Source organism: Chryseobacterium artocarpi (genome assembly GCF_001684975.1).
GTDB lineage: Bacteria > Bacteroidota > Bacteroidia > Flavobacteriales > Weeksellaceae > Chryseobacterium > Chryseobacterium artocarpi.
The window spans coordinates 1-115,343 of the sequence record NZ_MAYH01000002.1; the positions used below are offsets into that span (position 1 = coordinate 1).

The window sequence follows — 115,343 nt, forward strand, 5'->3', positions numbered from 1 at the left end:
TCCGCTTTGTAACGAAGCAATCTTTCTGTCAGTGTCGCTCCGTATTTGCGAGTGCAAAAGTAAAACTTTATTTCGTAATGACCAAATGTTTTGAAAGAAAAATTTAAAGTTTTTTATGTAACCTTAACTCCTTTCTAAACCTTAATCTATCCACTCCTGCGCTCCCGTAATTGGGATTGCAAAGATACAAACTTTATTGTAACCCGCAACTTTTATTTAATAAAATATGCAAAGTTTTTTTGTTTCTCTCTTTTTGAAGTAATATCGTCTCTGCTTAGTTAAAAGCTCTTCTGCGCTACTGAGATACTCTCGTTTTCAGTGGGGCAAAGATAACAACTTATAACAACACAAAACAAAATTATTTAACATAAATTTCATGGTGAATTCATATTTAGCACTAAACAGCTGGTTTAAAGGTGGAAAATTTTAAACATATGTTTGAAGGAGTGGGATCCAAGAGTATGAGGGCTGGAGTGTGGGTGGGTTTTATCTTTGGGCTAAAACCTATGTTGAGATTTATTTAGTAAACGGGCTAAAGCCGGTTCTAGTGAATGGATTGTGGTTGGGCATATTTTATTTAAATACATAGGCATGGATTGCGCAGAGAAGTATAGATGTTTTAGGAATATTATATATAGGAATGGAAATAGGGAGCCGGAAACTTGGAGACATGTACAATAGCTTGAATCCTTCATAAAATGAATGGTTGACTTTATTATATATATAGAGAGGCGAAAGTGAAAGTATTGTTAGGATAACTACAGGATAACTAATACGGTAATGGATGCCTACAATGGAGACTATCGATATATTACTTATCATTCATTAAAGGCACTTCTCCCCTAGCCCCGATAGAAACGGTTACCCCACAGCATACGCTGGAGAGTTTTAGGCTTTGGAGGTGGAGAGCTAAGCGCGAGGAGTAAAAGTGGAGAGCGGGAATAAGCTCCTGAAAAAAAAACAGAATTTTGAGAGTTTGAATATCCGAGAGTGGGAGGTTTGAGGAGAATATGGATATTGGAGAATCAATACAGATAGATACCTCATCCGAATAAGATTGATTTTTACAATAGAATTAGAAAAATCGTTTGATCAAAAATTTATAGGTCCAATAACCAATGAGACAACCTACCGTATCGGCAACGATGTCTAAAGTTTCCATAGATCTGCCTAGTCCCATTTCTTCCTGTAGAATTTCGGTAAGAAATGCATATATAAGGATGATCTGGAAAAAGTATGAAAATTTTATTTTTGGGAATGCGGCAATGAATGAGAATCCTAAAGCTGCAAATATACTTACATGCAAAACCTTATCAATACCGCTGAACATAAACCAGTATTCATGATTTTCTTCTCCCGGCTTGAGGAGCATATAAGTAAGAAATGCCCAATAAATGGGCAATATCTTACTAAATATTTTTGAAATCTTATCCAATGATAGCTTGGTAATCTTCAGCAGAAAGTAATTCAGACTGATCTGCACCGTCAGCAAGTTCTAATTTGATGATCCATCCGTTTCCATAAGGGTCTGTATTTAACAGTTCAGGCTGGTCTTCTAATTCTGAGTTGAATTCAATAACTTTTCCTGAGATAGGTAAGAATAAATCTGAAACAGTTTTTACTGCTTCTACACTTCCGAAAACGTCTCCGCCATTAAGATCATCGTCTACAGTATCTACATCTACGTATACGATATCTCCAAGTTCTCCCTGAGCAAAGTCTGTAATACCAATTGTAGCTACATTCCCCTCAATCTTGATCCATTCGTGATCTTTAGTGTACTTTAATTCTGATGGTGTGTTCATTTTTAAATTTTTATTTTGTACAAATGTATTCAAAATTCTACTAGCTTCAAATATTGGATATAAAAAAAGTCCTTCAAAACTGAAGGACTTTTAATTTTATGTTATTTCTAGAATCCGCCACCGGAATCTCCGAATGTAAATGTAGCGGAAATACCTGCTCTGATCGTAGACAGCGGGAATGCTGTTGAGATCTTGTACTTGGAAGTCATCTGTTCGTAGAAAACTCTTAGGTTCAGGTTTTCGGAAACATTATAGTCTGCAGAAAGCTTGATATTCATTAATCTTTGTCCTCCTGTTACCTGTGCATCATTCAACAGAATGTTCATAATGGAGGTTTTGCTGTCTCTTAATGAAATATCTCCTCTGATGTTAAGATCGCTTCCCTTTCCTCTTGTTCCTCGTCCTCTGATATTAGCTGTTCCTAATCTGAAGTTTCTGATGATGTATCCAAGTCTTACTACATATTCTGAGTTTGAATCTTCAGTAAGGGTGTGGTTTACTAATCCCAATACCATCATTCTGTTTTTATTATACTGGATTCCAAACTGCATATTGTTTCTCATTGTAACATCTATCCCTAAAAGCGGCGAGAATGATTCTACATACCCCACCTGAGCAAAGGTATATGGATTAATTTTATCTCCTCCGTTTTTATCAATAACCCCAGCATCGTCTACAGTCTGATAGAAACCGTTCGGATTGCTATGATAGTCAATGTTTCTTTGAATTCCTGTTGCAGTATAAGTGGAAGTATATACATGTGAAATGTCAAATTTTGTAAACTGTCCGCTGATCATTGGAATATTCTTTAATCCTGAATACGTAATTCTCCAGTTTGGCAATGGCATTCCTGATTTTTTAGGATTACCCATCGGTGACATAGATCTACCTTCAAGAGCTGCTCTAAATGCAGGAATCAATACATAAGAATTGGCAATACTGTAATGTTTCGCAAATCCATCATTTCCTATTTCTGCGTTAGGTCCTGCCAACTGTAATGACATTATTCTTGCATTATCCCTGATCGCCTGATAAATTGCCTGTCCATCTTTAAATGATGAATTAAGAAGTACCGTAGAATTGGAATACGTTGTCATATCCGTAGCGAATGTAAATTCCGGATCAGGAACTCCTCCGTTGGTATAATTGAATCCTGTATGGGAGAAATTACTGTTATAATTATGCAATACGTTAAAATCAATTCTTAAGTCATTCATTGGCATCATCTGTAGATTCGCTCTGAATTCTTTAGTAGACGTTCTTACATATGGGTCTGTCATAAACTCAGAGTTACTTACCCAACCTCTTTCCATTACTGTTCTTCTGATATCAGCCTGAGATCCGAAAAGGAATCCGATTGTAGGACCTCCTAATGTCTGCCCTGAGCCATACCAGTTAGGCGCTGACAATAATCCAGGAAGTACAGTACCGTTATTTTCCGTATAACTGAAATCTAACTGCTTGAATGATGTCAGGAAGAATGCTGCACTTTGAAGTACGGTAAGCTTATTCTTAAATTTATAGCTCTTGTATCTGTATCTGTTTTTTTCCCATTGCTTCGTATAAACAGTATTAAGGGAATCCATTTCCTGCTTACGTTTCTGTAGTTTGGTACTTATATTTTTAAAATATTTGAACTGTCCGAAGAACTTAGGAATATCTGCCGTTCCTCTAGCTTCTAAAACACTTGTGTTTTGCCCAATAGAGCCTAAGCTTTCTACTTTATTATTGTTTGGATTTACCATACCATATAAAGCAGTACTTCGTGCGTTCCAATTGTATGTAAATGCATATCCTAATTCTGCTTCAAGGAAATCCATATAAGGAAGGTACTGGAATGGCAGTTTATAGCTTAACTGTGCTTTATGATTATACAACACAGGTCTTCCTGCTCTGAATACATTTCCGAAAATAGACTTGCTGTCCATCCCGTTTACATCAATGTTATCATTAAGGGTTCTGGTTGCTGAACTAATCTCTAACTTCAATGATTTTGTGAAATTGAATCCTAATCCATACTGCCATCCGAAATAGAAGTTTCTGTTTCTGATCGCTTCCATATCTCCACCTACATTTCCTCCTAAGATTGCTTCAATATTTCTGAATTCAAGCTCGTTGTAATTTCTGTCAATTTCTGTTCTGAAAGATATTCTTGTAGGGATAGGATTAATATTAAATTCTTTCACCCATCTCAGATACTTGGTTGATTTTGCAGTATCACTTATCATTTTATTGAATGGTTTCACTGACCAAGGTGTGAAGGTATAATTATAGTCAATGTATCCTCTCAGATACTGTCTGTAATTTCTCTTTGTATAAATATCTCTGAAATAGTCATCGTTGTATACCGCAGTTACCGAAACATTTTCAATATCATAAAACTTATTCTTTCTGTTTTGGTTCACTTTCTCTTTACGCATATTCACAACTCCGATACTTCTTTGTTGTGTATATGTTCTTGCTACTTTTTTCAGTTGTTCTCTGTTTGGAGCTTTGCTGAATTCCACATCGGTATCTAAAGGATTGTACTTCGGATCTTCGATTGTTTGGGAATACGAATAGTTTAATGGAATTTTAAGTCCTGTTTTTTCCGGAAGAAGTTTATCTACATTCACCGCAGTATTAATACTGAATGCTGATTGTGTAGACTGGTTTCTTTCTGCCGGTTTTGAATCAATATTTCCAAATCCTACTGAAGTATAAGATGCACTGGTATTTACCGTTGCAAAGTCTCCTAGGTTAAAGTTTAAGCTTGCATTCGCTGCGTAACCTCCATCATTATCAATATCAGAAAGACGGATTTCATTCACCCAAAGAACTCTACTGATAGGCACTGGCGGTAATGCTCTGGCTACCCCATTTTTGATACCAACCATGATAGTTGTAATATTACCTAAACTAGGACGCCCTTTAACGTAAATTCTTTTAAAATGGTCGCCCGGTTCAAAAACAGGATCTAAAAATCTTTTTGCAATATCATTAGGATACGCCTTATCTCTTCTGATCTTGGCATCAACAAAATTCTGAATATCAAGATTCACTTCATTTTCCATTGGCCATATTTCCATTGGAGCAGTAGCATTCCGTGAAGTTAAGTCCAAAGATGCTTCATATTCATAATAGTTATCTGTAGCATCACTACCGAAACGAATAAAGAATTTCGTATTCTGATCAAACCCTTCTTTTGCTCTCAATGCATCATGTGCATGTACAAACAGTTTAAGTTTTTTATACCTTCTCATATCCAAAGTAGTATTCTTAAATACTCCTTTAGATTTACCAGAAGCAAGGTCACTAACCTTCATATATAATGATGCTTCATTCTGTCTCTGTGCTCCGGCATTTCCACTTAAAACCTGTCTGTCAATTCCCGGAGGTAACACATATGGAGGTGTGTTAAGTGCATTCTCTTCAATGTTTACACTCCCTACTTCAAGCTTATTGATTTCAGTATCTTCAACTACTCCTTCATCTGTTGCCGGATCTATAGGTTCGCTTGAATAAGTAGCAAGGGTATTGGTATATTTTCTCCAGTCTGATCTTACAAGGTCCATTGTACCAAATCTCAATGTAGAAGTATTCTCAAATCCTGCTAACATTAATCTTGCAAATCTTACATTATTAAGTACGTTTGGTTTGCGGGTTCCTTCCTGAGTATCATATTGAGAAACCGGTATTCTGAATAAGAACCATTTCACATCAGAAGACTGACCATTCTGGAAATCTGCTTTTACAGTTTTTACGTCTACGATATTGTTTGTTCCCAGCGCAAGACTTGCCTGATCTAATTTTACTACATATTGGTTATAGTTTTCAACCTGATCAAGGTTATAATCTCTGTTGATATCTTCTGCATCCGGAGATTGTGAAGATACATTCAGTGAATTTGCTTCTGAGTTTCCATCAGGGTTTCTGAAATATTTATATCTCTGAACCAATGAAGCAGCCTGACTTCCTGTAAATTTATCTGACAAATAGAATACAAAGTCATCCACAGCAGGGTCTACAATATTGGTTACCGGATTCACAAATGTATTTCCAAATCTCATTGCTTCCTGATCTGAACTTAATCCGTCATATCCAACATCCTGAGTTTTTCTTTCTTCTCCTTCAGTAGAGAACGCATATAAAATTGGAGGTTGTTTTGGCTGTATCCCCCAATTTGAATTGGTAGTGGAAGATGGTGTTGACAGAGTAGGAAGTCCGTTTTCGTACAACATTTTTCCATCTTTAAGGATGTCTTCAGAAACGTTTCCTAAGTGTAATAAAAGTCTTGCATTTGTACCCAACTGATTCCCATCAGCGTAAGGGTCCATCATCCAGAATTCTACATATTCAATATTTGAACTGATAAAGTTCGGAACACTGATAGGTCTCATAATCCCCGCCCATCTGCTTTCCGGAGTTTCGGATCCAGGGTTTACGTTGTATGGTCCTTTTTCTCCCGGATAGTAAGAGATATCGAATGTATTGGTATAAGTTTGTTCTCCTGCTACAAAGTCTCTGTTATTATAAATCTCAGAGTATTGTACTCTTCTTGAAGCGTGATTTGATACGGATTGTTGTGTAATTCCTGTAGGTGCTTTTCCTCCAATTCCCCAAAATCTCGGATCAATATTATACCATGATAATAATCCTCTTCCATAGCCACTTGTCAAGTCATCGCTCGTTGGTGGAATATTAAATGGTGCTATCGAATTTTTTTCCGGTCTTGATGCTAAGCTCCACGCTCCTGGTTCCTTTAAAGAGATTTTAGAAGTTGTCTGTTCAAAATCGTCAATATAAGACTGGCTATTGGTTGCTTTATTCAAACCTGGAATAAGGTAAGCTCCCTCCATTCTAAAATTAATATTGGAAGGTGCTTCAGTTTTTACTAATGGAAGTTTATCTGTAAGCCTGGTCAGGAATGGTGCCTGATTGTTATACATCAAATTGATACCAGCCATCGTATTATTCACTGCTTCCTGTCCGAAGTTTACTTTCTGGGTAAGCGGTGATTCTGAATAGTTGACAACTGTACCTCCTAAGATAAAGTTCTCATTGAATCTCCTTTCTAAATTTAATCCTAAGAATCTTTTTCTTTGAGTATTAAATGTCAATTGGTTTTCCAATGAAATATTAATAGCCTGCCCCGATTGTTTTACGTTTTCATTAATGATCGTAACGGTTCCAAGCATATAATCTACGGTATAGTCTACCCCTTCGGCAAGCTGTACTCCATTTGCAGAAACTTTTACAGATCCCTGAGGTACATTTACTGCTCCCAAAGAAATACCTTGCCCCTGCACTCCTTTATATCTACCTTCGATGGTATAACGTTGAGGAACCTGAGATTGACCTCCTGTAGGTTTTACCTGATCATAAATACCATGTAATACATATTGGGGATCATTAGTTCCTAATACCTGTTGCATATAATCACCGAAAGGCTGTACTTTAGTAAAGATAATTCTACCAGTTTCCGGTCTGATTGTCACCCCATTCACAAAGTCAAAAATTCCATCTCCTTTGGTACCGTCTTTATTGTTCTGAATATCTCCATTCATGTTCAGACGATCCCAGTTCAATAGTTTTAATAAGTTGATATCCTTTACAGGTGTATCCGGCAGGTAATTTACTTTACCACCTGTTTTTTGATCTCTGTAATACACATTAAGCATGAAGTTATCCGGAGATACCTGTCCTGCATCTAGGGAATAAATATTCTTCATCATCAGATCCCACATTGGAGAGCTGGTGTCTGTAGTATTATTTGATCTTAAAATTTTAGTAATCAGAACAGGGCTTTCTTCAGAAAATTCTCCTACTTTAAATACTTTGTTGCTTCCATTCACTGTATATGAGTATGATACAGCGAGAAGTTGATTGTCATTTAATTTTTGGTTCAAAGAGATATACCCTAGCTGTGGCTGGAATGTATATTCATTGGAATTCAGCCTTCTTGCTTTAGAATTAAAAGTATAATGTTCACCATTTATATATGGTTCCGGAGTTCCGGGAAATATTTTTCCTTGAAATGTTGCGCTATAATCCTTGCCTGACTCTCTGGTTCCTGCTGCTGCTGAAATAGCGTCATATAATCCGTTTAGAGAGTTGTCAGGTGATGAACCTCCGTTTTCACCAAGATCCCTGATCCCGATCACACTCTTTTGATAAGCAAGATTACTATTTCCCTGATCCAATACCCAAACTTCTAATCTGGTAATGTTGATTGTTGAATTGATCTGTGGATAATTAAGTAAGGCGTTATCATACTTATTGAGGAAGTAATGTCCTAAAAAGTAGTGCTGGTTCTCTTCATAATCAATGGCATTGACTTTAAAGTTATTCATCACACCACCCCCTTGTACAACAATATTTCTGGCTTCACCCTGCTGTTGGGAAAGGACAACTGTTCCAAAGGTTTTTCCTAACTGGAATTCAGTCTTAACCCCGAACAAAGATTGTGATCCACGGATTAAACTTGTTGAAAGCGGCATATTTACGTTACCAAATTCAACTCTTTTAATAATTTTATCTTCTCCTCCTTCGTTGGGTTTATCAACATTCCCAAGCCCTTTACTCTGAAGATCTTTCCAGCTTCCTTTAGCCTGCCAAACGAGATTCATTCTGTTTTCAAAAGCAAATCCACTCTGGGTGTCATAATTAGCTTTTAACTGAAGGTTTTCTCCTACTTTACCTAATAATCCCAGCTGAATTCTCTGGTCTATATCAAAAGTAAAGCTGGTCCTGTTCTGTGGCAGGATCAGCGGGTTATCTATTTTCTGGTAAAGTCCTCCGAAATCAATGGATGCGTATCCTGAAGGAATGATCTCTATTTTATTTCCACCGAATATGGTTTCAAATAGCTTGTTATTGATCATTAATGAAGGGATGAGTCCTTTCTTTCTGGCATCAGTTTTGTCTTTTCTGAAAAGGAGATTATATTTATCAGATTTCTCCTTATAATACGCTTTTGTCTGGGTGGCGAGCATATATTCTTTATACTCTTCCGGAGACATGGCTGTAGGAGGACCTGTAATTGTATTTCCTATTTTGGGATATACATAGTACATCCCGGTTTTGATATCGTAGTAGGCTTCATACCGCGTGGGGTCTGCCACTTCATATTGTTTTCTTATGATCGCCGTGTCTTTCGTCTGCTGTGCAAAAGCATTTACAGACATAAACAGGAACGATAGGAACAAAAATATCTTAAAATGCTTATTATTCGCCACCAAATGTTAAATGTTTTTTAAAATTTGTTTAACCAATTCTTCAACCGAGACGCTTGGATTTTGTTTTAAAATTTTATCAGCAATCTTCTCACTTGTTCGTTTAGGAATTCCTAAAACTTCTAATGCAGATAACGATTCTTCCTTGATTTTATTATCCACTGCGGCTGAAATACTCTCAGCAGGACCATTGAATTTCTGTACTTTATCTTTAAGATCAACAATAATTCTTTCGGCTGTTTTGGCTCCGATCCCTTTTGCTTTCTGTATCAGTGCACTATTCCCTGAAAGTATGCCGGAAGCAATTTCGTCAAGGCTTAGAGTAGACAACAGAATAAGTGCTGAAACAGCTCCTACTCCATTAACACTTATTAACAGATTGAACATTTCTTTTTCTGAACGAGTGTTAAAACCGAACAGAAGGTGAGCATCCTCACGGATTATTTGTTGAATGAATAGAAAAGTTTGTTGATTTAAAACCAGTGTCTGTGAGGTCATTAAGCTGATCCCAACATAGTATCCAACGCCTTGTACGTTGATTACCGCATAGGTAGGTGTAAGTTCTTGAACTGTACCTTGTAAAGAAAATATCATTATTAATTTTTGAAACTCCCCAAATATAAAAATTTAACCCCCAAATACAGCATTAAAGGTTAAAATAAATTGTTTTTAGCAGTTAAGGATATTTAATTGCATCTGATAATTCTATCGGATTGTTGTGTTTTTTAAGGGAAGATTGAAGATTTTTTGTCATTTCTCTAAAATCAGGCTGAATCTCATTTCCCTTTTCATCTTTAAATTTAGCTTTTATATTTCCCGACTTCATTTCTCTGAACGGATCGTTATAATAATCTATTAATATTTTCTTCAGGTTATTGTAAGAAACTTCAAGAGGTTTCGGATTTATATTTTCCAATTCCATTTTATGGAAAGTTTTTTTGAGACCTGAAAATGCAAATTCATAGGAACCGCGAGTATCTTTCATATACACAATTAATCCTGGTAGTCCTTTAAAAACATAAGGTCCTTCCTGAACCGGAATCTCCTGAGTAAACCAAGCCTCCCAGGTTCTTCCTTTATAATTGAGCGTTGCTTTTTGGCATTTATAGCCATATTTTTCCGCTACTTCTTTCTCTATTTTCCAGTCAAATTTCGGTTGAGTTGTAAGTTTATAAGTATCTCTAAATATAAAATAATACTGGGAAGCGGTATTTTGACCTTTCTTTATAACATAAAAATCCGGATCACCCATAGCGAAGCCAGTAAATCCAGTACTTCTTAAAGAATCTAAACTGTATTGTTTTTCAGTAAGAAACTTCGATCCTTCATTCTGAATAAGGAGAACCATTTTCTTAGTAACATTTTCTGAACTTAGGGAGTCTTCTTTATAGACCAGATTGTAATCTATTCTCATATCCTGTGAATACAAGCTATGAAAAACAAAAAGGAGGATACTTACTATTAATATTCTATTGCGCATGGTGTCTTAGTTTATTCGTTATTTTCTATTATTCCTTCTATATGATAATACAGGTCTTCTTTCTCAAATTCGGGAGGATAAATATACTCATTAATAAAAACGGAAGGTGTAGAGATAATATTATTCATGGAAAACCATGTATTCAAAGATGTGATTGTATCATCATTCTTATTAGAGAGATGTTGTTTTTTATCTTTCCATGGTTTAAGGTTTTTATTTTCAAACCAGAAATTGAATGCTTTCATAAACTCTTCGGATCCATCTGATAAATATAAATTTTGAAGAATATATAAAGGTTCATTTTTGTCTTCAACAGGATGCTTTTTAAAAAAAATATTTATTCTGATTTCTTCTTCATAAGCAAAGAGTATCTTATTGATTGTTTCGCATATATCTTTGCACATTTCGCAGTAAAGGCTTGTAAATATCGTCAATTCCTGTTCACTGTTTCTATTCCCAAGTACAATCACAGCTTCAGGTAATTCTTTTTTTTCCTCCGTATGTAAAGTATTAATAAAAAGGTTATAGTTTCTGGCAACTCTGTTTTTTCTTATCAGCTGATCTTTGATGTGTTCATTTTGTTTTAAATAAGCTCTAATCCTTAGCCACAAAATAAGGATTAACAAATAAAAAACGGCATATAAAACCAAAGGTATAATGGGTATTACATTCATATCACATCAATAAAATATATGTTTGTAAAAGTAAAACAAGGATAATCCCAATGCATAAAGGACATATTTTTTTGATCCTGAATATCTGATAAAACAGTGAATATGCTATGACAGGAAAAATGACAATCAATAAAATTTTCTGTATCATGATTAAAGCTCCGTCATTGTGGCTTGCTTGCATAAGTAATAAGCTAATGATATTCGAAAAGAAATAAACTAAACTGAAATCTCCGAAATTTGAGACAAAATTTTTATTTTTCGTATCGTTGATGAGTGAGCAATCTGTATAATTCCCCGAGCAGACCTTGTTTACAATATGATTTTCTATTCCAAATATTTTCCTTAGCGAAAGCACAGACAGAAAAAATCCACATAACGATAAAAGCAGATAGATAAAAGAAAAATGATTTATCTGGTAAGCTGCAAAGATCAATAACATCAGAAAAAGACCTACAATTACCCAGAGAATATGTTTGTTATTACGTGTCGTTTGAGGCTTGGAAAGTGTTTCATCGATTAAAATGACAATATTATTCCACTTTGAAAGGAACTCATTTTCATTCAATTTATGTTTTCCGTTGATGAGATATCCTGTATTTATTTTCTCCACAATAACTAATTCCGACTGGTTATCTTTAAGCTCAACATATGCTAAAAAGTCATCGGGTAGCTCATGTACTTCTGAGTTTTCAATTTCTATTGCGTAATTATAGATGTAATTTACATTGAGTGCGCTTATGATAGACATCAGACTTGGAAAAGCAGGATGCGACTGAATTTGGGAGGTAAATGTTTTTCTTTCTAAAAAAATATCTTTTTTCTTCAGGTATTTCAAGATATTGTCTATACTTTCAGCCATACTATTTTACAGATTATTGAAAGTCTACAGCATTTTTATCCCACAAACTCTGATTAAGATCAAAAAACAAGTTATTGACTTCACGATGAAATTTTTTAAACTGAGGATCTTTTTCATCTGGGTTATTCAAATTAATAAACCTTATCACTCCCCCATTACTACATTTTCTATAAATATCAACAACATTAAACTTTCCGGAATCATAGGTATACAAAACACCATTACCTAAATCCACATCCAGCTTTCTATTATAATCCTGCACCACATTTTCCAATGTAACGTCTTTATAATAGAACCCCAGCAAATTATTATAGATACTCATATTGGTATACATAAACATAACCTGCTCACCGGAAGCTTTTCTTATATTCGCTTTTAGAATATGATCTATATCTTTCGTTGTAAAGAAAACATACTTTTCATTTACTTTATTAAACTGGTAGTCTGAATAGGTGATAAACTGTATATTTTCATCAGAAACTTTTATATGATGAAGACGATTGCCATCCTCATTATTTGATGCGGGAGAATGTTTTAAGTAATAATAATTTTTACAACTCTGCATTAAAAAACTTACACAAAGTAATCCTATTAGTCTTATCAGCTTTCTACTCATTATTTTTTAGTTTAATTCGGCACTATATGGGTCATAATTACAGGCAACTGCATAGCCATTATCACTTTTAAAGGGAACCTGAACTACCGTACAACAGAATTTGAATTCACAAGCATTACATGGAGCGATGTCTTCTTTTTTTATATTCCACAATTCGGATAGCTTCTGAATGCTTTCTGTTTTTATTTTTTCAAACGAATCCGTTATATTTCCGTAGTTATTGGGATCAGTGATATTGAATTTAATTTTTCCCGATTCATCTACAAATATGGTTTTATACAATGACAAATTGTAGTTTCTGGCAATATTATAAGCCGTAGTATTGATTTCAACAGTATTAATATTAAATTTTGGTAAAAACATTCTGGCATCACTTACCGTTATAAAAAGACTGGTCACTTCGTTATTGACAAGCGCTTTTTCTTTAGGTGAGTTAAAGATATACAATGTTTTTAAACGATTATTGGTATATAGCTTTTTATCAATTTTCTGGTAAGGAATAGAGAATGATATATTGGTTACTCTTGTATACTCCAAAGCATCCAGGATTGTATTAATTTCTTTCATACAATCTTTACGATCAATATGGATATGTAATCTTTTTACTCCTAATGCACTAATATTCTTTATCACAGTATCAAAATGATCTCTTATAAAATCTGAGAGTATCAGTGTAACAAACTGTATGGTACATGTATCTTCATTAATGCTTTTAACAGACAGCTTTGGAAAAAAATCTTTATGAGAATAAAAAATAATTTCATTCTTTGCTAAATAATCCAGATACTTTCCAGCCATTTTATCTGCTTCAAATTCATGCAGAACAGAACTGATTTTCTTTTGATCAATATATTCAAGGAAATCTATCATTGTATTGGGTACAAATTCTATTTCTTCTCTCTGAAGATCATAAATAGCACCTCTTTCTTCCCCTTTCACAGGGATACAGCATGAAAATACGTGGATATATTTGTCTTTATTATTCTGTAGATATGTTAATTCCATCTTTATATATTCTTAAGCAATAGATTTCTGACTGATGAATATTAGTTTTAGCTAATCTAAACGGGCGGTCTCTTTTTATTTTACTGACCTCCATAGGTGCTATATGGGAGAAAATTACAGGAAGAAGTTCTTTCTTTTTTTCATATCCCAATTCTTTTAATAATGTTTTTTTCATGTATTCATCGCTTTTAGATGGTTTGCTACTTTATAATGGAGATCATAATTACACGGTAATGAGGTCATTCTGAACTGACCTGAAGGATTTACTTCCAAAAAATAATAATCACCGTCTTTTCCTTTTATAATATCCAGTGAACCCGTATCAAGTCCGAGATTCTTCATCAGACTACAGATCTTATCATCAATTTCTTCAGGTAATTCATAAGGAATCATCCTATTGGGCTTACTATAATTATAATGTCTATAATCTACACCCGTCTGTGCATCTCTCTGAGAAAAGATAGCCATTGGATAATTTTTACCATTCAGATGGAAAATTCTAAGTTCATATTCTTTCTCGATTTTCTCCTGAAATAAACTCGGGAAAAAACCTTTATAACGGGACATCGTTTTTGGCTTGACTTCCTTTGTTAAAAAGAAAAATATTTCATCTTTAACATTCACTACTGTTCCGTCCTTTATAGATTTAGTAATATATGATTCATTGAGATCCAAAGAATCAACAGTGTTCGTTATTGTTGTTTTGGGAATGCTTAATCCTAGCTTTTGAGAAGCGATCAGGGTACTGATTTTATTTATTTTTTTAATATTTGAATAATGATTAAGCCATTTTTTATCTTTTAAAAAATCAAAAAAAAGATCTAGCGTCGTTGTATATTCCAATTTCAGGTATTCCAACATTTCAATATTAGTTTCCCCTTGCAAATAGGGTTTGAATTTATCAAAAAATCCAAATTTTCTAAACCAGACACATTTAACAGATGACAGGTCTGTCTTTTCAAAATAATTACTTTCAACAAATAATTTAGGTTCCGGAGACAGCTCATAATGCATCTTTATATTACCATTGAACAAATCAAGATCATTTATTCTTAAGCACTTTTCACCCAAAACCGCCAAATGCTCCATAACGATGTTGGTATCATCATCATTGGGTGTTGATAAAATCAGAATCATATTTTATAAATTACCGAATACTATACATTAGATAAAGGAAGACTCTTTAAAATATAAAGAGTCTTCAGTTTTTTTTAGATCAGAAGGGATAACTAGTCACATCCATCATTAGTACCGCCTCCACCTTTTGTAATGGTAAGCGTTTCTAATACATGCGGATCATCCATTGAACCTGTTCCTCCACAAGGTCCAGCTAGTCCAGCTCCACCTCCTATTGCTTTTCCAGCCATAATGCTTTTCATGTTGCCTAATTTTTTCCCCTTAAGGTTTTCTAATTTTTTCATGCGTTAAATTTTTAATTTGATTTTTATGTCATTATTGACGTCAATGAAGATACAAACAAAAAAATCACCCATAAAAGAAATAATATGCATTTTTCCTGTATTTTTCTTGCAAATAATTCATAAAATCTGCACATTTGTATAAAACATCAAGAAATGAAGGCGTATGAAAAGTTAAAAAACCTTAGAAGGCAAAAGGGATTATCCCAGTTACAAATGGGAAAGATTATAGGTACAGATGCATCTAATTATTCAAGAAAAGAACGTGGAGAAGTGAAAATCTACGAGGATGAATGGGAAAAACTGGCAAAAGTTCTGGGAGTCTCTTCGGAAAGTATTAAAAATAACGAATTAAAACATTCTCAGCGATCGGAAAATGGTATTCAAGATAGTAATATCGCTTATTCCAAGATTCCCAACTTTATACTGGAAACTCAACATAAGTACATCGAAAGATTAGAAAGGGAAAACAAAAAACTTATAGAGGAAAATAATAAACTAAAAAATTCGGCAATAAATTAACATCTTCTATTCAATAAAAAAAGCATCTTTTACAAGATGCTTTTTCATTATTATATCAATAGGTTTATGCTTTTTTCTCTCTTCTCTGAGCGTCAAGAACAGCAATGGTTGCAAGATTTACGATCTCATCTACGCTTGAACGCATCTGAAGAACGTGTACCGGCTGTTTTAATCCCATAAGAATTGGACCGATAACCTGAGCTACCTTCATTCCTCTAAGAATTTTGTAAGATAAGTTTGCGCTTTCAAGATTCGGGAAGATGAATGTGTTTGCCGGAGTTGTTCCTAATTTTGAGAAAGGATAATCACTTAAATGATCTGCATTCATTGCAAAATCCGGCTGGATTTCACCATCTACAATCATTTTAGGATATTTCTCGTGAAGCATGCTCACGGCTTTCGCTACTTTTTTAGACGTTTCAGAAATAGCCGCAAAGTTTTCAAATCCAAGCATTGCAATTCTTGGTTCGATAGCAAATGATTTCACTGTAAATTCTGCCATTTTAGCAATATTCACAAGATCTTCAGCTGTAGGATTCTGGTTGATAGAAGTATCTGCAAAGAAAATAGGTTTCTTTTCAGAAAGAATCATCATCATAGCCGCTACTTTATCTACGCCTTTATCTTTTTCAATCACTTCTAAAACAGGACGCAATACTGAAGTATAGTTTTTAGAGAAACCTACGATAAGACCATCAGTATCTCCATGCTTCAACATTAAAGGTCCGAAGTAATCTCTCTGGCGAACGTATCTTTTAGCTTTGTACTCATTCATCCCTTTTCTCTGACGAAGTTTCCAAAGAGTTTCTCTGTATTTCTTTCTGTTTTCTTTCTGATCGTCATCACTTGGATCAATGATTGGAATGTCCAGGTTGATACCGTAACGCTCCATTTGTTCCTTGATGTATTTTTTATCTCCTAAAAGGCTTGGGTAAGCAATTCCTTCTTCATAAAGAATCTGTGCTGCTTTCAATACATTATATTCTTCAGCATTTCCAAGGGTGATTCTCTTCGGATTGGATTTTGCACGGCTCTGCATCATTCTTACCAATCTTTCGTCTCTTCCCATTCTGTCTAGAAGCTGGTGCTCATATTCTTCAAAATCAGAAATTGTTTTTCTTGCCACACCACTTTCAATAGCCGCTTTTGCTACAGCACTTGATACTTTCGTGATCAATCTGTTGTCAAATGGTTTTGGAATAAAGTATTCTCTTCCGAATTGTAAATTCTGAACATTGTAAGCCAAAATTACAGCTTCAGGCACCGGTTCTTTTGCTAAGTCTGCAATAGCATGTACTGCAGCAAGCTTCATTTCTTCATTGATTCCTGTTGCCTGAACATCTAATGCTCCACGGAAAATGTAAGGGAATCCTAGTACGTTGTTCACCTGATTAGGAAAATCACTTCTACCAGTTGCCATGATTACATCTTTACGTGTTGAAAGCGCAAGGTCATAAGCAATTTCAGGATCTGGGTTTGCCAGGGCGAATACGATAGGATTTTCGTTCATGCTCAATAGCATCTCAGGAGTCATTACGTTTCCTTTAGATAATCCCACGAAAACATCAGATCCTTTTACAGCATCTTCTAATGTTTCGATATCTGTATGAGCGATAAAGTCTAGTTTTTCAGGAGTAAGATTTTCTCTCTTATGATTGATTACTCCTTTACTGTCACACATCAGGACATTTTCTTTTTTCAATCCTAATGAGATATAAAGTTTGGTACAAGCAATCGCAGCTGCTCCAGCTCCGTTCACTACCATTTTTACTTTATCAATATCTTTATTAGCAATCTGTAATGAGTTGATCAAAGCAGCAGCAGAAATAATCGCTGTTCCATGCTGATCATCGTGCATCAAAGGAATATTTAATTCTTCCTTCAACCTTTGTTCTATATAAAATGCTTCAGGCGCCTTGATATCCTCAAGGTTAATCCCACCAAATGTAGGTGCAATACCTTTCACAATTTCAATAAATTTGTCCGGATCTTTTTCATCAATTTCGATATCAAATACGTTGATATCAGCAAAGATCTTGAATAAAAGACCTTTCCCTTCCATTACCGGTTTTGAAGCTTCTGCTCCGATATCCCCTAAACCAAGTACTGCTGTACCGTTTGAGATTACAGCCACCAAGTTTCCTTTTCCTGTATAATCGTATACAGTTTCAGGTTTGTCATGGATTTCCATACAAGGAACTGCCACTCCCGGAGAATATGCCAATGACAAATCTCTTTGAGAAGAGTGCGGCTTGGACGGTATAACTTCTATTTTTCCTTTAGGTTCTGCTTTATGATAATCTAACGCGGCCTGACTAAAATTCTTTTCGTCGCGATTGTTGTTACTTGACATAGGTTTTATTTTTTGTTAGAGTATATATTTAATGTGGTAATCTACTAAGCTTTCAATTGGTTTCTGTACTACATGTCCCACATTTAAATTAAATTCTGTTGCTACAGAACGTAGAATATTTTCATAATAATAAGCAATAGAGCCAATGAAATTGATCTCGGCGTCTTTTGCTTCATGATAAGGTAGAACCTGATATTCAAAGAAGTTTTTCATTTCTTCGAAAACCATGTCCTTAAAATAAGGGTGATCTTTTCTTTCAATCACAAATTTGGTAAAATCTGCCAGATAGGCGTTTGGTCTTGGTTTGTGATACATATTTTTCAATGTATCTTCTACGGTAAGTTTATATTCTGCTTCAAATTCAGCATGAAGATCCGAAGGTAGTTTTTTCATAAAATACCTACGTACAAGCTGTTTCCCGATTGCACTTCCACTTCCCTCATCTCCAATAAGGAATCCAAGAGATGGTAATTCAATCTTCAGGTTTTCTCCATCGAAATAACAAGAGTTTGATCCTGTTCCCAGAATACATACAATAGCAGGCTTCCCGCTATATGCAGCATATGCGGCAGCCATCAGATCTTCTTTTACGATGATTTCAGCTTTAGTAAATACTTTAATAAGTTCTTCCTGTATAGTTTCACAGTTTTTTTTAACACCGCATCCTGAACCATAGAAAAATACTTTGGTAATTGAATTTTTGACCAACATCAGGTTGCTGTTCTTCTGAATTTCAGGAGTGATAAGTTCTCTGTTGATAAAGTTCGGATTGAAACCGATAGTTTCTGTTTTTAAGAATACTTTCTTAAAGTCATCAAGTATTACCCAATCCGATTTCGTAGAACCACTATCTACAATAGCAACCATATTTTAGATTTTAATTTAAGGGTGCTAAATTATGAATTTATCTTCAATTAGCGTTTAAAAACAACCTGGAAGCTGTCTAAAATCATTAATGTTTAATCTTTGCTTTTTTTTCATTGAACTGAATAAGCCAGTCTTCTATTTCATCTTCCAGATAAGAAGCCTGTAGTACCATAGCATTGATAAAATCATCAGGAACGGGTTCCCCTGTAGAGTTTTCAAGATTCCAAAGTTCATTGGACATATTTTCATATTCAGAATACACTCGTTTGAAGCGGGAGTTTTCTTTCTCAAGAGCTTCAATATTTTTCTGTTGAAGCTGGAATTTTCTGTATTTGTTTTGACGTTTCATACAAATATTGTTATCAATTAGGACATAAAATTTAGGAGTCGTATGCTTCCAATCGCGCATTACAAGATAGAAAAAACCATTAACACAAGGATTTGAAAATGAATTTATTATCAGGTTATTGTAACATCATTCTGCTTATTAAAATTAGAAATAATTTTTATTTAAAAAAATATTTTAACAACTTTTTTCAGTGTTTAACATATAGTTATAAATTTGCATATTCATATAATGAGATACCACAATTATTAATAGATGTAAACTATTATTAATACATGGAACATCACAAGCCAGCCATTGCTGAAACTATAATACGTTCTAAGGTTCAGTATTATATGAAATATATTTATATCGATTAAATGAAAGAAATACTCATACGCCAGAAACAAGTTTTGTTCTTCATTATTGCCGGAGGACTGAGTGCCATTGTTGAAATTGGCAGCTTCAAAATATTCAGCACTTATCTGCCACACTTCTTTGTTAAAGAAACTAACTTTCATGGAGTGCATTATCCTTTAAGTAATATTTTCTCTACCTGCTGCGGCATCATCACCAATTATTTTCTGAGCATCTGGTTTGTGTTTGAAAGAGGAAAACATTCCAAGAAAAAGGAGTTTGCTTATTTTATGGCTGTTTCATTCTTTTCAACGTTATTGAGTCTCGGATTTTTCCAGATATTTTACAGTTTTATATTTAAAGATAATATCAATTTAATTTTTTATACCTTGAGTCCAGAAATGATCAGTAAAATTGCAGCAATTTTATTGGTTTCCATCCTTAATTATTCGGTAAAGAAGAAAGTAATTTTTAACGGTTAAACTGTGGCAAAAATTTTAAATTATCTCTGGAGATTCTGGCTTTTGTTATTAGCATTTGTCTTAACAACTACTATTGGGATCCCTGTTTATCTTTTATCTTTTAATAAAAAACATTACAAATATTCCTATAAATTTATCCGTTTATGGTGCTTTGGAATGTTTTACGGTATGGGCTTCCGATATGAGCTTATTAAACTTTCTGAGCAGGAAAAAGACAGAAATAAAGAATATGTTTTCATATCGAACCACACTTCGATCATGGATATCATGCTTACCTGCATTCTTTTTCCGCACCATCCGATTTGTTTTGTAGGAAAAAAAGAACTTGTAAAGATCCCTATCTTCGGAACTATTTACAAAAGAGTCTGTGTAATGGTAGACAGATCCAGTGCAAAAAGCCGTGCAGATGTTTACAGACGATGTGCTGAAAAGATGGAGGAAGGCAACAGCATTGCTATTTTCCCTGAAGGTGGTGTTCCTGATGACACATCTGTCATCCTCGATGATTTTAAGGACGGAGCGTTTATGCTGTCTTCAAAACACAACTCTCCTATTGCAGTTTATACTTTTATAGGGCTTAAGGAAATGTTTCCTTTTGAAAACTCAAAGGGATATCCCGGAAGAGTAAAAGTCTATTTCAATGGAATTATAGAGCCTACTGATTCTCCAAAAGACTCAAAGGCAGAGGCTTATCAAGTAATTAAAAAAACTTTGATAGAACATTCTATTTAAAAGAAATAGCTATATTTGTTTGCGAAATTTTCAATAAAATATGTCAAAAACCAACCAGCCGACTAATTACCCGGCGCTGTACACACTTGTACTTGTATTTTTTTTCTGGGGGTTTATTGCTGCCGGCAATAGTATTTTCATCCCTTTCTGTAAAAACTATTTTTCTCTTGACCAGTTTCAGTCTCAGCTAATAGATTTTGCTTTTTATACTGCTTATTTTCTGGGAGCGTTACTGCTTTTCATATTCAGTACTATAAAAGGAATTGATATTATCGGTAAATGGGGGTATAAAAAGAGTATTGTTTACGGGCTTCTGTTATCCGCCTTTGGAGCAGCCATCATGATTATTGCAGTGAAAAGCAATGTTTACTATGGAATGCTTATCGGGCTTTTTGTGGTAGCATTAGGTTTTTCCATTCAACAAACTGCTGCCAACCCTTTTGCCGTCCTCCTGGGAGATCCTAAAACCGGAGCAAGCAGACAGAACCTTGCAGGTGGAATTAACTCTTTTGGAACATCCATCGGTCCTATTATCGTAGGATTGGCACTTTTCGGGACTACTGCTACAGTAGATGATGATCAGATCAAACATCTCGCTCTTGATAAGGTAATTTTACTTTATACGGCTGTAGGTGCCCTTTTCTTAATTGCTGCCGGGATCTTCTACTTTTCAAAGAAACTTCCTGACGGTATCTCTACTGAACCTATGGAAAAAGCTGGTAAAGCAAGAAAAACACTGATTGCAATGACAATTCTTGTGATTCTTTTCTTTATTCCTGTATTCAGCAGCTACAATTCTGAGGAAGCAAAGAATATCGAGACGCTAAGCCAACAGATAACAACATTGGAAAGCAATGTAGAGAAAGAAACAAATACTGCTACAATTGATTCTTATAAAGCACAGATTGTAAAAACAAAATCAGATCTGGAAGCCATCAAACATCCATTAGAGAAAAAAAGAATGATGTACCTGGGTGGTGCGTTACTTGTTGTTATTATCTCTCTTTTATTTGCAAACTCAAGTGCTAAGAAAAATGCTGAAGGCTGGGGTGCTATGAAATATCCGCAGCTTGTATTGGGAATGATTGCCATTCTTGCTTATGTAGGAGTGGAAGTTGCTATCGGAAGTAATCTTGGAGAGCTTTTAAGCTTACCTGAATTTGGAGGACATCAGTCTTCTGATCTGGCACCTTATATTTCCATGTATTGGGGTAGTTTAATGATCGGAAGATGGACGGGTGCCATTGCTGTTTTTAATTTAACAAAACAACAACAAACCATTGCTACTATCATTGTTCCTTTCATTGCATTCTCTGTGATTATCGGAATCAATACGATTGCTCAGAAAGATATGTCTCATCTGTATTTCTATGCAGTATGCGTGGCTATTCAGGTTCTTTTATTCTTAGTAAGTAAGAACAAACCAGCTTTAACATTAATTATTTTTGGATTATTCGGAACTGTTGCAATGATCGTAGGATTGTTGAGCACAGGGAACTTTGCTATTTATGCATTCCTTTCCGGAGGTCTTGCATGTAGTATCATGTGGCCTTCTATTTTCACACTTGCCATCACAGGTTTAGGAAAATATACAGCTCAAGGATCTGCATTCCTTGTTATGATGATTTTAGGAGGAGGTATTATCCCGCCACTTCAGGGTAAGCTTTCTGATATTATCGGAATTCACAGTTCGTATATCATTCCTGTATTGTGTTTTGTATACATCACGATATTTGCATATCTGGCTAAAAAATCTTTATTTAGACAGGGAATTAACGTTGACGTTTTAGAATCCGAAGGTGCTCATTAAGAATATACAACATATATATAAGAAGAAGAGATTTTGGGCAGGTATTTTACTTGCCCAATTTCTTTTATTTTACTGTTTTTCAAAGTCTAAGCTTATGATTTCTTTTTTTGAAAGTTTCTTTGATTTTCAAAAAGGTTTTCATCAGCTATTGTTCAGCTGGCTCACATTTTCGGCTGGAGATATCATTTACATTCTATTAGGCTTTAGTCTCTTATATAATTTCATTACTTTATTTAAGAAAAACAGCAGAAATGCTTCAGCTATAAGACTCCTTTTGATTGTCAATATTTTTTACTTTGTCTATCAGATATTCTGGGGAATGCTTTACTTCCAGACTCCGATTATAAAAAAGCTCCCAAGCCAGGATAATCCTGAAATGAGTAAGGCTAAACAACTAGCTCTCCAGTATCTTGAAAAGTGTAAAATTTCACGCCAATCTGTAAAGGAAGACCAAAAGGGTGTTTTTATCATTACTGACCTTAAATCCGTACAGCTGGAAATTTTACAACAACAGACCAAAATCCCTCGATATATTTCAGACAAAAAAGCAACCCAATTTGCTTCCATTAAGCCCAGTTTATTTAAAAAAGTAATGAATTTTACAGGCATTTTAGGGTACTATAATCCTTTTACTGCCGAGGCACAATACAACGCTGAATTACCACCTACTTTTATTCCTTTTACAACAGCTCATGAAAGTGCCCATCAGCTGGGTTTTGCAAGAGAACAGGAAGCTAATTTTGTGGGATATCTTATCGGAATTCACTCTCGTAACCCTGACTTGAGATATAGCACCGAATACTTTACTTTAAAAAGCCTTTTAAAATTTATTGTGGATGAAGATCCAGAGTTTGTAAAATCAGTTATCAACAATTATTCTCCTGCTATGAAAAGAGATCGTGCCTACGAGAAGTATTTCATTATCAGACATCAGGGATGGTTGGATGACTTTTTTGGATTCACCAATAATCTCTTTCTAAAAAGTAATCAACAGGAAGGTTCCGTCACTTATTCTTATTTTATAGATCTCCTTTTAAACTACGAAAAATAGACATAAAAAAAGAATCGTATCAGGCGATACGATTCTAAAAACACAAATGATGAAAAAAAATTTATTACCTTGACTTGTTCCCTCATTCAAGGCGATGTAAAAGTACGACATATTTTATAAATACAAAAACATTTTATTTCTTTTTTAAAACTTTATGAAAACTTTATGATTTTTTAAGTTTTTTTGAGTTTATCACACACCAATATTAATCTCAATCAAACATGAGGTACAATAATAAAAAATCAATTAAATTATACTTAATACGTTAAAAAACCACAGAATCGAAGTTTTATCTATATAAAAAACATTCCAGTTATTGTAATTTTTACAGGAAGAAAAAATTAGAGTTATCTTATTTAAAACTGGAAATATGTCTAACATTTAGGAGCATATAATTTACCATAAAAAAATGCCTTTTATTTTCCTAATTTACAAATATCAGTTCCCATATTATGAAGCCCTAATTTTATGGAAGTAAAAAATATTATTTCCTTTCAACTTTGAGTTTCAATAATTGTTATCATGATACATTTTTAAACTAAACAAATAAAAATTATAAAAAAGTATTGGAGGTAATGATTATTATATAAGAACTGATATTGTATCCAAAAGTAGAAAAAAGCCTATTATGTAAGCATCTTCCTATTCTAAAGTAGCTTCTTAAATAAGTTGCAAAAGTAGAATCTTGGAAAATATTTTCAGTAGAAATCAAATATAAAATATTGAAAATTAAACCAAATACCCCCGACTCCTCTTTATATCTCACTAATAAAAGAAAAATTTTTTTGTTAATTTAAAACATCTGTGTATTTTAGTTAAAAATATTAATATGATTTTTGACAAACTAATTAACTATCTAAAACTCGATAAGCAGGAGTTTATTTTCCAGTTTAATTCCCATCCGAATTATCCATCTGCATTAGCATTTAGCGATACATTGAATTTTATGGGTGTAAAAAATGATGCTTATGAACTTGACAAAGAATACTGGAATGAACTTCCTGAGGAATTTATTGCAATTGTAGAAAATTCTTTTTCTTTAGTCAAAAAATCAGGACCCAATTACTCCGTATACTCAGAAAAAGCCAAAACTTTAAACAAGGAAGAACTATATAATAAGTCTACCAACTTTGTCCTTCTGTTTGAAAAAACTGAAAATGCAGAAAGTAAAATGGTTTTCAATTTTAAACCTGTTTTATATGCTGTTTTTGCAGTTATTCTTATTTATTCACTTCTAAGCCAAACCATCCAAGAAGCTATCTTCAACCTGCTTTCATTAGCTGGTGTATATATTTCATTGGAATTATTCAATCAGAAATTCGGAAATACCTCTACGGTAATCGGAAGTATATGTGGAGCTCCTACCGTTACACAGACCGTGAATGCTTGTGATAAAATCATAAAACAGGATAAAACCAGTATTTTAGGTTTAAAGTTTTCTGACTTTTCATTAATCTATTTTACCGGGCTTGCGGTATTAGGGTTATTTTTACCGGCAACCGCTTATATTGTAAAAGGATTTACGTTTGTCTCTATACTGGCAATCGGATATTCTCTTTATGTTCAGGCTTTTGTAGAGAAGACATTTTGTAAAGTTTGTCTTCTGATCATTTCAATTTTAGTGGGACAGTTGATTATCAGCAGTTTCTTTTTTGAAAATTATTCATTTGCAGTTGGAACACTTTTACTGACCGTTGTCTTATGGGCATTGATTTTTTCAGCAGTAATCTATTTCAATACTTTACTTGAGCAAAAGGAGGAAATTCAAAAGTCAAATGCTAAGAACTTGAGATTTAAAAGAAATTATGAACTGTTCAAAAGTCAATTATTAACTAAAGATAGAATTGATTTTCAGGATACTCAAACTTTCTCAGTAGGAAAAAAAGATGCTAAAGTTCGTATTTCCATTGTTTCCAATCCATATTGTGGTTTCTGTAAAGATGCTCATAAAATTGTAGAAAATCTTTTAGAGAAATATCCGGATGACATTTCATTACAAATGAGATTCAATTATATTCCTGAAAGAGCCAATGAGAAATACAATCAATTGATCTCAGACTTTACTCACATTTACAATAATAAACCTGAAAAAGAATTCCTTCACGCCATAGAAAAATGGTTTGAAACAAAAGACGAAAGCAAGATCAATACTCTTGTAGGAGGAGTTCCTACATCAGAAAATGTAAGTCCTCTCGTAGCAATGTCTATGGAAAACAGCAATGCCGGGCTGAATTTTACCCCTGTATTTATTATCAATGGATATCAGTATCCGGAAAGATATGATCGTGAAGATATTGTATTCTTTATTGATGAATTAATAGAAGATGAAGACTTTTAGTAAATAAATTCTCTTAATTCTAAAATTTCACTATCTTAGGAAAAATAAAGCATTAACCAAAAACTATATATTATGAAAAATCTAAAAAAGCTTTCAAGAGAGAACTTAAGAACACTGAAAGGTGGTATTACACAGGAATGTGCAAGAATTCAAAGTGAAGCAAGCTATTGCGAATCTAAAATAAATCCACCTAAGGAAGGAGCTATTAATGCATGTAATAAATGGTGCTACTACTAGCCAACCATTTCATTGAATTATAATATTGAATAAAGCAAAAAATGTCGTCAGAATATGACGACATTTTATAATGAGTATTAGTTTTGAAAAAATTCCCCTTTTATAAGCAGCCAGACACTAAAGACTGCGGACCAACCTGTCTGAGAATCGTAAGTAAATATTACGGTAAAAATATATCCCTACAACAGATCCGGGCTCTTTCAGAGACCACCCGTGAAGGAAGTAGCCTTTTAGGGCTGAGTGATGCTGCAGAAAACCTCGGGTTCCGATCAATGGGAGTTCAGGTTGACTTCAAAACCCTTGTAGAAGAAGTTCCCCTTCCTTGTGTAGCTCACTGGAACAAAAATCACTTTGTTGTAGTTTACAAAATAGATAAAAACAACAACGTATATATATCAGATCCCAGTTACGGTTTGATTTCTTACACTCAGGAAGAATTCATCAAAGCCTGGATTGGAGAAAATGCCAATGAAACGACAGAAGAAGGAATTGTTCTTATCCTGGAAACTACACCGGCATTCTTCCAGACTGAATTTGATTCTGAAGAAAGTAAAGCCAGCTTTTCATTCCTTTCCAAGTATCTGTTAAAATACAAATCCCTTGTCATTCAATTGGCGGTAGGGCTTTTAGCAGGAAGTTTACTTTCACTGGTATTCCCTTTCCTTACACAAAGTATTGTGGACGTTGGTATTCAGAATCAGGATATCAATTTTATCTATGTAGTGCTTCTTGCCCAGATTATGCTATTCCTTGGAAGAATGGGCATCGAAGTGATCCGAAGCTGGATTCTTCTTCACTTATCAGCCAGAATTAATATTTCCATTATTTCCGATTTCTTTATTAAGCTGATGAAGCTTCCTATAAGCTTTTTTGACACCAGGATGACAGGAGATATTATGCAGAGAATTAATGATCACCACAGAATAGAACAACTTTTAACAAGTTCTTCACTGAACACCCTGTTCTCCCTTGTGAACCTGATCATCTTCAGTATTGTTTTATTACTGTATGATTATAGGCTTTTCATCGTTTATCTGATTGGTGCTGGATTATATATCGGCTGGATTACCTTTTTCCTTAAAAAAAGAAAAGAACTTGATTATAAAAGATTTTCCCAGGTTTCTCAGGAACAAAGTAAAGTCATTGAATTAATCAACGGGATGCAGGAAATCAAAATGCATAACGCTGAAAAACAAAAACGATGGGATTGGGAATTCCTTCAGGTAAAACTTTTTAAGATTAGAATAAAATCACTTTCCCTGGAACAATGGCAATCTGTTGGGGGAAACTTCATTAACCAGATTAAAGATATTTTGGTAAGTTTCTTATCTGCAAAACTTGTATTAAGCGGAAATCTTACATTAGGGATGATGCTTTCAGTACAGTACATCATAGGTCAGCTGAACAGCCCACTTTTACAGCTTATTGATTTTATTAAGCAAACTCAGGATGCTAAAATATCCCTTGAAAGATTAGGAGAAATCCATGATAAGGAAGATGAAGAAAATAAGGATGAACAATATGCAATGGACATTCCACATAGAGATATCGAAATTACAGATATGTCGTTCCGATATGTAGGATCAGACGTTCCTGTCTTTGAAAACCTAAGTCTTACGATCCCTTATCAGAAAACCACCGCTATCGTAGGGGCAAGTGGAAGTGGAAAAACTACTTTATTAAAGCTTTTGATGAAATTTTATGATCCTGACCAAGGAGACATTAAAATTGGAAACACCAGCATGAAAAATATATCTCCAAGATTCTGGAGAGACCATTGTGGTGTAGTAATGCAGGAAGGCTACGTATTCAATGATACTATTGCCAATAATATCGCAGTGGGTGAAGATCACATTGACAAACGAAAACTAAGACGTGCTGTAGAAATTGCCAATATTAAGGACTTTATAGAAGGCTTACCTCTAAGCTACAATACAAAGATCGGAAATGAAGGAGTTGGAGTAAGTGGAGGACAGAAACAAAGACTCTTTATAGCAAGAGCAGTTTACAAATCACCTCAATATATCTTATTTGATGAAGCAACATCTGCATTGGACGCTAATAACGAAAAGGTTATTATGGAAAATCTAGAACAGTTCTTCCAGGGAAAAACAGCAGTAGTTATTGCTCACAGACTTTCTACTGTAAAGCATGCCGACAAAATTATTGTACTTGACAAAGGAAGAGTTGTAGAAGAAGGAAGCCACGCAGAATTGGTTGATTTAAGAGGTGAATACTACAGATTGGTTAGAAATCAATTAGAATTAGGAAATTAAAATAATATTCTTTTCAAACTTGGAAAGAAATTTTATCTCAAAACAATGAAAGAAGACGTTTTAGACAATATCGAACTCCGCTCAGAAAGTGTACAGGATATTCTTACCCAGCCGCCTAATTGGATGATACGCTGGGGAAACACAGTTATATTTGTGATTATCCTGCTTATTTTCGTAATGAGTTATATTATAAAATATCCGGAATTTGTTCCGGCACCCATTATTGTAACTTCTCAAAATCCTCCGGAGAAAATAGAAGCGAGAATTGGAACCAGAATTGAAAAAATATTCATTAAAGATCATCAGGAAGTCAAAAAAAATGATGTACTGATGGTCATGCAATCCGCTGCCAATTACAAGGATGTTCTGGAGCTAAAAAAAATAGTAGACTCTATATCTCCGAATCAACTCTATTCTTTTCCTCTTGCTCAGGCATCCAGATTTAAACTTGGAGAATTACAGGGAGAATACAATAGCTTTGCAAAAGCTTTTCAGGATGAAGAGCTTTTCAGAAGATTACAGCCTTATGTACCCGAAAATCTTGCTGCCCAAAAGAGCATTTCTGAATATAAATTAAGAATGACGACTTTAAGACAGCAGAAAAGTCTGGAATCTGTAAAGTATGATCTTACTAAAAAGAACTTTAACCGATCTCAGGAGCTATTTAATCAAGGAGTCATCTCAGCAGTAGAACTGGAAAATGAAAAGATTAAATACCTTCAGGCACAGCAAAACCTAGAGAACATTAATATATCCATATCTCAGGCTGAGGAAGGAATTTCAAATATTAACAAAACTCAAAGTGTTACTGCCATCAATTCGGAAAAAGAAAGAATTACTTACTCTGCACAAACTTTACAGTTGTTTGAGCAGCTTAGAAAGTCATTAAAGCAATGGGAGCAAAATTACCTTGTTATTTCTTCCACGAATGGTGTAGCAAGCTTCCAGCAGTTTTTCGGGGAAAATCAGTTTGTAAAGCTCGGAGAGCCTATTGTTTCTATCCTTCCGAAGAATAAAGACAGAATAGTAGGAAGAATGTCTGTTCCTACAGCCAATTCCGGAAAAATTATTCCAGGAGAAAAAGTGCTGATCAAACTAGATAACTTCCGTTTTCAGGAATATGGTATTATTGAAGGAAAAGTTCAGAATATCTCTCTTATTCCTGATGATAAAGGAAATTACTATGTAGATGTAGTTTTACCAAACGGTTTAAAGACAAGCTACAATAAAACCTTGAAGTTTGATAAAGAGCTTAGAGGTAATGCTGAAATCGTTACAAAAGATCTCAGACTTATTGAGAGATTTTTCTATCAGATCAGAGAATTACTGGGTTATCAGGCTTAATAGCATAAAAAACAAAAAAACCGTTTCAATATGAAACGGTTTTTTTGTTTTATTTAATCGTAAAAATTATAAATGTGATGAATTTTGTTCATTCCAAGATATCATGTATAGATTAATTTCTCTCCTATCACCCTTTTTATCGTTATTTAGAGCTTTTTAAAATCCCAGAATACAAATTCCTTACCCGGAATACAAAAACCGTTTAAAACCGCCAATTCAGGCTCATTTGACTTTTTAAACCTGATAAGCTTTTTATTCCAAGTTCAGATTATAAACATTAAAATTCTATCAATACGTTTTGGAGGCTTTTGAATCTAATTTAGTTTAGATAAAATAGAGATTCACCAAAATGAAAGCTTATCATGAAAAATGAAAGAATAATTAAATCGGATTGAACAACTGTATAAAAATCGAAAACCGCAATCATTAGTTAATGATTGCGGTTTATTGTAGCGAAGACGGGAATTGAACCCGTGACCTCAGGGTTATGAATCCTGCGCTCTAACCAACTGAGCTACCTCGCCGTTTTGGTGGTGCAAATATAGAAATTATATTTTAACTACCAAAATTATTTTAGCTTAAAATATTCTAAAACATTTCCAACATGCTCTGGTTTGCTGATTATCTTATTGTTAGCATCTAAAATAAAATACGTCGGAGTTGCATGAACATTGTAGGTTTCTACATAATTACTGTTCCATCCTCTCAATTCCGAATCATTGATCCAAGGAAATGCAGCAATCTTTTTTGTATAAGAATTTTTATCTACGTCCAAAGACAGAGCAATCACCTGAATATCCTTTGCCTTTAAATCATTATATTTTTCTAATAATTTAGGAAGTTCAGTTTCACAGTGCGAACATGTGGAAGACCAGAAAACAATTACTTTTTTATCAGCCTTTACATCATAAATAGACTTAGCAGTGGTATTAGTAGCCGACTGAAATTTATAGTTCGGAAAAGCTGCTCCCATTTCCACATTAGCATTTGACTTTAATGTAGAAGCAAGTCTGTCCGTAATAGTACACTTAAGATTTTTAGCTAAACCAAGATATTTGTTTTTAAACTCATCCATTTGGTATACATCAAAGATATCAATAAGCTCTGACAAAACAGTCTGCCCTCTTGGCGTTTCTACCTTTAAACGATCTAAAAGCTTGTCTACGGAAGCCCCAACATTCGTATTCCCTCCTGAGTTCAAATAAGCCACCAATACAGGTCTTAACAGCGATGAACTTTCAAGCATATCATTAGACCTGTCTAAAAAGTTGATAACTTCCTCCTGATCTACTTTCTTTGATCCATCAGGGCTATTGGAAAGGAATTTACTGTAATTCGTATTATAATAAGAAATAAACGGATGCTGTGCCGCATCTATTGAAGAAGATGAACCGGAAAGCCTGTCAATCTCTAGCTTTAATGCTTTACCAAACTCGGTGTTATCTTTATAATATTCCTTGATCTGTGCTAAAGCAGGTAAAATAAGCTCTTTCTTTTGTGAACCATCTTGCTGCTTGCTCATTAATTCATTAGCTTCATCAAGATAGATTACATCTTTTACCTTATCTTTTTGAATATCCAGTTTGAAATTTACATTCTTATTTTCAGAAATAAAACTCACTGTATTATTGGATCCCGGAAAATAAACCTTCATCATCCCCATATAATGATTGGGATATTTAAAAGTCCATGTATTATTTTTACTTTGTTCTTTTGTAACAATAATATCTTTTGATCCGTTTAATGTATATAGAATAGCATCTTTATCTTTAAAATCTGCCGGTGTTTGAATAGTAACTGTAAACTGAGCCTGTAAAGCAAATGCAGCTAACATTGCAGATAGTGTATAAATCTTTTTCATAGAGTAAAAATAAAAAAACTCTCTGATTAATCAGAGAGTTTCTTGTTATTTTAATAAAATTTTATGCTTTAACATTTTTATACTTTTTTGTAAAGTATACGATGAATGCAAATGCCACAATAGAAAGTAAATATACATACATATCAATTGGTGACGATGGAGCTCCTCCGGTACCGTGTCCTCCTGTACCTCCACCTCCTGGAACTGGCATATCATCTATATCTGCCCTTACCAACAATGTGGCAAAGAAAAATAATGCAAATACTAGTTTATTTATGGTTTTCATATTAATTTTTATTTTAAGATTTTGGTGTTTACTATTACTCCTTTATCTGAAACAACTTTTACGACATAAGTACTCTTCACTGAATCATTAAGTTCAATTACGAAGTCTTTAGATGTCTCAACAGCTTTCTTCGAGATAATAAGTTTACCACTCATATCATAAACTTCAATATCTGCTTTTTTCCAATCTGGATCAAATCTAACGATATAGTTACTGATTGCAGGATTATAAACAACTGTTGTTCTAGAAGTTATATTCGTTTCTCTAGTTGCAAGAGTTCCTCTATCAGGCGCTCCATAGTATAGATTATATGACTTAGAAGTTACAGGAACTACATCTCCCTGTTTTGCTTCTTGTACTGAACCATTAGATGCTTTATAGAAGAATCCTGTTCCTGAAGACAATTGATGTGCTCCAGCAGCAATCATTTCTGCATTCTCTCTGATTTCAAATTTGTAAGAAACAATTTTCTTGTCTGGTTTACTGAAATCATAGTTCCATAGTAATACATCTTTTCCTAAGAAGTTATCTTCGTTAGCTTCATTAATATATAACCAATATTTTAAATTTTGTTGCGGGTCATATCCACCAGTTGGCAACTCTTCAAATGTACCAATCAGGTTACTTGGTGTAGCAGCAGCCTGTACCGTAGTGGCAATAGACATCTGGTGACCTGTAGTGGCAGTAGGAGAAACTACGTAATAAGTTCTTCCGATTTCATTACCATTTGCATCAAGACCAATAACTCCCAGCTGCTTAACTGTTCCACCAGTTACTTTATTGCTAGCTCTAGCTGCAGTTACTCCATAATCTGTTCCGTTTGCTCTTACAACATCCTTAAATCTTCTAAGAGTACTGAAATTAAGAGTCTGCGCTGAATTATCCCTTAACTTAATAATAAATGGTTGCATTGGTTTGATAATTAAACCAATATCCCCTACAGGAGTACCATTTGAGTTAAATGTTTGGATTAATGCACCGGTAGTATAGGTATATCCATTAGCTAATGTTACCACTGAACCAGCTGAATATTCAATACCCATAATATTAGCAACATTATTACCATCTGTAACAGTACCTCCTTCGATATAACCAATCTTAGAAAGATCTAAGTTAGTAAAGAATGGGTTACCAAACTGGTAAATGTTTTTACCATAAGTAGCATTCCATGCACCATTAGGAAGATCAAACTGATCTTGAAGGTAAGAGTGATAAACTTCACCATAACTGTTTACTGCATTACCATTAATACCGAAGCTGAAATTTCCTGCATTCTGTAAGTTTACAGGTGCAAAAGTTGCATATGGTCTACCATTTAAAGTAAGTACAGTGTTCGCTCCAATCGGTGTATTAAGATTTAGGTTATTATTTCTGGAACCTAACATATAATATCCCGGACCATCACTTGTTGTATTTGACAAGTTGGTTACATGATCAGATTTAGCCTGAGTGTTATTCCATTGTAAAATAAGATCATTGTTTACGAAACCAGTATTCTGGAGATTTCTTGTAGTACCGAATGCTTTTCCTAATTCTGTAGACAATGAACTGTATGCCTTTCCATAGAAAGGAAGGGCAATCTGTTGGAAGTAATTACCGTTACCGTGTTTATCAGTAAGATATTCTTTACTTACGATACCTGTAATGTTGGATTGGGATAATCCATCGATGAACAGCTGACCATACGTAGAAGAATTATAATTTCCGGGAGTGTTAAGCCTTAAAACAATATTTCCACCATCGGTTTTATCTGAACCTCCGGCATCGATTGTTTTAAAAGCATCTGTACCAGATCCCACAACCATAACATTTCCATGTACGTCCAAAAGACCATTGCCTTTTGTCTGCACACCCCCACCGCTATAAACTAGGGTGCCTTCGCTCACATACATATTAGCATTAGTGTCAACATGACATAGTATCTGCGCCTGAACAGAATAACTAATTGCTAAAAGACCTATAGCAAATAAACTTTTTCTCATTGTATAAATTATTTGTGTGTTAATACAATCTTCACCCGCAAAGGTATTATTTTTTTCTTTAAAAAAAAAACATTTTTATCTATTAATCAAAATATTATCTTCCGTTAATACAATCTCTTTCTCCTCTCCGATAGCAAACATATAGTCTTCTAAAACTTTTTCCGTTGTTCCTCTAAGACCTCTTGCACCTAATCCTTTTTCAATAGTTTCTTCTACTATTTTTTCGATTGCACCGTCTGTAATTACCAAATTCGTGCCATCCATCTTGAATAACTCCACAAATTGGTTCACGATTGAATTTTTAGGTTCTTTCATGATTCTCACCAACGTTTCTTTTGTTAATTTATCAAGATAAGTGATGATTGGAAACCTTCCTAAAAGTTCAGGAATTAATCCGAAAGAACGAAGATCAATTGCATTAATATTTGTTAATACATATTCATCCTCATCTGTTTTATTGATTTTCTCAGAGCTGAAACCAATAGCCTGCTTGTTCATTCTTCTCTCGATAATCTCCTTGATTCCGTCAAAAGCACCTCCGGCAATGAAAAGAATATTTTGAGTATTTACCTGAATGTATTTCTGATCCGGATGTTTTCTTCCTCCTTGTGGCGGAACGTTCACAATACTTCCTTCTAATAGCTTCAATAATCCCTGTTGTACCCCTTCTCCGGAAACGTCTCTCGTAATACTCGGGTTATCTGATTTTCTGGCAATTTTATCGATTTCATCAATAAAAACAATTCCTTTTTCTGCTTTCTCTACATCGTAATCTGCCACCATCAACAACCTTGAAAGAATACTTTCAACATCCTCTCCTACGTATCCTGCTTCTGTTAAAATGGTTGCATCCACAATACAGAAAGGAACATTAAGCTCTCTGGCAATGGTTTTAGCAAGAAGGGTTTTTCCGGTACCGGTTTCCCCTATCATAATAATATTGGATTTCTCAAGCTCTACTTCTCTGTTTTCGTCCTGAGCATGAAGCAATCTTTTATAATGGTTGTATACAGCTATCGAAAGCTGTTTTTTCGCCTGATCCTGTCCTATGACATACTGATCAAGAAATTCTTTGATCTCTTTCGGTTTTTTAAGGTCTTCCATATTGTCTGCAGGTGAATATCCTGATTTGGAAGCACTATCTTTAACGATAGTGTGTGCCTGTTCTATACAATTTTCACAAATAAAACCGTTCTGCCCTGAAATCAGCATCTGTACTTCATTTCTTTTTCTACCGCAGAAAGAACACTGGTTTGAATTCATATGATATAATATATATGTATATGTTAAAGAAAATCGTAAAAAATTTCTTTTTTACGATTTTCTGTTTGTTAAGAATTGATAATTGAGGTTTGAATCTCTGTATATTCTTCGTTCGTTAATTTTAATCTTTCATTTCTGAAGTTCATATCCTCCATCTTATTTAAAGGAATCAGATGGATGTGGGCATGAGGAACTTCAAGTCCTACAACCGCTACTCCTACTCTTACACATGGAATTGCAGTTTTGATCTTCTTGGCTACCTCTTGGGCAAATCCCCAAAGGTTTTTGTATTCTTCACTTTCAAGATCAAAAATCAAATCCACTTCTTTTTTAGGAACTACCAGAGTATGTCCTTTCACCAAAGGCATTGCATCTAAGAAAGCAATAAAGTTTTCATTTTCAGCAATTTTATACGAGGGAATTTCACCGTTGATGATTTTTGTGAATATAGTGCTCATTGTATTAGAAGTTAGTCGTTAAATATTAGACGTTTAGAAATAGAAAGGGAGTATCAGACTATAAAGAAATGTCTAATACTTCAAAAGAAAGTTTGTTTCCGTTTGGTAAAGTAATTTCGGCAGTTTCACCTTTAGCTTTACCTAATAATCCTTTAGCGATAGGTGTATTTACAGAAATTCTTCCTGTTTTAAGATCACTTTCGTTATCCGGTACCAATGTAAATACCTGCTCTTGCTTAGTCGCATTATTCTTAAGTTTCACCGTTGTAAGGATAGAAACTTTTGAAGTATCTAATTGGCTTTCGTCTATAATTTTAGAAGTTGAGATAACATCTTTCAGCTTAGAAATTCTCATTTCAAGCATCCCCTGAGCCTCTTTAGCCGCATCATATTCTGCATTTTCAGACAAATCTCCTTTGTCTCTTGCTTCTGCGATCTGCTGAGTAATTTTTGGTCTCTCTACAGTTTCCAACTGTTCCAGCTCAGCTTTCATTTTCTCTAGGCCCTCCTTTGTAACATAGCTTGCCATAATTTTCAAAATTTAGTTTTAGTATAAAAAAATAATCCGACATTTGCCGGACAATGTTTTCGTGTTGTAATCGTTTAATTTTTACAAATATATAAAAATTTAAATTGAAATGAAAAAAACTTTTTCGATATTATCTATTTTCATTTTATTGGTTTTCAGTACATTATCTACAAACTCATGCGGAAGCAGAGAAGATACTGTAAGTTGCTTTCCAAGTGTTCCTATTAATGTTACACTACTCCCCAATAATTATAATGACCTTGCAACAAAGCAATGGACTTATGTAAATATGGACGGAGCTGGAACACGAGGACTTATTGTAGTAAAGGTCGGAGTTAATGCCTATAGAGCATACGACCGTAATGCGCCACATATTTGTCCCGATTCAAATACAACCTTAAAAGTTGATTTTCCCATAGTTACTTGTCCAAAAGACAATGCAAAATGGAATATATTAAGCGGCGAACCTCTTGAAATCTCACCCTTACCACTCAAAAGTTATTTTTGTCAGGTAGATTCTGCTACAAATTCAATTACAATTTACAATTATTAATCACAATGAAAATCGTTATACAGAGAGTCTCTGAAGCCAGTGTAAAAGTAGACGGAAAAATCGTAGGTGAAATAGGTAAAGGGTTAATGCTGCTGGTAGGTATTGATGAAAATGATGAAAAAACAGATGCGGATTGGCTGGTACAAAAAGTCTTAAATCTCAGGATTTTTGGAGATGAAGATGACAAACTGAATCTTTCTGTTAAAGATATTTCAGGAGAAATCCTTTGCATCAGTCAGTTTACCCTGATTGCTGACTATAAAAAAGGAAACCGTCCTTCTTTCATCAAAGCAGCAAAACCGGATAAAGCTGTTCCGTTGTTTGATTATTTCAAGGAAGAAATTGCTAAATCCGGTTTAAAAACCGAAAGCGGAATTTTCGGAGCAGATATGAAAGTTTCATTAATCAATGACGGTCCTGTAACTATCGTTATGGATTCTATTACCAAAAGTTGATTAGAAATACATGACTAATAAAAAAATAGCCATCGCATATCTTATTATCTCACTTATTTTATTGTGTGAGATTATAATGAGTGTTAATAATTACAGCTTTTCCGGATATTACCCTGATAAAATTATCGGCTGGTTGTGGCTGGCAATGACTGTTTTTGTCATTATAAAACTCTGGAAAAAGAAAATTATTAAGGTCTACTTTACTTTGATCATTTCAGGAATTATTTTGAGTATTCTACCCATGATGATTCCGTTTTTCGGGTTGGTACATTATTTTTCAACCATTGGAAGTTATCAGCGAATTCAACTTGATGATACCTATAGAATTGACAGAAATCGCCCCGGAGCATTATACAAACCACAAATAACAATCTACAGGCATGAAGGAATTTTTGAAAAGCAAATTTCAAGAACATCTTATGATAAAGTAGCTGAGAATGTTTTAGAACTTACTTATGAAAGCCCAATAATTGGAAGTGACCAACCTATTCAGAGTGCAAAAATAGTAAATGTGACCAAAGACAGCATCGGTATTGAATACCAGATCATGAATAAAAAGAAAATTTATTATCATAAAACAAAAGAAAATTGGTTTGAAGATTAAATCTAAATTCTACAAAACCTTTCAAAACTATTGAAAGGTTTTTTTATGAAATTACGGTAAATACTTTAAACATCAACGAAACACAATTATTAAAAAATAAATTCACAAAAACGTGATTTGTTTTTATTTTATTATTAATTTTGATATAACACAAAATTATTCACAACCATTTAATAAAAATAATATGAAAACAAAATTTAGAATTCTAACACTTTTTGTGTTCTGTTTCTTCTTTTCTTTTGGACAATCACGTGCAGATCAAAACTCAATCATCTATGTGTGCTTTTCAAAAGGTATTACCTCAGAAAAAGCAGCTTTCAACAAAAATGCTGAGCTGGAAAAGTTCTCCCGAGAAAATGAAATTACATTTACTTATGATCTGGAATTCAGTGATGAAAAAATTAATGAAATGACAGCCAGCAGCAGGATGAACGGAAATTCTGGGGAGTCTGTTCAAAAACTGAAAAGAATATTTAAGGCAAATATTCCTTTCCATAGCACAGATGCTTCTCAAAAGCTGATTCAAACTCTTGAAAGATTTCCTGAGGTAGAATATGTATCTGTGATGAGTGGAACGCCAGTTGAACCTCCTTTGGTTAATATGTTCGTTGCTACTCCTGATCTGGAAAGTGTTCAGACTTATCTGAATGACAATCCGGGAATCAATGCAAAATATGCATGGTCCAGAGGAATTACCGGGCAAAATATCAGAATCCGCGATGTGGAATATGGTTTTTATAAAACCCATGAAATGTTATCCAATCAAAACTCTATACAACTGGAACCCGGATATTCTCCTAATTCCGGATTAGCTAATAACAATTATCGTGATCACGGAACTGCTGTGGTAAGTATTCTAGGTTCTGTAAAAGATAATATCGGGCTTACAGGTGCCGTTTACAATGCCTCAGAGATAAAAGGCTATATGGAATGGACTACAGTTGGCTACAACAGAGCTTCAGCAGTGAGCAGATCCATCAATGCTTCTCAGGCTGGAGATGTCATTCTTTATGAAATGCAGACTGGTGGGAAAAACGGAGAATATTGTCCTGCGGAATATGACAGTGTGATCTGGGACCTTACAAAAGCGGCTACAGATTCGGGAATCATTATCGTTGCTGCGGCAGGAAATGGAAATCAGGACCTTGATGATCCTTTCTATGCTACTTACAGAGCAAGAGGAAACAGCGGGGCTATTATTGTAGGAGCCGGAACTCCTAATACTACCCATTCAAAGCAAAGTTTCAGTACCTACGGAAGCAGAGTTGATGTACAGGGATGGGGAAGTAGCGTTCTTGCCGCAGGATATGGATCGTATGCTAAGTATGATAACGATAATAACAGAACTTACAATTATTTCAGTGGTACAAGCTCTGCAACACCTACAGTAGCTTCAGCTGCGGTATTGATCCAATCTTTTTATAAGCAGACCACAGGACAATACTTAAGCCCATCAGCTATGAGAAGTCTTTTAGTTTCTACAGGAATTCCTCAGGGTGGTACGGATACGAATAAGAAAATAGGACCTCTTCCAAATGTAAAAAATGCAATATTACAACTGGAAAGTAAATCCAAAACTGCTGTTACCGCTTTACCTCAACTGGAAGTTAAAATTTATCCAAATCCATCCAGCAGTTTTATAGCGATTCAAAGTAAAGAGAATAAAAAACTGGACATTGAAATCGTTAATATGCAAGGAAGATCGGTGATCAAAAGCACAGTTTCTTCGGATGAAAAAATTAATATTTCCCAGCTTCCGACAGGACAATATATGATTAACATTAATGAAGGACAAAGAAGAGTTGTTGAGAAATTCACCAAACTATAATATATACAAAAAACACCTTTCAGCGAGCTGGAAGGTGTTTTCTCTTCATAAACTATTATAAAATTATTTCGCAGGAATGCTGCTGAAATTAAGGGCTACTTTAATGTTCATATCTGAACTCGTCTGATTTTTCAGTTCATAAACTGTTCTTACCGTTAAACCTGAACTTTTTACAATTTCATCCAGAAATCCTGTATCATTCAGATCAAGATTAAGGCTTGAAGAATTGTTTGACATATTGGAACGTGATGCAATCAGTCTTTCTCCGGTTCCATTAGAAGAAACATATATTTTCACGGATTTAAATGCACTTAAGTTTCCTCCTGAAGGACTTGCCACGGAAATTTTAGCTTCAGAAATCCTTACATCTTTAATCTTTGCGTTGTTGTTACCTCCAAACCATGTCTGTACATTGGTTGCCGTTGCCGTAGAAGAAACTTCCTTATCAGCAGGTACACCCGTAGAAACTAAAACATTCGTTGTGTATGGGAACGTATTCTGAACCAGCGACTGTACGGTTCCGCAACTTACAAGTGCGGCTGAGGCAACCATTGCTGTTAGAACTATATTTTTCATAATATTTAATTTAAATTTTGGATATAGTTTGCAGAAATTGTACCAAAATTGATTGATCTATTCTACACTTACGGTAAAATGCCCTTTGGTGTTTCCAGAAGCCATATTACTTTTTCCAATAATAAGCCAGACCTCTCCTTTTTCTTTCACATCATAAGTAATATCTCTCCCGAAAGGACCATCATAATCTCCATTAGGAAGCTTGATCTGATTAAACCTGATATTAAAATCTTTCTCTTTTGTAGCAATCGTTGCTTTGATTTTTGATTGTTCAAAATTGGTCAGTTTTAAAACCAATTCCTGATCATCTTTTGTAAACTCCTCGCCCAAAGTAAACGGAAGCTGTGAAGCATCTGCTGTTCTTACGATCTGACCTTCTTTTTCGTTTCTCATTACCCCTTTACGTAAAACTTCTTTGGTAGCGGGAGCATTGTTAATGATTGAGTCTCTTTTTTTCAATGCTATAGAATCTCTTTTATAAACTGAATCCGGCATTTCTGTTGCTGCAACAGAGTCTTTTCCCGGTGTTTCAGTGACTGCAGGTTCTTTCTTACAGGAAATGATAATCAATGGAATTAACAATAAGCTTTTTTTCATAATAACTAAATTTAAGGGTGTGAGCAAGGCGGAAGCTTTTAGATGTTCCAATCTTTCTCTTTATTCACTCCTGGTTAATTGGTTCTTTTTAAATGCTAAAATTGTTCCAATTCACAATTAATGATCCGGTTTTCAGTCTTATCTTTTGTTTTATTTATTATTTAACAGTTTGATAATAAATGATTTTAGAAAGGAAATTTTTGGACTTTTCATTTTTGAGCTTGTTCATCAGATCATTTTTGAGTTTCTGATTATTCTTCTCTTTGGCATATTCCATAAGACATTTTTCACTGAAATTAATAGCCGTAAAATGATAATTAACAGCGAAATCTTTACGTTTCATATTTTGTGAAGTTATAAAACCGCCCCAATTAATATAACTGCAAACTAAGATTGTTGCATAAAAATACCAAACCATAGTATTGAATAGGAATGCGTTTCTTTTTCTTTTTTGAATTTTAATAAATGTCAGAGTAAGCCCGATTAAAGATAAAAGCAGGAAAGCAAAAACACCGAGTCTTTTGTAAGTAAAACCGTAATTGATGATATACTCATAGTTTTTTACTGCAGCAGATATGATCAGTACAGCATTCAGAAAAATCCAGATTTTAGCTAATACTTTCAATAATTTTGCCTTAGGGTCGAAATTGAACCCAGATTTAAAATAAAACATAATCACCAAAATTGCCATAATGATAGACATGATCACGGCGTTTACTCTTTCATGGGTTTCTTCGGAAAGCTGCACGGGGGTTTTGGAAACTTCATAGAACTGTTCATAATTGTAGGTAATAATGAAAAAGACCAGTAAAATATTTAAACAAAAGAAAGATACCACTCCGCTTATTCTTTCGGAGTCCAGATCAAGGAATGAGTAAGTAGACTTTGGCGTTTGGGCATCTTTATTGAAATCATTATCCAAAACGTGATTGGTTTTGTAGATCAATTTTTCAACGGCATAATTCCAGTAGTTAAAGGCAATAAAAAATCCTAAAACGGTAAGACAGAATAGCTGCCAAAGATTTATATCCAATTCATAATCTGTAAAAAGGGACGCAAAATGATCACTTCCTGCTGCATAAATACCGAAAAAAACGGATAAAAGCACCAACGGAATCAATACAAATGCCATGATCTTCTGCCATAATCCAGAGACATTTCTTTGAGGCATCCATTTGTCAAAATCAAAGAATCGACAAAAGGAGGTAAGGCAATTAACCACAAAAACAGGGATAAGGAAAAGAATCTTCATCTTTCTGTTTTTTGCTTTATATGAAAGTAAAAGCAGTGAACTTATAACGGCAAGAAAAGATGGAAAGTCTCCATACCAGGCAAAGGCAATACTGGAAAGAATACTTGTAGCCGTAAGAATGTAGAATGTTCTCGTTTTGTTTCTTTCTATAGTTTTAAAAAAGGTTAGAAAAGCATACAGAATTCCTAGAATCCCGAAGTTTAATCCAAGATCCTGGTCGTAAAACAGAATAACAAATGAGAGGGTTGTGAGTAATATATAATGATGTGTTTTCATGATGTTTAGAAATTTTAAAGGTTAGACCTACGATAAAAGACAGATGATTTTTTTTAGTATAAAACAACTGTATCCTTCTGCTGGACAAAATTTTTCAGATGATCAAAATTCTGCCATAACAACTCTTCGAAATCCCAATGATGAAAAGTTCTCATATTTTGTCCTTTCCTGTACGCTTTGATATAAATTTTCACATATTCCGGAAGAATAAATGTTCCTAAAACGATAGCAGCAAGAAGATGGGCATTGAGTTTTCCATTTCCTAGTAAGAGATATTGCATGGCGATTTCGTCCTCGAAGTTGGTTCCACAACCTGTAATCAGATGATGAACGTCGTGATTTTCCATTTTGGGAATCATGGAAAATCCATGTTTATGGTAGAATTCGCCAAGCTTTCGTCCTAATGAATCTTCCTGAAATTCCAACAGTTGCTTTTCATTGAACTGCCATTGTCTTTTTTTCTTTTTAAAATATTTTCTGTAGAGCTTTTGAGTTTTATCGTACACAAAAAGCAGAAACTGAACGCGTATTTTTTTCATTGTGTATTATTTTAATTAAGGTTAAGTCCTATTAAAGCATAGATTATGGCTATTGGAATATTAATCATCAGTATACCTATAGCTTTGAGACAAGCATCAGATCTTGACGGAATAAAAACAGCAGATAAAAGAAGAATAAGTATGATCAGCAGATTTAGAGCCGATCCAACAATTAGTAAAAACAATCCTCCTATAGCAAAATCTTCCTCCTTGGTGATTAGGTATCCAAACAGACACATATTTCCCAGTAAAAAGCAAAGTCCAAAAACCGACTTTCCTATATTAATAATATCCTGATCTTTCATAATTTTATAATAGTTTCAAATAAAACAAAACAAAGAACTTTGAATTACAAAGTGAATTTTCAAAAAAATATAGGACTATCGCCCTAATAATTTTTCAAGTGCATCCAGATGATCAGTAAATGCCTGTCTCCCACTTTGTGTGACTCGGTAAGAGGTTTTCGGCTTTTTACCTACAAATTCTTTTTTCACTTCTATATATCCTACTTTCTCCAAAGCGTTACTATGACTGGCAAGATTTCCGTCTGTAATTTCCAGCAATCCTTTCATTTCAGAGAAATCAACCCAATCGTTTACCATAAGAACGGACATAATGCCCAATCTTACACGGCTTTCAAATTCTTTATTGAGTTGACTGATTTTGATCATAATAGGTAAAAGGTTGCAGCTATTAAAATGCAGATTATAGCGAATAGCATCCTAAGGGACTGCAAATTTAGTTTTTATTTATATTTTTTATGCATAATAAGCCCATAAACTATATGCAAAACACCGAAGCCTACTGTCCAGAAGAATAATCCCCAGCCTAAAAAGAAAAGAGAAAATAAACCAAGAATTACTTCACAATATCCAAGATATTTTACATCTGGTAAAGTGTATCTTTCAGCACTTATTAATCCTAATCCATAGAATACCAAAGTTGTAGGAGCAACCCATACTATTAATTGATGGTAAATAAGAGCAGCACAGAAGATCCCTCCAGCCGCTAACGGAACTGCAAAAGTCATTAAAAGACGTTTGGTTGTCGCATCCCAGATCTTTAATCCTTTCTTTTTACTTTTATTAGCTGTAAAAATATATCCACTTAAAACAGCTACCACTAGAACTACCAATCCAGTGATCACTAATTCCTGAACCAATGCCGGAGTAAAGCTAAGCCTGCCCCCGTTAATGTATTCTACTTTTTTACTTTCCATAGCAAAATAGGCATATCCAGCGCCTAAAAGTGCAACTATGCCTGCCACCACACCGGATAGTCCGCTCAAAGAAATAAATCTGGAAGAGCGCTCCATCATGGAACGTATATGAGATAAGTCTTCGTGATAGTTTTTAGAATCCATAAAAAGAACTTTGAATTACAAAGTTATAAATTTTTATTAACCAACAAAATATTTTTTTACTGAAATATGAATTAGTCAAAATGTTTGAACGTAATCATTCATAAAAAAGCCGTTGAATAGATCAACGGCTCAATATTTTAAATTGACTGAAAATTATTTTGCTCTCAATCTTTCTTTAATTGCTTCAATATTCTTTTTTGCTGAATCTTCTAAAATAAGACTTGCACTCATATGAATTCTTGCCGGCATCAATTCATTGAAGTGATCTGTACCTTCCCATGATACTTTTTTGATCAACGCTAATGCTTCACTGCTTCTTGACGCTAAAGTCTGTAAAAACTTCTCCAGTTTTTCATCCATTTCCTGAATATTTTCTGATACGGAATGATACACATTGTGCTGTTCTGCCCATTCTGCGGATCTGAAGTCTGCATCGATAGCCATTGCGGAGAATTGTGATTTTCCGATTTTTCTTTCTACATAAGGTCCGATTACGAAAGGTCCGATCCCTAAATTGATCTCAGTAAGAGCCAATGCAGAATCTTTTGTTGCAAAACAGTAATCTGCTCCACATGCAATACCTACTCCACCACCTGTTGTTTTTCCCTGAACTCTTACCACTACGATTTTGCCGCAATTTCTCATGGCATTCAGAACTTTTGCAAAACCTCCGAAGAATTTTGTAGAAGCTTCCAGTTCTTCAATGGCTAAAAGTTCATCGAAGCTAGCTCCTGCACAGAAAGCTTTTTCGCCTTCACTTTTTACTAAAATCGCTTTTACCTCATCCTTTGCTCCTTCATCTAAAATAGTCTGAGCCAGTTTTTCTAAAATAGCTCCCGGAAGGGAATTACTTTTTGGGGTTCCGAAGGTAATTTCGGCAATATTATTTTTAATTTCTGATACTACGAATTCGTTCATTTTTATTTTTATTGGATTCTTACAAAAATACTAATTACAGCGGTTTTGAGGAAACTTAGGAGACACAAATTTTGATATAAAAGGCGGAAAATCAGGGCTGGAAATTATTTATAGAAAAAGTGATTCCCGGTTATTAAATGAAAGCTATAAAAATATCTCTTTACGTAGAAATACGGAGTGCTTAATTTGGTATTTTCTACTCTAGTACTGCCTTCCGAATAGTTGTTCCTTTGGGTAAGAAAATAAACCATTAAAGGCGGAATCTGAAAAGCCCAGGAACAGAGTAGGAAATTAAAGCTTAAAAAAACTATTATTATGGACGAGTACATTGGAATTATCAAATTATTTGCAGGAAATTTTGCACCAAGAGGCTGGATGTTCTGTGACGGAAGCTTATTAAGAATTTCACAAAACAGTGCTTTGTTTTCAATTTTGGGAACAACGTACGGAGGAAATGGTATTGATACTTTCGCTCTTCCAAACCTTAAAGGGAAAATGGCTTTAGGTGCCGGAAATGTAAATGCAAACGAATATTATCCTTTGGGAGTGATGGCTGGAACAACTCAGAATACGCTTTTAGCTGCTAATTTACCAAGTATTGCGGGAGGTTTTCAGCTTAGAATAAAGAATCAGAATGCCAATAGTGTAACTCCTACTGCCACTTCTTCTTTTGCTATTACAGGAATTCCTAACGGAAGAGATTTCAGCCCGGTTCCCAATTTTGTAGATGCTGATCCTGATACTACGATCAATATGAAATCAATAATGTACACAGGACAAAATCTTCCCGTGAACAATATGCCTCCTTATCTTGGATTGAATTACATTATCTGTGTTGAAGGTATCTACCCTTCTCGTAGCTAAAAATATAAAAAACTAATAACAGAAATTCACTATCAGATAAAGGTTTTCTTTATTACAATCTGATAGGGTTGGTAGAGGTAAAGACGCAAGACTCTTCTTTTGCAAAACAGGTTCTTAAAATGTAAAATTTCTGTGTCTTTACTTTTACCTTCAATTATTCATTCATTATAACCTAATTTTTTAAAACAGAAATCATGAAAAGCACTACTTTTTTTATTATCTGTAGCATGCTCATTTCAATTTTTTCATTTGGGCAGACGAGTACAGAATTATTTGAAACCGAATCATCCGAATCTACTAGTTTTACGGACAATGGTGTAACGTTCAATATCATTTCCCATGTGTCTAATTTTGACATTATCAATAGAATCGGTACTGGGTGGAACGGACCTAGTAACTCAATTGACAACAGATATATCGATAACACAGGAAGTGTAGGACCTGAACAAGCCTCTTTTAGTATAAGAACTACATCAAATCTCTTTAAAGTCAATAGATTTTGGGTATATGTTTCGAACCAATACTCGAACCAAAATGTTACAGGAACTCTTACTGTAACCGGAAAACTGAGCGGAGTTACAAAATTTTCCAGAACTAAAACCAATAATTTCAATGCATCAATAAGCACCACCAATGGTTTTACACTTATTGATTTAACTAATCTGGATGGACAAAATTATTCGAATATTGTCATTGACCAATTGCAGATAACTCTTGGTGGTAATTTTTACTATATATCGCTGGATTCATTTACTTGGGTGAAGGATAGTAATATCGTACTAGGAACATCAGAGGCAAAAGTATCTTCTAAAAGCCTGAATGTATATCCAAATCCTACAAAAGGACCTCTTTCAATAAAAGCAGATAAAAATTCTGATGCAAAAATTTATAGCGCTGAAGGTAAAATTCTGAAAACAATTCAGCTTCAGAAAGGTTCTAATGATATCAATATCGCAGATCTTCCAAAAGGAATCTATTTTATAAAAACGGCTACTGAATCCACTAAAGTCATTAAAGACTAATAACACAAGACATCCATATAAGTGCTTGTTCCCATAAAAATTCTAATTCAAGAATGACAAAACCCCTTAAATATTAAGGGGTTTGTTTTTTTATCTGGTCCATTTATGAAGATGTTCTATCCTTCCGTTTCTTTTTAGCAAGGCTTCAAATCTTAATTTTAGCAGGATCTTTCGTCCCTCAATACTTCTTGTAAAAACGAGTTCAGATTTTCCGATGATCTTATTCCAGCTTTTGTTAAAGAAGTCTGCGCTTTTTTTATTTTTTGAAAATATTTCCGGTATTGGATAATACAGGTCTTTTTTCATGAAGAAAAAACTCTTCTTTTGCTTCAGTAGGTATTTCGGGTTATCTACTTGGGAAACCAGTTCTTGTAATATCTGTATGAATTGTGCATTTTCATATTGAGTACCTCCTTTAAGATAACAGACTGCTCCTTCATTCGTATTGGCAGCACTTACGATGCTCAGTTTTTCAAAAGGTGTCCGGATTACTTTTTCATAGATCAGTCCGTTCAATACAACCTCAGCAAGAGAGCCAAGTTGTTTTCCGACATCTTTATATTTCATATATTGTCTTGCTGATATGTATAATTTTCTTCCGTATACAATAAAACCTGCTCCTCCAAAAAGGGAAATGATTATTGAAAAGCTTTTCATAGAATCAATTTCCTGTATATTCCTGAGTATTCCGAATAAAAGATTCTGCCAGAATAATAGCACGGAAGATGCCATTACTTTGACCATATTTCCAGACATTTTATTGATGTAATCCATTTTCATTTCCTCCATAGCCATCATATTGATAGCCGGAACCTGTATTTCTTCTACTAAAATATTCCCCTGATCTAAAGCCTTTGTCCATCTCCCTCTAAGTTCTGCCCTATTTTCAGCAAGATGAAAAAATTTCTGATTAACGTCTGAAATTTCATCTTTATGGGCAATGACATTAATATTAAGCCTTTCAAAATTATTCTCAATGGTAGGGTTTTCTTTATTAGAAATTCCGACAAAGGTTTTAAACCTTCGCTTCATAATGCCCAGATCCTGTCCTCCGTTTGTATCCTCGGCATCAAAGCATACAAGATGCCATATATTTCCCGTTTTATTGGGGACATCTTTATCTGTTCTTATCACTCGTCCTCTCATTTGATTGGAAAGAACGAAAGAACTCACAAAACTTGCAAGGATCAGAGTATTCATCTTCGGAGCATCCCAACCTTCACCTAATAATGATTTTGTCCCTATTAAAACCTGAATTCCTCCGTTTTGGAAAACTTCTGTAATAATGTGTACAATGGCGTGCTTTATTTGATCAGTAAGACCAATGATAAGATATTCGGGATCATAACTCAATGGTGAAACTGATATTCCCGACAATGATTTTCTGGTACACAGCTCATCAAATATATCTTTTGAACTTGCCGGAATGATCACAAGGCTTCCTGTAAGAATTCCTATTTTTTTATGTTGGGAGTTTTCTCTTCTCAATTTTTCAAAAATTGGAACGGCACCTATTTTATCAAGATCAATTGTATTCTGAGAACCGTTATTGAGATATTCTTTTTTAATGAAATCGGTAAGGATCACCATTCTGAGATTATCTTTCAATACTGAAAATTCATGATCAGCAATATCTTTTATTCCCTGAAGTTTCCCGATACTTGAATTGAGAATTTGATTTAAATTTTTACTGTTAAAAAAGCTCAACGTTTTCTTTTCTAAAAAACCATTCCTTTTTAATCTGTTTCCAAGATCTGTACGGTGTTCTTCAAAATCTTTGAAATGAACTTCATCGATCAGTAGGTAAAAGTCAAGTAATTCTTCAAGCCACAGGAAATCAAACTCAGGAACATATTTTTGTTGATCATCGATAATTTCGAAGTGAACCTCAGCGATTTCTTTTCCTCTGAAATTAAGATAGACCAACCCAGAGGTGTATGAGGAAATATTTTCATAAATCCATTCCAGATGTTCTCGTGGATTATTGTAAACAGGGTGTTGCTCGATAGCTTTCAAAAGATTCTCATCGTTTTTGATCTCCTCAAAAAAGCCGATTGCCTGCATATGATAATATTCTATCTTTTTCTGTTCTTCCTCTGAAGGCAATGTAAAATGTACAAGATCCTGATGTGGACAAAGATCACCTTCTAGCATCAGCTCAGGAACGGATATTTCTACATCTATAGGACCATTCAGCTTGATATACTTCTGCCATTCACTCCCTGAAACATCAAAAGGTGGTGTAGCGGTGAGAGAAACTACGGTAGGCTCAATTTTTTCCTTCAATTCCATAAGACTTCTCCACCAAGCATTTTTCAAATGGTGTGCCTCATCCAAAATAAGTGTTCCTACTTTTTGTTTTTGTAGTTTCTTTATAATTTCTGAAAAGGGAACTTTTGAAGATTTTCCTACTGTATTACTATCTTCTTCGTCCTCTGGTGTTTCAGAAGCAGAATGAATTCCCTGATAGGTAGTCACAGTGATTATTCCCGGGTTTTTAATGTCTGATGATATCCAGTCCGGACTCGTTTCTGTATTGAGAAAAAGCTCACAGAATCTTTGAATCCATTGGTTTTTGATTGCCAGTGTTGGGGCTACAATAAGAGCAGGTTTACCAAGCCTTAGCATTATTTCCAGTCCAAGTACTGTTTTTCCTGATCCCGGAGGTGCAGAAACATGCAGATGGTTATCTGCAAGATAGGTATCAAGATTATCAAGAAATCTTTTCTGATATGTACGCCAACTGTATTTAAAAATTGTGTCTTTTGGGAAAACATTCATGATCACAATTTAATAAAAAACTGTCATTGAATCATGAAAAATAGGATGGTTATTGATTTTCTCCTTTCAATGCCAGAATGTATTTGTCTATATAAAGCTGTTTTTCTTTTGATTTGTATTGCTGGATATATCTGGGATGCTCCAGAACAGTCATTTTTTCAAATAGATTGGCTTCCTTATTAAGTTTTGTAATAAAGTCTGCATTCTTTTTTCCAAGGATAAAAACTTCTGAATGGTCAAGGTTCAGGCTGAGGTGCTGCTTTAATGATTCGATCATAAAGTTTTTTACAGCTTCGAAAAGTTCTTTATCGTCATAGTAATTGGCATTCAGCCATCCATTCTTTGTTTTTCTGACAATGGCTAAAGGAAATGGTGAATTGATATAAATGTCTTTATAAAAAAGATCTGCCCCACCATAGTCTGCAATCATATCATACATGAATACGGAAGAGACTTCATAGGTATGGGCGGATTTCATTTTAATACCACAAACCGTTTCCAATCTTTTGGTATCGGTGAACGGAACTCCCGTAACTCCCGCTCCATGACGGCTGGGATTGATTCCAATGATGAATTTTCTTTTGTTGGAATCATTATAATATTTATGATAAAACTTTTGCATAACGATCATTGTTTCCGGATTATCCAGATATGGATTCAAAATATCAAAACCTTCAGGAAGAGCTCCGGTATAAGTTAGATTTTCATTGAATGTAATGACCTGATCTGCAAAAGTTTTATTCATTGGATTTATTTTAGAAAAACAAAATTATCCTGTGGACCTGATTCTTCGTCGTCATCCTCTTCTTCATCGAACTCTGAAAATTCTAATTCAATATCAATGAAGTGAATATATAATCCACAAATTTTGTCATGTTCATCATAAGCGAAATAAACGGGATATACTCCATCTCCTATTCCACTTGCAAATATTGGAATCTGATATTCTGTACCCGGCACCTTCCAATTGATCCAATCTCCCAGATCTCTTTGGTTTCTCGGATTCTCTTTATAGCTTTTTGCAAACAGCTCAGCAAAGTAATCATCATAAATATTCTCTACTTCCAGCTCATCAATAAACTTATCCACATAAGGAACCGCTTCCGGATCGGTAATACAGGCTAAACCGGCATCTACATTAAATCCAAAAAAAGCATCTTCATCAGTATCGTCGATATTTTCAGTGCCAATTAAAGCTTCTCTGTAAATAACAGGCTTTTCTTTAGTAAATTCTACCTTTACAGCGGCATAACGATCTCCCCAATCTTCCAGTTTTGCCACAGCAATCGTGACCGGAAAATTACCTTTGGGAACTTCAACAAAGAAAGGTTGTTCCTTTTGATTCAGATATACCAAAGGGTCTCTTACAATTACTTTTCCTGATGGTAAAGAAACATTTCCTATTTCCATTGTTTCCATCTTCTGCTCCATGATTTCCTCAGAGGTAAAATAGCTTTCGATATCTATCGGAGATATTAGTTTGTCTTTTATCTCCTCCCATTTTTGCATCCAGCTTTCGTTCATTGTTTTTATTTTATGATTGAGGTTTAAAGATAGTGCTTCGGGAAGTAATTCTCAAAAACATTGATCTATTAATTCAATTATTCTGTAACTTCGTTGTAATGAAAAGGCATTAATGTAATAGATCATCTCATCCGTTAATTAATAATTTTTGCCTTATGATCGGAATTATAATTGAGCTGATTATTTCATGGATTTTACTAAAATTCATTGAAAAAAAGAACCTTTCTGTTCTTGGATTTAAAGTTTTTGCAAGTAGACTCAATAACCTTGGAACAGGATTTTTATTAGCTGCTGTAGCATGCAGTCTTTACCACGTAATGACTACTTCGTTTATAGATAACACTTGGGTCATTAACAAAGAAATGACTGTTCAAAAAATCTTAGCAGGTATTTGGTGGGTTTTAAAATCTGTTGTGTTTGAAGAACTGCTTTTCAGGGGTGCTTTACTTTATATTGCCATTCAGAAATTAGGGGACAAAAAAGCATGCATTCTTTCTGCTATCTGTTTTGGTTTTTATCATTGGTTTTCTTACAATGCTTTCGGTAATCCAGTACAAATGGGCATTATTTTCTTTATGACAGGTATTTTCGGATACGTTCTCGCTATTTCTTTTGCTAAGACTCAATCGTTATACCTTCCTATAGGATTACATTTGGGCTGGAATTTATTTAATATTCTTGTGTTTTCCAATGGTCCTTTGGGAAAACAATTTCTAATGAAAGCCAATGACCATCATCTTGAAGGTATTATCTCACTGATTGTTTTCCTTTTTCAAATTTTTGCTTTGCCTGCTTTAGTGTATGGATATTTCAGATTCTTTAAGGTTTGCCGCTCGAATGATTAGGTTGATTGTCGCTGTATAAAATAAGAACTCCCTTCCAACATTGTGCTGAAAGGGAGCTTTATTATTTACTTTGAATTAAATCAATCCGAATTGTTCAAAATGATGGGTAAAGTGTTTTTTATGCATCAGTTCCCACATTTCTTTATTCAGTTTTCCGAACACAAAATTCATATGCTCTGCCTGAGGGTTTTCTTTGTAGTATACCACAAATCTTTTCAGGTTATCAATGAATGCTTGTTTTGCTGCATCCAGATTTTTGTATTTTGCTTCCGGAAGTGAACCATCCTGCGGTAAGAACGGAGCCGAAAACTCTTTTGGCATTGCTCTGTGATTGTAAAGAGAATCCTGCCATTTCTCAAGGTGTTCTTCAGGAGTGAAACATTTTTCAGCTTCTGGTTCGCCTAAGCTTACCAATATAGCTTCATCCAAATGCTCGATCATTTGCTGCGGTGACATTTTCCCCCAAAGTGCCGGAGTACTTTCCGTTAATCCACCTAAAATCTTTTGAACATTTTTCACATTTAAATCGATAAACGGAGATTGTTTTGCCACCAATGTAAGAATTGTAGCTACACAAACTACCTCATCTCTTTGGTTGATCACTTCTACTAACCATTTTACAACTCCGGACGGAATATTTCTTCCTTTTACTCCTCTGTTTATCTTTTCCTTTGCTGTTAAATAAACCGTGATAGTATCTCCGGCGTATACAGGTTTAAAGAAACTACATTCTTCTAATCCGTAGTTGGCGATCACTGGTCCTTTTTTACCGGAAACAAATAATCCTGCTGCTGCTGAAAGGATAAAATATCCGTGAGCAACTGTTTTATCAAAAATAGTTCCCGTTAAACTTGTAGCATCGGTATGCGCATAGAAATGATCCCACGAAACATTGGAAAAGTTTACGATATCTGCATCCGTAACCGTTCTTCCTGCTGTTTCTAAAGAATCTCCTACCTCTACTTCTTCAAAGTATTTCTGGAAAGGATGTTTGTCTGAGAATTTCTTCTCTGCTCCTGGCTGATAGATTTTCGTAATAGCCTTCAATACATCTGGCGATCCCTGAATAGCTGTTTTTTGTAAGAAAAAATGCAGACCGCTCAATCCGCCCATTTCCTCTCCGCCTCCGGCTCTACCAGGACCTCCATGCATCAATGTAGGAAGCGGTGACCCGTGACCGGTGCTTTCCTTCGCGTTATCTCTGTTCAGTACAAAGATTCTTCCATGCTGAGAAGCCATTTTCCAAGAAGTTTCTGCAATAAAGTTTTCGTCATGAGAAATAATAGATCCTACTAAACTTCCTTTTCCTCTTTTTGCCAAAGCTGCCGCTTCTTCAGCATCTTTATATGGCATCAAAGTAGATACCGGACCGAAAGCTTCTACATCGTGAGAGATATTTTTCTCGAAAGGCTTGTCATTCAGGAATAATTTAGGACTCATGAATGCACCGTTTTCATAGTTGGCATCTACAAGCTCATGTTTTCCGTCATAGACAAGTTCTGTTTCAGATTTTAAGATATTTACTTTTCTTAAAACTTCTTCATATTGTTGTCTTCCCACCAAAGATCCCATTCTGGTTTCTCTGCTTAATGGGTTTCCTATTTTTGTTTGGTCTAAAGCTTTAGATAAAGCGTTTTGAACGTCACCAATTAAATGCTCAGGAACGATAATTCTTCTGATTGCCGTACATTTCTGTCCTGCTTTTGTGGTCATTTCGTTACGAACTTCTTTGATGAACAAATCAAATTCAGGAGTTCCTGGTTTTGCTTCCAGTCCAAGAATTGAACAGTTCAGAGAATCTGCTTCCATATTGAAACGAACAGCATTTCCTGCAACGGAAGGAAGGGATTTTAATTTTCTTCCGGTAGTAGCGGAACCTGTAAACAATACTGAGTCTCCATCCTGAACGTAATCCAGAATATTTCCCGGTTCTCCACAAACCAGCTGAACAGCTCCTTCCGGCAATACTCCACTTTCAATCATATCCTGAAATACTGCATTCGTAAGATAGGATCCGAAAGGTGATGGCTTAACGATAGCCGGAACACCTGCTAACAATGATGTGGATAACTTTTCCAACATTCCCCAAACAGGAAAATTGTAAGCATTGATCTGTACGGAAACACCTTCACTTGGCGTAAGGATATGAGTTCCCAGATGAGTTCCGTTTGCCGAAATCTTCTGAGTGTCTCCATCTACCCAAAAAGGAGTATTAGGAAGCATTCTCTTCGCTAATCCTGAATAGGTAAAGAAAGTTCCGAAACCTCCTTCAATGTCTACCCATGAGTCAACGTGTGTAGCTCCTGTTTTATATGATAAATCGTAATATTTTTTCTTTCTTTCTAATAGGTAAAGGGCTACTTTTTTCAACATTTCTCCACGGTCGTAGAACGTCATTGAAGAAAGATTTTTATATCCTACAGTTCTTCCGTAATCAAGAGCCTGTTCAAAATTAAGTCCTTCTGTATCGGAAACAGCAACCTGTTCACCTGTAACAGCGTTGTACAAAGGAATTCCAGCTCCGTTTCCTTCTACCCATTGCCCGTAGATATAGTTTTTTAGTTTTTCCATATAATATTGAATTTAACAATGTATCAATCTAAGAGTTTACTAATAGATGCTTCGACTCCGCTCAGCATGACAATTGACTGTTATATTTTTACATTGGTATATTGTTACATTTATTATTTATTTCGGTTCCTGATATGGAAACAATTTTACCAGTCCTTCATATAAACTTCTATGAAGAATGGTTGCGTGGTTATCTGTTTCCATCATTTTATATTCTAATGTCCAGTTTTTCTTTCCCGCTTTTTTCAAAACATCATAAAGATTTTCTGCATCTTTTATCATAACAGGATGCTCTCCTTTTCCCACAGAAACGTAAACAAATTTTTTAGTATCCTGAGATTTTGAAAGAAGTTGAGATGCCTGCTTTAAAAGGCTTTCATCATCCCACCATAAACTTGGACTGATAATGAAATAATTGTTGAACATTTCCGGCTTCTTCAATAAGATTTCTGTTGCTAAAAGACCTCCTAGAGATTGTCCAAAAAGGTACTTCTCTGTAGTTTTAAACTGACTTTCAACGTAAGGTTTTAATTCTTTTTCAAAAAAAGTGATAAACTTATCTGAATGTCCGGTTGTAGGATAATCTTTTTGTAAATCTTTTAGGTCTGTGTGAAAAGTAAAATCTCTTTTTCTGTCTACATTCGCAATTCCTACCACAATGGTTTCCGGCATGGAATACATCTGATTGAAAAACTGCACCAATCCTGTAACATGAATAAAATCTTCATTCATGCTTCCATCTAAAAGATAGATGATTGGGTATGCTTTTGCTTTATCAAAATTTTGAGGAAGATAGATATTCAATGTTCTCTCTTCATTTAGAACCTTAGACTTTATGGTTCTTACTTCTCCTATTGTAAGCAGTTTAGTAGCAACATCCTGTGCTGATACCATAGAATTTACCGCAAACATCATACTGCATATAAGAGCAATTTTTTTTAGCATATTTAATTTTGAATGGTTATTTATTTCACATCATCCCAAATACTGTAATCCACAATCTTTGTAGGGGTTTGGTGAACATATTCTGTAAAAGGTTCACAAGGCAGAATAGCTTCTTTGCTTTCTCTGGCAAGTTCCTGATACAACTTCGTTCCTTCTGTTTTCCAATGGATCATTTCATCAGAAACATCACGGATAATTTTTGCGGGGCTACCTACAATCAATTTTCTGGGTTCACATCTGAAATTGGCTGGAACAAAAGCTAATGCACCTACAATACTTTCATCGCCGATATAAGCTTTATCCATGATCACAGAGTTCATTCCGATCAGACAATTTTTTCCAATATGCCCTGAGTGGATAATTGCTCCATGCCCTATGTGTGTTGATTCTTCCAGAATTGTTTCTATATTGGGGAAAACATGCAGCGTACAATTTTCCTGCACATTGGCTCCGTCTTTAATGATAATTTTCCCCCAGTCTCCGCGAATAACAGCGTTTGGACCGATATAGACTTCTTCACCTATTTCCACATTCCCGATAATCACAGCCTGCGGATGAATGTAAGCCGAAGGTTTTATAATGGGGCGGATTCCGTGATATGAGTAAATGTTCATATTTTTTAATTTGAAAATTTGAGAATGGAATAATTTGAAAATGAATAATGTTGCTGAACATTTTCAATTTCTCAAATTATTCCATTTTCAAATTGATTTATACTTTTTCAATGACCATTGCATAACCTTGTCCAACTCCGATACAAAGGGTACACAATGCATATTTTTTATCCTGTTTCTGTAATTCTATAGCAGCAGAACCTATGATTCTTGCTCCGGAAACTCCCAGTGGATGTCCGATGGCAATAGCTCCTCCGTTTGGATTTATTCTTGAATCATCATCTTTTAAACCTAAGCTTCTTGTTACCGCTAAAGCCTGTGCTGCAAAAGCTTCATTCAATTCAATGATGTCCATATCATCAAGTGAAAGGTTTAATCTTTTCAATAGCTTTTGAGTTGCTTCTACTGGTCCGATCCCCATGATTCTTGGTTCAACACCTGCTACGGAAGATCCTAAAATCTTAGCTTTGGGTTTTAATCCATATTTTTTTACAGCTTCTTCGCTGGCTAATATTAAAGCAGCAGCTCCGTCATTCATTCCTGAAGCGTTTCCTGCCGTTACTGTTCCCTCTTTTCTAAAAGCAGGACGTAATTTCCCTAATCCTTCCATTGACGAAGCAGGCTTGATGAATTCATCTTTTTCAAAAACTACCGGATCTCCTTTTCTTTGTGGAATCTCAACTTTTACAATTTCTTCCGCCAATCTTCCGCTTTCCTGAGCTTTTGTAGCTTTTTGCTGAGACCAAAGGGCAAATTTATCCTGATCTTCTCTGTTGATCTGATGCATATCTGCAAGGTTCTCTGCCGTTTCTCCCATACCGTCTACACCATACATTTCTTTCATTTTCGGATTGATAAATCTCCATCCGAAAGTGGTATCATACATCTGACTGTCTCTTCCGAAAGCAGCACTTGGTTTTGACATAACATACGGAGAACGCGTCATGTGTTCTACTCCACCTGCAATGTAAATTTCGCCTTCTCCTGAAGCTATAGAACGAAAAGCATTAGCAACAGCTGACATTCCTGAAGCGCAAAGTCTGTTCACAGTTTCACCTCCGATTTTATATGGCAGCCCAGCTAATAAAAGTCCCATTCTGGCAACATTTCTGTTATCTTCCCCAGCCTGGTTAGCACAACCGAAGATCACATCCTCAATTTCCTCAACAGGAACCTCAGGATTTCTTGCGATAACTTCTTTGATCACAATAGCTGCAAGATCGTCTGCTCTTACTTCTGATAATCCTCCCTGTAGTTTTGAGATGGGAGTTCTGACATAGTCTATGATGTATACGTTGTTCATTTCTTATTAGATTTTAGATGATAGATTTCAGATAACAGACATTTTCAAAATCTAATATCTGACATCTGATGTCTTTTATCTTATTTTATAATTCTGTTACTTTCTTTCCTATTTTATATACTGTTCCTACAAATTTTGCGATCAGTTCTTCGTTTTGATTGGTAATTTTAATATCATAAACAGCTGTTTTTCTTGTGTCATTGACCAAAATACTTTCTGCTCTGAAAATATCACCTTCCTTTCCGGCTTTGGTAAAATTAATGATACAATTTAAAGCTACGGCTGCATCTCCTGTGTTGTTGGATGAGAATGCCAATGCGGAGTCCGCAAAAGCAAATGTTACTCCTCCATGAACAGTTTTAAGCCCGTTTATCATATCTTTTTTGATAGGCATTTCTATCAGGCAGTAGTTTTCTTTCACCTCAATCATTTTGATATTCATCCATTGGGAAAAATAATCCTGATTGAACATATAATCTGCAACTTGTCTTGGATTCATTTCTATATGTTTGTTATTTCTTCATATAATTCATCAGATAATTTATCATAAATACTCATGGTTTTTCCGAGAATTACCTGTTCATATGAAAGTTTGGGGTCAGAATTGGCAGAACTGTTTTCCTCTTCATACAATGCATTTAAGTCAATCCCATTTTCATTGGCTAATCTATTAATCATCGTTCTGTATTTTTCATTAAACTCTCCCAGTAATTCAAGTCTTTCATTACTATCCGTGGAAGAAGCTCTCTCAGTTAAATACTGCTTTTCAATAGCAAGCCTTGTTTCTAATTCAGCTCTGAATTCTTCTATATTCATTTATTCAATCTAATAATTTAACAATGTAACAGTTTACCAATGAGATGCTTCGACAAGCTCAGCATGACAACGCAGTTGCTACATTGTTAGATTGGTATATTATTACATTTTACGTATTAACGGACTTTGTCTGTACCTTTCTTCCTGATATTCTTCGTAAAGATTCTGTAGAGTTTCGGAGATTTTCGAATAACCGATTTCATTTCCCCAAGACAACAATCCTTTTGGATAGTTTACGCCTTTCTGCATTGCCAGTTCAATATCCTCGTCATTGGCAACACCTAATCTTTTAGCTTCCACAGCTTCATTAATCAACATTGAAATGATTCTTAAAAAGATCTGCTGATAAAGAGCATCATCTTTTTGAGCTTCCTGTTTTACAGCTCCTTCACTGTAATCGTAGAATCCTCTTCCTGTTTTTCTGCCATGAAGTTTTGCTTCAGACATTCTCTGCTGAAGTAAAGACGGCTTATATTTAGGGTCATAGAAATAATCTTTGTAGACCGTTGTAGTTACAGCAAAATTTACATCTATTCCGATAAGATCCATCAATTCAAATGGTCCCATCTTGAAGTTTCCAAGGGTTTTCATTGCATCATCTACCTGTTCAGGTGTAGCAATATTTTCTTCAACAATTCTTAGAGCCTCTCCATAATACGGACGGGCAATTCTGTTGACAATAAATCCTGGAATATCTTTAGCAATAACAGGCATTTTACCCCATTCTTTCATGAGGTTATAAATTTTTTCTGCTAATGTTTTTTCTGTTAATAAAGATGGAATTACTTCCACTAAGGGCATCAACGGAGCCGGATTGAAGAAATGAATTCCGATGAAACGCTCCGGTTTCTTTAGCTCTGCACCAAGAGAGGTAATAGAGATGGATGAGGTATTGGAACCGATGATACAGTTTTCAGAAACATAAGTTTCCAGTTCTGTAAAAACTTTGGTTTTAATGTCTTTATTTTCAATGATCGCTTCGATGACCAAATCAGAATCTTTTAAATCCTGCAATATTTCACCTTTAACGATATTGTTTCTTATTTCTGTAGCTTTTTCTTGAGAGATCTTCCCTTTTTCAGTTAATTTCTGAAGCGTTTTCTCTAAACCTGCAAGTGCTTTATCTATTTGTGGCGCATTAGCATCGAATAAAACGACTTTGCATCCTGCTGTTGCAGCTACCTGAGCAATTCCAACGCCCATGGTTCCTGCACCAATTATTCCAATATTCATAGTTTTAATTTGAAAATTTGAGAATGAGTTAATTTGAAAATTATTTAATTTTTGACGTTGAAATAATTTTAGACAGAATTAATACTATTTCTTTTAAATCTAAAAGCAATTTTTATTTTATGGATAAAACCTGCCTTACTTTCAGCATTCTGAGCTTACTTTACATTCGCTCCAATTGATGTACCTGATTTTAAAAATCTGATTCGCTAGTGAAAATTTATTAATCCTATATAGTCCTTCTGAAAATTCTATAATGTTTAATGCAAACTCAAATGTTTTATTTACAATAATATTTTCTTTGTCATTTCTCATTTTCAAATTCTCAAATTAACCCATTCTCAAATTGATTTATTTTCCTTTATAATTAGGCTTTCTTTTTTGTAAAAAGGCATTTACTCCTTCAATGAAGTCTTCTGTTTCTGCTGCTTCCTGTTGAAGATCTCCTTCTAACTCAAGTTGTTCTTTTAAAGTGTTTGTGTAAGAACTTGCGAATGCTTTTTTCGTAAGCTTAATCGCTGCAGTTGGCATATTAGCCATTCTTTCAAGGATTTCCATTGATTTTGGTCCGAATTCTTCATCATTGAAAACCTCTGCAACAAGTCCGTAAGATTTAGACTCTTCAGCAGATAATTTCTTTCCTGTAAACGCTAAATAATTTGCTAATTGTCTACCTAAAAGCTTCGGTAAGAAATATGTACCTCCTGTATCTGGAATCAAACCGATATTTGAAAACGCCTGAGCAAAGTAAGCTTTTTCATGAGCTAACACGAAATCAGAAATTAAAGCCAGCATTGCACCCGCTCCTACAGCCGGACCGTTCACTAATGCAATAACGGGTTTCTTACAACGTGTAACTTCCATTACCAAAGGATTGTAGTAATCCACCACTATTTTTCTGATGATATCATTATCATGGTGTTCTTTACCTACTGCGAAAGCTTCATCAAGGTTCTGTCCTGAACAAAAAGCTCTTCCTCTTCCGGAAATGGCAACGCATCTTACCGTCTCGTCATTACTGCACTCTTTTACGAAGTCTCTTAAATCTGCTAAAGCAGGCTTCGTAAGGGCATTCATAGTTTCAGGTTGATTCAGATAAGCAATTTTTAGCTTCCCGTCAAAATGCGATTCAATATCGAGTTGTGTATACATAGTTTTTGTATTTTATATTTAACAATGCACTAATTTAACAATATTAATCAATGTAACCGTCTAACAATTTAACAATCTAGCCCTATCATCGTTATGTTTTGCATAGTCCGTAAACCTTATGGATAAACTGATACTTTGATTTATTGTTATGTTCATTTTAGTGGCATTTAAAATAATCAAAAGGTTCCAGACAATCCAGACATTGATAAGAAGCCTTACACAAAGTAGACCCAAATCTGCTAATCTGTTTGGTGTGCTCAGAACCACAACGTGGACATTTTTTCGGTTTTCCGATGTGATGTTCATCCGCTCCTTTTTCAGGTGGCGTGATTCCGTAAACACGAAGTTTTTCTCTCGCTTCATCGGTCAGCCAGTCTGTTGTCCATATCGGAAACATCTTGGTGACTACTTTGGCTTCCCATCCGTTTTCTTTCATGATTTTCATGATATCTTCTTCGATGGTAAACATTGCAGGACATGCAGAATAGGTAGGAGTGATTGTTACTTCACAAGAATTTTCACTTGTAATTTTCGCATCTCTTACAATCCCCAGCTCCACAATGTTGATCACCGGAATTTCCGGATCGGGAACCATTTCTAATATTTCTAAAGGATTTTTCAATCTCTTATAATTTTTCTTCTAAATATTAATAAAACAGTAATTAAAACAAGATCTGTAACAATCAATATTTTATTTTGTTTTATATCCTGACATAAATTTCTGTTGGTGATATTTGAAATACAATCTCCAGGATTACTGGTTTCATACTTTAAACTGACTTGTGTATTAATTATTCCAAAGTAAAATATTGGAATTAAAATAATCAATACAATCATCAGTATTTGAAAATATTTCTTCTTCAAACTGAAATATTTTTACCAAGTACACCCAGGATATGCTCTCTGCATATATTGAAGCTCACAAAGGATAAATCCGAAATATTCTGTATGATATCCTGTTCTTGATTTAGGCTGCATAAATGGATTGGTTGGATATTCTAATCCAAAGCTTTGGAAATCTTTCTCCGTTACAGCAACGAATTCTTTATACAACTCATCAACATTAGGAACAATATTTAGAACAACAAGATCATCTTCACCTTCTGATTTTGCAAAAAGTCCTTTTGTATATTCCCAGATATTTTCGATAGCATTTTCTACACGAGTACGGCTTTCTTCTGTTCCCTGAGCAAAGATTTTCATCCAGGATGCAGCGTGAGTATAATGATATCTTACTTCTTTTAATGATTTTTGAGCAATGGCTGCCAATTCTTCATTAGCAGAATTAGATAATGCTTCGTACATCAGTTTCTGATATACCGAAAAAACATAAACCTTTAGAATCGTCTGAGCATAATCTTCATTCGGAAGTTCTGTCCAGTGAGCGTTTACATATTCGTGTTCGTATCTTAAGAAGGCGATATCATCTTCACTTTTACCGTTGTCTATTACTCTTGAAGCGTAAACATAAAAGTTATTAGCCTGTCCAAGTTCATCCAAAGCGATATTCGTCAATGCAATATCTTCCTCTAAATATGGACCTTCACCACACCATGCAGACAAACGCTGTCCCATAATGAAACTGTCGTCTGCTAGTTTTAATAAATAATTATATAATGGGTTCATTGTTTAATAGATTTGAAGACCAATAGATGATAGACGGATAGATAATAGATAGGTAAACTCTAACGTCTATTATCTATTCGTCTATTATCTCCAAGTCTTATTCTTATTACATATTTTTTACGTCGTTTGGAATTTCGTAGAACGTTGGGTGACGGTATAACTTATCATCAGCCGGATCAAAGAATGCTTCTTTATCCACTCCTTCTGAAGTCACGATATATTTACTTGGAACTACCCAAACAGAAGTTCCTTCTTTTCTTCTTGTATAAACGTCTCTTGCGTTCTGTAAAGCCATTTCTGCTGTTGGCGCCTGTACTATTCCAACGTGTTTGTGAGATAATCCCGGTTTAGTCTGAATAAACACTTCCCACATATCTAAATTTGCCATATTTAATTTGAAAATTTGAAAATTGGTTAATTTGAAAACTGATTGATCACCTTAATTGAAAACTTGAGAATTATTAACGTTGTTAATTTCATTTTCAAATTTTCAAATTGGCACATTTTCAAATTATATAACTTCTTTTTGTTGTTTTTCTGCGAAAGCGATTGCAGCTTCTTTTACCCAAGAATTTTCTCTTTGCGCTTTTCTTTTGGTTTCAATACGCTTTTTATTGCAAGGTCCATTTCCTTTTAAGATTTCCATGAATTCATCCCACGGAAGTTCTCCGAAATCATAATGTTGTCTTTCCTCATTCCATTTCAGGTCTTTATCCGGAATGGTTAATCCTAAGAATTCAGCCTGAGAAACGGTAACATCGATAAACCTTTGACGAAGACTGTCATTACTTTCTCTTTTTACCCTGTAATTCATAGAGATTTTAGAATTTGGAGAGCTGTCATCATTAGGTCCGAACATCATTAAAGCTGGCCACCAGAAACGGTTTAATGAAGCCTGAGCCATTTCTTTCTGTTGTTTAGTACCACGACAAAGCGCCATCAGAATCTCGTACCCTTGTCTTTGGTGGAAAGATTCTTCTTTACAAATCTTTACCATCGCTCTTGAATAAGGACCATAAGAATTCCCCATCAGCATTACCTGGTTCATAATAGCAGCTCCATCAACCAGCCAGCCGATAGCACCGATATCTGCCCAACTTAATGTTGGATAATTGAAGATACTTGAGTATTTCGCTTTCCCTTCCAGCATATCATCATAAGTAGCATCTCTGTCTGCTCTGATACTTCCGTCTCCTAGAGTTTCAGTAGCAGAATAAAGGTATAAACCATGCCCCGCCTCATCCTGAACTTTAGCTAAAAGCGCCATTTTTCTTCTTAATGAAGGTGCTCTGGAAATCCAGTTGGCTTCCGGCAACATTCCTACAATTTCAGAATGGGCGTGCTGTGAAATCTGACGAACCAAAAGTTTTCTGTAATCATCCGGCATTACATCTTTCGGTTCTACTTTATTTTCTTCGTGAACGTATTGAACAAATTTTTCTAAGTCCATAATCTTTTAATTTGAGAATTTGAGAATTAGTTAATTTGAAAATTATTTAGAGAAACTGAGAATAAATGATTACCCATTTTCAAATTTTCAAATTAGCACATTTTCAAATTGAATTAAACATCATAATTAAGCATCACCACATTCGTTGTCGGGTGACATTGACAGGTAAGAACGTAGCCTCTTGCCACTTCGTCTTCGGTAAGTGCGTAGTTTTTCTCCATGAAAACTTCTCCTTCCAAAACTTCCGCTTTACACGTACAACAAACTCCTCCTTTACATGCAAAAGGCACAGGAAGATTGTCTTTCAATGCTTTATCTAAGATACTCTCTTTTTTGGAATTAAGGTGAAATGAATATTCATCATCATCAATAATTACCGTTACCATACTTTCAATATTGGCAATCGCTTTGAACTCATCACTCATTTCCTCCGTATTTTCTTCGTCAGGAGCCGTGAAATATTCAAATAAAACCTGAATAGCAGGTACTTTTTTATCTTTCTTCAGATAGTCTGCAATTCCTTTGATCATTTCTGAAGGACCACAGATGAAGTAAGTAGATTCTTTTACATCAATCTCAGTATATCTTTCAAACAGCTGATCAAGCTTTTCAGGAGAAATTCTTCCTTCAAAAACTGGATCCTGATGTTTCTCACGACTTACCAGATAAATCACTTTAAACCTTCCATTGAATTGCTCTGCCAGCTTATCAATTTCAGCTTTTCTCAAAACATGCTCCATGCTTCTGTTACTATAGAACAAATAAGCATTGCTATTAGGTTCCTGATAGAGACTTTCTTTGATATTGGATAAAACCGGAGTGATTCCGCTTCCTGCAGCCAGACCAACATATGTTTTTACGTTAGTTGGGTGATAAGAAGTATTGAAACCGCCCATTGGAGGCATTACTTCCAACATTTCATCCATATGAAGATGCTCATTGAAATATCCTGAAACTTTTCCGTTTTCAAGCAATTTCACCAAAACTTCCAGTGTATTGCTCTTTTCACTTGGAGCATTACAGATAGAGTAAGAACGTCTTTCCTCATTTCCATTGATCATCATACGGAAATTAAGGTACTGTCCTTGTTTGAACCTGAACTTGTCTTTCAGCTCTTCAGGAATTTCCACCGCTACATTCACAGCGTCTGAAGTATCCTTCTGAACCTTTACAGTTTTAAGTTTATAAAATGAATTCATTATTTTTTTAGTATTCTATTAATTTTTCCACCTTCGCACTTCGGCAAACTGTCCTGGGCATGTACTTTCACTTTTGTAGTGATGCCTACCCTCTTTTTTATTTCGTTTTCTATATTTTTTCCAAAGCTTCCGACAAAATTAAAATAATCATCGGTATTTGCTTCTATTTTTTGAGCTTTTACCAACTCATCATCGATTTCAATATCAATATCTAATGCTACGCACATATGCTCCTTCTCAATAGGAGTTAAATAATAATTGGGTACCACTCCTTTTACATGTGAAAAAGCATCTTCAATCTGACTTGGATATACATTCACTCCTCTTACAATCAGCATATCATCTGCTCTGCCTACTATTGGTTTCATTTTCACCATAGTTCTTTTGGCTTTTTCATCGTAATAAAGACTTGTAATATCATTGGTCCAATAACGCAGAAGCGGCATGGCTTTTTTCGTTAAAGTGGTAATCACCAATACTCCTTCTTCTCCGAAAGGAACCGGTTGTTTGGTAATTGGATCTAAAATTTCAGGATAAAAATGATCTTCCCAGATATAGGAACCTCCTTTTTCCTCAAAATCTTCCATAGAAACTCCAGGACCTATAATTTCACTTAAACCATAAATATTGGTTGCATGAACCCCCAATCTTTCTTCAATGTGACCTCTGATAATTTCCGTCCATGGTTCTGATCCCAGCACTGCATATTTCAGACTTATTTCATCAGCCGCAATCCCTCGGTTCGCAAACTCATCAGCAATTGTTAAAGCATAAGATGGTGAACAACAAATCACTTCCGGTTTAAAATCCATAATCAGGTCTACCTGTCTGGCTGTCATTCCTCCGGAAATCGGAAGAACACTCATTCCTAACATTTCAGCTCCGTAATGAAGTCCTAACCCTCCGGTGAAAATACCGTAACCGTAAGCATTATGTAATTGCATACCTGGTTTGGCACCAGCAGCATTCAATGATCTAGCCACTACTTCACTGAAAAGATCCACATCTTCCTTCGTGTATCCCACCACAGTAGGCTTTCCTGTAGTTCCGCTTGAGCAGTGAATTCTCTGAAGCTCATTTTTTGGAACGGCAAATAAACCAAATGGGTAATTATCTCTTAAATCCTTTTTATAAGTAATAGGAAGTTTCGTAATATCCTCAATCGACCTTATATCCTGTGGAGATATTTGCATTTCATCAAACTTTCTTTTATAAAATTCTGACTTCTCTCCCAGATAACCAATCAGATTGGTCAATCGGTCAGATTGAAGCTGTCTCAACTGACCCAGCTCCAGATATTCAACTGAAAAATCCATAAAACTAACTAACATTTGTTAGGTGTAAATTTAAAAAGATTTTGGTAGCTGACAAAATTTTTATGATTTTCGTCATATTTTGAACGATTCTAAATAGCGAACTTGTGAATTTTGCTTATTTACAATAGCATCACAAAAGTTTTTGAACACATATTAAGGATTAAAAAAAGAGTATTGAGATTCTTCTTTCGCCAGAATGACAAAAGATAATGTATTAATTTTGGGTTCCTAAAAGCCCAAAAAGGATCTTATCTCTAATTTCTTCCGTGATGTCATCTTTGGAATCGCTATTTCTTTTGAACCAGAAATAAGAATTGTTTAAGGTATGAAGAATGAATCTTGTTGTGAAAGAGGGAGATTTCAACTCCCAGTTTTCAGCCTGATAAATTTCAGAGATAAGTGTTTCAACTTCCTGCTGATAATTTTTTCTCAACTCTATAAATTCGGGAAGTTTTTCTTCAAGATGTCTCCATTCTATAGAATAAATGTGGGTGACATCGCGGTTTTTAAGTACAACAGACAAATGTTTATCCAAAAATAAATTTAGCTTTTCTCTTGGAGCAATATCTGTATTTTTCACTTCCTGAAGCTCATCGAAAAACTCCTGAGCAATACCGAAACAAATCCACTCCAGAATTTCTTCCTTCGAACGGATATGGGCATATAATGATGCTGCTTTGATATTTAGTTTCGTAGCAAGGTCCCTTACCGAACTTCCCATATAACCTTTCTCTTTAAAAAGTTCTACTGCTACGTCTAATATTTTCTTTTGTTTTTCTTTAAGTTCCATCTGTAAAAATGCAAAAGTAGTTATTCTGATTTAAACTGCTGGTTTTTTGATAATAAATAAGATTAAAGATTTAAAACGAGTAATGATTAGTTCGATTTTAAGGTTTTATTCATCCGTTCGATTTGTATGATATGACGATTTGTTCATGAATTTCTAATCAAAAATTAAAGATTCGGAAATTTTGTCAAGTTAATTTTACGTTAAAAATACACAATCCGGAAATTTTGTCCATTTTTTTTGTAAATTTAATAATTGAACAGTTTTTGCGATATAGTCATCGATTAAATGATTAAATAATTGATAGGCATTAAGAAGCTGAGCTTTAAAATTCGGTTTCTTGATGTTTTTAAGAACTAAACTTTAAACGAATCATTACCAAAAATATATAAAATATGAACTTAAATCAATATACTGTAAAATCACAAGAAGCCATCCAGGCAGCTCAACAGGTTGCAATGGAATTTGGCAATCAAAGTATCGAACCTCAACATCTTCTGGAAGGAATTTTCCAAGTGGATGAAAATATATCGCCTTTCCTATTAAAGAAATCTGAAGCAGATGCCAATTTAGTAAGAGAGCGAAACCGTGAAAATTTAGAAAAGCTTCCTAAGGTACAGGGAGGAAACATTTATCTTTCACAATCAGCCAATAAAGTTTTACTGGACGCTCCCAACATCGCAAAAAAAATGGGCGATGAATATGTAACGATTGAACATTTATGGCTATCCCTTATCGAAACCAGTTCTGAAGTTTCTCAGATGTTAAAAGATATGGGAGTAACTAAAAAGTTACTGGAAGGAGCTATCAAAGAATTAAGAAAAGGAAGCAAGGCTACTTCTGCAAGCTCGGAAGAAACTTATCAATCCTTAAATAAATATGCTAAGAACTTTAACGAGTTAGCAGCTGAAGGAAAACTGGATCCTGTAATCGGACGTGATGAAGAAATCAGAAGAGTATTACAGATTCTTTCCAGAAGAACAAAAAATAACCCTATCCTTATAGGGGAACCTGGTGTAGGTAAAACGGCTATTGCTGAAGGAATCGCTCATAGAATCATCAGCGGCGATGTTCCTGAAAATCTAGTGGACAAGACATTATATTCATTGGATATGGGGGCTTTGATCGCTGGAGCAAAATACAAAGGTGAATTTGAAGAGCGTCTGAAATCTGTAGTGAATGAAGTCAGCAAATCTGATGGACAGATCATTCTTTTCATCGATGAGATCCACACTTTAGTAGGTGCCGGAGGTGGTGAAGGAGCAATGGATGCTGCCAACATTTTAAAACCAGCCCTTGCTAGAGGTGAATTAAGAGCTATTGGAGCAACTACTTTGAATGAATATCAAAAGTATTTTGAAAAAGACAAGGCATTAGAAAGACGTTTTCAGAAAGTAATGGTAGAAGAACCGGATACTGAGTCTGCAATCTCTATTCTTCGTGGAATAAAAGATAAATATGAAGCTCATCACAAGGTAAGAATCAAAGATGAAGCAATTATTGCAGCCGTGGAAATGTCTCAAAGATATATTTCAGACCGATTTTTACCAGATAAAGCGATTGACCTTATTGATGAAGCATCTGCAAAACTGAGAATGGAAATCAACTCCAAACCGGAAGAGCTTGATGTTTTAGACAGAAAGTTAATGCAGTTGGAAATTGAATTGGCTGCGATTTCAAGAGAGGGCAACCAAACTAAAATAGACCATTTAAAAGAAGATATTTCGAAGATTTCGGAGCAGAGAAACGAGATCAATGCCAAATGGTTGAAAGAAAAGCAGAAAAGTGAAGATCTTACCCAGATCAAAAAAGATATTGAATCTCTGAAATTAGAAGCGGAAAGAGCTTCCAGAGCAGGAGATTATGCAAAAGTAGCGGAAATCCAATATGGAAAACTTCGTGAAAAAGAAGATGAGCTTGCCAAAGTGGAACTTGAAATGCAAAATCACCAGAATGAGCTGATCAAAGAGGAAGTAACTTCTGAAAATATCTCTGAAGTGATTGCAAAATGGACAGGTATTCCTGTAACCAAGCTATTACAATCTGAAAGAGATAAATTATTAAATCTTGAAGCAGAACTTCATCACAGAGTTGTAGGACAAGATGAAGCGATTGAAGCTGTAGCCGATGCTATCAGAAGAAACAGAGCGGGATTAAGTGATGATAAAAAACCAATCGGGTCATTCCTTTTCTTAGGAACTACCGGTGTTGGTAAAACAGAGCTTGCAAAAGCCTTGGCAGAATTCCTGTTTGATGATGAAAATAATATGACCAGAATTGATATGAGTGAATATCAGGAACGTCACAGTGTTTCAAGATTGGTAGGAGCTCCTCCGGGATATGTAGGATATGATGAAGGTGGTCAATTAACTGAAGCTGTAAGAAGAAGACCTTATTCCGTAGTTCTGTTAGATGAGATTGAAAAAGCACACCCGGATGTTTTCAACACTTTATTACAGGTTTTGGATGATGGACGTTTGACAGATAATAAAGGGCGAGTGGTGAATTTCAAAAATTCGATCATCATTATGACTTCGAATTTAGGCTCACATCTGATTCAGGAGAATTTTGAAGATTTAACTGAAGAAAATCAGAATGAGATTGTGGATAAAACGAAAGATGAAGTTTTCGACTTATTGAAACAGACTTTACGTCCGGAATTCCTGAACAGAATTGATGAGATTGTATTGTTCCAACCTTTAAGAAAAAAAGAAATCGGAAAAATCGTTCAGTATCAATTGAGAGGATTCAATGAAATGCTTGCTAAAAGAAATATCATTATGACTTTCACTCAGGATGCAGTAGATTATCTGATGGATAAAGGTTATGATCCGGCATTCGGAGCAAGACCTCTAAAAAGAGTCATTCAGCAGGAAGTATTAAACAAGCTGTCAAAAGAAATCCTTGCAGGAAACGTAAACGATGGAGACAGAATCACACTGGATTATTTTGTAGAAACCGGATTGGTATTCCGTCCTACTGAACAATAAATATAAATAGTTTTTTTCATATACATTAATTTTTGTAGATAAGTGCTGTAGAGAAATCTGCGGCACTTATTTTATTGTATTTCAATCACAACAAAAATAGAAAACCACCAATTTAACATAAAAAAATTTCACAGTTTTTTGAAATATTGTATTAAAAAAAGTTTTAATTTAGTTTTCTAAACCAAAAAACATTCACATATGAAAAAAGCAATTTTAGGAGTTGTTATCACTCTTTTTATCTCTTGCAACAACAACGAAACAGAAAATGTAACCCCGGAAAACACAAATGCAGAACAGGCAGACATTGCAAACAGTAAAGCAGCCCTTTGTGGTTCTGACATTCTCAGACAGAAACGTCTTGCTGAAGACCCAGCCGCTATGCAGCGAATGCTTCAGATAGAAAACCAAACAAACAATTTCATCGAACAAAAAAAGATGGGAAAAGTACTTGCAGATGGCAGTGTTGAGATCCCTGTCATTTTCAACGTTTTATACAGCAATGCTACCAGTAATGTTTCAGATGCGAGAATAAATTCTCAAATTGATGTTCTGAACAAAGCATTTGCATCAAGCCATGCAGATGTTTCAAGTATACCTGCAGAATTTAAACCGGTAAATGCTGGTGATACTAAAATAAAATTCAGATTAGCAGGAATCAACAGAAAATCTACAACAAAAGCCAACTGGGCACCTGATGATAAAATGAAAAGCACTTCTACAGGAGGTATGAATGCTACAGATCCTTCAAAATACCTGAACATTTGGGTGGTAAATTACATGCCTTATTCTACAGGATATGTGCTAGGATATGCCACTTTCCCTGAGGATGCAGGTCTTTGGAATGATGGTGTAGTAATGATGGATGAATATGTGGGTGCCGGCGGACCTATTGCGACTCACAACAAAGGAAGAGTTACAGTACATGAAGTGGGACATTACCTTAATCTGAGACATATCTGTGGAAATGACTTTGTGAATGACACCCCTCAGCAAGTTACCTTACATAGAGGAGTTCCTACTTATCCAAAATATGAAACATGTGGTGGCGTATCGCGTTCTGTAATGTTCATGAACTATATGGATTATTCTGACGAAACTACTCTATTCATGTTTACAAAACAACAAAACGACAGAATGCAGGCTGCTATTTCAGCATCCGGACCTAGAGCCGGTTTAAGAATACTTTAAACAGCATCTTTTTCAAACAAAAGTTCAGTACAATATACATAAGTCCGCTATCGTTACGATGCGGACTTTTTTATTTTTATACACAATCCGTAAAAACACGGTAAAAATAACAGTATAATTCCCTGTTCATTACTATATTTTTTTACGAAATTTGCCAAAATATGGATATTTCCAACATAAAACTAAGTTATGAATACAGAATCTACTAATGAAAACGATCTACCAAGATCAGGATCAGGGTTAATGTCAAATGAATTGATAAAAACTCTTATTGAAAATTACCGTACCAATCACTTGAGTGCCATTAATGATTCATTGGGAATAAAAGATGCTCATTCCATTTGGTTTGATCTTCCTAAACTGAAAAACTTCATTGCTTTAATAGAGCAGGAAGCTGCTAAAGTAAACCCTCGGTATACTCAGGAAGATTTAGGAATTAGATTTTATTATGCAGCTTACCCAAAAATTGATAATTGGGATATTATGAATACCCACCCTGTTCCACAGGAGTATTCGGAAAAACATACCCTTGTTATGATCCCTACAATGAAAGGAAAGAATGCGGAAGGTGAATTACATGATTTTGATTTCAATCCTATCCAATCCGATGAAAGCAGATCTATAGCTATGGCAGCCCGTGGAGGTTCAGGACCAAGCTATGACGACGGAAACCTTGGTGAAAACAGCGGCACACTTGTTCCTCCGTCACCTATCATTGGTGAAGCTTATTAATTACCATTTCTGAACACAATATGACTGAGATTCAAAAAATATTCTCTTCAATCATGTATGGAGGTGAAGCTATTGCAGCTTTAGTCTCTATAATTTATTATAACCGTGTAAAAAAAACACCCTGGAAATATTTGGCAATTTATCTTGTTATTATTTTCCTCTGCGAATCATCTGTAAAATGGGGTGAAGAGCAACTTAGAATAGACAGAATACTTTTTTATAATTACTTTGTGATTCCATTACAGTTTATATTTTTTTATTGGCTGTACGCAAAAGAGTCTCTAAAGAAACCAAAACTGTTCTATATAATGACCGGAGCATATCTCTTGACCTATGTTCTCAGGGCGCTTTTTTTCCCGGAAAAAAAAACTATCTTTTCTTTCAATTACAATATAGGCTGTCTATTCTTAATGGCTCTCGTCATTATGGAATATTATAAACAGGTTAATTCATCTGAGATTCTCAATTTCAGTAAAAACAAAATGTTTTATATTAACCTGGGAGTAACGCTTTTTTATATTGCTAACCTTCCGTTCATGACATTTAACTCTCTTCTTTACAAATACATGGAAATATGGGATATTTATTTCATATATTTCCAGGTTTCAGGAGCAGTTATGTATATTTTATTTGCAAGTGCATTGATATGGGGAAAACAGAACTCTTAATAACCTTTATTTCGTTCAACATCTTTTTTTTGATGTTTGTAATCGCTGTATTTATCTATATCAGGAATTACCGACAACGAAAAAAAGAATACTTGAATGAAATCGAGATGAAAAACGAACTTCATCAGAGAGAACTTCTATCTACCCAACTGGAAATCCAGCAAGCAACCATGCAGCAGATCGGGCGCGAACTCCACGATAATATTGGTCAAAAGCTGACATTAGTAAGTCTCTATGTTCAGCAGATGCTTTACGAAAACAAAGTTCCCGAAGCTGTAGAAAGGATAGATCAGGTTTCACAGATCATTAATCAGTCTTTACAGGACTTGCGAAGCCTTTCAAAAACATTGACAGATGACAATATCAGCCAGAAGGAAATTGTGACACTGATTCAGGAAGAAGTAGACAATACCAATTCGTTAAAAAAATGCTATGTAAGTTTTGAACATAATTTTGATCAGCTGGACCTTGGTTTTATGCACAAAAATTTACTGCTCAGAATCACTCAGGAATTTATTCAAAATAGTATAAAGCACTCTAATTGTAAGAATATATTCATCAGTTTAAATACTTCTGAACATACACTTTGGGAGCTTAAGATTCGTGATGATGGAGCTGGTTTTGATACAGCCAACACAAAATCTAATGGCATTGGTCTCACCAATATGAAGAACAGAGCAAAAATCATTGGTGCCGATTTTAATCTTGAAAGTGAAGAAAATGTAGGCACCCAAGTCAATATCACCTTAAAAAAACAGTCATGAAAAAAACAATTGTAATTGTTGACGATCATATCCTTATTGCTAAAGCCCTCGAAGGAATTATTGGTAATTTTAATGAATTTGAAGTAATCTATGTTTGTGAGAACGGTAAAGACCTCATCCAAAAATTCGAAGAAGGCAATACAATTCCTGATATTATACTATTAGACATCAGTATGCCGGTGATGGACGGTTTTGAAACAGCAGCTTGGCTTTCCAAAAATCATCCTGATATCAAAGTAATGGCACTAAGCATGCAAGGAGACGATACCAGCGTAATTAAAATGATCAAAAGCGGCGCAAAAGGCTACCTCTTAAAAAACACACACCCAAAAGATCTTGAAACAGCACTTACAAGATTAAATTCTGATGGTTTCTTCTATCCGGAATGGGCTTCAAAAATCATATTTACCAACCTGAATAAAGACAGCGACTCTGAAATTACGGTAAAGATTTCGGACCGCGAAAAGGAATTTCTGAAATATACTGTTACTGAGCTGAGCTATAAGGAAATTGCAGACCGAATGTGTTGCAGCCCAAGAACAGTTGAAAGCTATCGTGACCAATTATGCGAAAAACTGGATCTGAAAACGCGTGTTGGACTAGCTGTTTTTGCAATTAAAAATGGTTTCGCAAGCTAAGTTAATGTGTAAATTTTTTATCAAAATAAACAATTTAAAGAATAATTATTCACTTAAACTTGAAAAGAAATAAAAAATAAAAACCCAAGCACTAAATATAATTAAAATTCAAAACATTTGCAATTTCATTAACTAAAACACAACTAAAACGCTGATTAAATAAGAATAATTTAAATAAATAAGAAAATAATTTGGATATTAATTCCAGATAATATAATTTCACATTCTCAACCATTTAAAAAAAAGATATGAAAAGAGTATTATTTGGAGCCCTTGCTCTGGGTCTAATGTCTGCATGTACCAATGACAGTGTAAACTCTCAAAACGAAGTACAGCCTGAACAGGAAATTTCTTCAGCAGTAGCTTCAAAAAGAATCTGTCCTTCAGAACAAATGAGACAAGAGGAATTCCAAAAAGATCCTTCACTTAGACTAAAAGCAGAACAAATTGAAGCTAATGCAAAACAATTTGCTAATAATCTTGCTTTAGGAAAAGTTCTTGCAGATGGAACTGTTGAAATCCCAGTAGTCGTAAATGTAATCTATAAAACAACAGCTCAAAATGTATCTGATGCCAGAATTGCTGAACAAATTGCTATTCTGAACGCTGACTATGGAGGTACTAACAGTGATGCTTCACTAATACCTACTGAGTTCCAAGGTGTAAAAGCTGGTGATGTAAAAGTAAGATTCAGATTGGTAAATACGATAAGAAAATCTACGACAAAGACATCATGGACTTCAACTGACAGAGCAAACAATACCATGAAGAAAGCTTCTACAGGCGGTATTGATGCAACAAATCCTACTAATTATTTCAACATTTGGGTTGTGGGAAGCATGCCTGATGCTCAAGGAAGCATTCTTGGATATGCTACTTTCCCTGAAAGCGCAGGTACATGGAAGGATGGTGTAGTAATTGCAGCACCTTATTTCGGAAAAACAGGAGCTTCTGCACCATTTAACCTGGGAAGAACTGCCACTCACGAAGTGGGGCATTATTTAGGGCTTAGACATATCTGGGGTGATGCTAATTGTGGAGATGATCTAATTGCAGATACTCCGACGCAGACTACAGCTAATACAGGAAACCCTACCTACCCTCTGTATAACACATGTTATGGTGTAAAAAGATCTGTAATGTTCATGAATTATATGGATTATTCTGATGACAAGTCATTGTACATGTTTAGTGCGGGACAAAAAGCAAAAATGCAATCCGTAACGGCTGCTTCCGGAGCAAGATCCGGATTAAGAGTTTACTAATAAAACAACATATTTTAATATTATTTTAATTCCATCCCGAATCAGGGATGGAATTTTTTTATACTTTTACGCGATTTTAATCTGATAATCACAACGATGAAGAAACTAGCCCTAGCAGCAGGGATATTATTAAATTTATACAGTTACAAAGCTCAGGATACCATTCAGTCTAAAAATTTAAAAGAGGATCTTGCTTTGATTAATCCAAATTTTCAAACTAAAGAACAAACTTCTTTTTTTAAGAAAGACTGGGTAAAAAAATCTGTAGCTCCTACCATCCTTTTTGCTGCCGCAGCTGCTACTTGGGGTGAGAAAGAAAACATCCGTGAGGTAAGAAACCGATATCTCCCCAATTTCAAAATGAAATATGATGATTATCTTCAATACGCACCTGCCGTAACCGTTTACGGATTAAAACTAGCTGGAGTAAAAGGGAGAAATAATCTTGGAAGAGCCACTCTTTCTTATGCAACCAGTTTAGTCATCATGGGAATTTTAGTTAATTCCATTAAATATACATCTAAAGTAGAACGTCCGGATGGTTCTAAAAATAATTCTTTTCCTTCAGGACATGCGGCAATGGCTTTTACCAATGCAAGCTTTTTACACAAAGAATACGGAATGGTAAATCCTGCATATAGTATTGCAGGATATGGTTCTGCTACTCTTACCGGACTGGGGAGAAATTTAAATAACAGACACTGGGTTCCTGATATACTTGCAGGCGCGGGAATTGGGATCATATCAACAGAACTTGGCTACTTTTTCATAGACAAAATTTATAAAAATAAAGGTGATAATTTGAGTATTCTCTCAAAGATTGAAGGAAATGACTATCCCTCTTTTCTTTCCTTAAAAATGGGGACGGCATTGGGAACAACCAATTTCCTTAAAGAATCTGAGCTGGACGATAAAAAACAAATAGGTTTTGAGGGTGGGCTGGAAGGTGCTTATTTCTTTTCAAAGAAATGGGGTGTAGGTGCCGATGTCTCTTTCAGTAGTTTTCCTATTAAGGCTCAAAGAATAACTTTTGATGATGATCAGGATTTTGGTGAACATACTATAAAAACTCAGTCGATGGGCTTTTTAGGAGCTGGTATCGGACCTTATTTCTCTCATGAATTTTCTGACAAATGGCAGCTTACTTTAAAAGCAACCGCAGGATATTCAGCAACCGCAAGTGGAAAAGTTTTCGTAAAAGGAGATGGAATAGATGCTCCAAATCATGAACTGCAAATAGCCAGATATAAACCCAGACCAGCATTTCGTTGGAATACAGGTGCTTCTATGACTTATAAATTCAATCCAGGATTAGGGCTTACCTTTTATACGGATTACAATCAAATCAATTCTACGATCCGCTATTCTTTCAGTGACGACATTAAGGAAAGTGCAGAACTGGATCAAGAACTTAATCACCTGATCGCTAAGGAAAAGATCAATTATATTACCTTAGGATTAAGATTAACTGCTTATTTTTAACAATAAAAAAGCCTTCAAAATCTGAAGGCTTTTACTTTTATAATGTTTTACTGTTGTTTTCTGGAGTGTAATCCATGAAAATGTCACCATCAAGCTTTACCGTTTTCACTTTTTTCTTGATAGGGATCACAAGATCTGTTAATTTCTGATCTTTTTCCCAGACTGAAGGTGAGAAATGAATTTTCTCTGTTGTTCCGTCTTCATAAGATAATATCGCATCAAAAGGAATGGCAAATCCACCTACATTAGCAACGTTTACGGTAAGCAGATCGTTCATTTGTTTTGCACCTGCTACTTTTAGATCAATATAATTATTGGTATAAAACCAGTTATGGAAAAACCAGTTCAGATTTTTTCCTGAACCTGTATTCATAGAGTTGAAATAGTCCCATGGAACCGGATGTTTTCCATTCCAGTTATCCATATAATGATGTAATGCTTTTTTGAATAATTCATCCCCCAAATAATCCTTCAAAGCAAGATAAGAAAGAGAAGATTTCACATAAGAATTGCTTCCATATCCTGAACCGCTTACCTGTGTACTCATCGTAATGATAGGCTGATCCTGCTCTGATGAAGCATCATTGATCCATTTTTTAATACGGAAGTTTTTATAGAAGTTTTTGGCAGCTTCTTCTCCGTTTTCATCAATTCCGATCAAATACTCAAGTGTTGTTGCCCATCCTTCATCCATGAAAGCATATCTTGTTTCATTGATTCCCATATAGAAAGGGAAATAGGTATGTGCAATCTCGTGATCTGCCGTAAGCCTTGCGTCCTGAAGATCATCAGGAATACTTGTGTCATTGATCATCATTGGATATTCCATATCAGCATATCCCTGAATAGCTGTCATTACATTATAAGGATATTCTACACCGGGCCAGTTTTTGGAAAACCAATCCAGATTATAGCGCATCCAGTCTACATAATGTTCAAAATCTTTTGCTCCGGCTTTGTACCCTGCCTGTACACTCGCTCTTTTTGTTTTAAGCTGTACACTGGCAGCATCCCAAACATAGTGGTTACTCATTGCAAAACAAAAATCTGTAATATGGCTCGCTTTGAATTTCCATACATTCCATTTATTCTGCGTGGTTACTTTCCCGGACTTCATTTCTTGCTCTGTAGCGATATGCATTAGTTTATCGCTCTTTAATGAAGCTTTATATCTTTTCAGATACTCAGGTTGAAGTACAGCTTCTGGGTTTAGGAAATCTCCCGTTGCCCATACCACATAATTCTTAGGTGCTGTAATAGCAAAACTATAATCATTAAAATCATTATAAAACTCCTGTCTGTCAGAGTGAAGAAGCATATCCCACCCATTGTAATCATCATATACAGAAATTCTAGGGAAAGAATACGCTACATAAAAAGTATCCGGATCAATCTGTCCTTCTCTTCCACTCTGTACTGAAAGTGGATATTCCCACTCTATTTTAACCTCAGCTTTTGATTTTGACTTTAAGGCTGATTTTAATTTTACTTTTTCTACAGTTCCCCAGTCATCACTATCGATGTCGTACTTATCACCATTCACAACAAATGATTTAATCTTAAGCCCTGAGGATAAAAAATCTTTGGGAACGCCTCCTGATCTTGGAGATTCCGGCTTGTGCAGGTTATTCACAAATCGTATTGCCAGTTCATTAAGATTATCCGGACTGTTATTTGTGTAGACAATTGTTTCTTTTCCTGAAACTATTTTTGTATTGGCATCTACTTTTACCTCTACATTGTAAACTCCTTTATTCTGCCAATAGTTTTTACCGGGGGCTCCGGAGACATCTCGCGTACCTTTTTCGAAAGCTTTTTTAATATTTCTCGGCATATACAATTCCTGAGCGGAAAGTTGCAGCAATGAAACAACCATCAGCATTCCGGAAAAAATTCTCTTCATAACGATCTCTTTTTAAAGATAGGTATCAAAAATAGGGAAAATGTAACATGAAGCAGTAATTTCTTTTATAATAATGTTTTACGATGGTAATTTTTTCAGCATAAAGCTTTAAAGTCTATCCTGTTCGGAAGTCTTTTTAATTGTTTTTGCATTTTTCACAGACTGATTTCCAAAATTGAACTTCAAAGACAGTGAAAAACCCTGAGTATCGGTATAATCTAGGAAATAGTTATCCTGATTCGCATATTTCGTAGCAACCTTCTGACCTGTAGTTCTGAAAATATCTGTAACGACTAAAGCTGCTTCCAGTTTTTTATTAAAGAACTTTCGGTTCATCACAAAATAAGCATTCCACGTGCTTGAAATCCTGAAAGGTCCCTGCACTCCTCCTGAGAAATAGCGGTGTCCCACTTCCATTTTCCAATCACTGCTTTTATCCAACGTAAAACTGGTTGAAATATTGGAGTCAAGATTCCAAACTTTATTCTGATGCAACAGTCCATCTACTCCGTTGAAGTAATTTTCGTTGTGCTCCAGATTTTCAGAAATGATAATATTCCACCAAGGTTTTATCTGGAAGTTTTTATATAAACTCAGCCCATATGCCTGTCCTTTTTCAATATTTGTAAAATGATAGACAACGTTATTATTCTCCGGTACCTGATAAGATATTTCCATAGATGGATAAAGTTCTTTACGATAATAAAGATCCAAATTCCAGTTCTTCCATGAATAAGTAAGGTTAAGATTATGAATAATGGTTGCCTTCAGTTGGGGATCTCCCTGAAAGTATGAAAACAGATTATAATAAGATTTTGCAGGATTCAGCCATGAGTACGAAGGTCTGCTGATCCTTTTACCATAGGAAAATCCAAATTCATGCTTATTTTCTGTAGTATATTGTGCATAAAATGTCGGGAAGAAGTTCCAGTAATTACTTTTATTAAGATCATAAGGTTCAGAAACTACTCCTTCGAGATCTGTCATTTCCGCACGAAGACCGCCTTTAAAATTCCACTTTCCGATATTATAAGCAAGCGAGGTGTACAGTGCAAAATTGTGTTCTTTATAATCGAAGATACTACTCTTTTCAGGACGATATTGTAATTCTCCGTTTTCGTTATCCGAGAATTTTAAGGTACTGTTTGTTTTTACAAAACTATATTTTGTTCCGGACTCAAGTTCCCATTTTTCGTTTTTCCATTGATAATCTAACTGCGTGGAAAATAATTTTACATCTGCTTTATTTTGAGTCAAAAAGTGATCTTCACGAGGAAGTTCTCCGGCAAAATTCAGATGGGTTGCTACATCCTGATGTTTACTGGAATTGTTTCCTGTAAAATAATTGATCCAGGACAGGCTGCTTTTTTTATTCAGTTTTCTATCTATCTGAAAGCTGACAGAGTTGTTTGCTGAACGGGATTCATGGTCATTCAGTGTTCTATAATTTGATTCTACAATATCCTGATTATTATAAATCAAAGTTGGTACATCATAGATCCCGTAAGATTTTGGAGAAAAATACCCTGAATAGTTGAGGCTTAAGTTTGTCAGACTATCCAACTCATACTCCACATTAAAATTCAGGGTATTCTGGTTATAGTTTTTATCCTTTCTGTTCATTGTACTCATCCATTTTGTCTGGCTTTCGGGATAGTTCACATAATCGAAACCTTCTCGATAGTAAGTTCCCATTCCCTTGTAATAGCTTGCCATAACGGAGAGCTTATCCTTCTTATAATATTGCGACAATCCAAAAACTGCTTTTGCATATTGTGTCTGAACATATTTTGAAGACAGAATTCCACGATAGCCTTCTATTTTATTCTTTTTCATTACGATATTCAATACCGCGCTTCCTGCTGCTTCATATTTTGCCGGTGGATTCGTGATCACTTCTATGGATTTCACATCATCGCCTTGTGTATTTTCCAGCAGGTTTTTAAGCTCATCTCCTGTCAGCATCACTTTCTTATCATTGATTGTAACCAGAATTCCTGTACTTCCTTTTACGGTAAGGACACTATTGTTTACACTTACATTGGGGGTATTTTTTAAGATTTCCCAAGCGTTCAATGATGAAATGTTACTGTTTTCCACATTAAATTCAAGGCGGTCTACTTTTCGTTTTACCAAAGGTTTTCGCTTCGTCATTACCACTTCTTCTATTTCCTTAGCATCTTCTTTTTTAAGGATAATCTGTAAAGGTTCAGAGCTTTCAAGATTCAGATTCTTTTCAAACACAAGATACCCTTCCCGTTTTACCACAAGTTTTACATTCTGTTCAGAAAGACCTTCCAATACAAATCCGCCTTTGCCATCGGTTTTTAATTCTTTGATCAATTCATTCCCTGAATTATAAAAACCTACGTTCACCGCAGAAAGTTTTTCATTTTCTGTATTTGTCACTGTTCCGGCAAGCTTTTGCTTTTGGGCAAACATCAACATTGGAAAGCACAGAAAAAGAAGGATTTTATTCATGATTATATTTTTAAAAATGATATAAAACGGTACAATTGTTTTACAGGACAAAATTCAATATTGAGCGGGAGAATTTCGGTTAACGAAGAGTTAATGATAGGTTAATGCCATTTCTCTTAAAATAAAACGCCTGAATCAGAGACTCAGGCGTTAAAAACGATGTGTATATTTTTATGGATAAGGAATCGCTTTATCCAGTTCTATCGGGTTATAATATTTTTTGATATTCATTTGTGTCTGTTTGGTAAGCCCTGCAAACTCTTCTTTGCTTTTGATTTGTCGTCCATCAATTTTCACGGTCCAATCCGGTTGAAAATCTGTTCTCATTCTGGCATAAGGGTCATTATAAAACTCAAGGTTGAGCTTTACCCATTTTTTAAAATCTATTGTAAGGGCATCTAAAGAATAATGTTTTTCAAGAAAGCCTTTTGTATTATATGTTTTCGGGAGATTAACGTTTCTGGAAAAAGAATATACAAAGTCTTTTTTATCATCTTCCACATACAAAACCATTCCTGGCAATCCTCTGAATTTATATGGTCCCTCAGGAATATTGATGTCTGGTGTAAACCAAGCCGTCCAATTTCTTCCTCCAAATCTTGCCGTTGCTTTTTGCAGATTATAGTTATTAATCTTCTTTGTATCCGCTTCTACTTTCCACTGAATGTTATCCTCCGTTTCAAAAACATAATAATAAGGCATCATCATGATCTGCACGTAGTTTTTATTTTTATTAGAATTTCTTTTCCTGATAATGGTTTGCCCGGATTGACTTGTGTGTTGAGAAGACGTCCCTCCATGCAGGATATTAAGAGAATCACTCACCAAAAAACCGGATTCATAGAACTTTACTTCTTCAGGATTAATATCCAATATCATTTCTTCTTTTTCATAAGGAGCGTTCCTTATTGTATCTGGTCTATACTGAAGTTCATAGATGAAGCGATGAGTCTGTGCATTCATTATAGCCGCGATCAACAGCATCAGAATAATAATTTGCTTTTTCATGGAAGGTTTTTAGTTTTTAAATGTAAGAAAAACAAATAACCTAAAAGGTTAATGATAGGTTAATACTCAAAATACTATTTAAGTAAAATGTTAAAACTTTATCTTTGTTTCTGATGATATCCAAGAGTAAAAAACTGATCTATCTTTTCGCCACTTTATTCCTTTTGTTATTGGGGATACAGGTTTACTTTATGTATAAAACTTATCAGGTTAAAGAAAGAGATATCTACAGAACAATTAATGACAGAATTTCCAATTTTACCGACAGACTGGAAAATGTACATGACTCTCAGGAAATGAAAAGTGATTCTCTACAGAAAATCATTATTCAGTATTATAATAAGGAAATCAGCAAAAAGGAATTCATTCATCATTTCATGGAAGACAGAAAAGCTTCCAGGGAAAAGCTTAATCATTACGTAGATGACCGCTTAAAAAAAGATGGATACCAAATTTCTGTAAGAATTCAGTACAATTCTATTATTCACCTTCCGGATAGTACCAAAGTCATTGATAAGCCTATCATCATCTATGAAAGCAAGGATAAGGTAAAAAAACCAAAAATTACCAGTACCGGAACCTGGAGAACCTCATCTACCAAAGAACTTAAAGGAGAAGAAGAAACTAACGAGAGAGATACCTTTTTCGTAACCAGCCAGACCGATTTTGAAATTAAAAATATAAAAAGTCTTGTTTTCAAAGAGCTTACTTTACTGATTATTTGCTGTATCATCCTGCTTGTCAGCGTCCTTTTACTGTATATTTCCACAATTAAAAACCTCATTAAACAACAGAAGCAGGTAGAAGTTCTCCACACTATTGTGGATAATATTTCCCACGAATTTAAAACGCCTATTGCTACGTTAAAAATAGCTTCCAAAACACTGAAAAAAGGCTGGAATCCTGAAACACTTCCACTTATTGACCGACAAATTTCACGATTGGAAAATCTGATGCTACAATTGCATAAAGATGAGATTCCTGATGAGATAATTGCCGTAACTCCGGAGGATTGGGATTTCTTCATTCAGGATTTGGCATTTACTTATCCACAAATAGATTTTAAATCTGAAAATAAAGTTTCGGAAATACTTCCTTTTGATAAAAACCTCATGGAGACTGTTATTAAGAACCTTTGTGAAAACAGCATAAAATATGGAGCTTCCGCTGTTTCTGTAAACACGAATATACTTTCTCAACATCTTGAAATCAAAGTTTCTGATAACGGGCAAGGTATGGAAAGCAGAGAATTAAAAAATATCTTTGAAAAATTCTACAGAATACAATCCAATAATATTCACAACAGCAAAGGACTAGGGCTAGGACTTTATTTTGTAAAGAAAATAATAACCTCTTATCATGGTAAAATAGATGTTTCCAGCCAGCTTGGAAAAGGAAGTACCTTTAAAATATCCATACCTTATGAAAACTAAAATACTTCTGGCGGAAGACGATCCTGACTTTGGAATGATCCTTAAACAATATCTTGAACTGGAAGATTTTGAGGTTGACTGGTTTCAAAATCCGGAAGAAATTCTTCCTCTTCTCTCTTCTGATTTTACTTTTCATATGGGAATTCTGGATGTAATGATGCCTAATATTGACGGGTTTTCACTTGCCAAAATGATCTTAAAAGAGAAAAAAGATTTTCCGCTTTTATTTTTAACTGCAAAAAATCAAAAGATAGACCGATTAACGGGACTGAAGATGGGAGCTGATGATTATATTGCTAAACCCTGCGATCCTGAAGAGCTGGTATTAAGAATTAAAAATATTATTAAAAGAGCTACGCCTTCAATAATGGAAAGCCATGTGAATATCGGGCAATATTCTTTGGATACAAAAAAACTGCTGCTTTCTCACCCTCACGGAAATGTAAGAATGACCATTCGTGAACAGGAACTTCTTTTATATCTGTTGAAGCATAATCATTCCACCATTACCAGAGATGAGATTCTTGATCAGCTTTGGGAAACCAATGATTATTTTACAGGAAGAAGCCTGGATGTATTTATCAGCAGACTCAGAAAATATTTCAGCCATGATCCGGAAGTAAAAATCCAATCCCTCAGAGGAATTGGATTTGAAATTGATTTTCCAGTCAATTCATATTAAAGAGAAAGTTCTACCAGAACCGGAAAATGATCTGATGGATACAGTAAATTTTCTCTTGTATCATTGATATGTCTGTGTGATTTAATTTTAAAACCATTGGTAAAGATGTAGTCAATTCTTTCTTTTGGAATTTCATTAACATTAAAAGCCGTGAAAGTTCCTACCGGTCCGTAATGTTTGGTTTCAGAGTGGTAAAAAGTATCTTTCATGTTTTGAGAAAGTATTTTAATTGGTTCTGAATCTTCTGTCAGGTTAAAATCTCCGCTTAAAGTTACTGGTAGATTTTTCGGATTAAGTTCCTTGATCTTTTTCAGGATCAGTTCGGAAGATTTTACTCTTGCCACATTCCCGATATGATCAAAATGAAGGTTCATCGCAAGAAATTCTTTTTTGGATTTTTTATCTTTAAAAATGGCATAGGTACAAATTCTGTTCAATGCAGCATCCCATCCTTTCGAAGGTTTCTCTGGGGTTTCCGATAGCCAGAACGTCCCAGATTTTACAACTGAAAGTCTGTTTGTATCATAAAAAATAGCGGAAAACTCTCCTTTTTCTTTACCATCATCTCTTCCTACTCCGACATAATCGTAGTTCTTTAATCCGTTTTTAATATCCTTCATCTGCTCGGGAAGTGCTTCCTGAACTCCAAAATAATCGGGATGATAATATGTTAACAGATCGGCAACATCCTGCTTTCTCTCTGTCCATGCATTTTCTTTATCCGAAGCTACATTTAGCCTGATATTAAAACTCATTACGGTAAGGTCTTGTGAAAATCCCAGTGCAAAAAACATCAGGAAGATCATTGAAAGTCTGAAATTCATAGTCTATTTTATCAATTTGAGACAAAAATAAGACTTCTCTATGACAGAGAAGTCTTATTCATATCATTATATTGTTAAATTATTTTAAAACAGAGAAAAAAATAGACTTTATTCTTTGTTAAACTTAAATTCTTTCCCTCCTTCTTTGAGGGTAATCGACTTTTTATCTTTACTGAAAACAATCGTCATATTGCCTTTTTCAAAATAAAAGGTATTATCACCGTTGTATTCAAAAGGAAATTCCATGCTTCCATCTGCTGCGGCTCCATAAAGTTGTCCATTTTTTTCTTTAAACAAAATTTTAAGATTACTCTTAGGGTCTGCATAAGTTCCTATAAAATCTTTAACATTAATTTTATCAATCTGTTTTGCTGTAGAAGCTGACCAGATATTATTTTTCATATTAATGTCCGGAACTACAGAATCAGGATCAAGCTTTACCTGATCTATTTCTTTATTAGAATCTACCTTGAAGGTCCATTCTGTGTTTCTTTTCCAAACCTCAACAGGTATTTTAACAACTTTGGTTGTTCCGTCTTTAAATTTCACTTCTACGGTAGTAGGCATAGGCATCTGCTCAAGATTCTGAACAGTAATTTGTGCTCCGTTTTTGAAATCTCCGTTGATATATTTTACATTTTTAACAGCCTGATCAATCTTCCATTTGTTGATAAACCATCCTCTCCAGAACCAATTAAGCTCTTCGCCGGAAACATTTTCCATAGTATGAAAGAAGTCCCAAGGTGTAGGATGTTTGAATGCCCAACGATCAATATAAGTTTTAAAAGCTTTATCAAATTTTTCAGGACCCAAAACGGCTTCTCTTAAAACAGCCATCCCAGTTCCCGGTTTATAATATGCCAAAGCTCCGATATTTCTCTCTCTCATATTATCTGGTCCTACCATAATAGGTTCAAGGTTGTCACTCATCAGAAGAGATCCGGACATGGCAAGGTTTTCTTTGGTATAATATTCACCATTATTGAAAGCTTTTGTGGATAGCCCATTGATAAATGTATTAAATCCTTCGTCCATCCAGGCAAATAAACGTTCATTAGACCCTACGATCATAGGAAACCAATTGTGCCCGAACTCATGATCCGTTACTCCCCACAAATCTTCACCTTTAGAATCCATATGACAGAAAACAATTCCCGGATATTCCATTCCGCCCTCATTTCCTGCAACATTGGTAGCTGCCGGATAAGTATATTCGTACCATTTTCCTGAATAATGTTCTATGGCAGCTTTAGTATATTCTGTAGACCTTCCCCATGCCTTATCGCCAGCGCTTTCTACAGGATATGCAGAAATAGCTAATGATTTTTTACCGCTTGGAAGATTTATTTTAGCGGCATCCAAAATAAATGCTTTGGAAGATGCCCAGGAAAAATCTCTTGCCTGATTGATTCTAAACTTCCAGGTCTTTGTTCCTGTAGCTACATTTTTTCCAATTTCGGATTCAGGGCGTATCATGATGGTCTTATCGCTGCTTCTTGCCTGATTCCACCTGTTGATTTCCTCTTTACCGTACACTTCCTTTTCATTAAGAAGTTCCCCGGATGCTACCACATAATGACTTGCAGGGACGGTTATATTGGCTGTTATATTTCCGTATTCTAAAAAGAATTCAGAAGCTCCTACATAAGGCAGTGTATTCCATCCTGTAATGTCATCATACACACACATTCTCGGATACCATTGAGCAATCGTAAAAATGGCACCATTCTTTGTATCCTGCACTCCCATTCTGTCTGATCCATACTCAGGAGAAACAAAAGAATATTCAATACTGATTTTAGCAACTCCGCCTTTATCTTTTAATTCCTTTTGCAGATCAATCTGCATTCTTGTATCGGTGATGGTATATTTTACAACTTTACCGTCTACTTTAACTGATTTAATATTGTATCCCCCGTTAAAATCTTCACCATGAGCGCCGTTTCTACTTCCAGATAAAGGAACAACACCATTCCCTCGGGAATCTTTTGCAAACAGATTCTGATCTAGCTGTAACCAGAGAAAGCCTAGTTTATCAGGGCTATTATTTTTGTAAGTGATTTCAGCTGTTCCTGCAATTTCTTTTTTATTTTCATTTAAAGTTACATTCAAATGATAGTCGGCTGAATTTTGCCAATATGCATGTCCTGGTTGCCCGCTGGCAGAACGGGTTTCTGTTCCTGTTTGCGGATAGAAAAAAGGTTTAAATGCTTCTACATAATCATATTTTGATGCCTCCTGCGCATAAAATGATTCTGAGAAAAGGAAAGCAGCAATGGTAGAAATAAGTACCGGAAGTTTACAATTCATCTCAAAAGTTTTTACATAGGTAAACAAAACTCCCGGATTTATCACAAATCCGGGAGCCTTTTTCAGTATAAATTTAATTAATTTGATTTTTTTGCTTTAATCATTGCTTCCAATGCATCCCACATTTCACTTGGAATTGCTTCAAGCATATTAAATTCTCCTGCACCCTGTAGCCATTCTCCACCATCAATAGTAACAACTTCACCGTTCATATAGGCAGAATAATCAGAAACAAGATATGCGGCAAGGTTTGCAAGCTCCTGATGCTCTCCTACTCTTCTCAACGGCACTTTCTTTTTCATATCAAATTTTTCCTGAAGATCTCCTGGAAGAAGTCTGTCCCAAGCTCCTTTGGTAGGGAAAGGTCCTGGAGCAATCGCATTGAAACGGATTCCATATTTTGCCCACTCTACTGCTAAAGATCTCGTCATTGCCAAAACACCGGCTTTCGCACAGGCAGATGGAACTACGTATGCAGAACCTGTCCATGCGTAAGTAGTTACAATATTCAATACTGTTCCTTGAGTTTTAGAATCTATCCAATGTTTTCCTACAGAAAGTGTACAGTTTTTTGTTCCTTTTAAAACAATATCTAAAATAGAGTCAAAAGCTGAGTGTGTAAGCTTTTCTGTTGGAGAAATAAAGTTTCCGGCAGCATTATTTAGTAAAATATCAATTTTACCGAATTCTTTTAAAGTCGCTTCTTTCATTGCTTCTACCTCATCCCAATTTCTTACATCACAAGCTACACAAAGAACTTTTCCTCCGGTTTCATCTTCAAGCTCTTTTGCTGTAGTCTGTAATTTTTCCAAGTTTCTGGAGGTGATCACTACTTTAGCTCCAAGCTCAAGAAAGTATTTGGTCATTGCTTTTCCAAGACCGCTTCCGCCTCCTGTTACAATCGCTACTTTATCTTTTAGTGCACCTTCGCGCAACATGGGTTGTGTATATAGACTCATAAAATATTTTTTCTTAAAAATAATAAATATTGAATGGATATGGTTTAAAATAACAGCATAAATAATGTTATAAATAATATTCGTTGATTTTTATTTAATTTTATCTCATAATAATCCATCTGTACATGAAAAATCCGGGAACTCCTGTTTTATTAGCATTACTTTTTTTAAGTATTTATTCTAAGGCTCAAAATTTCGAAAGACTCTATCAATATGTAAATCCCTTAATCGGGACGGAAAAAATGGGACATACTTATCCGGGAGCCACTGTTCCTTTCGGAGCAATACAACTAAGCCCGGAGACAGATACCATTTCCTACGAACTGAATGGGAAATATAATGGCGAAGTATATAAATATTGTGCCGGCTATCGATATGAGGATAAGACTATTGTGGGTTTCAGCTCTACTCATTTCAGCGGAACTGGTCATTCCGACCTTGGAGATTTTCTGATTATGCCTACTGTAGGAACATTACAACTTAACTCCGGAACAGCTACAAATCCTGAAAAGGGTTACAGAAGCAGATTTTCACATCAAAACGAAAAAGCCGCCGCAGGTTATTATCGCGTGAAGCTTGAAGATCATGATATTGTTGCAGAATTAACGGCAACACAAAGAGTTGGGGTACATCGATATACTTTTCCGAAATCTGATCAGTCTCACATCATTTTAGATCTTATGGCTGGAATTTATAATTATGACGGAAAAAATATCTGGACGTATGCCCGTGTAGAAAATGGAAATACAGTTACCGGATACAGGCAAACCAATGGCTGGGCAAGAACAAGAACTGTTTATTTTGCGATGAAATTTTCAAAACCATTCAAATCTTATGGACAGAAAAATTATGATGAAAAACAAATTTATAAAGGGTTCTGGAGAAAATTTGACCAGAATAAAAACTTTCCGGAGATCGCAGGCAGGAATCTGAAAATGTATTTTGATTTTGAAACCAATGAAAGTGAATCTATTGAGGTAAAACTTGCCATTTCACCTGTAAGTCAGGCAAACGCATTAGAAAACCTTGAAAAAGAAGCCGGAGATTTAACATTTGATCAGATTAAAGCAAAAGCACAACAGGATTGGGATAAGGAATTAAATAAAATCATCATTAAAGGTTCTGAAACTCAAAAGAACAATTTCTATACAGCTATGTACCATACTTTCATCAATCCGACGGTTTATATGGACGTCAATGGAGAATATAAAGGTCTGGATCAAAATGTTCATAAAGCAGAAAACTTCACCAATTATACTACGTTTTCCCTTTGGGATACTTACCGAGCCCTTCACCCGTTCTTTAATATCATTCAGCCTAAACGGAATAGTGATATGGTAAAATCGATGATGGCTCATTACAATCAATTTTCTATGAAAATGCTTCCGATATGGTCACATTATGCCAATGACAATTGGTGTATGAGTGGTTACCACAGTGTAAGTGTCGTAGCAGATGCTATTATTAAAGGAAATTATGACGGTGATCCTAAAGAAGCATTGAAAGCCTGTGTTGCCACTGCCAATAAAAGGGATTATGAAGGCATTGGGCAATATATTGACCTTGGATATATTCCGGCTGAAAAAAATGGCACTTCAGTCTCCAATACCTTGGAATATGCTTATGACGATTGGGCTATTGCTCAACTGGCAAAGTATTTAGGAGAGACAGAAATTTACAATCAGTTTATCAAGCGTTCCAAGAACTGGAAGAATAATTTCGATAAAACAATCGGCTTCATGCGTCCTCGTCTCGCTGATGGAAGCTTTAAGAAAGATTTTGATGTATTAAGCACCCATGGACAGGGATTCATTGAAGGAAATTCCTGGAACTACAGTTTTTTTGTTCCACAAAATCCGGCTGAACTTATTACAATGATGGGAGGCAAAAAGAAATTTGCTTCTAAACTGGACGAACTGTTTACTATGCATTTACCTGATGAGTTTTTTGCAGATACCGAAGATATTACCCGAGAAGGAATTATTGGAGGTTACGTTCATGGAAATGAGCCGGCACATCATGTGGCATATCTTTACAATTGGGCTGGGCAACCGTGGAAAACGCAGTCACAGATTCGTCATATTCTGGAAATGCAGTATAAAGCAACTCCTGATGGATTAGGCGGCAATGATGATACGGGGCAAATGAGTGCATGGTATATTTTAAGTTCGTTAGGTTTTTATCCGGTTGCTCCAGGTTCACAAGATTATTCCATCGGAAGCCCGGCGGTTGATCATGCTGTTTTAAATTTAGAAAATGGGAAAACTTTTGAAATTGAAGCCATCAATCAAAGTCCACAAAATGTATATGTTCAAAAGATTCTTCTCAATGGAAAGGAGATTAAGGATTTTATATTGAAGCATTCTGAAATTATGAAGGGCGGAAAGCTTAGTTTCTATATGGGAAACAAAGCTAAAAAATAAGGACACTTAGAATTCTAAATAATCTCTTGCAGATTATACAGATAGAGCAGATGATTATGTTTTAAAATCTGCGTAATCTGTGTGATCTGCGAGAAATAAAACTATTATTTAGAACTACATTATTAATAAGTTTTTAGCTAAAGCCAATGGAATATATGAAATAAAAAAAGCGGGCTAAAGCCCGCTTCTATTGAATTTTATATGATTTTATTCCCGTTCTTCAAAAAGCAATCTCTCTCCAAACTTCTCTTCAGTAATTGTTCCGTTATCATAAACCAGATGTCCGTTTACAAAAGTATGGGTAACTTTTGTGTGGAAATTACTTCCTTCTAACGGGCTCCAACCACATTTGTATAATAAATTATCTTTTGAAACCGTCCAATCAGCATTTAAATCTACCAACACAAGATCTGCTTTATAGCCCTCTTTCACAAATCCTCTTTTCTCTACTCTGAAAAGGATTGCAGGATTATGACTCATTTTTTCAACAATCTTCTCAAGAGATATTTTTCCGTTTTTGTAATTCTCTAACATTACAACCAATGAATGCTGTACCAATGGGGCGCCTGAAGGACATTTCGTGTATACGTTATTCTTTTCTTCAGCCGTATGTGGAGCGTGATCTGTAGCAATAACATCTATTCTGTCATCCAGCAAAGCCTCCCAAAGAGCGTCTTTATCTTTTTGCGTCTTTACTGCAGGGTTCCATTTGATCAAGCCGCCTTTTGTTTCATAATCTTCATTCGTAAAAGTCAGGTGATGTACACATACCTCAGCTGTGATCTTTTTATCTTTTAATGGAATATCATTTCTGAAAAGTTCCATTTCTTTGGCTGTTGAAAGATGGAATACGTGAAGTCTCGCTCCTGTTTTCTGAGCTAGTTCAATAGCTTTGGAAGAAGACTTATAACAAGCTTCCTCACTTCTGATCAGATGGTGAAATTTTACAGGAATATCATCACCATACTCATCCATATATTTCTGAGTATTGGCTCTTATGGTAGCTTCATCTTCGCAGTGAACAGCGATCAACATTTTAGTATTACTGAAAATATTTTCCAGTGTTTCAGGATTATCTACCAACATGTTTCCGGTAGATGAACCTAAGAATAATTTAATTCCCGGAACATTTCTTGGGTTTGTTTTTAAAACTTCCTCAAGGTTATCATTCGTTCCTCCCATCATAAAACCATAATTGGCATATGCCTTTTGAGAAGCAATTACATATTTATCAGCTAATAGTTCCTGGGTAACTGCATTAGGAACAGTATTTGGCTGATCGATAAAACTTGTTATTCCTCCAGCAATTGCAGCTCTTGATTCACTTTCAATATCTCCTTTATGGGTAAGCCCAGGCTCACGGAAATGCACCTGATCATCAATCACTCCCGGTAAAAGATATTTTCCGGAACCGTCAATAATCTGGTCTGCATCTTCAGAAATACCAGTTGCTATTTTGGAAATTAAATCATTTTCTATTAAGATATCGCTCTCAAAGGTCTTCCCTTCATTGACGATATTTACATTTTTGATTAGGGTCTTCATTTTACTTTTTAGAATTATATTAGATCGTAAAAGACAACACTTTAGAAATATTTATGAGAACTAAAAAAGACAGTTACTAATTTTCAATTTCTAAAATCCGACTTCTATAAAAAGCAAAATTAAGGTTTATGAATGAATTTTAATATCACCCGTTACAAATCAATTTCTAAATATTTACATTTGCATAAAATTTTTCGAATTGTATAAGAAATTATTTGGACAGACGGCAGTATATGGATTAAGTTCTGTATTAGTACGAATTTTCCCTTTTATCATTGCTCCAATTGTCACCTCATTTTTCGGACCTGCAGCCTCATCTCCATTTGTAGACTGGTATTCTATTGCAGGAGTAATCACCGTATTACTGACTCACGGAATGGAAACCTCTTTCTTCCGCTTTGCACAGGAAGAGAATATCGATAAGAAAACATTGATTTCAACATGTTCGGTAAGTATTATCAGTATTGGTCTTATTTATCTTATTTTAGGATATGTTTTCCGCTATCAGCTGGCACAGGCATTTGAAACACCAGATCAGGTCAATTTCCTTGTTATCTTTTTGTTTATTCTTTCATTGGATGCTTTTGCCACCATTCCATCAGCAATTCTAAGACTTCAGGGCAAGCCTTTTAAATATATGCTTTCAAAAGTAGCAGGATCAACTGTCTATTTTCTATTGGTATTATTTTTTATCAAATGGCTCCCAAAACATCCTGAAGGAATACTAGGCTTAAAATACAATCCTGATTTTGGAATCGGATATGTTTTCGTAGCCAATCTTATACAAAGTATCATCACCCTTTTAATCGTAGGAAAAGAATTCTTCAGCTTCAGTTTTTCTAAGTTTGATTTCAACTTATGGAAAAGAATTATGAATTATTCATGGCCCGTTATGATTGCAGGTCTTGCCGGTATTGTAAATCAAACCTTAGATAGACAGTTTCTGAAATATCTACTACCTGAAGAAGAAGCACGTCACCAGATCGGTGTATATGGTGCAGTCTATAAAATTGCAACTTTTATTACCGTTTTCAGACAGGCATATCAATTGGGAATAGAACCTTATTTCTTCTCAAGTTTCAAAAACAAAGATTCTCATAAAACCTACGCTGTACTGATGGATGTTTTTGTCATTTGTAGCTGTATTATTTATATGGGACTTATGGTAAACCTTCAATGGATTTCAGAAAAATATCTTGGGAACCCTCTTTATTATGAAGGGATTAAAATCATTCCTTTTGTAATGCTCGGAGCTTTGTTCTTAGGAATTTATCTAAATCTTTCTATATGGTATAAGCTTTCAGATCAGACAAGAGTTGGGTTGTACATCTCTATTATTGGAGCATGCATTACTATTTTAATCAATTTCCTTTTTATTCCTCAATATGGATATTGGGCAAGTGCCATGGCTGCTTTGATAACCTTTACCTCTATGATGGTGATTTCCTACATCTGGGGACAAAGGCAATACCCTATTCATTATAACACAGGAAAAATAGTAATGTATCTTGCCTTTACTATTACTTTTTCGTTATTATCTTTCTATGAGTTCAGAACCAATTATCTGATAGGAAATCTTTTCCTTATTTTATTTCTGTGTCTCGTAGCATTCAAAGAAAAGGCTATATTATCTAAAATTATTAAACGAGGGTAAAAATTGGTCTCTCTTTTGATAGCTTTTAAGCTTAAAAAACATTAAACAGAGTAGTTAGATATAATAACTATTACGTCTGTAGGACGTTTTAATTACTGTATTTAACAAAAAATAAACTATATATAAACAAAAAACATTGTTATATCATCTATGAAAATTATTGTTCCTATGGCTGGACGTGGTTCCAGATTACGTCCACATACACTGACAGTTCCAAAACCTCTTATTCCTATTGCAGGAAAACCTATCGTACAGAGATTAGTGGAAGATATTGCTAAAGTTGCGGGAGAAGAAATTGAAGAAGTAGCATTTATCATCGGAGATTTTGGTCCGGAGATTGAAAAGTCTCTTCTTCAGATTGCTGAAAAACTGGGGGCAAAAGGAAGCATATATTATCAGAACGATCCTCTTGGAACAGCTCATGCAATCAAGTGTGCAGAGCAATCTATGCAGGGAGATGTGGTTATCGCTTTTGCTGATACACTTTTCCGTGCAGACTTCCAATTAGATAAAAACTCAGATGGAGTAATCTGGGTGAAAAGCGTAGAAGATCCATCTGCTTTCGGAGTGGTAAAACTGGATAACTATGGTTTCATCACAGACTTTGTTGAAAAACCAAAAACATTCGTATCAGATCTTGCTATCATTGGGATCTACTATTTCAACAGCGCTGAAAAACTGATGAATGAAATTAATTATATCATGGATAATGATATTAAAAACGGAGGAGAGTATCAATTAACAACAGCTTTAGAAAACCTTAGATCGAAAGGAGCTAAGTTTACTTTAGGCAAAGTAAATGACTGGATGGACTGCGGTAACAAAAATGCTACAGTAGAGACCAACAGTAAGATACTTGCCTATGAGAAGGAAGAAATGGCTCAATATCCGGCATCCGCTGTTATTGAAAACTCCTTGATTATTCAACCGTGCTTTATCGGAGAAAATGTTAAGATTTCCAACTCTAAAGTAGGACCTGGCGTTTCATTAGGAAACAACACCACGGTTGTAAACTCTAATATTGAAAACTCTTTAATTCAGGAAAACACGAGAATCAACCATGGTAACCTTTCCAATTCTATGATTGGTAACTCTGCTCAATATTTCGGAGTAGCAAGAGAAATTTCTTTGGGAGATTACTCAGTTTTAGATTTTCTTTCAAAATAAACAAGATTAGAAATTCTTTAATTTAAATTAAGATATCATCAAACCACACAAAATGTTTTGTGTGGTTTGGCGTTAATATTGCACCGTATTTTTTTAATTAAAAAAGATAAATACATGAAAAATTGGATTCCACTTCTTTTATTACTCCTTTCGTTGTCATCATGTAAGACCCGTAATGCTGTAAAAAATGATACAGACAACAAACGGGATAGTATTACAACAACAGAAGATAATCGAAATCCAAAAGACGTAAACCAACCAGTAAGAGATAAACTTACTTTTTACGAACATGTATTGATTCCACCAAAATTCGATCAAATAAAAATTGACAGCAAAGTTCGCGTGGAAACAGGCAGTTTTGTTCCAACATTAGACGCTACTATTTATATTGAAAATGATAAAAAGGTCTGGATGAATCTGAGAGCTCTTTTCATTAATGTAGCAAGAGGAATTGCAACCCCAGAAGGAATAAAAGGACAAGATAAAACAAGTAAAACGTATATCGATTCCGATTTTGAATATCTAAACAATCTATTAAACGTTAATTTCATTGATTATAAATCTCTGGAAAAAATTCTCTTAGGAAGAACTTTTGTAAAGATCAGCGATTCACAATTTACCTTAACACAAAATGCTCAAGGATATAAAATGGTTTCCAATGTAAACCAAAAAATTGTCACGGATGAGAAAACCAGAGAATACAAAATTGCCCTTCAGTACGATACCAATTATGATTTATTAAGCGTCAATCTAAAGGATGTTTTATCCCCTGATGAATTAGAAATATCTTACAGTGACTGGAATGAATACAATGGAATTCGCCTTCCGCAAAATGTTAAAATAATTATAAAAGGCTCAAAATCCAGTCAAATTTTACTAGAAAATACGAAATTTGACTTTTCGAGGATGGAAACACCTTATTCTGTACCATCCAGTTATAAGAAAATTGAGATTAAATGATTAAAAAATTTAGCTTTTTAATAGGTGTTCTTCTGTTCGGGCTGCACCAAGGGCAGCAGAAAAAGGAACAATTGCAAAAACAGAACGCCGAACTTAAAAAACAAATTGCACAGATAAATACGGATTTAGCTAAAACAAGAAGCGAGTCCAAACTTTCCATAGCCTATCTTACCAGCGTTAATCAAAAGCTGGTTTTAAGAGAAAAAGTCTACAATAATACTCAGAAAGAAAAGAGATTTATTGAAGATGATATTTATCTTCGTCAGCTTGAGATCAATCGCCAGAATAAAGAATTGGCGGTTCTCAGAAAAAATTATGCTGAAGTTTTGGTAAACGCTTATAAAAATAAAGGGGTACAGAATAAAGTAACCTTCATTCTTTCTTCAAAAAATCTGGGCGAGGCAATACGAAGAGTACAATACCTAAAGCAATACTCAGACTATCAGGATAAAAAAGCGGCTGAAATATCTGATGCAGCTAATCAAATCAAAAAATCAATTACTCAAAAACAAAACTCTGTAAAAGAGAAAGAAAACCTTCTGCTAAATCAACAAAAGGATTTAGCAACTATAAATGCGGAAAGAGCTCAAAAAGAGCAATTGGTAGCTGATTTTAAAAAGAATGAATCCAAGCTTACTGCCGAACTGAAACAAAAACAGGTTCAATCCAAAGCTCTTGAGGGACAGATCAGAGCCATTATTGCTGAAGAAATCAGAATAGCAAAAGCTGAAGAAGAAGCAAGAAAAAAAGCAGAAGCAGAAAAAATACGTTTAGCTAAACTAGCTGCAGAAAGAGAAAAAGCAAGAATTGAAGCTGAAGCAAAAGCAAGAGCTGAAGCACTTGAAAGAGAAAGAAGAATAGCTGAAGCTGAAGCAAAAAGAGCAGCAGAACTTGCTGCAAAAAGAGCTGAAGAAGAAAGAAAACGTAATGAAGAAGCCGCAAGAGCTGAAGCCAATGCAAGAGACGAAGCAAGAAAAGTTGCAGCGAAAAAAGCTTCTGATGAAGCAGCAGCCAATGCAAAAGCAGCAGCAGATAAATTAGCAGCAGCCAGAGCAGCTGAAGCAGCCCTTGCGAAAAGAAAAGAAGAAGAGAAAAAAGCTGCAGAATCGAAAGCTATGACAAGCTATGGCGTAACTACAGCTGCCGGAAGCAGCTTTGCCGATAACAGAGGAAGGCTTGGTTATCCAGCAGACAGAGCCGGACAGATCACTCACCGCTTCGGAAGACAACCACACCCGGTTTTCAAAAATATTACAGAAGAAAATAACGGTATTAAAATTTCTGTTCCATCCGGAACCCGCGCAAAATCGGTATATCCGGGATCGGTATCTTCTGTATTAGCAAATAATGACGGAACCAAAACGGTGATCATTAAACACGGAAGCTATTTTACTATTTATTCCAACTTAGGAAGTGTAAGTGTTTCCAAAGGACAGCAGGTTTCTTCAGGAACTCCTGTAGGAACTGTAGCTCAGGATTTTGATGGTGCTTATACCCTTGATTTCCAAGTATGGAACGGAAGTACACCAGTTGATCCACTAGGTTGGATTTCATATTAAAAAAAGTGTAACTTTGCAAAAATTTTAAGAGATGAATACACTAACAATACTTGCCTTATCTTGGCAACATATCCTTATCGTAGCAATACTTTTAGTATTACTTTTTGGAGGAAAGAAAATTCCGGAATTAATGAGAGGAGTAGGTTCAGGAATCAAAGAATTTAAAGATGCGGTGAAAGAAGAAGACAAGCCAGGTTCTGAAAACAAATCGTCTTCTACAACAAACAATAATTCTTCCAGCAACTAAAATTCCTTAGAATTAATGAAATTTACTGAGACTGCATGGAAAGTCTTCAATCAATCTATTGAAGACTATCACGTGTCTGATGACGTTAACACTCTAATTAATAACCCGTTCGAAAAAGATAGTTTGGAACGGATTTTGTATGCAAAGAACTGGATTGATACCGTTCAATGGCATTTAGAAGATATTATTAGAGATGAAAATATCGATCCGGTTGAAGCTCTTCAATTAAAGAGAACAATAGACGCCTCCAATCAGAAAAGAACTGATCTGGTAGAATATATTGACAGCTGGTTCCTTAATAAGTTTGAAAATATAACTCCTCAACCTGATGCAAAGATAAACACGGAAACTCCCGCTTGGGCAGTAGACAGATTATCTATTCTCGCATTAAAGGTCTATCATATGTCATTAGAAGCCAATAGAGAATCCGCTTCTGAAGAACACAGAAATAACTGCCAGGCTAAACTGGATGTTCTGCTTACTCAGAAGGAAGATCTATCAACTTCTATAAATCAGTTACTTGCTGATATTGAGAACGGTAACGTTAAGATGAAGGTATACAAACAAATGAAAATGTATAACGATGAAAGTCTTAACCCAATCCTTTATCAAAAAGGGCAACAGAAATGAAAAGACTAGTTTTTTTTGGAGTATTAATAATATTAACATCTTCCTGCGCAACGGAGAAGCTTAACCTTTCTCCGCTGTCAAATAACTTTTACAGCGATACAAAAGGATCTGATTCTGATAGAGGCTCAAAGAAGAGTTTTAATATCAATATCAAGGAAAACGTAAACGCTTCTGAAATTTCAAATATCATATCAACTTTTCCAAAGTTTAAGAACAATGGGCTGAATGATGAGATTACAAGTTTGAAATACAGTCTTCAGAATTATTTATATGCTATAGATGCTAATAATTCTGCAGGTAAAAGCAGAGCATTAAAAAGCTTCGAAAAATCATACAGAAAAATTCAAAAGCAAAGACAAAGTCTAGAGAAGGATGATGATGAAGTTCTAAACAGATATTTAGTCCGTTTAAAAACCAATATCTCTGTTATCGAAGATGCTTTACCAGGAAGTTAAAAACTAATTGAATTATCAATGATTAAAATTCAGGCGGAAGCCAATGTTCCTACCGAGCACGGTACTTTCCGAATGATCGCTTTCTCCGAAAATGTAAACGATTGGATGCCTCACATGGCTATCATTGCTGAAAATACGGATTTTTCCAAACCAGTAAATGTTCGTTTTCATTCAGAATGTATTACAGGAGAAGTTTTCCATTCAAAAAAATGTGAATGTGGTCAGCAACTAGATGCTGCTATGAAATATATTCATGAGAACGGAGGTATCATCATATATCTTCGTCAGGAAGGTAGAAACATCGGTATCATCAATAAGCTAAAGGCTTATTCATTACAGGAAAAAGGACTTGATACAGTACAGGCAAACCTTGAATTAGGACTTCCTGCAGATGACAGAAATTTTGGAGTAGCTATTGAAATTCTTAATTTATTAGATGTAAAAGATATCAACCTCCTTACCAATAATCCTGAAAAGGTAAAATATGTGGTAGACAGTAATGTTCATCTGAACTCCAGAGTTCCTTTACAAATCCCGGCTAATGAGATAAGCAAAGGCTACTTAAAAACTAAAAAAGATTTCTTTGGACATCTACTCGATGACAATGATAAGTAAATAAAATAAAAGCTTCAGAATATCTGAAGCTTTTTTATTGTAGCATATTTTAAGATTCTCTATACACATTTGTTATTCTAACTTGGATTTTATATAAGTCAATAGAGTTGTGATGAAATATAGCACTCAATTTCTGCTAATACCTCTCTTTTTATATAAGTATATCAGATTAATATTACTTATAACTCTCCTTTAATTATAAATCAAAAGCCCCGGAAGATTTCTCCCGGGACTTTTTTAATTATAAAAAACTGAAAAGATATTTCTTGATTAATTAACGTTTACCGTTTTAACCTTACTTTCGTCAAGGTTATAATATTTAACAACAGCATTGTAATCGTTGTAATCTACATCCGCTTTAACTTTTGCTGTATTTTTACCAACTACTTTACCTGCATTAGCATATACTAATACAATTCTAAAAGTCTGATTATTTAAATAGGTGCCAGCTTCTGAAGAAGATAATGTACCCGGAGCCTCTCCTTCTGTATAAATTTCTACTTTTTCTCTATTAAATAAGAAATTATACCCAAACTCTCTATTGTTAATCAATTTATAATTTTTAGGAATTAACTGCCATGCATTACTTGCATTAGGATCTTTCCTATAAACTAGTACAACATCAGTATTCTGAAGGTTTAGTAACTCAACATGTGAATAACTATTTGAACTGTTCAAACTCACATTTACGTCTTTCATTTCAGGAAGTGTATCACTATCCTGACCAGGATTTACAACTACTGGATCATCGTTACTATTATCACAACTATATGTAAGAAATCCGACACCGGCTAATAATATAAGTGGAAGAATTTTTTTCATTTTTATAAAAGTTTAGTTATTATTTATATTGCGTATTCAAATCATATACCAAAAATTTCAAAAACTTTGTTTTCGTCAATTTTTTTAATTGTATTTTTGTTCTTATTCAAAAAGTCATGAAGAAATTATTATATACTTCAATCTTTATTGCTGCATTGATAAGTCCTAAGATCAATGCCCAGTATCAACCTAAAAACACTTCTAAGGAAGATCTCAAAAAAGCTCAGGAATGGGTAGATAATACCTATAAAAATCTATCTCAGGATGAAAAGCTGGGACAATTGTTTATTGTTGCACTTTATACCAATAAAGGAGAAGACTATATCAATCAGGTAAGGAATATTGTTACCAACGATAAAATTGGTGGTTTAATCTTAATGCAGGATGATGCTGCTAAAGAAATCAATCTGGTTAATGAATTTCAACAGACTTCTAAAATTCCGTTAATGATCGGGATGGATGCAGAATGGGGATTATTCCAAAGAATTGCCAGAGCACACAAATTTCCTTGGGCAATGACTCTTGGAGCTATTCAGGATAAAAGCCTTGTCTATCAAATGGCAGCAAAAATAGCAGAAGACTGCCACAGAATGGGCATCAATTGGGATTTTGCACCGGTGGTGGATGTTAATACTAATCCCAACAATCCTATTATTGGTAACAGAAGTTTTGGTTCTGAAGTAGATAATGTGATCAGCTCTGCTCTTTCCTATTCAAACGGTCTTCAGGATAATAATATATTAGCAGCCATTAAACATTTCCCTGGTCATGGTGATACCAGTACAGATTCGCATCTTGATCTTCCGGTAGTTTCTCACAATATGGAAAGACTGAGTTCAATAGAACTGGCTCCGTTCAAAGCTTTGATGAGCGAAGGAGTCGGAGGAGTAATGGTCGCGCATCTATATGTTCCCACGCTGGAATCGGGAAAAGGAATTCCTGCTTCTGTTTCTAAAAATATTATTACCGGCTTATTGAAAGGCAAATTAGGCTATAAAGGTCTAATCATTACTGATGCCTTAAATATGGGAGCAGTTGCCAATAAGTATAAGCCTGGTGAACTGGACGCTCTAGCATTTAAGGCAGGTAATGACATTATGCTTTTCTCTCAGGGTGTTTCTGAAGGGAAGAAATTGATCCAAAAAGCAATAGATAACAAAGAAATTCCACAATCCAGAGTGGATGAAAGTGTAAAGAAAATTTTATTAACAAAATATTTCTTAGGACTTACAAAATATACTCCAAAGAATCCGGAAAACATCAATGCTGATCTTGATAACAGTTCTCACACAACATTGGTTCAAAACCTTTATGCCAACGCATTGACCTTAATAAAAGATGAAAAAAATCTACTCCCTATTTCAGGAAAACAGGTTTATTATATTCCTTTAGAAGAAGCACCTTATCAGACTTTTGCTAATAAAATGGGAGCCAATATTGTTATTAAAAAAGTTAATGAAATCAATAGTATTCCTACAGGATCTACAATAATAGTAGGTCTTCATAAAGATAATTCAACAGCTTATAAACCCTATAAAATTTCTGATGAATCTAAAAAAGTTCTTGCAGATCTAACGGCTAAAAAACAAAATATTATCCTTAATGTATTCGGAAGCGCTTATGCTCTAAAGGATCTTGATATCTCAAAAATCTCAACAGTTCTTGTTTCTTATGAAAATAATGAAGATTCAATGAATGCGACTGCAGATGCTTTATTAGGAAAAACAAAAATATGGGGAAGACTTCCTGTTTTAGTCAATGACCAGTTGAAAGCAGGAATGGGTATAGACCTTGACGCGACTGTTACTACAGAACAAAATAACACAACATCAAAACAAAAATAATCTAATGAAAATAGGCATACTTTGCTATCCAACATATGGAGGAAGCGGAATTGTAGCAACGGAACTGGGAATGTCTCTTGCCAATAAAGGATATGAAGTACACTTTATAAGTTCGGCACTTCCCGCAAGATTAGATATCACCAATCCGAATATTTTCTTTCACAGGGTAAATGTTCAGACCTACCCTCTTTTCCAGTATCAACCTTATGATATTGCGTTAAGCTCTATGATCTACAGAGTTGTCAATCTTTATAAACTTGATCTTTTACATGCCCATTATGCTATTCCTTATGCATATGCAGCCTTTACAGCTAAGCAAATGTTACAGGAAGATAATAATGATATTCCTTTGGTGACAACTTTGCATGGAACAGATATTACTCTTGTAGGACAGCATCCAAGTTATAAGCACGCTGTAGAATTTTCTATCAATAAATCTGACGCAATTACATCAGTTTCTGAAAGTCTGAAAAAGGATACTCTTCAGTTCTTTAATATCAAAAAAGAGATTCAGGTCATTACCAATTTTATTGATAATACCGAGTTTGATGACTGCACAGAATGCCAGAGAACACAGTTTGCCAATCCTGATGAGAAAATATTGATTCACGTATCAAATCTACGTCCTGTAAAGCGTGTGGATGAAGTACTTCAGATCTTTAAAAATGTAGAGAAAAAGGTAAAATCCAAGCTTATCATTATTGGTGAAGGTCCTGATATGGAAAAGGTAAATCAGTTCCTGGAAGAAAACCCGGATCTTATTTCAAAAATCCGTCTTTTGGGGAAAGTAAATGATCTTTACAAAATCCTGCAGCTTTCCGATGTATTTCTTCTTCCTTCCGAGCAGGAAAGTTTCGGATTGGCGGCATTAGAGGCTATGGCAGCTTACACACCGGTGATCAGTTCAAACGCAGGAGGAATTCCTGAAGTGAATATTCAGGGAGAAACAGGATATTTAGCCGAGATTGGAAATGTAGAAGCGATGAGCAACTATACAATCAAGCTATTGAGCAATGAAGAACTTTTAACCAAGATGAAAGAAAATGCGAAAGAACAGGCTATAAAATTCGATTTGAAAAACATTCTTCCTATTTATGAGAAAATGTATAGAACGACTATAGAAAATTTCAAAAAGGAGTTGACGAAAGTATAATATTTCTATTATATTTATCGTCACACTATGACGGAAAAACTACTTCAATATCTTTGGAACTATAAAGTTTTCAAATATTATGACTTCAAGGATATTGAAGGAAATTCCGTTGAAATCATACAATCCGGGAAATGGAATAAGGATGCTGGTCCTGATTTTCTGGATGCTAAAATTAAAATAAACGGCTTAGTTCTTGCCGGAAATATAGAACTTCATATCCGTTCTTCAGACTGGATCTTTCATAATCATTCTCAGGATCCCAACTATCAAAATATCATACTTCATGTGGTTTTTCTACATGATGCTGAAATCTCCGAATTTACAGATAAAAGAATTCCTACCTTAGAGCTGAAACATTATATTGATGAAGATATCATCAATAAGTATAAAAAATTTATCAATGAAAGTAAGTTCATTGCCTGTGAAGATATTTTTAATAAGGAAAAAATTCCGGTCAACTTTCATGAGGAAAATATTCTGAAAAAGTTAGAGGAAAAATCATTAGAGCTTGAACAGGCTTTAGAAGTTCATAAAAATAATTTTGAAGCCGTTTTATTTCACAGTTTTGCCTATTCCTTTGGATTAAAAGTGAATGCTCATATTTTTAAACAGATTGCAGAAAGTATTGATTATAGTATTGTGAATAAAATACGTCAGAATCCTTTTCAGCTTGAAGCTTTACTGTTTGGCATTTCAGGATGGCTAGATAAGGCAGAAGATGAACAGATGAAAATATGGAAAAGAGAGTTTGAGTTCCTCAAAGCCAAATTCAAGATTTCAGATTTAAAATTTTACCCTAAATTTTTAAGACTCAGACCTCCTAATTTTTCCACAATCCGTCTTTCTCAGCTTGCTAATCTTTATTACCAACATCAGAATTTATTTTCAAAAATAATGACGGCTAAAAACGTTGAAGAATTATATGATATTTTTAAACCTGTAAAAGCATCTGAATATTGGGATTCTCATTTTAATTTCGGAACGGTTTCAAAACTTCAGTCTAAAACTTTAAGTAAAGATTTTACAAACCTCATCATTCTTAATACTGTTCTTCCTTTGAAGTATACCTATCATAAGTATCATAATGAGGAAATTACAGATCAGATTATGGAGTTTTATAGAAATATTTCGGCCGAAAAAAATTCACTTGTTCAAGGATGGAAAAATCTTGGTGTGTCTATATCCGATGCTATGGAAAGCCAGAGTCTTATTTATCACTATAAAAATTTATGTGACGAAAAAAATTGCTTAACTTGCAGTATTGGATTTAAACTTTTAAAAGAATCTTGAAATGCTAAGTAATATTCGTCATAAAATGGAAAGAGAATGGTTTGGTGTTCTGACGAGAACGGGAGCTAAGCTTGGAATTCCTGTATCCAAATTGAGAATCTTCTTTATCTATTCTACCTTTGCTACAGCGGGATTTTTCTTCCTGATCTATCTTGGTTTGGCATTTACTTTGTGGATTAAAGATATTTTTATCACAAGAAGACCAAGTGTCTTTGATTTATAATTATGGAATTTTTACCGATTACTTCAGCTGGAGATCATAGAGTACAGGAAATCTATGCTTCATATACGACAACTTTTCCTGTAGATGAACAGAGAGATAAGAAACAGTTTACAGATTTATTTTCAACTCCACAGGCAAAAATTATGTCTGTAGTACATGAGTCTGAAGCTGTAGGCTATCTTATTTTATGGAAATTAAGCTCCTTTGTTTTTGTGGAACATTTTGAAGTTTTTGAGGCTTTCAGAAGTAAAAAACTAGGATCACAGATCATGGGACATCTATTGGAAACCTATCCTAAAATAATCCTGGAAATAGAGCCTGAGGATTTGAATGAAGACGCTAAAAGACGTTATTCTTTCTATCAAAGAAACAGTTTTGAACTGATTGATACCACATATGTACAGCCTAGTTATGGTGAAGGAAAAAAATCGCTGAACCTATGGCTATTGGCAAATTACACACCTGATAATGTGGAGGAACTTAAAAGCGAAATTTGCAATACGGTTTATCCTTAATATAAAACGCCGGAAAATTTCCGGCGTTATTTTTTTGTTGAAATAAGTTATATATTTTAATTTACTTCATATTCCAGTTTTATTGTGATACTCGCTTCTTTTTCTTTAGAAGAAGTATTGAATGTTCCACCATAAGAATAATCTTCATTTGAATTCGGAGCCGTAATCTGGATAACTCCCATAGTTGCTTTTTTCAGATTCCCGAGACTGCTACCTGAGTTCTCTGCAATTTTTTCTGCACGTTCTTTAGCATCTTTTGTAGCACTCGCAATCATTTCCTGTTTTACGGTGGCTAATTTTGTGTAAAAATAAGATGGTGAAGAGGACGTAAATTCAATTCCGCGGTTGATGATCTCAGTAATATTTCTGGAAAGGTTTTCAATTTTTCCTACTTCTTTACTTTCAATAGAAACGGTTTGGGTAAGGTTGTAACCGGAAAATTCTCCCTGTACATAATTTCCGTTGGTATCATTATAACTTCTGAACTGTTTCTGAATATCCACGGAAGAAAAAACAATTTCACTTTGTTTTATTCCTTTTGAAAGGAGATAATCGTTAATCACTTTTCTGTCCTGTGCAAGTTCATCATAAGCTGATTTCAGATCAAAATTATTTTTGGAAAAGCTTCCGGACCATGTAATCAGATCGGAAATAAACTGCTTTGTTCCCAAGCCTGTTACTGATATTGTATTTTCAGATTTATTTCTGTTTTTAATAGCATTTCCTAAAAAGCCAAGTCCAAGTACAAAACCTAAGGCTCCTACAGCAACTGCGATAATATTTTTATTCATAAAATTTTGGATTGTGTTTGATTATGAGAATATTGTATCAATTTCCATTCCAATATTTTAAGATTTTCTTAACATTATTAAATGAAAGAAACTTTATTTACCTATGGCTGCTTTTCAGTCTTTCAAGGAAAAGTGGTACAGTTTCTTCCATTCTAAGCATCACTCCGGATAGGTTTCTTGCTTTTACATAGGTTCGAACCTGAGGTTTTATTAAAAATGAGAATTCTATAAACTCAGAAATTTTATCTGCCGGAATTCCAGCCTGAATAAAATAATCATTGCTGATTCTATTTCGAACCCAGGCAATATGCTCCTGAAGATCATCATATCGGTATTGTCTTTTCTGTTTTCTTGCTTTACCGCTAACCAGATCATATACTCCTTGTACATTCAGATTTCCAAGAAGTATAGGCAAAAGTACACTCTTCACTTCTGCCGGTTTTTCTCTCATTTTACCAACAGGCTGCGGAAGTCCTACTGCTTGTCTCACCTGTTCTCCTTTATCTACCTTGGCGACAATTCTGGAATCCTGTTCAAGATCACCAGTAAGTTTTTTGACAATTTTCACTTCACCTACATCCTTTGGAATCTGATACAGAGTTATCAACAATTGTGGATTACTACCATCCGTAAGAACTCTTTTGGATACTCTTCTAAAGTCTTCTTTTACAAACCTAAGTTCATCACCGGGATTTGCTTCAATAGAAAACATTCCCTCTGAATTAGAGTATATTTTTTTATCACTAGAAATATTAACAATAGTTACAGCACTCAAGCTTTCTCCGCTATCATCAATAATTTTCCCGGTTACTGTCTGTTGGGATAATAAAAGATTACTGAACAGCACAATAAGGAAAGGAAAAAGTTTTTTCCCATGTACTCTTATATTTCTGAATGTATTGCCCAATCCTATTCTTTGAATCTTAAAAATACGAATATTAATCTTTATTCGGCGTTAACTTATGTGTTTTACTATATTCTGCAAAGACCTTTTTCAGTTCGAACTCTAAAGCTGCTTTACTAAAATCTTTTCTGTACTTTTTAGATAATTCCTGCGCGTCTTCAGCATAATATAAAAATGCATCAATCTGTTCCTCTTCCATTTCATATTTTCTTAGAAAGGTTAAATCCACTTCGTTTTTAAGCCTTGTCATAAAAACTTGATACTCGCCATATGTAGCCTTTGTGATTTTTGGTTTAGTGGCTTTATTGAATAATCCTATAGCTGCTCCTATCACTTTTAAAACATCTGCTTGTCCGGCATTGAAATCATGTCCACTAAAAGTTTTTGAAATGGTATTTTTAGGTATTGGCTCATTCAAAGGTCTTTTTAAATATTCATCCATATCAGACTTTAAAGCTTTCAATTTTTTAGATTCATTGAAACGCTTACTGTCATTTTCGAGATTTCCGGTGGGTTTAAAAGCTACTTTTACTTCCGGAATTTCAATTTCTTCTCTTTTAAGAATGATCAATAAAGAAATATTAAAATCATCTTTTGAAATTTTTTTAACTGATCTGAAATATCCGTCTTTTACGAATCTTATCTCATCATTTTCTGTAGCATCAATTGTAAATCTCCCGGAGGTATCGCTCAATGTATTGGTCTGTTTTGAAATGTTCACAATCAATACAGGATTAATATTTACATTGCTGTTATCGGTAACAATTCCTGCAATTTTTTGTTGTGAAAATACTGTACCGGATACTAAAAGCATAGCCGTATACAAACTTGGTTTGGTTATAGTTTTCATGGGTTATTTTTGCGTCTTCGGTGCTCGATATGATGAAATTCGTGTGAGTACAAAACGTTGAAATCTATTGAGATCGGCATCACTGCAAAATCCGTATTTTAAAATCTTTTTTCTTTCAAATCCACCTGCCAAAACATAAGAAATAAAATGATCAATGAGTGGCTTTTCTATTTTAAGGTTGGTAAAATATTCTTCACCCAAACTAGCTTTGATATACTTCATCAGATCAATATCATCCCATTTATCTTTGACACTTCCAACAACAAAACCTTCTCCTTTAGGCTGTACAAACTCTCCTGGTTTCGCAGCCAATATTCTAGGGTCGGACTTCTGGGAAATATATTGGCTTATCTCTGCATTTAGCTTTAAAACTTTTTTCGGTCTGTTATAATTCTTTGAATCAATTTTCAGATTTCCGGTGATTCCTTGCTTTACTTCTACTTCTGGAATTTCAATAATAGTTCGCACAAGATCAATATTCATGGGAGATTGGGAATCTTGCTGAGAAACTTTTCTACTTAGTCTTTCATAGCCTGCCTTTACAAAACGAAGTTCATCTCCAGCCCTTCCTGAAATCATAAAATGTCCGTCCCTATTTGACAATACCAATTCATCTGTTCGGATATTGATCACATTTACATCTTGTATTTCAGAACCTTCAGAAGTAATCCTCCCGAAAATATAACTTTGCGCTTTTACCTGAAGAAAAAGAAGAAGAGATAAAATAAAGAATAGTTTTAGTTTCACGGGCTGTTTTTATAAAGCAAAGCTAAAATTATTTTTAAATTATCCGATAAGTTTAACCTCACTTAACGCCTTTTAATATTTCTTTTCGCTTTTTGACACGAAAACTGTTAAATAGCCGGATCGAATTGTTAAAGTTTCTTTTAAATTTTAGCTAACTTGCAGTCTCAATTCTCTTTTTACAATGCAAAATTCTTATACAGTCATCAATGCTTCAGCCGGATCTGGGAAAACTTATGCCCTGGTTCAGAGACTCCTGATGATCTGTCTCCGTTATCCGAATCAACAGCAATCGATAAGGAATATTCTCGCGTTGACGTTCACCAATAAGGCAGCCAACGAGATGAAGGAGAGAATTTTGTCCTGGCTTGGAAATTTTGCCGCCGGCAATTATGCTGAGAATGCTGATCTTAAAAATATTCAGAAAGCCTTCGAGGAACAAGGTCTGAAAATTACCATTGACGAACTGCATAAACGATCTAAAAAGTTACTGGATCACATTCTGCACAATTATTCTACATTGAATATCGGAACAATTGACCGTTTTAATTCAAGGCTGGTAAGAAGTTTTTCTTATGAACTGGGATTAGCAAAAAACTTTAATCTCGAAATTGAAGCGGAACCTTATTTAATTGAAGCAGTAGATAAAATGCTGGATCAAATTGGTGAGAATGAAACGATCTCCAATTCTTTTATGGATTATGTGGATTACAGCCTTGAGAATAATGAAAGGATTAATCTTAACAAAAATCTATATGATTCTGCAAAAGAGTTTGTAAAAGATATTCACTATGAACATCTGAAAAACAACGAAAGTTTTGATGATGCCAATTATGAAGATATAAAGAATACGCTCCGTAAAGAGATTATCCTGAATAAAAAACAATCTGTCGAACTTGCAGCAGCAGCTATTGATTTATTCAAATCCAGAAATATTGAGATTGAAGATTTTGCGCAAGGAAAAAACGGAATCGGGGGATTCTTTACAAAAGTTATAGACTTTTATCAACAGAAAAGAGCGGGATTCCCTTTTCCTACTACACAGGAAGAGTCTGTGATTAATAATTACAGAAAGGGAGCTTCTTCAAAATCAAAGCATAAGGAAGCTGATATTTTAGAAATTCTTGATCAGCTTATTGAATGCAGAATGAGATTGATTCTCCTGTATATTGAAACGCAGAAGAAAGAAAAAGTTTTATCTGCTTTGCTGCCTTTAAAGGTTAATAAAGATATTCAGGATGAGCTTAAAAAGATTGAGGAAGAAAATGATCTTGTTTTACTTTCAAAATTTAATATTCTGATCAATGAGAATCTTAAAAACGAGCCTTCAGCCTTTATTTATGAGAAAGTAGGTTCACAGTTTCAGCATTATTTCTTTGATGAGTTTCAGGATACTTCAGAGCTTCAATGGCAGAATTTTGTTCCATTGAGAGATCACAGTGTTTCATCTGAAAACACTTCATTTACCTTGGTAGGTGACCCAAAGCAAAGTATTTACAGATTCCGAGGTGGAGAAAGTAAGCTGATGTTGGATATTATCAATAAAAAGGAATTTTCACCTAAAGAAGCAGATCTTCTAGTTTTAAAAGACAACTGGCGAAGTGCAAGGAATATTGTCCAATTTAATAATGAATTGTACCAATATCATTCTGAAGGTCTTGAAGAAGAACATAAGAATATTTTTGGTACAGATGCGGAACAAAGTTCTAAGTCAAAAATTGACGGAAGAGTAAAAGTAAATTTGATAGAAAACCTTACAAACGAAGAGTTTTATGATGATACTTCAGAGAGTATGCGAAAGGATATTCAGGAGTGCCTGAACAACGGCTTTAAGTTTTCTGATATTACCATTCTGTGTCGTGGAAATTTTGATATTTTCAGTTATTCACAAAAGCTGGGTAATTTAAAAGTAAATTACAATGGCGATGAAACCAATATCAAAACTATTTCTGATAAAGGTCTTACGCTTGAACTATCCAATACACTGAAGGCTGTAATTGAATTTCTACGATGGGAGATCAATCCTAAAAACAGAACCTGTCTGATTATGATGATGTATCATCTGAATACACTCGGGAAGGTTCATATGACAGATTTTACGCTTGATATGCTGGAAATACTGGGTATTGAAAGTCATGACGAAATTCTTCAGTTTATTCAGCAGAAATATTCTTTACAACTTAAGCAGGATAATTTCCCTAGGTTTAATCTTTATAATTTTATTGAATATTACATCAATGAATTTTCTGTAGAAAATAAAGAAACCGACTTCCTTCTGAACTTTCTGGAAATGCTTTTCAATTTTACTCAAAATGCCGGGGTAAGTACAAAAGAGTTTTTAAAATATTGGGATGAAGAAGCTTCTTCATATACAATTCAGGCTTCGGAAAACATTGATGCTATTCAGATTATGACGATCCATAAGTCTAAAGGATTAGAGTTCCCAATTGTTTTTATTCCCATGATCAATAAAAACCGAGACAGTGAGTTTACAAACTGGTTTGAGACTAGTGAAAGTGCTGCATTAAAATCAGTAAATATAAATCAGTTCAGTAAAAACCTTGAGGTTTATGACGAACAAATACAATCCTTTAACAAGAAAAATTCTTATAAAAATCTGATTGACAGGTTATGTCTACAATATGTAGCCACCACAAGACCTGTTGAACAGCTGTTTTTCTATCTTCAAAAGCCAAATAAAACGTCTAATAATCTGGAACTTTTAGAATTTATTCAAACAAAAAATACGGAGAATGCTGATGAATTTGATCTTTATGAAGTGAATCCTGAGATGTTAAAGAAACATTCAAAAACCAAAAGTTCATCTTTTAAAACACAGAATATTCAGAATTTGAAAAATGTGAATGAAAAGACAACTTCTATTAAAATTGCCACTCCTTCCAAAAATTACCAGGTTCGTAATGAGAAAGTAAGGATTGGACTTTTCGTCCACGAACTTTTATCAAAGATCAATACTGAGAAAGATATTAACAAAGTATTGGAAGGTTATGCACTGGAAGGACAGATTACTATTGAAGAGAAGAATGAAATTCAGGCAACTTTGCAGGAGATCATAAAAAAGTATGCGGAATTTTTTGATGAGAAATGGGAGGTAATCAATGAAAAAGATATCATGATTTCTGAAAATGGAGAAAGTCATATTTCAAGACCAGACCGTATTCTAAAAAGCGAAGATGGTTATATTATTGTTGATTTTAAAACCGGTGAACCGAAAGAGAAAGATGAGTTACAAGTACAGGGATATAAGAATATTCTGAAAAGGCTTGGTAAAAATGTTATAAAAACACAAATCATTTACCTTTAAAGCCTAATACTTTATATTTCTAAAAAATATCATATAATTAAGATAAAAAACATCTAAAATAGAAAAGGTTTGATTATTTTTATTCACATTACAATCTAATCAATTATGTACTTGAACGGATAAAAATTCAAGTTAGAAAGTTTACAACAATTTTCTAAGTAACTAAAAACCCATGAAAATATATTTAATCTCTTTTCTCATAAGTATCATCACCATGACTATGTCAGGAGTTGTCGTATTTAATATTCTAGATTATATAGATCCGCCGGTAACGAAAGAAGGTTTTCGATATATGCCTGCGGAAAATCTTTTAAAGTCTTTTTTTTCCAGCTGTATCATTGGAGCGGTTGTTTTTATTTTAGCTATCAGAATACAAAGGCAAAGACGGAATAAATAAATTTTATGCTTGAAAATTTTATCTTTAAAAACTGGAAGGCATTATTTCATTTTCAATGGATCAGCTTTAGCCTCTTCATTGTCTTAACTATTATCTATTATTGGGATAAAACGGCACATATTTACTTTAATCGGAATCCTGATATCATCAATTTTCAAAGTATATTTTCGTTGCTCATGACCTATCTTTTTATTTCCTTTCTTTTCATTACCATATTATATCCGATATTATTTCTGCTACAAGCTTATTATATCCGGAAAAAAGAAATGGCTAGCAAAAAATTAATTTTCCTGCTTGCTTTGTATCTATTATCCATGGTTTCACTCTTTTCACTGTATACTATTAATAATAGTCATTCTATACAAACCGTTTTGTAATAGCAAAAACATTAAACTAAAAATATAGATTAAAAATAAACTTCTAAAAATCAAAAACCTACAACAAATTAATGATAAATTTGTGCAAAGCTGAACTAGCTGTTTATTCTGCTTTAAATTGGATTAAAGCTCACTTCTATTGAATATTAAATCACTTATAAAAAAACCGCTATTCTATAGAACAGCGGTTTCTTATTGTTTAAAACTTTTTAAATTTTTAAGCAGTTGTATCAGGAGTAAATACTCTTTGAGATAATTCCTGGTCAAAAAGATATAATGCAGATGGATTATCGCATACCATTTTGATCTTGGTTACGTACTGAGAAGCACTTGCCTCTTCTTCTACCTGTTCGTTGATGAACCATTGAAGGAACGATGTTGTTGCAAAATCTCCTTCTTCATTAGCATTTTTTACAATATTAAAAATACTTTTAGTAACTACTTTCTCATGTGCCAATGCTTTTTCAAAAATATCCGTTGCACTTTCGAACTCATGTGGAGGTTTTGGAATTTCTCCGATGATGATTTCTCCACCTACGTCATTCAGATAATCAAACATTTTATCTGCATGCATTAATTCTTCTTTGCTTTGTACTCTGAAGTAGTTGGCAATTCCGTCCAGGTCTTTCCCTGAAAACCATGCAGACATTGAAAGATAATATTGAGCGGCGTATTGTTCGTGAGAAATTTGTTCGTTAATTAATTTTGCAATTTTTTCGCTAACCATAAGTATTAAATTTATATTCAAAAATAGGGAATAAATGCCCGAAATCAAAAGTTTTACGGAAAATTAATACAGAAAGGATGGAAAAAAATCCATCCTTTACACATTAAAAAATCAAAATTATGAACTGTTATTTTGCTTCCGGAGCAGCAGTATTCATAGGCTTTTTCATCATTCTTCTATCCTTCATTGCTATTCTTTTCTGTTCCATTTTAGCTTGTCTGTCTGCCTGCCATTTATCATATTGTTCAGGAGTAAGAATCTTCTTCATGTCAGCATCCATCTGTGCTCTTTTAGCCTTCATTTCTTCCATTTTGGCTTGTCTTACTTCTTTATTTTTTTCAAAATCAGCTTTCATTTCAGCTTTTCTTTTTTCATGTAATGCCTTTACCTGAGCAACTTGTGATTGATTAAGATTAAGATCTTTCTGTATCTGCGCCATATGCTCCTGCTCTTTTTGCTGCATTTTCTGTTTCATTTCTGCTTTTCTCGCTTCTTTGTCTTGTGGAGTTGTCTGTTGTGCCATTGCAAAACTTCCCATACCGATAAATGCTATTGCTAAAACTAATTTTTTCATCTCTTTAAAATTTAATTAATTGTTATTATATCTTTTTGATTAATCAAAAAACTATAAGTTAAATTAACAAATTCATAAATAATGTTAATTTTTAATAAAAATAAATCAAAATAAAAGCAAAAAAAAGGACAGATTATAAAAACCTGTCCTTCACACCACTTAAATATAATATATGAAAATTAATTCCTTACTAAGCTTCCTCTAAAACCGCCACCATTACTTCGATTTTGGCTTGGAGCTGGACTTTCAGATCTTTGTTGTCTGAAACCACCACTATTTCCATTTCTGAATCCGCTGTTATTTTCTCTTGCAGGCGTTGATTCTCTCTTTACCTCATTATTGTTTCTAAATCCGCCACCATTACTATTTCTGAAACCGCCATTATTATTTGGGTTTGTTCTGAATCCATTATTATTATCCGAATTTCGTCTAAATCCTTCTGAGTTATTTCTGAAACCTCCATTGTTATTTTCTCCACGGAAGCCACCATTTGAATTCCCTGAGTTTCTGAAACCATTATTCGGTCTGCTTGTATTTCTGAAAATTTCAAAAGTAGGATTATCCGCTCTTCTATATCTTGATCTGTCTATTCTGTAGATATTGATATTTACATTTCTATATCTTGGCATTACAGAATATCTTGGTCCATAATAGGTTCTTCTGTAATCCTGGAAATATACTATAGGACTTCTTCCTCTGTAATAATTATTCTGAAATACAACAAATACTCTTGGTCCCATGATTCTTTCCAACGCATAAAATCTATCATAATACCATCTGTCCGGATTATATCGATAGAAATTATCCCAGGCAGTAAAACTTGCATAAAGATTATTCAATCTCATAATCTGATCCACCTGCCAACGGTTTAATCTATTTTGAATAAAGAAACCATTCCAGTCTATATTAATGATACTACTTCTATAGTCGTTATAATAACTTTGATAATAATCCCCTGGATAATAATCCTGTGGATAATTGTAATAATAATCATCAGGGAAATAATTCCGGTCATCTTCATCGCCATAATAACCATCACCATTCTGATAATAACCATCATCACCCCAACCGTTAT

The 115,343-nt window shown here is 34.7% G+C and carries 104 protein-coding genes and 1 tRNA gene (1 of these 105 running past the window's edge); 42 read left to right on the forward strand and 63 right to left on the reverse strand.

Translation table 11 applies throughout. From position 1 onward, the window contains the following. Positions 1–1,075 precede the first annotated feature (1,075 nt). The 12 genes from BBI01_RS03690 to BBI01_RS03745 all read right to left on the reverse strand — a co-directional run bounded on the left by BBI01_RS03690 (position 1,076) and on the right by BBI01_RS03745 (position 15,074). Positions 1,076–1,402: a VanZ family protein gene (locus BBI01_RS03690; protein WP_065393450.1), complete on the reverse strand. Its 327-nt coding sequence runs from the start codon at positions 1,400–1,402 to the stop codon at positions 1,076–1,078. A 25-nt stretch (positions 1,403–1,427) separates the two neighbouring features. After that, positions 1,428–1,805, reverse strand: coding sequence for a glycine cleavage system protein GcvH (gene gcvH, locus BBI01_RS03695; RefSeq protein WP_045492676.1), 378 nt, complete (start codon positions 1,803–1,805; stop codon positions 1,428–1,430). Positions 1,806–1,912: 107 nt separating this feature from the next. Then, positions 1,913–9,022 carry a T9SS outer membrane translocon Sov/SprA gene (sov, locus tag BBI01_RS03700; RefSeq protein ID WP_498365965.1) on the reverse strand — a complete coding sequence of 2,370 codons (7,110 nt, stop codon included), beginning with the start codon at positions 9,020–9,022 and terminating at the stop codon, positions 1,913–1,915. Positions 9,023–9,028: 6 nt separating this feature from the next. Further along, positions 9,029–9,613: a Holliday junction branch migration protein RuvA gene (gene ruvA / locus BBI01_RS03705; protein ID WP_065393360.1), complete on the reverse strand. Its 585-nt coding sequence runs from the start codon at positions 9,611–9,613 to the stop codon at positions 9,029–9,031. 82 nt (positions 9,614–9,695) lie between these two features. Beyond that, complete coding sequence (locus BBI01_RS03710; protein WP_065393361.1) at positions 9,696–10,499, reverse strand: GLPGLI family protein; 804 nt, start codon at positions 10,497–10,499, stop codon at positions 9,696–9,698. Between the two features lie 11 nt (positions 10,500–10,510). Further along, positions 10,511–11,173, reverse strand: a complete 663-nt coding sequence (locus tag BBI01_RS03715) for a thioredoxin domain-containing protein (RefSeq protein ID WP_065393362.1) — start codon at positions 11,171–11,173, stop codon at positions 10,511–10,513. A gap of 1 nt (position 11,174) precedes the next feature. Then, positions 11,175–12,032 (reverse strand): vitamin K epoxide reductase family protein, encoded by an 858-nt coding sequence (locus tag BBI01_RS03720; RefSeq protein ID WP_065393363.1) that lies wholly within the window; start codon positions 12,030–12,032, stop codon positions 11,175–11,177. Between the two features lie 13 nt (positions 12,033–12,045). Beyond that, the gene (locus BBI01_RS03725) at positions 12,046–12,648 is read right to left on the reverse strand and encodes a hypothetical protein (protein WP_123862078.1); all 603 of its coding nucleotides are present in this window, start codon (positions 12,646–12,648) and stop codon (positions 12,046–12,048) included. 6 nt (positions 12,649–12,654) lie between these two features. Further along, entirely contained in the window at positions 12,655–13,653 is a 999-nt protein-coding gene (locus BBI01_RS03730) for a hypothetical protein (protein WP_065393365.1), read from the reverse strand. Then, the gene (locus BBI01_RS03735) at positions 13,628–13,828 is read right to left on the reverse strand and encodes a hypothetical protein (RefSeq protein WP_065393366.1); all 201 of its coding nucleotides are present in this window, start codon (positions 13,826–13,828) and stop codon (positions 13,628–13,630) included. Before BBI01_RS03735 ends, BBI01_RS03730 begins: the two co-directional genes overlap by 26 nt. After that, positions 13,825–14,790 (reverse strand): grasp-with-spasm system ATP-grasp peptide maturase, encoded by a 966-nt coding sequence (gene gwsG, locus BBI01_RS03740; protein ID WP_065393367.1) that lies wholly within the window; start codon positions 14,788–14,790, stop codon positions 13,825–13,827. Before gwsG ends, BBI01_RS03735 begins: the two co-directional genes overlap by 4 nt. A 92-nt stretch (positions 14,791–14,882) precedes the next feature. Then, positions 14,883–15,074 carry a hypothetical protein gene (locus tag BBI01_RS03745; protein WP_065393368.1) on the reverse strand — a complete coding sequence of 64 codons (192 nt, stop codon included), beginning with the start codon at positions 15,072–15,074 and terminating at the stop codon, positions 14,883–14,885. A gap of 153 nt (positions 15,075–15,227) precedes the next feature. Between BBI01_RS03745 and BBI01_RS03750 the strand changes: the two genes are divergently transcribed. Beyond that, a complete protein-coding gene (locus tag BBI01_RS03750; protein WP_065393369.1) occupies positions 15,228–15,593 on the forward strand; it encodes a helix-turn-helix domain-containing protein in 366 nt (121 codons plus the stop codon). A 64-nt stretch (positions 15,594–15,657) separates the two neighbouring features. Here the strand turns inward: BBI01_RS03750 and BBI01_RS03755 are convergent, their stop codons facing one another. From BBI01_RS03755 to BBI01_RS03765, 3 genes are all read right to left on the reverse strand, one after another. Continuing rightward, the gene (locus BBI01_RS03755; RefSeq protein WP_065393370.1) at positions 15,658–17,946 is read right to left on the reverse strand and encodes an NADP-dependent malic enzyme; all 2,289 of its coding nucleotides are present in this window, start codon (positions 17,944–17,946) and stop codon (positions 15,658–15,660) included. A gap of 15 nt (positions 17,947–17,961) precedes the next feature. After that, positions 17,962–18,813, reverse strand: coding sequence for a BadF/BadG/BcrA/BcrD ATPase family protein (locus BBI01_RS03760; RefSeq protein ID WP_065393371.1), 852 nt, complete (start codon positions 18,811–18,813; stop codon positions 17,962–17,964). A gap of 85 nt (positions 18,814–18,898) precedes the next feature. Continuing rightward, positions 18,899–19,162 carry a hypothetical protein gene (locus BBI01_RS03765; RefSeq protein ID WP_065393372.1) on the reverse strand — a complete coding sequence of 88 codons (264 nt, stop codon included), beginning with the start codon at positions 19,160–19,162 and terminating at the stop codon, positions 18,899–18,901. A 356-nt stretch (positions 19,163–19,518) separates the two neighbouring features. Here BBI01_RS03765 and BBI01_RS03770 point away from each other — a divergent pair, with 356 nt between their 5' ends. The 8 genes from BBI01_RS03770 (at position 19,519) to BBI01_RS03800 (ending at position 29,765) form a co-directional block, all read left to right on the forward strand. Further along, a complete protein-coding gene (locus tag BBI01_RS03770) occupies positions 19,519–19,977 on the forward strand; it encodes a GtrA family protein (RefSeq protein ID WP_065393373.1) in 459 nt (152 codons plus the stop codon). A 3-nt stretch (positions 19,978–19,980) separates the two neighbouring features. After that, positions 19,981–20,709, forward strand: coding sequence for a lysophospholipid acyltransferase family protein (locus BBI01_RS03775; RefSeq protein WP_083190005.1), 729 nt, complete (start codon positions 19,981–19,983; stop codon positions 20,707–20,709). 40 nt (positions 20,710–20,749) lie between these two features. Continuing rightward, on the forward strand, positions 20,750–22,519 hold the full coding sequence (locus BBI01_RS03780) for an MFS transporter (RefSeq protein ID WP_065393374.1): 1,770 nt from the start codon (positions 20,750–20,752) through the stop codon (positions 22,517–22,519). A gap of 94 nt (positions 22,520–22,613) precedes the next feature. Beyond that, entirely contained in the window at positions 22,614–23,570 is a 957-nt protein-coding gene (locus BBI01_RS03785; RefSeq protein ID WP_083190006.1) for a DUF3810 domain-containing protein, read from the forward strand. A gap of 829 nt (positions 23,571–24,399) precedes the next feature. Continuing rightward, on the forward strand, positions 24,400–25,908 hold the full coding sequence (locus tag BBI01_RS03790; RefSeq protein WP_065393375.1) for a thioredoxin domain-containing protein: 1,509 nt from the start codon (positions 24,400–24,402) through the stop codon (positions 25,906–25,908). Positions 25,909–25,980: 72 nt separating this feature from the next. Beyond that, the gene (locus BBI01_RS22700; RefSeq protein WP_162926236.1) at positions 25,981–26,145 is read left to right on the forward strand and encodes a bacteriocin-like protein; all 165 of its coding nucleotides are present in this window, start codon (positions 25,981–25,983) and stop codon (positions 26,143–26,145) included. 83 nt (positions 26,146–26,228) lie between these two features. Then, positions 26,229–28,421, forward strand: coding sequence for a peptidase domain-containing ABC transporter (locus BBI01_RS03795; RefSeq protein WP_065393376.1), 2,193 nt, complete (start codon positions 26,229–26,231; stop codon positions 28,419–28,421). A gap of 45 nt (positions 28,422–28,466) precedes the next feature. Beyond that, entirely contained in the window at positions 28,467–29,765 is a 1,299-nt protein-coding gene (locus BBI01_RS03800) for an HlyD family secretion protein (RefSeq protein ID WP_065393377.1), read from the forward strand. 450 nt (positions 29,766–30,215) lie between these two features. Here the strand turns inward: BBI01_RS03800 and BBI01_RS03805 are convergent. From BBI01_RS03805 to greA, 7 genes are all read right to left on the reverse strand, one after another. Further along, positions 30,216–30,289: transfer RNA gene (locus BBI01_RS03805), tRNA-Met, on the reverse strand. Between the two features lie 44 nt (positions 30,290–30,333). After that, complete coding sequence (locus BBI01_RS03810; protein ID WP_065393378.1) at positions 30,334–31,626, reverse strand: TlpA family protein disulfide reductase; 1,293 nt, start codon at positions 31,624–31,626, stop codon at positions 30,334–30,336. A 61-nt stretch (positions 31,627–31,687) separates the two neighbouring features. After that, positions 31,688–31,912 carry a signal peptidase gene (locus tag BBI01_RS03815; RefSeq protein ID WP_065393379.1) on the reverse strand — a complete coding sequence of 75 codons (225 nt, stop codon included), beginning with the start codon at positions 31,910–31,912 and terminating at the stop codon, positions 31,688–31,690. 8 nt (positions 31,913–31,920) lie between these two features. Beyond that, positions 31,921–33,894, reverse strand: a complete 1,974-nt coding sequence (locus BBI01_RS03820; protein ID WP_083190007.1) for a T9SS type A sorting domain-containing protein — start codon at positions 33,892–33,894, stop codon at positions 31,921–31,923. Between the two features lie 75 nt (positions 33,895–33,969). Next, positions 33,970–35,157: an ATP-dependent Clp protease ATP-binding subunit ClpX gene (gene clpX / locus BBI01_RS03825; protein ID WP_065393380.1), complete on the reverse strand. Its 1,188-nt coding sequence runs from the start codon at positions 35,155–35,157 to the stop codon at positions 33,970–33,972. A gap of 68 nt (positions 35,158–35,225) precedes the next feature. Next, on the reverse strand, positions 35,226–35,615 hold the full coding sequence (locus BBI01_RS03830) for an HIT family protein (protein ID WP_065393381.1): 390 nt from the start codon (positions 35,613–35,615) through the stop codon (positions 35,226–35,228). A gap of 58 nt (positions 35,616–35,673) precedes the next feature. Beyond that, on the reverse strand, positions 35,674–36,144 hold the full coding sequence (gene greA, locus BBI01_RS03835) for a transcription elongation factor GreA (RefSeq protein ID WP_045492594.1): 471 nt from the start codon (positions 36,142–36,144) through the stop codon (positions 35,674–35,676). Between the two features lie 109 nt (positions 36,145–36,253). Here greA and BBI01_RS03840 point away from each other — a divergent pair, with 109 nt between their 5' ends. The 4 genes from BBI01_RS03840 (at position 36,254) to BBI01_RS03855 (ending at position 39,584) form a co-directional block, all read left to right on the forward strand. Next, on the forward strand, positions 36,254–36,697 hold the full coding sequence (locus BBI01_RS03840; protein WP_065393382.1) for a hypothetical protein: 444 nt from the start codon (positions 36,254–36,256) through the stop codon (positions 36,695–36,697). A 5-nt stretch (positions 36,698–36,702) separates the two neighbouring features. Next, positions 36,703–37,152 (forward strand): D-aminoacyl-tRNA deacylase, encoded by a 450-nt coding sequence (gene dtd, locus BBI01_RS03845; RefSeq protein WP_065393383.1) that lies wholly within the window; start codon positions 36,703–36,705, stop codon positions 37,150–37,152. A 10-nt stretch (positions 37,153–37,162) separates the two neighbouring features. After that, positions 37,163–37,756 carry a hypothetical protein gene (locus BBI01_RS03850; protein WP_165602218.1) on the forward strand — a complete coding sequence of 198 codons (594 nt, stop codon included), beginning with the start codon at positions 37,163–37,165 and terminating at the stop codon, positions 37,754–37,756. A 184-nt stretch (positions 37,757–37,940) separates the two neighbouring features. After that, a complete protein-coding gene (locus BBI01_RS03855; protein WP_065393385.1) occupies positions 37,941–39,584 on the forward strand; it encodes a S8/S53 family peptidase in 1,644 nt (547 codons plus the stop codon). Between the two features lie 63 nt (positions 39,585–39,647). Here BBI01_RS03855 and BBI01_RS03860 read toward each other — a convergent pair whose 3' ends face one another. The 8 genes from BBI01_RS03860 to BBI01_RS03895 form a co-directional block, all read right to left on the reverse strand. After that, positions 39,648–40,160 (reverse strand): hypothetical protein, encoded by a 513-nt coding sequence (locus BBI01_RS03860; RefSeq protein WP_065393386.1) that lies wholly within the window; start codon positions 40,158–40,160, stop codon positions 39,648–39,650. A gap of 57 nt (positions 40,161–40,217) precedes the next feature. After that, positions 40,218–40,757, reverse strand: a complete 540-nt coding sequence (locus BBI01_RS03865; protein WP_065393387.1) for a hypothetical protein — start codon at positions 40,755–40,757, stop codon at positions 40,218–40,220. Positions 40,758–40,914: 157 nt separating this feature from the next. Then, positions 40,915–42,285 carry a DUF4153 domain-containing protein gene (locus BBI01_RS03870; RefSeq protein ID WP_065393388.1) on the reverse strand — a complete coding sequence of 457 codons (1,371 nt, stop codon included), beginning with the start codon at positions 42,283–42,285 and terminating at the stop codon, positions 40,915–40,917. Positions 42,286–42,338: 53 nt separating this feature from the next. Beyond that, positions 42,339–42,824 (reverse strand): Coq4 family protein, encoded by a 486-nt coding sequence (locus BBI01_RS03875; RefSeq protein WP_065393389.1) that lies wholly within the window; start codon positions 42,822–42,824, stop codon positions 42,339–42,341. Between the two features lie 11 nt (positions 42,825–42,835). Beyond that, complete coding sequence (locus BBI01_RS03880; protein ID WP_065393390.1) at positions 42,836–43,129, reverse strand: hypothetical protein; 294 nt, start codon at positions 43,127–43,129, stop codon at positions 42,836–42,838. A gap of 75 nt (positions 43,130–43,204) precedes the next feature. Continuing rightward, positions 43,205–43,495, reverse strand: coding sequence for a winged helix-turn-helix domain-containing protein (locus BBI01_RS03885; protein WP_045492574.1), 291 nt, complete (start codon positions 43,493–43,495; stop codon positions 43,205–43,207). Positions 43,496–43,569: 74 nt separating this feature from the next. Beyond that, positions 43,570–44,187, reverse strand: a complete 618-nt coding sequence (locus tag BBI01_RS03890) for a hypothetical protein (RefSeq protein ID WP_065393391.1) — start codon at positions 44,185–44,187, stop codon at positions 43,570–43,572. A gap of 153 nt (positions 44,188–44,340) precedes the next feature. Further along, positions 44,341–45,105 (reverse strand): enoyl-CoA hydratase/isomerase family protein, encoded by a 765-nt coding sequence (locus tag BBI01_RS03895; protein WP_065393392.1) that lies wholly within the window; start codon positions 45,103–45,105, stop codon positions 44,341–44,343. A gap of 315 nt (positions 45,106–45,420) precedes the next feature. Between BBI01_RS03895 and BBI01_RS03900 the strand changes: the two genes are divergently transcribed. Together BBI01_RS03900 and BBI01_RS03905 are read left to right on the forward strand one after the other, a co-directional pair. Continuing rightward, positions 45,421–45,969, forward strand: a complete 549-nt coding sequence (locus tag BBI01_RS03900) for a phage tail protein (protein WP_065393393.1) — start codon at positions 45,421–45,423, stop codon at positions 45,967–45,969. A 194-nt stretch (positions 45,970–46,163) separates the two neighbouring features. Continuing rightward, a complete protein-coding gene (locus BBI01_RS03905) occupies positions 46,164–46,991 on the forward strand; it encodes a T9SS type A sorting domain-containing protein (protein ID WP_065393394.1) in 828 nt (275 codons plus the stop codon). 90 nt (positions 46,992–47,081) lie between these two features. Here the strand turns inward: BBI01_RS03905 and BBI01_RS03910 are convergent, their stop codons facing one another. From BBI01_RS03910 to BBI01_RS03920, 3 genes are read right to left on the reverse strand one after another with little or no spacing between them, the layout of a single operon-like run. Next, the gene (locus BBI01_RS03910) at positions 47,082–49,772 is read right to left on the reverse strand and encodes a DEAD/DEAH box helicase family protein (protein WP_065393395.1); all 2,691 of its coding nucleotides are present in this window, start codon (positions 49,770–49,772) and stop codon (positions 47,082–47,084) included. A gap of 49 nt (positions 49,773–49,821) precedes the next feature. Further along, complete coding sequence (locus tag BBI01_RS03915) at positions 49,822–50,517, reverse strand: SMUG2 DNA glycosylase family protein (RefSeq protein ID WP_065393396.1); 696 nt, start codon at positions 50,515–50,517, stop codon at positions 49,822–49,824. Positions 50,518–50,522: 5 nt separating this feature from the next. Next, a complete protein-coding gene (locus tag BBI01_RS03920; protein WP_065393397.1) occupies positions 50,523–51,296 on the reverse strand; it encodes a DUF4241 domain-containing protein in 774 nt (257 codons plus the stop codon). A gap of 155 nt (positions 51,297–51,451) precedes the next feature. On the opposite strand from BBI01_RS03920, the gene BBI01_RS03925 reads away from it, so the two are divergent. Then, on the forward strand, positions 51,452–52,141 hold the full coding sequence (locus BBI01_RS03925; protein ID WP_065393398.1) for a CPBP family intramembrane glutamic endopeptidase: 690 nt from the start codon (positions 51,452–51,454) through the stop codon (positions 52,139–52,141). A gap of 75 nt (positions 52,142–52,216) precedes the next feature. Here the strand turns inward: BBI01_RS03925 and paaZ are convergent, their stop codons facing one another. The 15 genes from paaZ to BBI01_RS04010 form a co-directional block, all read right to left on the reverse strand. After that, a complete protein-coding gene (gene paaZ / locus BBI01_RS03930) occupies positions 52,217–54,712 on the reverse strand; it encodes a phenylacetic acid degradation bifunctional protein PaaZ (protein WP_065393399.1) in 2,496 nt (831 codons plus the stop codon). Between the two features lie 117 nt (positions 54,713–54,829). Beyond that, entirely contained in the window at positions 54,830–55,657 is an 828-nt protein-coding gene (locus tag BBI01_RS03935) for an alpha/beta hydrolase (RefSeq protein WP_065393400.1), read from the reverse strand. A 20-nt stretch (positions 55,658–55,677) separates the two neighbouring features. Then, entirely contained in the window at positions 55,678–56,271 is a 594-nt protein-coding gene (locus BBI01_RS03940; RefSeq protein WP_065393401.1) for an acyltransferase, read from the reverse strand. A gap of 97 nt (positions 56,272–56,368) precedes the next feature. Beyond that, entirely contained in the window at positions 56,369–57,574 is a 1,206-nt protein-coding gene (pcaF, locus tag BBI01_RS03945) for a 3-oxoadipyl-CoA thiolase (RefSeq protein WP_065393402.1), read from the reverse strand. Between the two features lie 85 nt (positions 57,575–57,659). Beyond that, positions 57,660–58,073 (reverse strand): PaaI family thioesterase, encoded by a 414-nt coding sequence (locus BBI01_RS03950; protein WP_065393403.1) that lies wholly within the window; start codon positions 58,071–58,073, stop codon positions 57,660–57,662. 2 nt (positions 58,074–58,075) lie between these two features. Next, the gene (locus BBI01_RS03955) at positions 58,076–58,390 is read right to left on the reverse strand and encodes a hypothetical protein (RefSeq protein WP_065393404.1); all 315 of its coding nucleotides are present in this window, start codon (positions 58,388–58,390) and stop codon (positions 58,076–58,078) included. 102 nt (positions 58,391–58,492) lie between these two features. Beyond that, positions 58,493–59,623, reverse strand: a complete 1,131-nt coding sequence (locus tag BBI01_RS03960) for a 3-hydroxyacyl-CoA dehydrogenase NAD-binding domain-containing protein (protein ID WP_065393405.1) — start codon at positions 59,621–59,623, stop codon at positions 58,493–58,495. A gap of 348 nt (positions 59,624–59,971) precedes the next feature. Next, positions 59,972–60,772, reverse strand: coding sequence for an enoyl-CoA hydratase-related protein (locus BBI01_RS03970; protein ID WP_065393406.1), 801 nt, complete (start codon positions 60,770–60,772; stop codon positions 59,972–59,974). 157 nt (positions 60,773–60,929) lie between these two features. Beyond that, a complete protein-coding gene (paaD, locus tag BBI01_RS03975) occupies positions 60,930–61,367 on the reverse strand; it encodes a 1,2-phenylacetyl-CoA epoxidase subunit PaaD (protein ID WP_065393454.1) in 438 nt (145 codons plus the stop codon). A gap of 281 nt (positions 61,368–61,648) precedes the next feature. Continuing rightward, positions 61,649–62,398: a 1,2-phenylacetyl-CoA epoxidase subunit PaaC gene (gene paaC, locus BBI01_RS03985; RefSeq protein ID WP_065393408.1), complete on the reverse strand. Its 750-nt coding sequence runs from the start codon at positions 62,396–62,398 to the stop codon at positions 61,649–61,651. A gap of 106 nt (positions 62,399–62,504) precedes the next feature. Continuing rightward, positions 62,505–62,786, reverse strand: coding sequence for a 1,2-phenylacetyl-CoA epoxidase subunit PaaB (paaB, locus tag BBI01_RS03990; RefSeq protein ID WP_002981782.1), 282 nt, complete (start codon positions 62,784–62,786; stop codon positions 62,505–62,507). A gap of 123 nt (positions 62,787–62,909) precedes the next feature. Beyond that, positions 62,910–63,848, reverse strand: a complete 939-nt coding sequence (paaA, locus tag BBI01_RS03995) for a 1,2-phenylacetyl-CoA epoxidase subunit PaaA (RefSeq protein ID WP_065393409.1) — start codon at positions 63,846–63,848, stop codon at positions 62,910–62,912. A 113-nt stretch (positions 63,849–63,961) separates the two neighbouring features. Further along, a complete protein-coding gene (locus BBI01_RS04000; RefSeq protein WP_065393410.1) occupies positions 63,962–65,047 on the reverse strand; it encodes a 2Fe-2S iron-sulfur cluster-binding protein in 1,086 nt (361 codons plus the stop codon). Next, entirely contained in the window at positions 65,047–66,363 is a 1,317-nt protein-coding gene (locus BBI01_RS04005; RefSeq protein ID WP_065393411.1) for a phenylacetate--CoA ligase family protein, read from the reverse strand. Before BBI01_RS04005 ends, BBI01_RS04000 begins: the two co-directional genes overlap by 1 nt. 214 nt (positions 66,364–66,577) lie before the next feature. After that, complete coding sequence (locus tag BBI01_RS04010; protein WP_065393412.1) at positions 66,578–67,153, reverse strand: TetR/AcrR family transcriptional regulator; 576 nt, start codon at positions 67,151–67,153, stop codon at positions 66,578–66,580. 392 nt (positions 67,154–67,545) lie between these two features. Here BBI01_RS04010 and clpB point away from each other — a divergent pair, with 392 nt between their 5' ends. From clpB to BBI01_RS04050, 8 genes are all read left to right on the forward strand, one after another. Then, positions 67,546–70,140: an ATP-dependent chaperone ClpB gene (clpB, locus tag BBI01_RS04015; protein WP_065393413.1), complete on the forward strand. Its 2,595-nt coding sequence runs from the start codon at positions 67,546–67,548 to the stop codon at positions 70,138–70,140. A 198-nt stretch (positions 70,141–70,338) separates the two neighbouring features. Beyond that, positions 70,339–71,328, forward strand: coding sequence for a zinc metalloprotease (locus BBI01_RS04020; protein WP_065393414.1), 990 nt, complete (start codon positions 70,339–70,341; stop codon positions 71,326–71,328). A gap of 189 nt (positions 71,329–71,517) precedes the next feature. Next, a complete protein-coding gene (locus tag BBI01_RS04025; protein ID WP_065393415.1) occupies positions 71,518–72,060 on the forward strand; it encodes a hypothetical protein in 543 nt (180 codons plus the stop codon). Positions 72,061–72,080: 20 nt separating this feature from the next. Continuing rightward, complete coding sequence (locus tag BBI01_RS04030) at positions 72,081–72,728, forward strand: hypothetical protein (RefSeq protein ID WP_065393416.1); 648 nt, start codon at positions 72,081–72,083, stop codon at positions 72,726–72,728. A gap of 107 nt (positions 72,729–72,835) precedes the next feature. Further along, positions 72,836–73,492, forward strand: a complete 657-nt coding sequence (locus BBI01_RS04035) for a sensor histidine kinase (protein WP_228393930.1) — start codon at positions 72,836–72,838, stop codon at positions 73,490–73,492. Then, the gene (locus BBI01_RS04040; RefSeq protein ID WP_065393418.1) at positions 73,489–74,130 is read left to right on the forward strand and encodes a response regulator transcription factor; all 642 of its coding nucleotides are present in this window, start codon (positions 73,489–73,491) and stop codon (positions 74,128–74,130) included. Before BBI01_RS04035 ends, BBI01_RS04040 begins: the two co-directional genes overlap by 4 nt. A gap of 248 nt (positions 74,131–74,378) precedes the next feature. Continuing rightward, positions 74,379–75,395, forward strand: a complete 1,017-nt coding sequence (locus BBI01_RS04045; RefSeq protein ID WP_065393419.1) for a zinc metalloprotease — start codon at positions 74,379–74,381, stop codon at positions 75,393–75,395. Positions 75,396–75,491: 96 nt separating this feature from the next. Beyond that, a complete protein-coding gene (locus tag BBI01_RS04050; protein ID WP_065393420.1) occupies positions 75,492–76,877 on the forward strand; it encodes a phosphatase PAP2 family protein in 1,386 nt (461 codons plus the stop codon). A 37-nt stretch (positions 76,878–76,914) separates the two neighbouring features. Here BBI01_RS04050 and BBI01_RS04055 read toward each other — a convergent pair whose 3' ends face one another. From BBI01_RS04055 to BBI01_RS04065, 3 genes are all read right to left on the reverse strand, one after another. Then, entirely contained in the window at positions 76,915–78,780 is a 1,866-nt protein-coding gene (locus BBI01_RS04055) for a M1 family metallopeptidase (protein ID WP_065393421.1), read from the reverse strand. A gap of 108 nt (positions 78,781–78,888) precedes the next feature. After that, positions 78,889–81,261 (reverse strand): TonB-dependent receptor, encoded by a 2,373-nt coding sequence (locus BBI01_RS04060; RefSeq protein WP_065393422.1) that lies wholly within the window; start codon positions 81,259–81,261, stop codon positions 78,889–78,891. 171 nt (positions 81,262–81,432) lie between these two features. Continuing rightward, on the reverse strand, positions 81,433–82,269 hold the full coding sequence (locus BBI01_RS04065; protein ID WP_083190008.1) for a GLPGLI family protein: 837 nt from the start codon (positions 82,267–82,269) through the stop codon (positions 81,433–81,435). Positions 82,270–82,382: 113 nt separating this feature from the next. Between BBI01_RS04065 and BBI01_RS04070 the strand changes: the two genes are divergently transcribed. Further along, a complete protein-coding gene (locus BBI01_RS04070; RefSeq protein WP_065393423.1) occupies positions 82,383–83,702 on the forward strand; it encodes a sensor histidine kinase in 1,320 nt (439 codons plus the stop codon). Further along, positions 83,692–84,384, forward strand: coding sequence for a response regulator transcription factor (locus tag BBI01_RS04075; protein ID WP_065393456.1), 693 nt, complete (start codon positions 83,692–83,694; stop codon positions 84,382–84,384). The genes BBI01_RS04070 and BBI01_RS04075 overlap by 11 nt, the downstream gene beginning before the upstream one ends. Here BBI01_RS04075 and BBI01_RS04080 read toward each other — a convergent pair. The 3 genes from BBI01_RS04080 to BBI01_RS04090 form a co-directional block, all read right to left on the reverse strand. After that, positions 84,381–85,208 carry an endonuclease/exonuclease/phosphatase family protein gene (locus BBI01_RS04080; protein WP_065393424.1) on the reverse strand — a complete coding sequence of 276 codons (828 nt, stop codon included), beginning with the start codon at positions 85,206–85,208 and terminating at the stop codon, positions 84,381–84,383. The two genes, BBI01_RS04075 and BBI01_RS04080, sit on opposite strands and share 4 nt — an antisense overlap. 108 nt (positions 85,209–85,316) lie before the next feature. Continuing rightward, entirely contained in the window at positions 85,317–87,518 is a 2,202-nt protein-coding gene (locus BBI01_RS04085; protein WP_065393425.1) for a M1 family metallopeptidase, read from the reverse strand. A 77-nt stretch (positions 87,519–87,595) separates the two neighbouring features. Further along, positions 87,596–88,477, reverse strand: a complete 882-nt coding sequence (locus BBI01_RS04090; RefSeq protein ID WP_065393426.1) for an SDR family oxidoreductase — start codon at positions 88,475–88,477, stop codon at positions 87,596–87,598. Between the two features lie 125 nt (positions 88,478–88,602). On the opposite strand from BBI01_RS04090, the gene BBI01_RS04095 reads away from it, so the two are divergent. After that, positions 88,603–90,900, forward strand: coding sequence for a GH92 family glycosyl hydrolase (locus BBI01_RS04095; RefSeq protein ID WP_083190009.1), 2,298 nt, complete (start codon positions 88,603–88,605; stop codon positions 90,898–90,900). Between the two features lie 207 nt (positions 90,901–91,107). Here BBI01_RS04095 and BBI01_RS04100 read toward each other — a convergent pair whose 3' ends face one another. Beyond that, entirely contained in the window at positions 91,108–92,445 is a 1,338-nt protein-coding gene (locus tag BBI01_RS04100; protein ID WP_065393427.1) for a dihydroorotase, read from the reverse strand. Positions 92,446–92,644: 199 nt separating this feature from the next. Here BBI01_RS04100 and BBI01_RS04105 point away from each other — a divergent pair, with 199 nt between their 5' ends. The 8 genes from BBI01_RS04105 to ribA all read left to right on the forward strand — a co-directional run bounded on the left by BBI01_RS04105 (position 92,645) and on the right by ribA (position 99,732). Beyond that, positions 92,645–94,099, forward strand: a complete 1,455-nt coding sequence (locus BBI01_RS04105; protein ID WP_065393428.1) for a lipopolysaccharide biosynthesis protein — start codon at positions 92,645–92,647, stop codon at positions 94,097–94,099. 150 nt (positions 94,100–94,249) lie between these two features. Next, the gene (locus BBI01_RS04110) at positions 94,250–95,266 is read left to right on the forward strand and encodes a sugar phosphate nucleotidyltransferase (protein ID WP_065393429.1); all 1,017 of its coding nucleotides are present in this window, start codon (positions 94,250–94,252) and stop codon (positions 95,264–95,266) included. 114 nt (positions 95,267–95,380) lie between these two features. Next, positions 95,381–96,226 (forward strand): lipoprotein insertase outer membrane protein LolB1, encoded by an 846-nt coding sequence (gene lolB1, locus BBI01_RS04115; protein ID WP_065393430.1) that lies wholly within the window; start codon positions 95,381–95,383, stop codon positions 96,224–96,226. Further along, entirely contained in the window at positions 96,223–97,785 is a 1,563-nt protein-coding gene (locus BBI01_RS04120; protein WP_065393431.1) for a M23 family metallopeptidase, read from the forward strand. Before lolB1 ends, BBI01_RS04120 begins: the two co-directional genes overlap by 4 nt. Before the next feature lie 31 nt (positions 97,786–97,816). Continuing rightward, on the forward strand, positions 97,817–98,032 hold the full coding sequence (locus BBI01_RS04125; RefSeq protein WP_065393432.1) for a twin-arginine translocase TatA/TatE family subunit: 216 nt from the start codon (positions 97,817–97,819) through the stop codon (positions 98,030–98,032). Between the two features lie 15 nt (positions 98,033–98,047). Then, positions 98,048–98,662: a DUF4254 domain-containing protein gene (locus BBI01_RS04130; RefSeq protein ID WP_065393433.1), complete on the forward strand. Its 615-nt coding sequence runs from the start codon at positions 98,048–98,050 to the stop codon at positions 98,660–98,662. Then, positions 98,659–99,117 (forward strand): hypothetical protein, encoded by a 459-nt coding sequence (locus tag BBI01_RS04135; RefSeq protein ID WP_065393434.1) that lies wholly within the window; start codon positions 98,659–98,661, stop codon positions 99,115–99,117. Before BBI01_RS04130 ends, BBI01_RS04135 begins: the two co-directional genes overlap by 4 nt. An 18-nt stretch (positions 99,118–99,135) precedes the next feature. Continuing rightward, positions 99,136–99,732: a GTP cyclohydrolase II gene (gene ribA, locus BBI01_RS04140; protein ID WP_065393435.1), complete on the forward strand. Its 597-nt coding sequence runs from the start codon at positions 99,136–99,138 to the stop codon at positions 99,730–99,732. Positions 99,733–100,002: 270 nt separating this feature from the next. Here ribA and BBI01_RS04145 read toward each other — a convergent pair whose 3' ends face one another. Continuing rightward, positions 100,003–100,554 (reverse strand): hypothetical protein, encoded by a 552-nt coding sequence (locus BBI01_RS04145; protein WP_065393436.1) that lies wholly within the window; start codon positions 100,552–100,554, stop codon positions 100,003–100,005. 116 nt (positions 100,555–100,670) lie between these two features. On the opposite strand from BBI01_RS04145, the gene BBI01_RS04150 reads away from it, so the two are divergent. From BBI01_RS04150 to BBI01_RS04170, 5 genes are read left to right on the forward strand one after another with little or no spacing between them, the layout of a single operon-like run. Next, positions 100,671–102,398: a glycoside hydrolase family 3 protein gene (locus BBI01_RS04150; RefSeq protein ID WP_065393437.1), complete on the forward strand. Its 1,728-nt coding sequence runs from the start codon at positions 100,671–100,673 to the stop codon at positions 102,396–102,398. A 4-nt stretch (positions 102,399–102,402) separates the two neighbouring features. Beyond that, a complete protein-coding gene (gene bshA, locus BBI01_RS04155) occupies positions 102,403–103,551 on the forward strand; it encodes an N-acetyl-alpha-D-glucosaminyl L-malate synthase BshA (protein WP_065393438.1) in 1,149 nt (382 codons plus the stop codon). Positions 103,552–103,578: 27 nt separating this feature from the next. After that, complete coding sequence (locus tag BBI01_RS04160) at positions 103,579–104,841, forward strand: DUF2851 family protein (protein ID WP_065393439.1); 1,263 nt, start codon at positions 103,579–103,581, stop codon at positions 104,839–104,841. A 1-nt stretch (position 104,842) separates the two neighbouring features. Beyond that, positions 104,843–105,064: a PspC family transcriptional regulator gene (locus BBI01_RS04165; RefSeq protein ID WP_034695702.1), complete on the forward strand. Its 222-nt coding sequence runs from the start codon at positions 104,843–104,845 to the stop codon at positions 105,062–105,064. A 2-nt stretch (positions 105,065–105,066) separates the two neighbouring features. Beyond that, positions 105,067–105,579 (forward strand): GNAT family N-acetyltransferase, encoded by a 513-nt coding sequence (locus tag BBI01_RS04170; protein WP_065393440.1) that lies wholly within the window; start codon positions 105,067–105,069, stop codon positions 105,577–105,579. Between the two features lie 56 nt (positions 105,580–105,635). On the opposite strand, the gene BBI01_RS04175 is transcribed toward BBI01_RS04170, so the two are convergent. From BBI01_RS04175 to BBI01_RS04190, 4 genes are all read right to left on the reverse strand, one after another. Continuing rightward, positions 105,636–106,370 (reverse strand): SIMPL domain-containing protein, encoded by a 735-nt coding sequence (locus BBI01_RS04175; protein ID WP_065393441.1) that lies wholly within the window; start codon positions 106,368–106,370, stop codon positions 105,636–105,638. Positions 106,371–106,467: 97 nt separating this feature from the next. Continuing rightward, complete coding sequence (locus BBI01_RS04180) at positions 106,468–107,277, reverse strand: carboxypeptidase-like regulatory domain-containing protein (protein ID WP_228393931.1); 810 nt, start codon at positions 107,275–107,277, stop codon at positions 106,468–106,470. Positions 107,278–107,308: 31 nt separating this feature from the next. Continuing rightward, positions 107,309–108,124, reverse strand: coding sequence for a hypothetical protein (locus BBI01_RS04185; RefSeq protein ID WP_065393442.1), 816 nt, complete (start codon positions 108,122–108,124; stop codon positions 107,309–107,311). A gap of 3 nt (positions 108,125–108,127) precedes the next feature. After that, positions 108,128–108,871: a hypothetical protein gene (locus BBI01_RS04190; RefSeq protein ID WP_065393443.1), complete on the reverse strand. Its 744-nt coding sequence runs from the start codon at positions 108,869–108,871 to the stop codon at positions 108,128–108,130. Between the two features lie 181 nt (positions 108,872–109,052). Between BBI01_RS04190 and BBI01_RS04195 the strand changes: the two genes are divergently transcribed. After that, positions 109,053–112,193 (forward strand): UvrD-helicase domain-containing protein, encoded by a 3,141-nt coding sequence (locus BBI01_RS04195; RefSeq protein ID WP_065393444.1) that lies wholly within the window; start codon positions 109,053–109,055, stop codon positions 112,191–112,193. 172 nt (positions 112,194–112,365) lie between these two features. Further along, on the forward strand, positions 112,366–112,590 hold the full coding sequence (locus tag BBI01_RS22470; protein ID WP_123862079.1) for a hypothetical protein: 225 nt from the start codon (positions 112,366–112,368) through the stop codon (positions 112,588–112,590). Positions 112,591–113,184: 594 nt separating this feature from the next. On the opposite strand, the gene BBI01_RS04200 is transcribed toward BBI01_RS22470, so the two are convergent. From BBI01_RS04200 to BBI01_RS04210, 3 genes are all read right to left on the reverse strand, one after another. Then, positions 113,185–113,694: a ferritin gene (locus BBI01_RS04200; protein WP_065393445.1), complete on the reverse strand. Its 510-nt coding sequence runs from the start codon at positions 113,692–113,694 to the stop codon at positions 113,185–113,187. A gap of 127 nt (positions 113,695–113,821) precedes the next feature. Then, positions 113,822–114,268, reverse strand: coding sequence for a DUF4890 domain-containing protein (locus BBI01_RS04205; RefSeq protein ID WP_065393446.1), 447 nt, complete (start codon positions 114,266–114,268; stop codon positions 113,822–113,824). A 179-nt stretch (positions 114,269–114,447) separates the two neighbouring features. Then, on the reverse strand, positions 114,448–115,343 hold the 3' portion of the coding sequence (locus BBI01_RS04210; protein WP_065393447.1) for a hypothetical protein. It continues 67 nt past the right edge of the window; the window shows 896 of its 963 coding nt (coding positions 68–963); its start codon lies beyond the right edge, outside the window — the gene reads right to left on this strand; its stop codon occupies positions 114,448–114,450.

Bases quoted from the DNA above. Each gene is read 5' to 3' on its own strand.
- gcvH (WP_045492676.1), bottom strand. From the start codon at position 1,805: ATGAACACACCATCAGAATTAAAGTACACTAAAGATCACGAATGGATC.
- ruvA (WP_065393360.1), bottom strand. From the start codon at position 9,613: ATGATATTTTCTTTACAAGGTACAGTTCAAGAACTTACACCTACCTAT.
- BBI01_RS03710 (WP_065393361.1), bottom strand. From the start codon at position 10,499: ATGCGCAATAGAATATTAATAGTAAGTATCCTCCTTTTTGTTTTTCAT.
- BBI01_RS03715 (WP_065393362.1), bottom strand. From the start codon at position 11,173: ATGAATGTAATACCCATTATACCTTTGGTTTTATATGCCGTTTTTTAT.
- BBI01_RS03720 (WP_065393363.1), bottom strand. From the start codon at position 12,032: ATGGCTGAAAGTATAGACAATATCTTGAAATACCTGAAGAAAAAAGAT.
- BBI01_RS03725 (WP_123862078.1), bottom strand. From the start codon at position 12,648: ATGAGTAGAAAGCTGATAAGACTAATAGGATTACTTTGTGTAAGTTTT.
- BBI01_RS03730 (WP_065393365.1), bottom strand. From the start codon at position 13,653: ATGGAATTAACATATCTACAGAATAATAAAGACAAATATATCCACGTA.
- BBI01_RS03735 (WP_065393366.1), bottom strand. From the start codon at position 13,828: ATGAAAAAAACATTATTAAAAGAATTGGGATATGAAAAAAAGAAAGAA.
- gwsG (WP_065393367.1), bottom strand. From the start codon at position 14,790: ATGATTCTGATTTTATCAACACCCAATGATGATGATACCAACATCGTT.
- BBI01_RS03745 (WP_065393368.1), bottom strand. From the start codon at position 15,074: ATGAAAAAATTAGAAAACCTTAAGGGGAAAAAATTAGGCAACATGAAA.
- BBI01_RS03750 (WP_065393369.1), top strand. From the start codon at position 15,228: ATGAAGGCGTATGAAAAGTTAAAAAACCTTAGAAGGCAAAAGGGATTA.
- BBI01_RS03755 (WP_065393370.1), bottom strand. From the start codon at position 17,946: ATGTCAAGTAACAACAATCGCGACGAAAAGAATTTTAGTCAGGCCGCG.
- BBI01_RS03760 (WP_065393371.1), bottom strand. From the start codon at position 18,813: ATGGTTGCTATTGTAGATAGTGGTTCTACGAAATCGGATTGGGTAATA.
- BBI01_RS03765 (WP_065393372.1), bottom strand. From the start codon at position 19,162: ATGAAACGTCAAAACAAATACAGAAAATTCCAGCTTCAACAGAAAAAT.
- BBI01_RS03770 (WP_065393373.1), top strand. From the start codon at position 19,519: ATGAAAGAAATACTCATACGCCAGAAACAAGTTTTGTTCTTCATTATT.
- BBI01_RS03780 (WP_065393374.1), top strand. From the start codon at position 20,750: ATGTCAAAAACCAACCAGCCGACTAATTACCCGGCGCTGTACACACTT.
- BBI01_RS03785 (WP_083190006.1), top strand. From the start codon at position 22,614: ATGATTTCTTTTTTTGAAAGTTTCTTTGATTTTCAAAAAGGTTTTCAT.
- BBI01_RS03790 (WP_065393375.1), top strand. From the start codon at position 24,400: ATGATTTTTGACAAACTAATTAACTATCTAAAACTCGATAAGCAGGAG.
- BBI01_RS22700 (WP_162926236.1), top strand. From the start codon at position 25,981: ATGAAAAATCTAAAAAAGCTTTCAAGAGAGAACTTAAGAACACTGAAA.
- BBI01_RS03800 (WP_065393377.1), top strand. From the start codon at position 28,467: ATGAAAGAAGACGTTTTAGACAATATCGAACTCCGCTCAGAAAGTGTA.
- BBI01_RS03810 (WP_065393378.1), bottom strand. From the start codon at position 31,626: ATGAAAAAGATTTATACACTATCTGCAATGTTAGCTGCATTTGCTTTA.
- BBI01_RS03815 (WP_065393379.1), bottom strand. From the start codon at position 31,912: ATGAAAACCATAAATAAACTAGTATTTGCATTATTTTTCTTTGCCACA.
- BBI01_RS03820 (WP_083190007.1), bottom strand. From the start codon at position 33,894: ATGAGAAAAAGTTTATTTGCTATAGGTCTTTTAGCAATTAGTTATTCT.
- clpX (WP_065393380.1), bottom strand. From the start codon at position 35,157: ATGAATTCAAACCAGTGTTCTTTCTGCGGTAGAAAAAGAAATGAAGTA.
- BBI01_RS03830 (WP_065393381.1), bottom strand. From the start codon at position 35,615: ATGAGCACTATATTCACAAAAATCATCAACGGTGAAATTCCCTCGTAT.
- greA (WP_045492594.1), bottom strand. From the start codon at position 36,144: ATGGCAAGCTATGTTACAAAGGAGGGCCTAGAGAAAATGAAAGCTGAG.
- BBI01_RS03840 (WP_065393382.1), top strand. From the start codon at position 36,254: ATGAAAAAAACTTTTTCGATATTATCTATTTTCATTTTATTGGTTTTC.
- dtd (WP_065393383.1), top strand. From the start codon at position 36,703: ATGAAAATCGTTATACAGAGAGTCTCTGAAGCCAGTGTAAAAGTAGAC.
- BBI01_RS03850 (WP_165602218.1), top strand. From the start codon at position 37,163: ATGACTAATAAAAAAATAGCCATCGCATATCTTATTATCTCACTTATT.
- BBI01_RS03855 (WP_065393385.1), top strand. From the start codon at position 37,941: ATGAAAACAAAATTTAGAATTCTAACACTTTTTGTGTTCTGTTTCTTC.
- BBI01_RS03860 (WP_065393386.1), bottom strand. From the start codon at position 40,160: ATGAAAAATATAGTTCTAACAGCAATGGTTGCCTCAGCCGCACTTGTA.
- BBI01_RS03865 (WP_065393387.1), bottom strand. From the start codon at position 40,757: ATGAAAAAAAGCTTATTGTTAATTCCATTGATTATCATTTCCTGTAAG.
- BBI01_RS03870 (WP_065393388.1), bottom strand. From the start codon at position 42,285: ATGAAAACACATCATTATATATTACTCACAACCCTCTCATTTGTTATT.
- BBI01_RS03875 (WP_065393389.1), bottom strand. From the start codon at position 42,824: ATGAAAAAAATACGCGTTCAGTTTCTGCTTTTTGTGTACGATAAAACT.
- BBI01_RS03880 (WP_065393390.1), bottom strand. From the start codon at position 43,129: ATGAAAGATCAGGATATTATTAATATAGGAAAGTCGGTTTTTGGACTT.
- BBI01_RS03885 (WP_045492574.1), bottom strand. From the start codon at position 43,495: ATGATCAAAATCAGTCAACTCAATAAAGAATTTGAAAGCCGTGTAAGA.
- BBI01_RS03890 (WP_065393391.1), bottom strand. From the start codon at position 44,187: ATGGATTCTAAAAACTATCACGAAGACTTATCTCATATACGTTCCATG.
- BBI01_RS03895 (WP_065393392.1), bottom strand. From the start codon at position 45,105: ATGAACGAATTCGTAGTATCAGAAATTAAAAATAATATTGCCGAAATT.
- BBI01_RS03900 (WP_065393393.1), top strand. From the start codon at position 45,421: ATGGACGAGTACATTGGAATTATCAAATTATTTGCAGGAAATTTTGCA.
- BBI01_RS03905 (WP_065393394.1), top strand. From the start codon at position 46,164: ATGAAAAGCACTACTTTTTTTATTATCTGTAGCATGCTCATTTCAATT.
- BBI01_RS03910 (WP_065393395.1), bottom strand. From the start codon at position 49,772: ATGAATGTTTTCCCAAAAGACACAATTTTTAAATACAGTTGGCGTACA.
- BBI01_RS03915 (WP_065393396.1), bottom strand. From the start codon at position 50,517: ATGAATAAAACTTTTGCAGATCAGGTCATTACATTCAATGAAAATCTA.
- BBI01_RS03920 (WP_065393397.1), bottom strand. From the start codon at position 51,296: ATGAACGAAAGCTGGATGCAAAAATGGGAGGAGATAAAAGACAAACTA.
- BBI01_RS03925 (WP_065393398.1), top strand. From the start codon at position 51,452: ATGATCGGAATTATAATTGAGCTGATTATTTCATGGATTTTACTAAAA.
- paaZ (WP_065393399.1), bottom strand. From the start codon at position 54,712: ATGGAAAAACTAAAAAACTATATCTACGGGCAATGGGTAGAAGGAAAC.
- BBI01_RS03935 (WP_065393400.1), bottom strand. From the start codon at position 55,657: ATGCTAAAAAAAATTGCTCTTATATGCAGTATGATGTTTGCGGTAAAT.
- BBI01_RS03940 (WP_065393401.1), bottom strand. From the start codon at position 56,271: ATGAACATTTACTCATATCACGGAATCCGCCCCATTATAAAACCTTCG.
- pcaF (WP_065393402.1), bottom strand. From the start codon at position 57,574: ATGAACAACGTATACATCATAGACTATGTCAGAACTCCCATCTCAAAA.
- BBI01_RS03950 (WP_065393403.1), bottom strand. From the start codon at position 58,073: ATGAATCCAAGACAAGTTGCAGATTATATGTTCAATCAGGATTATTTT.
- BBI01_RS03955 (WP_065393404.1), bottom strand. From the start codon at position 58,390: ATGAATATAGAAGAATTCAGAGCTGAATTAGAAACAAGGCTTGCTATT.
- BBI01_RS03960 (WP_065393405.1), bottom strand. From the start codon at position 59,623: ATGAATATTGGAATAATTGGTGCAGGAACCATGGGCGTTGGAATTGCT.
- BBI01_RS03970 (WP_065393406.1), bottom strand. From the start codon at position 60,772: ATGTATACACAACTCGATATTGAATCGCATTTTGACGGGAAGCTAAAA.
- paaD (WP_065393454.1), bottom strand. From the start codon at position 61,367: ATGGTTCCCGATCCGGAAATTCCGGTGATCAACATTGTGGAGCTGGGG.
- paaC (WP_065393408.1), bottom strand. From the start codon at position 62,398: ATGAACCCATTATATAATTATTTATTAAAACTAGCAGACGACAGTTTC.
- paaB (WP_002981782.1), bottom strand. From the start codon at position 62,786: ATGGCAAATTTAGATATGTGGGAAGTGTTTATTCAGACTAAACCGGGA.
- paaA (WP_065393409.1), bottom strand. From the start codon at position 63,848: ATGGACTTAGAAAAATTTGTTCAATACGTTCACGAAGAAAATAAAGTA.
- BBI01_RS04000 (WP_065393410.1), bottom strand. From the start codon at position 65,047: ATGAATTCATTTTATAAACTTAAAACTGTAAAGGTTCAGAAGGATACT.
- BBI01_RS04005 (WP_065393411.1), bottom strand. From the start codon at position 66,363: ATGGATTTTTCAGTTGAATATCTGGAGCTGGGTCAGTTGAGACAGCTT.
- BBI01_RS04010 (WP_065393412.1), bottom strand. From the start codon at position 67,153: ATGGAACTTAAAGAAAAACAAAAGAAAATATTAGACGTAGCAGTAGAA.
- clpB (WP_065393413.1), top strand. From the start codon at position 67,546: ATGAACTTAAATCAATATACTGTAAAATCACAAGAAGCCATCCAGGCA.
- BBI01_RS04020 (WP_065393414.1), top strand. From the start codon at position 70,339: ATGAAAAAAGCAATTTTAGGAGTTGTTATCACTCTTTTTATCTCTTGC.
- BBI01_RS04025 (WP_065393415.1), top strand. From the start codon at position 71,518: ATGAATACAGAATCTACTAATGAAAACGATCTACCAAGATCAGGATCA.
- BBI01_RS04030 (WP_065393416.1), top strand. From the start codon at position 72,081: ATGACTGAGATTCAAAAAATATTCTCTTCAATCATGTATGGAGGTGAA.
- BBI01_RS04035 (WP_228393930.1), top strand. From the start codon at position 72,836: ATGAAAAACGAACTTCATCAGAGAGAACTTCTATCTACCCAACTGGAA.
- BBI01_RS04040 (WP_065393418.1), top strand. From the start codon at position 73,489: ATGAAAAAAACAATTGTAATTGTTGACGATCATATCCTTATTGCTAAA.
- BBI01_RS04045 (WP_065393419.1), top strand. From the start codon at position 74,379: ATGAAAAGAGTATTATTTGGAGCCCTTGCTCTGGGTCTAATGTCTGCA.
- BBI01_RS04050 (WP_065393420.1), top strand. From the start codon at position 75,492: ATGAAGAAACTAGCCCTAGCAGCAGGGATATTATTAAATTTATACAGT.
- BBI01_RS04055 (WP_065393421.1), bottom strand. From the start codon at position 78,780: ATGAAGAGAATTTTTTCCGGAATGCTGATGGTTGTTTCATTGCTGCAA.
- BBI01_RS04060 (WP_065393422.1), bottom strand. From the start codon at position 81,261: ATGAATAAAATCCTTCTTTTTCTGTGCTTTCCAATGTTGATGTTTGCC.
- BBI01_RS04065 (WP_083190008.1), bottom strand. From the start codon at position 82,269: ATGAAAAAGCAAATTATTATTCTGATGCTGTTGATCGCGGCTATAATG.
- BBI01_RS04070 (WP_065393423.1), top strand. From the start codon at position 82,383: ATGATATCCAAGAGTAAAAAACTGATCTATCTTTTCGCCACTTTATTC.
- BBI01_RS04075 (WP_065393456.1), top strand. From the start codon at position 83,692: ATGAAAACTAAAATACTTCTGGCGGAAGACGATCCTGACTTTGGAATG.
- BBI01_RS04080 (WP_065393424.1), bottom strand. From the start codon at position 85,208: ATGAATTTCAGACTTTCAATGATCTTCCTGATGTTTTTTGCACTGGGA.
- BBI01_RS04085 (WP_065393425.1), bottom strand. From the start codon at position 87,518: ATGAATTGTAAACTTCCGGTACTTATTTCTACCATTGCTGCTTTCCTT.
- BBI01_RS04090 (WP_065393426.1), bottom strand. From the start codon at position 88,477: ATGAGTCTATATACACAACCCATGTTGCGCGAAGGTGCACTAAAAGAT.
- BBI01_RS04095 (WP_083190009.1), top strand. From the start codon at position 88,603: ATGAAAAATCCGGGAACTCCTGTTTTATTAGCATTACTTTTTTTAAGT.
- BBI01_RS04100 (WP_065393427.1), bottom strand. From the start codon at position 92,445: ATGAAGACCCTAATCAAAAATGTAAATATCGTCAATGAAGGGAAGACC.
- BBI01_RS04110 (WP_065393429.1), top strand. From the start codon at position 94,250: ATGAAAATTATTGTTCCTATGGCTGGACGTGGTTCCAGATTACGTCCA.
- lolB1 (WP_065393430.1), top strand. From the start codon at position 95,381: ATGAAAAATTGGATTCCACTTCTTTTATTACTCCTTTCGTTGTCATCA.
- BBI01_RS04120 (WP_065393431.1), top strand. From the start codon at position 96,223: ATGATTAAAAAATTTAGCTTTTTAATAGGTGTTCTTCTGTTCGGGCTG.
- BBI01_RS04125 (WP_065393432.1), top strand. From the start codon at position 97,817: ATGAATACACTAACAATACTTGCCTTATCTTGGCAACATATCCTTATC.
- BBI01_RS04130 (WP_065393433.1), top strand. From the start codon at position 98,048: ATGAAATTTACTGAGACTGCATGGAAAGTCTTCAATCAATCTATTGAA.
- BBI01_RS04135 (WP_065393434.1), top strand. From the start codon at position 98,659: ATGAAAAGACTAGTTTTTTTTGGAGTATTAATAATATTAACATCTTCC.
- ribA (WP_065393435.1), top strand. From the start codon at position 99,136: ATGATTAAAATTCAGGCGGAAGCCAATGTTCCTACCGAGCACGGTACT.
- BBI01_RS04145 (WP_065393436.1), bottom strand. From the start codon at position 100,554: ATGAAAAAAATTCTTCCACTTATATTATTAGCCGGTGTCGGATTTCTT.
- BBI01_RS04150 (WP_065393437.1), top strand. From the start codon at position 100,671: ATGAAGAAATTATTATATACTTCAATCTTTATTGCTGCATTGATAAGT.
- bshA (WP_065393438.1), top strand. From the start codon at position 102,403: ATGAAAATAGGCATACTTTGCTATCCAACATATGGAGGAAGCGGAATT.
- BBI01_RS04160 (WP_065393439.1), top strand. From the start codon at position 103,579: ATGACGGAAAAACTACTTCAATATCTTTGGAACTATAAAGTTTTCAAA.
- BBI01_RS04165 (WP_034695702.1), top strand. From the start codon at position 104,843: ATGCTAAGTAATATTCGTCATAAAATGGAAAGAGAATGGTTTGGTGTT.
- BBI01_RS04170 (WP_065393440.1), top strand. From the start codon at position 105,067: ATGGAATTTTTACCGATTACTTCAGCTGGAGATCATAGAGTACAGGAA.
- BBI01_RS04175 (WP_065393441.1), bottom strand. From the start codon at position 106,370: ATGAATAAAAATATTATCGCAGTTGCTGTAGGAGCCTTAGGTTTTGTA.
- BBI01_RS04185 (WP_065393442.1), bottom strand. From the start codon at position 108,124: ATGAAAACTATAACCAAACCAAGTTTGTATACGGCTATGCTTTTAGTA.
- BBI01_RS04195 (WP_065393444.1), top strand. From the start codon at position 109,053: ATGCAAAATTCTTATACAGTCATCAATGCTTCAGCCGGATCTGGGAAA.
- BBI01_RS22470 (WP_123862079.1), top strand. From the start codon at position 112,366: ATGAAAATATATTTAATCTCTTTTCTCATAAGTATCATCACCATGACT.
- BBI01_RS04200 (WP_065393445.1), bottom strand. From the start codon at position 113,694: ATGGTTAGCGAAAAAATTGCAAAATTAATTAACGAACAAATTTCTCAC.
- BBI01_RS04205 (WP_065393446.1), bottom strand. From the start codon at position 114,268: ATGAAAAAATTAGTTTTAGCAATAGCATTTATCGGTATGGGAAGTTTT.